Annotated in this window: 111 protein-coding genes and 11 pseudogenes (2 of these 122 cut by a window edge); 80 read left to right on the top strand and 42 right to left on the bottom strand. The window is 62.7% G+C overall.

From position 1 onward, the window contains the following. A protein-coding gene (locus FGU64_RS21240; RefSeq protein WP_139954934.1) for a sugar-binding transcriptional regulator crosses the window boundary here: on the bottom strand, positions 1–780 show its 5' portion. It extends 180 nt beyond the left edge of the window; only the first 780 of its 960 coding nucleotides appear in the window; its start codon is at positions 778–780; the stop codon falls past the left edge of the window. Positions 781–1,073: 293 nt separating this feature from the next. Between FGU64_RS21240 and FGU64_RS21245 the strand changes: the two genes are divergently transcribed. The 6 genes from FGU64_RS21245 (at position 1,074) to FGU64_RS21270 (ending at position 7,009) form a co-directional block, all read left to right on the top strand. Then, positions 1,074–2,021, top strand: coding sequence for an ABC transporter permease (locus tag FGU64_RS21245; RefSeq protein ID WP_246671386.1), 948 nt, complete (start codon positions 1,074–1,076; stop codon positions 2,019–2,021). A 106-nt stretch (positions 2,022–2,127) separates the two neighbouring features. Further along, on the top strand, positions 2,128–3,066 hold the full coding sequence (locus FGU64_RS21250) for a sugar ABC transporter substrate-binding protein (protein WP_139954935.1): 939 nt from the start codon (positions 2,128–2,130) through the stop codon (positions 3,064–3,066). Positions 3,067–3,099: 33 nt separating this feature from the next. Then, on the top strand, positions 3,100–4,593 hold the full coding sequence (locus FGU64_RS21255; protein WP_139955493.1) for a sugar ABC transporter ATP-binding protein: 1,494 nt from the start codon (positions 3,100–3,102) through the stop codon (positions 4,591–4,593). Positions 4,594–4,722: 129 nt separating this feature from the next. Next, positions 4,723–5,487, top strand: a complete 765-nt coding sequence (locus tag FGU64_RS21260; protein WP_139954936.1) for an SDR family oxidoreductase — start codon at positions 4,723–4,725, stop codon at positions 5,485–5,487. Positions 5,488–5,499: 12 nt separating this feature from the next. Continuing rightward, positions 5,500–6,282 (top strand): SDR family oxidoreductase, encoded by a 783-nt coding sequence (locus tag FGU64_RS21265; protein ID WP_139954937.1) that lies wholly within the window; start codon positions 5,500–5,502, stop codon positions 6,280–6,282. 463 nt (positions 6,283–6,745) lie between these two features. Beyond that, on the top strand, positions 6,746–7,009 hold the full coding sequence (locus FGU64_RS21270) for a hypothetical protein (RefSeq protein WP_210239047.1): 264 nt from the start codon (positions 6,746–6,748) through the stop codon (positions 7,007–7,009). Between the two features lie 16 nt (positions 7,010–7,025). Here FGU64_RS21270 and FGU64_RS21275 read toward each other — a convergent pair whose 3' ends face one another. Then, a complete protein-coding gene (locus FGU64_RS21275; RefSeq protein ID WP_139954938.1) occupies positions 7,026–8,024 on the bottom strand; it encodes an ABC transporter permease in 999 nt (332 codons plus the stop codon). 27 nt (positions 8,025–8,051) lie between these two features. Then, positions 8,052–8,798, bottom strand: coding sequence for an ATP-binding cassette domain-containing protein (locus FGU64_RS21280; protein WP_139954939.1), 747 nt, complete (start codon positions 8,796–8,798; stop codon positions 8,052–8,054). 255 nt (positions 8,799–9,053) lie between these two features. Here FGU64_RS21280 and FGU64_RS21285 point away from each other — a divergent pair, with 255 nt between their 5' ends. The 3 genes from FGU64_RS21285 to FGU64_RS21295 all read left to right on the top strand — a co-directional run bounded on the left by FGU64_RS21285 (position 9,054) and on the right by FGU64_RS21295 (position 12,027). Further along, positions 9,054–10,043: a substrate-binding domain-containing protein gene (locus FGU64_RS21285; protein ID WP_139954940.1), complete on the top strand. Its 990-nt coding sequence runs from the start codon at positions 9,054–9,056 to the stop codon at positions 10,041–10,043. 93 nt (positions 10,044–10,136) lie between these two features. Next, complete coding sequence (locus FGU64_RS21290; RefSeq protein ID WP_139955494.1) at positions 10,137–11,033, top strand: NAD(P)-dependent oxidoreductase; 897 nt, start codon at positions 10,137–10,139, stop codon at positions 11,031–11,033. 94 nt (positions 11,034–11,127) lie between these two features. Next, on the top strand, positions 11,128–12,027 hold the full coding sequence (locus FGU64_RS21295) for an NAD(P)-dependent oxidoreductase (RefSeq protein WP_139954941.1): 900 nt from the start codon (positions 11,128–11,130) through the stop codon (positions 12,025–12,027). Positions 12,028–12,498: 471 nt separating this feature from the next. On the opposite strand, the gene FGU64_RS23630 is transcribed toward FGU64_RS21295, so the two are convergent. Continuing rightward, positions 12,499–12,675, bottom strand: a complete 177-nt coding sequence (locus tag FGU64_RS23630; protein WP_246671179.1) for a hypothetical protein — start codon at positions 12,673–12,675, stop codon at positions 12,499–12,501. Between the two features lie 164 nt (positions 12,676–12,839). Between FGU64_RS23630 and FGU64_RS21305 the strand changes: the two genes are divergently transcribed. Beyond that, complete coding sequence (locus tag FGU64_RS21305; protein ID WP_139954942.1) at positions 12,840–13,574, top strand: DUF4142 domain-containing protein; 735 nt, start codon at positions 12,840–12,842, stop codon at positions 13,572–13,574. A gap of 20 nt (positions 13,575–13,594) precedes the next feature. Further along, positions 13,595–14,179: a general stress protein gene (locus tag FGU64_RS21310; RefSeq protein ID WP_139954943.1), complete on the top strand. Its 585-nt coding sequence runs from the start codon at positions 13,595–13,597 to the stop codon at positions 14,177–14,179. 209 nt (positions 14,180–14,388) lie between these two features. Here the strand turns inward: FGU64_RS21310 and FGU64_RS21315 are convergent, their stop codons facing one another. Further along, on the bottom strand, positions 14,389–15,615 hold the full coding sequence (locus FGU64_RS21315; RefSeq protein ID WP_139954944.1) for a glycosyltransferase family 4 protein: 1,227 nt from the start codon (positions 15,613–15,615) through the stop codon (positions 14,389–14,391). 14 nt (positions 15,616–15,629) lie between these two features. Further along, the gene (locus FGU64_RS21320) at positions 15,630–16,445 is read right to left on the bottom strand and encodes an amidohydrolase family protein (protein WP_139954945.1); all 816 of its coding nucleotides are present in this window, start codon (positions 16,443–16,445) and stop codon (positions 15,630–15,632) included. A 168-nt stretch (positions 16,446–16,613) separates the two neighbouring features. Between FGU64_RS21320 and FGU64_RS21325 the strand changes: the two genes are divergently transcribed. The 14 genes and pseudogenes from FGU64_RS21325 to FGU64_RS23640 form a co-directional block, all read left to right on the top strand. Next, positions 16,614–17,774 (top strand): glycosyltransferase, encoded by a 1,161-nt coding sequence (locus tag FGU64_RS21325; RefSeq protein ID WP_246671180.1) that lies wholly within the window; start codon positions 16,614–16,616, stop codon positions 17,772–17,774. Further along, positions 17,767–18,897, top strand: a complete 1,131-nt coding sequence (glf, locus tag FGU64_RS21330; protein ID WP_139954947.1) for a UDP-galactopyranose mutase — start codon at positions 17,767–17,769, stop codon at positions 18,895–18,897. Before FGU64_RS21325 ends, glf begins: the two co-directional genes overlap by 8 nt. Position 18,898: 1 nt before the next feature. After that, the gene (locus tag FGU64_RS21335) at positions 18,899–20,572 is read left to right on the top strand and encodes a family 1 glycosylhydrolase (RefSeq protein ID WP_139954948.1); all 1,674 of its coding nucleotides are present in this window, start codon (positions 18,899–18,901) and stop codon (positions 20,570–20,572) included. A gap of 124 nt (positions 20,573–20,696) precedes the next feature. After that, the gene (locus FGU64_RS21340; protein ID WP_139955495.1) at positions 20,697–22,094 is read left to right on the top strand and encodes a cytochrome B6; all 1,398 of its coding nucleotides are present in this window, start codon (positions 20,697–20,699) and stop codon (positions 22,092–22,094) included. Positions 22,095–22,220: 126 nt separating this feature from the next. Further along, positions 22,221–22,724: a DUF4142 domain-containing protein gene (locus tag FGU64_RS21345; RefSeq protein WP_246671181.1), complete on the top strand. Its 504-nt coding sequence runs from the start codon at positions 22,221–22,223 to the stop codon at positions 22,722–22,724. Between the two features lie 287 nt (positions 22,725–23,011). After that, on the top strand, positions 23,012–23,521 hold the full coding sequence (locus FGU64_RS21350; RefSeq protein WP_180375582.1) for a ferritin-like domain-containing protein: 510 nt from the start codon (positions 23,012–23,014) through the stop codon (positions 23,519–23,521). A 61-nt stretch (positions 23,522–23,582) separates the two neighbouring features. Next, positions 23,583–23,957, top strand: coding sequence for a low affinity iron permease family protein (locus tag FGU64_RS21355; RefSeq protein ID WP_139954949.1), 375 nt, complete (start codon positions 23,583–23,585; stop codon positions 23,955–23,957). A gap of 386 nt (positions 23,958–24,343) precedes the next feature. Then, positions 24,344–24,951: pseudogene (locus tag FGU64_RS21360) on the top strand (alpha-ketoglutarate-dependent dioxygenase AlkB). 65 nt (positions 24,952–25,016) lie between these two features. Then, a pseudogene (locus FGU64_RS23635) lies at positions 25,017–25,326 on the top strand (plasmid stabilization protein). Then, on the top strand, positions 25,304–25,741 hold the full coding sequence (locus FGU64_RS21370; protein WP_139954950.1) for a PPC domain-containing DNA-binding protein: 438 nt from the start codon (positions 25,304–25,306) through the stop codon (positions 25,739–25,741). Before FGU64_RS23635 ends, FGU64_RS21370 begins: the two are co-directional and overlap by 23 nt. Before the next feature lie 66 nt (positions 25,742–25,807). After that, on the top strand, positions 25,808–25,966 hold the full coding sequence (locus tag FGU64_RS21375; protein WP_246671387.1) for a KTSC domain-containing protein: 159 nt from the start codon (positions 25,808–25,810) through the stop codon (positions 25,964–25,966). A gap of 108 nt (positions 25,967–26,074) precedes the next feature. Then, on the top strand, positions 26,075–26,371 hold the full coding sequence (locus FGU64_RS21380; RefSeq protein WP_139954952.1) for a PRC-barrel domain-containing protein: 297 nt from the start codon (positions 26,075–26,077) through the stop codon (positions 26,369–26,371). Between the two features lie 24 nt (positions 26,372–26,395). Further along, positions 26,396–26,656 (top strand): hypothetical protein, encoded by a 261-nt coding sequence (locus tag FGU64_RS21385; protein ID WP_139954953.1) that lies wholly within the window; start codon positions 26,396–26,398, stop codon positions 26,654–26,656. A gap of 11 nt (positions 26,657–26,667) precedes the next feature. Further along, positions 26,668–27,020, top strand: a pseudogene (locus FGU64_RS23640) (GFA family protein); the annotation flags it as partial. A gap of 22 nt (positions 27,021–27,042) precedes the next feature. Here the strand turns inward: FGU64_RS23640 and xth are convergent. Together xth and FGU64_RS21400 are read right to left on the bottom strand one after the other, a co-directional pair. Then, the gene (gene xth / locus FGU64_RS21395) at positions 27,043–27,819 is read right to left on the bottom strand and encodes an exodeoxyribonuclease III (RefSeq protein ID WP_139954954.1); all 777 of its coding nucleotides are present in this window, start codon (positions 27,817–27,819) and stop codon (positions 27,043–27,045) included. Positions 27,820–27,866: 47 nt separating this feature from the next. Further along, positions 27,867–28,760: pseudogene (locus FGU64_RS21400) on the bottom strand (SDR family oxidoreductase). Positions 28,761–28,910: 150 nt separating this feature from the next. Between FGU64_RS21400 and FGU64_RS23780 the strand changes: the two are divergent. The 3 genes from FGU64_RS23780 (at position 28,911) to FGU64_RS21410 (ending at position 31,421) form a co-directional block, all read left to right on the top strand. Next, entirely contained in the window at positions 28,911–29,501 is a 591-nt protein-coding gene (locus tag FGU64_RS23780; protein ID WP_281405282.1) for a YhjD/YihY/BrkB family envelope integrity protein, read from the top strand. Further along, positions 29,486–29,956: a YhjD/YihY/BrkB family envelope integrity protein gene (locus FGU64_RS23785; RefSeq protein WP_281405283.1), complete on the top strand. Its 471-nt coding sequence runs from the start codon at positions 29,486–29,488 to the stop codon at positions 29,954–29,956. Before FGU64_RS23780 ends, FGU64_RS23785 begins: the two co-directional genes overlap by 16 nt. Before the next feature lie 172 nt (positions 29,957–30,128). Then, positions 30,129–31,421 carry a cation:proton antiporter gene (locus FGU64_RS21410; RefSeq protein ID WP_246671182.1) on the top strand — a complete coding sequence of 431 codons (1,293 nt, stop codon included), beginning with the start codon at positions 30,129–30,131 and terminating at the stop codon, positions 31,419–31,421. A 36-nt stretch (positions 31,422–31,457) separates the two neighbouring features. Here the strand turns inward: FGU64_RS21410 and FGU64_RS23645 are convergent. The 3 genes and pseudogenes from FGU64_RS23645 to FGU64_RS21425 all read right to left on the bottom strand — a co-directional run. Beyond that, positions 31,458–32,356: pseudogene (locus FGU64_RS23645) on the bottom strand (NADPH-dependent FMN reductase); the annotation flags it as partial. A gap of 38 nt (positions 32,357–32,394) precedes the next feature. Then, a complete protein-coding gene (locus FGU64_RS21420) occupies positions 32,395–33,387 on the bottom strand; it encodes an ATP-dependent DNA ligase (RefSeq protein WP_246671183.1) in 993 nt (330 codons plus the stop codon). 172 nt (positions 33,388–33,559) lie between these two features. Beyond that, on the bottom strand, positions 33,560–34,456 hold the full coding sequence (locus FGU64_RS21425) for a hypothetical protein (protein ID WP_139954957.1): 897 nt from the start codon (positions 34,454–34,456) through the stop codon (positions 33,560–33,562). A gap of 1,227 nt (positions 34,457–35,683) precedes the next feature. Between FGU64_RS21425 and FGU64_RS23655 the strand changes: the two genes are divergently transcribed. The 4 genes from FGU64_RS23655 (at position 35,684) to FGU64_RS21455 (ending at position 39,816) form a co-directional block, all read left to right on the top strand. Then, the gene (locus tag FGU64_RS23655; protein ID WP_246671184.1) at positions 35,684–36,052 is read left to right on the top strand and encodes a hypothetical protein; all 369 of its coding nucleotides are present in this window, start codon (positions 35,684–35,686) and stop codon (positions 36,050–36,052) included. Between the two features lie 634 nt (positions 36,053–36,686). Beyond that, complete coding sequence (locus FGU64_RS21445; protein WP_139954959.1) at positions 36,687–36,947, top strand: hypothetical protein; 261 nt, start codon at positions 36,687–36,689, stop codon at positions 36,945–36,947. A gap of 559 nt (positions 36,948–37,506) precedes the next feature. Beyond that, on the top strand, positions 37,507–38,331 hold the full coding sequence (locus tag FGU64_RS21450; RefSeq protein ID WP_139954960.1) for a Ku protein: 825 nt from the start codon (positions 37,507–37,509) through the stop codon (positions 38,329–38,331). Positions 38,332–38,668: 337 nt separating this feature from the next. After that, positions 38,669–39,816 (top strand): IS3 family transposase gene (locus FGU64_RS21455; RefSeq protein ID WP_139950891.1). Its coding sequence is split into 2 segments (ribosomal slippage): positions 38,669–38,915 and positions 38,915–39,816, totalling 1,149 coding nucleotides; the frame shifts between segments, so codons are not numbered across the junction. 30 nt (positions 39,817–39,846) lie between these two features. On the opposite strand, the pseudogene FGU64_RS21460 reads toward FGU64_RS21455, so the two are convergent. Next, positions 39,847–40,113: pseudogene (locus FGU64_RS21460) on the bottom strand (cation:proton antiporter); the annotation flags it as partial. A gap of 149 nt (positions 40,114–40,262) precedes the next feature. Between FGU64_RS21460 and FGU64_RS21465 the strand changes: the two are divergent. Beyond that, positions 40,263–41,330 (top strand): annotated as a pseudogene (locus FGU64_RS21465) (histidine kinase dimerization/phosphoacceptor domain -containing protein); the annotation flags it as partial. Positions 41,331–41,866: 536 nt separating this feature from the next. On the opposite strand, the gene FGU64_RS21475 reads toward FGU64_RS21465, so the two are convergent. The 9 genes from FGU64_RS21475 to FGU64_RS21515 form a co-directional block, all read right to left on the bottom strand. Continuing rightward, positions 41,867–42,379, bottom strand: a complete 513-nt coding sequence (locus FGU64_RS21475) for a CBS domain-containing protein (protein WP_246671185.1) — start codon at positions 42,377–42,379, stop codon at positions 41,867–41,869. Further along, complete coding sequence (locus FGU64_RS21480; protein WP_139954962.1) at positions 42,376–44,109, bottom strand: molybdopterin-dependent oxidoreductase; 1,734 nt, start codon at positions 44,107–44,109, stop codon at positions 42,376–42,378. Before FGU64_RS21480 ends, FGU64_RS21475 begins: the two co-directional genes overlap by 4 nt. Before the next feature lie 44 nt (positions 44,110–44,153). Beyond that, complete coding sequence (locus tag FGU64_RS21485; RefSeq protein ID WP_139954963.1) at positions 44,154–44,369, bottom strand: DUF2945 domain-containing protein; 216 nt, start codon at positions 44,367–44,369, stop codon at positions 44,154–44,156. A gap of 152 nt (positions 44,370–44,521) precedes the next feature. After that, the gene (locus FGU64_RS21490; RefSeq protein WP_139954964.1) at positions 44,522–45,328 is read right to left on the bottom strand and encodes a transglutaminase family protein; all 807 of its coding nucleotides are present in this window, start codon (positions 45,326–45,328) and stop codon (positions 44,522–44,524) included. A 10-nt stretch (positions 45,329–45,338) separates the two neighbouring features. Continuing rightward, a complete protein-coding gene (locus tag FGU64_RS21495; RefSeq protein WP_139954965.1) occupies positions 45,339–45,611 on the bottom strand; it encodes a DUF1488 domain-containing protein in 273 nt (90 codons plus the stop codon). After that, entirely contained in the window at positions 45,608–45,934 is a 327-nt protein-coding gene (locus FGU64_RS21500) for a hypothetical protein (RefSeq protein ID WP_139955499.1), read from the bottom strand. The genes FGU64_RS21495 and FGU64_RS21500 overlap by 4 nt, the downstream gene beginning before the upstream one ends. A gap of 2 nt (positions 45,935–45,936) precedes the next feature. Then, entirely contained in the window at positions 45,937–46,173 is a 237-nt protein-coding gene (locus FGU64_RS21505; RefSeq protein WP_139955500.1) for a hypothetical protein, read from the bottom strand. 101 nt (positions 46,174–46,274) lie between these two features. Then, entirely contained in the window at positions 46,275–46,643 is a 369-nt protein-coding gene (locus tag FGU64_RS21510) for a hypothetical protein (protein ID WP_139954966.1), read from the bottom strand. Next, positions 46,640–46,900 carry a hypothetical protein gene (locus FGU64_RS21515; protein ID WP_139954967.1) on the bottom strand — a complete coding sequence of 87 codons (261 nt, stop codon included), beginning with the start codon at positions 46,898–46,900 and terminating at the stop codon, positions 46,640–46,642. The genes FGU64_RS21510 and FGU64_RS21515 overlap by 4 nt, the downstream gene beginning before the upstream one ends. A gap of 502 nt (positions 46,901–47,402) precedes the next feature. On the opposite strand from FGU64_RS21515, the gene FGU64_RS21520 reads away from it, so the two are divergent. The 8 genes from FGU64_RS21520 to FGU64_RS23370 all read left to right on the top strand — a co-directional run bounded on the left by FGU64_RS21520 (position 47,403) and on the right by FGU64_RS23370 (position 52,509). After that, positions 47,403–47,720, top strand: coding sequence for a co-chaperone GroES (locus tag FGU64_RS21520; protein WP_139954968.1), 318 nt, complete (start codon positions 47,403–47,405; stop codon positions 47,718–47,720). Between the two features lie 52 nt (positions 47,721–47,772). After that, positions 47,773–49,410, top strand: coding sequence for a chaperonin GroEL (gene groL / locus FGU64_RS21525; protein WP_139954969.1), 1,638 nt, complete (start codon positions 47,773–47,775; stop codon positions 49,408–49,410). A 154-nt stretch (positions 49,411–49,564) separates the two neighbouring features. After that, positions 49,565–49,957, top strand: a complete 393-nt coding sequence (locus FGU64_RS21530) for a hypothetical protein (protein WP_139954970.1) — start codon at positions 49,565–49,567, stop codon at positions 49,955–49,957. 78 nt (positions 49,958–50,035) lie between these two features. Further along, complete coding sequence (locus tag FGU64_RS23360) at positions 50,036–50,203, top strand: hypothetical protein (protein ID WP_180375583.1); 168 nt, start codon at positions 50,036–50,038, stop codon at positions 50,201–50,203. A gap of 96 nt (positions 50,204–50,299) precedes the next feature. Next, positions 50,300–51,340 carry a fatty acid desaturase gene (locus FGU64_RS21535; RefSeq protein ID WP_139954971.1) on the top strand — a complete coding sequence of 347 codons (1,041 nt, stop codon included), beginning with the start codon at positions 50,300–50,302 and terminating at the stop codon, positions 51,338–51,340. Positions 51,341–51,779: 439 nt separating this feature from the next. Further along, positions 51,780–52,031 (top strand): DUF982 domain-containing protein, encoded by a 252-nt coding sequence (locus tag FGU64_RS21540; protein ID WP_139954972.1) that lies wholly within the window; start codon positions 51,780–51,782, stop codon positions 52,029–52,031. Between the two features lie 120 nt (positions 52,032–52,151). Then, positions 52,152–52,307, top strand: coding sequence for a hypothetical protein (locus tag FGU64_RS23365; protein WP_168734462.1), 156 nt, complete (start codon positions 52,152–52,154; stop codon positions 52,305–52,307). 28 nt (positions 52,308–52,335) lie between these two features. After that, complete coding sequence (locus FGU64_RS23370) at positions 52,336–52,509, top strand: hypothetical protein (RefSeq protein ID WP_180375584.1); 174 nt, start codon at positions 52,336–52,338, stop codon at positions 52,507–52,509. A 142-nt stretch (positions 52,510–52,651) separates the two neighbouring features. Here FGU64_RS23370 and FGU64_RS21545 read toward each other — a convergent pair whose 3' ends face one another. The 4 genes from FGU64_RS21545 to FGU64_RS21560 all read right to left on the bottom strand — a co-directional run bounded on the left by FGU64_RS21545 (position 52,652) and on the right by FGU64_RS21560 (position 54,034). Next, the gene (locus FGU64_RS21545; RefSeq protein ID WP_139955501.1) at positions 52,652–52,927 is read right to left on the bottom strand and encodes a DUF1488 domain-containing protein; all 276 of its coding nucleotides are present in this window, start codon (positions 52,925–52,927) and stop codon (positions 52,652–52,654) included. Continuing rightward, entirely contained in the window at positions 52,924–53,238 is a 315-nt protein-coding gene (locus tag FGU64_RS21550) for a hypothetical protein (protein ID WP_139954973.1), read from the bottom strand. Before FGU64_RS21550 ends, FGU64_RS21545 begins: the two co-directional genes overlap by 4 nt. Positions 53,239–53,402: 164 nt before the next feature. Then, positions 53,403–53,774 carry a hypothetical protein gene (locus FGU64_RS21555; protein WP_139954974.1) on the bottom strand — a complete coding sequence of 124 codons (372 nt, stop codon included), beginning with the start codon at positions 53,772–53,774 and terminating at the stop codon, positions 53,403–53,405. Beyond that, entirely contained in the window at positions 53,771–54,034 is a 264-nt protein-coding gene (locus tag FGU64_RS21560) for a hypothetical protein (RefSeq protein WP_139954975.1), read from the bottom strand. The genes FGU64_RS21555 and FGU64_RS21560 overlap by 4 nt, the downstream gene beginning before the upstream one ends. Before the next feature lie 466 nt (positions 54,035–54,500). On the opposite strand from FGU64_RS21560, the gene ftsZ reads away from it, so the two are divergent. The 5 genes from ftsZ (at position 54,501) to FGU64_RS21585 (ending at position 57,655) form a co-directional block, all read left to right on the top strand. Next, complete coding sequence (gene ftsZ, locus FGU64_RS21565; RefSeq protein ID WP_139954976.1) at positions 54,501–55,493, top strand: cell division protein FtsZ; 993 nt, start codon at positions 54,501–54,503, stop codon at positions 55,491–55,493. A 9-nt stretch (positions 55,494–55,502) separates the two neighbouring features. After that, positions 55,503–56,255: an NYN domain-containing protein gene (locus FGU64_RS21570; protein ID WP_136355189.1), complete on the top strand. Its 753-nt coding sequence runs from the start codon at positions 55,503–55,505 to the stop codon at positions 56,253–56,255. A gap of 257 nt (positions 56,256–56,512) precedes the next feature. Then, the gene (locus FGU64_RS21575) at positions 56,513–56,722 is read left to right on the top strand and encodes a cold-shock protein (protein WP_136355191.1); all 210 of its coding nucleotides are present in this window, start codon (positions 56,513–56,515) and stop codon (positions 56,720–56,722) included. A gap of 110 nt (positions 56,723–56,832) precedes the next feature. Further along, complete coding sequence (locus FGU64_RS21580; protein ID WP_136355194.1) at positions 56,833–57,057, top strand: hypothetical protein; 225 nt, start codon at positions 56,833–56,835, stop codon at positions 57,055–57,057. A gap of 337 nt (positions 57,058–57,394) precedes the next feature. Further along, on the top strand, positions 57,395–57,655 hold the full coding sequence (locus FGU64_RS21585) for a DUF982 domain-containing protein (protein ID WP_139954977.1): 261 nt from the start codon (positions 57,395–57,397) through the stop codon (positions 57,653–57,655). 147 nt (positions 57,656–57,802) lie between these two features. On the opposite strand, the gene FGU64_RS21590 is transcribed toward FGU64_RS21585, so the two are convergent. The 4 genes from FGU64_RS21590 to FGU64_RS21605 all read right to left on the bottom strand — a co-directional run bounded on the left by FGU64_RS21590 (position 57,803) and on the right by FGU64_RS21605 (position 61,165). After that, positions 57,803–58,723 (bottom strand): NADPH-dependent F420 reductase, encoded by a 921-nt coding sequence (locus FGU64_RS21590; protein WP_210239049.1) that lies wholly within the window; start codon positions 58,721–58,723, stop codon positions 57,803–57,805. A gap of 45 nt (positions 58,724–58,768) precedes the next feature. Next, positions 58,769–59,710 carry an SDR family oxidoreductase gene (locus FGU64_RS21595; protein ID WP_139954978.1) on the bottom strand — a complete coding sequence of 314 codons (942 nt, stop codon included), beginning with the start codon at positions 59,708–59,710 and terminating at the stop codon, positions 58,769–58,771. A gap of 48 nt (positions 59,711–59,758) precedes the next feature. After that, positions 59,759–60,361: an NAD(P)-binding domain-containing protein gene (locus tag FGU64_RS21600; RefSeq protein ID WP_139954979.1), complete on the bottom strand. Its 603-nt coding sequence runs from the start codon at positions 60,359–60,361 to the stop codon at positions 59,759–59,761. A 69-nt stretch (positions 60,362–60,430) separates the two neighbouring features. Continuing rightward, positions 60,431–61,165, bottom strand: coding sequence for an SDR family oxidoreductase (locus FGU64_RS21605; protein ID WP_139955502.1), 735 nt, complete (start codon positions 61,163–61,165; stop codon positions 60,431–60,433). 268 nt (positions 61,166–61,433) lie between these two features. On the opposite strand from FGU64_RS21605, the gene FGU64_RS21610 reads away from it, so the two are divergent. Next, positions 61,434–62,330 carry a LysR family transcriptional regulator gene (locus FGU64_RS21610; RefSeq protein WP_139954980.1) on the top strand — a complete coding sequence of 299 codons (897 nt, stop codon included), beginning with the start codon at positions 61,434–61,436 and terminating at the stop codon, positions 62,328–62,330. Positions 62,331–62,453: 123 nt separating this feature from the next. Here FGU64_RS21610 and FGU64_RS21615 read toward each other — a convergent pair whose 3' ends face one another. After that, on the bottom strand, positions 62,454–63,254 hold the full coding sequence (locus FGU64_RS21615; protein WP_139954981.1) for a zinc ribbon domain-containing protein: 801 nt from the start codon (positions 63,252–63,254) through the stop codon (positions 62,454–62,456). A 116-nt stretch (positions 63,255–63,370) separates the two neighbouring features. On the opposite strand from FGU64_RS21615, the gene FGU64_RS21620 reads away from it, so the two are divergent. Continuing rightward, positions 63,371–64,618, top strand: coding sequence for an alanine racemase (locus FGU64_RS21620; protein WP_139954982.1), 1,248 nt, complete (start codon positions 63,371–63,373; stop codon positions 64,616–64,618). 1,105 nt (positions 64,619–65,723) lie between these two features. After that, positions 65,724–66,380: an acyl-homoserine-lactone synthase gene (locus FGU64_RS21630; RefSeq protein WP_139954984.1), complete on the top strand. Its 657-nt coding sequence runs from the start codon at positions 65,724–65,726 to the stop codon at positions 66,378–66,380. 74 nt (positions 66,381–66,454) lie between these two features. On the opposite strand, the pseudogene FGU64_RS21635 reads toward FGU64_RS21630, so the two are convergent. Further along, positions 66,455–66,688: pseudogene (locus FGU64_RS21635) on the bottom strand (TrbG/VirB9 family P-type conjugative transfer protein); the annotation flags it as partial. Between FGU64_RS21635 and FGU64_RS21640 the strand changes: the two are divergent. Continuing rightward, positions 66,684–69,119, top strand: a pseudogene (locus tag FGU64_RS21640) (error-prone DNA polymerase); the annotation flags it as partial. The pseudogenes FGU64_RS21635 and FGU64_RS21640 sit on opposite strands and share 5 nt — an antisense overlap. On the opposite strand, the gene FGU64_RS21645 reads toward FGU64_RS21640, so the two are convergent. The 5 genes and pseudogenes from FGU64_RS21645 to FGU64_RS21670 form a co-directional block, all read right to left on the bottom strand. Continuing rightward, entirely contained in the window at positions 69,113–69,835 is a 723-nt protein-coding gene (locus FGU64_RS21645) for an AbiV family abortive infection protein (RefSeq protein ID WP_246671186.1), read from the bottom strand. The pseudogene FGU64_RS21640 and the gene FGU64_RS21645 overlap by 7 nt on opposite strands. Positions 69,836–69,858: 23 nt before the next feature. Beyond that, positions 69,859–70,713: a hypothetical protein gene (locus FGU64_RS21650; RefSeq protein WP_139954986.1), complete on the bottom strand. Its 855-nt coding sequence runs from the start codon at positions 70,711–70,713 to the stop codon at positions 69,859–69,861. A 212-nt stretch (positions 70,714–70,925) separates the two neighbouring features. After that, positions 70,926–71,528: pseudogene (locus FGU64_RS21660) on the bottom strand (PHP domain-containing protein); the annotation flags it as partial. Continuing rightward, complete coding sequence (locus FGU64_RS21665; protein WP_139954987.1) at positions 71,525–73,048, bottom strand: DUF6504 family protein; 1,524 nt, start codon at positions 73,046–73,048, stop codon at positions 71,525–71,527. The pseudogene FGU64_RS21660 and the gene FGU64_RS21665, both read right to left, overlap by 4 nt. Then, positions 72,963–73,715: a damage-inducible protein gene (locus FGU64_RS21670; protein ID WP_139954988.1), complete on the bottom strand. Its 753-nt coding sequence runs from the start codon at positions 73,713–73,715 to the stop codon at positions 72,963–72,965. The genes FGU64_RS21665 and FGU64_RS21670 overlap by 86 nt, the downstream gene beginning before the upstream one ends. 357 nt (positions 73,716–74,072) lie before the next feature. On the opposite strand from FGU64_RS21670, the gene FGU64_RS21675 reads away from it, so the two are divergent. Continuing rightward, positions 74,073–74,315, top strand: a complete 243-nt coding sequence (locus tag FGU64_RS21675) for a hypothetical protein (protein WP_246671187.1) — start codon at positions 74,073–74,075, stop codon at positions 74,313–74,315. Positions 74,316–75,390: 1,075 nt separating this feature from the next. After that, positions 75,391–75,918: pseudogene (locus FGU64_RS23665) on the top strand (DNA methyltransferase); the annotation flags it as partial. Between the two features lie 408 nt (positions 75,919–76,326). Here FGU64_RS23665 and FGU64_RS21685 read toward each other — a convergent pair. Then, positions 76,327–77,193 (bottom strand): LysR substrate-binding domain-containing protein, encoded by an 867-nt coding sequence (locus FGU64_RS21685; protein WP_246671188.1) that lies wholly within the window; start codon positions 77,191–77,193, stop codon positions 76,327–76,329. A gap of 94 nt (positions 77,194–77,287) precedes the next feature. Here FGU64_RS21685 and psrA point away from each other — a divergent pair, with 94 nt between their 5' ends. The 4 genes from psrA (at position 77,288) to FGU64_RS21705 (ending at position 80,201) form a co-directional block, all read left to right on the top strand. Then, the gene (gene psrA / locus FGU64_RS21690) at positions 77,288–78,415 is read left to right on the top strand and encodes an iron-containing alcohol dehydrogenase PsrA (protein WP_139954989.1); all 1,128 of its coding nucleotides are present in this window, start codon (positions 77,288–77,290) and stop codon (positions 78,413–78,415) included. 73 nt (positions 78,416–78,488) lie between these two features. Further along, entirely contained in the window at positions 78,489–79,202 is a 714-nt protein-coding gene (gene phnD / locus FGU64_RS21695; RefSeq protein ID WP_180375585.1) for a phosphate/phosphite/phosphonate ABC transporter substrate-binding protein, read from the top strand. Beyond that, complete coding sequence (locus FGU64_RS21700) at positions 79,166–79,666, top strand: DUF6551 family protein (protein WP_139954991.1); 501 nt, start codon at positions 79,166–79,168, stop codon at positions 79,664–79,666. Before phnD ends, FGU64_RS21700 begins: the two co-directional genes overlap by 37 nt. Positions 79,667–79,868: 202 nt before the next feature. Next, positions 79,869–80,201 carry a hypothetical protein gene (locus FGU64_RS21705; protein ID WP_139954992.1) on the top strand — a complete coding sequence of 111 codons (333 nt, stop codon included), beginning with the start codon at positions 79,869–79,871 and terminating at the stop codon, positions 80,199–80,201. A gap of 7 nt (positions 80,202–80,208) precedes the next feature. On the opposite strand, the gene FGU64_RS21710 is transcribed toward FGU64_RS21705, so the two are convergent. Next, a complete protein-coding gene (locus tag FGU64_RS21710) occupies positions 80,209–80,637 on the bottom strand; it encodes a Holotricin-3 precursor (protein ID WP_139954993.1) in 429 nt (142 codons plus the stop codon). 124 nt (positions 80,638–80,761) lie between these two features. Here FGU64_RS21710 and FGU64_RS21715 point away from each other — a divergent pair, with 124 nt between their 5' ends. The 6 genes from FGU64_RS21715 to FGU64_RS21740 all read left to right on the top strand — a co-directional run bounded on the left by FGU64_RS21715 (position 80,762) and on the right by FGU64_RS21740 (position 87,546). Beyond that, entirely contained in the window at positions 80,762–81,553 is a 792-nt protein-coding gene (locus tag FGU64_RS21715; RefSeq protein WP_180375586.1) for a GntR family transcriptional regulator, read from the top strand. Between the two features lie 57 nt (positions 81,554–81,610). Next, on the top strand, positions 81,611–82,609 hold the full coding sequence (gene dctP / locus FGU64_RS21720; RefSeq protein WP_180375587.1) for a TRAP transporter substrate-binding protein DctP: 999 nt from the start codon (positions 81,611–81,613) through the stop codon (positions 82,607–82,609). 92 nt (positions 82,610–82,701) lie between these two features. Then, on the top strand, positions 82,702–83,202 hold the full coding sequence (locus tag FGU64_RS21725) for a TRAP transporter small permease (protein WP_180375588.1): 501 nt from the start codon (positions 82,702–82,704) through the stop codon (positions 83,200–83,202). Continuing rightward, complete coding sequence (locus tag FGU64_RS21730) at positions 83,199–84,479, top strand: TRAP transporter large permease (RefSeq protein ID WP_246671189.1); 1,281 nt, start codon at positions 83,199–83,201, stop codon at positions 84,477–84,479. The genes FGU64_RS21725 and FGU64_RS21730 overlap by 4 nt, the downstream gene beginning before the upstream one ends. Positions 84,480–84,496: 17 nt before the next feature. Beyond that, positions 84,497–86,533: an NADH:flavin oxidoreductase gene (locus FGU64_RS21735; RefSeq protein WP_139954997.1), complete on the top strand. Its 2,037-nt coding sequence runs from the start codon at positions 84,497–84,499 to the stop codon at positions 86,531–86,533. 38 nt (positions 86,534–86,571) lie between these two features. After that, the gene (locus FGU64_RS21740; RefSeq protein WP_139955507.1) at positions 86,572–87,546 is read left to right on the top strand and encodes an aldo/keto reductase; all 975 of its coding nucleotides are present in this window, start codon (positions 86,572–86,574) and stop codon (positions 87,544–87,546) included. A 319-nt stretch (positions 87,547–87,865) separates the two neighbouring features. Here the strand turns inward: FGU64_RS21740 and FGU64_RS21745 are convergent, their stop codons facing one another. From FGU64_RS21745 to minC, 4 genes are all read right to left on the bottom strand, one after another. Continuing rightward, a complete protein-coding gene (locus tag FGU64_RS21745; protein WP_136359373.1) occupies positions 87,866–88,045 on the bottom strand; it encodes a hypothetical protein in 180 nt (59 codons plus the stop codon). Positions 88,046–88,204: 159 nt separating this feature from the next. Next, complete coding sequence (gene minE, locus FGU64_RS21750) at positions 88,205–88,486, bottom strand: cell division topological specificity factor MinE (protein WP_136359372.1); 282 nt, start codon at positions 88,484–88,486, stop codon at positions 88,205–88,207. Then, positions 88,483–89,298, bottom strand: a complete 816-nt coding sequence (gene minD, locus FGU64_RS21755; RefSeq protein WP_136359371.1) for a septum site-determining protein MinD — start codon at positions 89,296–89,298, stop codon at positions 88,483–88,485. Before minD ends, minE begins: the two co-directional genes overlap by 4 nt. Before the next feature lie 44 nt (positions 89,299–89,342). Beyond that, on the bottom strand, positions 89,343–90,086 hold the full coding sequence (gene minC / locus FGU64_RS21760) for a septum site-determining protein MinC (protein WP_139954998.1): 744 nt from the start codon (positions 90,084–90,086) through the stop codon (positions 89,343–89,345). 560 nt (positions 90,087–90,646) lie between these two features. Here minC and FGU64_RS21765 point away from each other — a divergent pair. From FGU64_RS21765 to FGU64_RS21850, 18 genes are all read left to right on the top strand, one after another. Continuing rightward, entirely contained in the window at positions 90,647–91,711 is a 1,065-nt protein-coding gene (locus FGU64_RS21765) for a Dyp-type peroxidase (RefSeq protein WP_139954999.1), read from the top strand. After that, entirely contained in the window at positions 91,704–92,510 is an 807-nt protein-coding gene (locus FGU64_RS21770; RefSeq protein ID WP_139955000.1) for a family 1 encapsulin nanocompartment shell protein, read from the top strand. Before FGU64_RS21765 ends, FGU64_RS21770 begins: the two co-directional genes overlap by 8 nt. Positions 92,511–92,553: 43 nt before the next feature. Then, positions 92,554–95,394, top strand: coding sequence for a nitrate reductase (locus tag FGU64_RS21775; RefSeq protein WP_139955001.1), 2,841 nt, complete (start codon positions 92,554–92,556; stop codon positions 95,392–95,394). A gap of 96 nt (positions 95,395–95,490) precedes the next feature. After that, positions 95,491–95,700, top strand: a complete 210-nt coding sequence (locus tag FGU64_RS21780) for a DUF2945 domain-containing protein (protein WP_139955002.1) — start codon at positions 95,491–95,493, stop codon at positions 95,698–95,700. 129 nt (positions 95,701–95,829) lie between these two features. Further along, positions 95,830–97,878: a hydantoinase/oxoprolinase family protein gene (locus tag FGU64_RS21785; RefSeq protein ID WP_139955003.1), complete on the top strand. Its 2,049-nt coding sequence runs from the start codon at positions 95,830–95,832 to the stop codon at positions 97,876–97,878. Between the two features lie 107 nt (positions 97,879–97,985). Next, a complete protein-coding gene (locus FGU64_RS21790) occupies positions 97,986–100,163 on the top strand; it encodes a malate synthase G (RefSeq protein WP_139955004.1) in 2,178 nt (725 codons plus the stop codon). Between the two features lie 26 nt (positions 100,164–100,189). Continuing rightward, positions 100,190–100,861, top strand: coding sequence for a tRNA (adenosine(37)-N6)-threonylcarbamoyltransferase complex dimerization subunit type 1 TsaB (gene tsaB, locus FGU64_RS21795; RefSeq protein ID WP_139955005.1), 672 nt, complete (start codon positions 100,190–100,192; stop codon positions 100,859–100,861). Continuing rightward, complete coding sequence (rimI, locus tag FGU64_RS21800; protein WP_139955006.1) at positions 100,861–101,355, top strand: ribosomal protein S18-alanine N-acetyltransferase; 495 nt, start codon at positions 100,861–100,863, stop codon at positions 101,353–101,355. The genes tsaB and rimI overlap by 1 nt, the downstream gene beginning before the upstream one ends. Positions 101,356–101,396: 41 nt before the next feature. Beyond that, on the top strand, positions 101,397–102,209 hold the full coding sequence (locus FGU64_RS21805; RefSeq protein WP_139955007.1) for a lysophospholipid acyltransferase family protein: 813 nt from the start codon (positions 101,397–101,399) through the stop codon (positions 102,207–102,209). Positions 102,210–102,354: 145 nt separating this feature from the next. After that, the gene (miaB, locus tag FGU64_RS21810; RefSeq protein WP_246671389.1) at positions 102,355–103,656 is read left to right on the top strand and encodes a tRNA (N6-isopentenyl adenosine(37)-C2)-methylthiotransferase MiaB; all 1,302 of its coding nucleotides are present in this window, start codon (positions 102,355–102,357) and stop codon (positions 103,654–103,656) included. Between the two features lie 90 nt (positions 103,657–103,746). Further along, positions 103,747–104,739 (top strand): PhoH family protein, encoded by a 993-nt coding sequence (locus FGU64_RS21815; protein ID WP_246671190.1) that lies wholly within the window; start codon positions 103,747–103,749, stop codon positions 104,737–104,739. A gap of 171 nt (positions 104,740–104,910) precedes the next feature. Then, the gene (gene ybeY, locus FGU64_RS21820; RefSeq protein WP_139955010.1) at positions 104,911–105,402 is read left to right on the top strand and encodes an rRNA maturation RNase YbeY; all 492 of its coding nucleotides are present in this window, start codon (positions 104,911–104,913) and stop codon (positions 105,400–105,402) included. 27 nt (positions 105,403–105,429) lie between these two features. Next, entirely contained in the window at positions 105,430–106,500 is a 1,071-nt protein-coding gene (locus FGU64_RS21825) for a hemolysin family protein (protein ID WP_136359357.1), read from the top strand. 224 nt (positions 106,501–106,724) lie between these two features. Continuing rightward, on the top strand, positions 106,725–108,386 hold the full coding sequence (gene lnt, locus FGU64_RS21830) for an apolipoprotein N-acyltransferase (RefSeq protein WP_139955011.1): 1,662 nt from the start codon (positions 106,725–106,727) through the stop codon (positions 108,384–108,386). Between the two features lie 126 nt (positions 108,387–108,512). After that, positions 108,513–108,929, top strand: a complete 417-nt coding sequence (locus tag FGU64_RS21835) for a helix-turn-helix transcriptional regulator (RefSeq protein WP_136359437.1) — start codon at positions 108,513–108,515, stop codon at positions 108,927–108,929. A 179-nt stretch (positions 108,930–109,108) separates the two neighbouring features. Continuing rightward, positions 109,109–110,428, top strand: coding sequence for a methionine adenosyltransferase (gene metK / locus FGU64_RS21840; RefSeq protein WP_139955012.1), 1,320 nt, complete (start codon positions 109,109–109,111; stop codon positions 110,426–110,428). Between the two features lie 5 nt (positions 110,429–110,433). Beyond that, complete coding sequence (locus tag FGU64_RS21845; protein ID WP_139955013.1) at positions 110,434–111,153, top strand: tRNA (guanine(46)-N(7))-methyltransferase TrmB; 720 nt, start codon at positions 110,434–110,436, stop codon at positions 111,151–111,153. 89 nt (positions 111,154–111,242) lie between these two features. Further along, on the top strand, positions 111,243–111,682 hold the 5' portion of the coding sequence (locus tag FGU64_RS21850; protein ID WP_139955014.1) for an FAD-binding oxidoreductase. The gene runs 226 nt beyond the window's last position; the window shows 440 of its 666 coding nt (coding positions 1–440); it begins with the start codon at positions 111,243–111,245; its stop codon lies beyond the right edge, outside the window.

Genomic DNA, 111,682 nt, shown 5'->3' on the forward strand with positions numbered 1-111,682 from the left:
TATGGGATGGCCTTCGGAATCTACGAAATGGCACAGGATGTCGCCCACGGCACCAGCAGCCTTCAATTCCTCAAACTCGCTCTGCTTGATGAAGCCGTAGTTGGCGATTGGGCTTTCGTTCGAGAACGAACCGACGCTCAGCACCGCCATACTGGCCCGTCGAGCGCGAAGCATGACGTCCTCCACGCTGCGCTGGCTCATGAAGGCATCCCGCTGCGCCGGCATATCGGCATAGACCGGGACCGGCAGCAGGTAACAGTCGGCACCGATCTTTTCCGCCAGCTCCCAGGCGCTCTCTGTCGGGTTCAGCGGTTGAGCGCGGGTGAGTCCGCCTAGCATGGACACCACAACGGCTTCGTGCAGCGCACGGCGCGGCAAGGCACTGATAGCGAATTTCAGTGTCCGGCCCCAGCCAAGCGTGACCACATCGCCGGAATTGAGGTTGTCGGCCAGATAGGCGGCTGCGGCATGGCCGACAAGTTGCGGCACATTGCGGGCATCCGCCGCCGCAGGCACGACAGTAACATGGCCGAAGCCGTATTTCTGCCGAAGCCCTTTCTCCAACTCCATGCAGCCGACCACGCTTTCGCGGATCCGAAACTGGACGACGCCTTCCTCGCGAGCCGCCGAAAGGATGCGGTGGACCTTTATGCGCCCTATCCCCAGGAGCTCGGATATCTGCTCCTGCGTCAAACCCTCGACATAGTAGTGCCATGCGGCGCGCGCTTTGAGCTCCTGCTCGGGGAAATGCGAGGATTTCCCGTTTTCCGAACCGGCCATGCGCCATCCTCGTTTAAAATGCGCCACACTTGTAAGTCGCGCCGCCGTCCCAGGCAAACGCCAGCAGATCCATGCAGCTCGTTAGACCTCGACCCTATTGACAATGTCTCATCGTCAAGGTTAGCTGAAAAAAAATATCTATCAAAGTGAAATTGTTCACCTGGGAGGAGTTGGGTGATCATAGATCTTACGAAGCAGCGCCAAGTTTCCCACCGCGACCGGGACAGCACGGCGGCGCGCTCATGAGTGCGAATTCCACCCAACCCGGCGCGAGCGGCGCTACCAGTTGGTCGATGCAGGCCAGCACCCTGTTCACTGGCTCAAGAGGCACGCTGATCGGCCTCATCCTCCTGTGCCTGGTGCTGTCGCTCACCACCGACACCTTTCTGACAGTCCGCAACATCCTCAACGTGCTCGACCAAGTCACCGTCCTCGGCATCATGGCCATCGGCATGACGCTGGTCATCCTGATCGGCGGCATCGACTTGTCGGTCGGTTCCATTCTCGCATTGGCTGGAATGGTATTTGGCTACACCGTGCATCCCGATTATCTCGGAATGCCGGTCATTTTGGGTGTCATTACGGCGCTGTTGGCCGCCGGTGCCTGCGGTCTAGTGTCCGGCCTTCTCACCACCGTCGCTCGATTGCCGTCGTTCATCGCCACGCTGGCGATGATGTCGGTTGCGCGAGGCCTCGCCAACATCATCACCGACGGCTCACAGATCGTCGGATTCCCCAGCTGGTTCTCGGACCTGTCCATCGTGCGCCATTTCGGCTTCCTCTCGGTGACAGTCGCGCTCATGCTGGTGCTGGCCGTTCTGTTCGCGATCTTCCTCAACTACCGGGCCGCCGGCCGTAATCTCTACGCGATCGGCGGCAGTCCGGAGGTCGCCCGCCTTTCTGGCATCCCGGTGACCTGGCTCACCACGCTGGTATACGTGGTCTGTGCGATGCTCGCAGGCCTTGCCGGTATCGTGCTTGCGGCACGGCTCGATTCCGTGCAGCCCAGCTCCGGCCTCGGCTATGAACTCGACACCATCGCGGCGGTGGTGATCGGCGGAGCAAGTCTGTTCGGCGGCGTTGGCTCGATCGGCGGCACGGCCATCGGCGTCCTCATTATCGGCGTTCTACGCAACGGGCTCAACCTGCTCGGCGTCTCACCTTTCATCCAGCAGGTCATCATCGGCGCGGTGATCGCGCTCGCTGTGGCTGCCGATACGTGGAGGCGCGAGTCGAAATAGGAATTCCGCCAGCGGCGGAGTGGAGGATAGCGGCCCATCCGGTCCGCAAAACAGGTTCCCGGTCGATGGATTGCCAACCGGGTTCGACATCAACGGAGGAAACACAATGCTGACTAAGCGTTCATTGCTACTTGCAGCCGCTGCCCTGATCCCACTGATGGCGACGCCGGGCGTAGCTTCCGCGAAGGAGCTAAAAAAACTTGGGCTCGCGGTTGCCAACCTGCAAGCCGACTTCTTCAATCAGATCAAGCAATCGGTCGAGGCCTACGCCAAGGAGAAAGGCATCGAGGTCGTGACCGTCGACGCCAAGGGCGATTCCGCTACGCAGGTCAGCCAGGTGCAGGATCTGATCACCCAGAACATCGACGCGCTGGTCTATATCCCTGCTGGTGCGACTGCCGCTTCGGTGCCCACGAAAACCGCAAAGGCGGCAGGCATTCCGGTCATAAACGTCGACCGCAACGCAGACGGCGCACCGGGCGACACTTTCATCGCCACGAACAGCGTGGCTTCCGCCAAGGCGGTTTGCGATTACATCTTCAAGCAGGCCGGCGGAAAGGGAGAGATGATTATCATCCACGGCCAGAAGGGCACCACACCGGAAGTGGATCGCACCAAGGGCTGCGGCGAGTCGCTGGCCGCCAATCCCGATATCAAGGTGGTCGGCGAACTGTGGAGCGAAGGTTGGCATCAGGACGAGGGCTTCAAGCTGACCCAGGATCTGTTGCAGGCGCATCCCAACGTTACCATCGCCTGGGGCCAGGCCGATGCGCTGGCATTGGGCGCGGCACAGGCCGTGAAGGTCGCCAATCTCGACCACAAGGTCTGGATCGCCGGCTTCGACGGTGACGTGGCGGCGCTCAAGGCACTCAAAGACGGCGTCTTCGACGTAACCGCCACGCAGCAGACGCAAGGCATGGGCCGTCTAGCGGTGGATTCGGCCATCAAGCTGGTCGCCGGAGAGCAGGTGCCAGCCGAGCAGCTCCAGGATGCGACATTGACCACCAAGGACAATGTCGAGCAGTTCATCGCCAATCATCCGTGACCCATGAGCGTCGAGGCCCACGAGACGGCAGCAATGCAGGCGGAAAGCTCCACCTTGGGGCTCTCCGCTAGTGGCCTGAGCAAAAGCTTCGGCCCAGTGCAGGTGTTGACCGACGTGGACCTCGACGTCCAGCCCGGCGAGGTCGTCGCCCTGCTGGGCGAAAACGGGGCCGGCAAATCTACTCTTTCCAACATCATCGCCGGTTCGATCCGCGCGGACGCCGGTGCCATTTCGTGGCAGGGACGGCCCTACGCTCCCAATTCCCCAGCCGAGGCCATCGCTGCTGGCATCGGCATGATCCATCAAGAACTCAAATTGCTGCCCGACCTTTCGGTTGCCGAAAACGTCCATGTCGGCCGCGTGCCGATGCGCGCCGGTCGAGTAGACCGCAAGCTAATGCGCGAGCGGGCTTCGGCTCAGCTCAAGCGGCTCGGTCTTGCCGTCTCTCCCGATCGGCTGGTGCGGGATCTGCGCATCGCCGCCCGCCAGCAGGTGGAGATCGCCAAGGCCGTGGCGCTGAATGCCAGGCTGCTCATCTTTGACGAGCCCACGGCAGCTCTGGGTGGTGAGGAGACGGAACTGCTGTTTGAGCAGATTCGTCGGCTCAAAGCCGAGGGCATGGCCTTCATCTACATCAGCCACCGGCTGGAGGAGATCGCACGCATAGCCGACCGCATCGTCGTCATGCGTGATGGTCGCATCGTGGCGCGCCACGAGACCGCCGACGTTCCTGTTCGAACCGTGGTCGAGCAAATGGTCGGACGCAGCCTGGAGCGGATGTTCCCGGCGGTCGCAACACCTGCCGATCGCACAGTGATAGAGGTCGAAAACCTGTCGTCGCCGAGCGGCAGCTTCTCGGGTGTCAATTTCAAGGTTGCGGCCGGAGAGATCGTGGGAATGGCCGGACTGATCGGCGCCGGTCGCACAGAACTGGTGCGCGCCATCGCTGGTGCTGACCCCATCTCGAGCGGAACTGTGAAGGTCGAAAACAGATCTATTGAGCTGCGCAGTCCCGCCGATGCTATCGCGGCCGGCATCGTCCTGGTGCCCGAGGATCGTAAAGAGCAGGGGTTGGTTCTCCAACACAGCATCGCCGAGAACCTCGCCATAGGCAATTTCGACCATATAGCGAAGAAGGGATGGGTCTGGCCCGGCGCAGTGCGAGCTTTCGCTGAGCAATCGATCAAGCGGCTAGGGGTGAAGGGATCGCCCGAGCAGCCGGTTAGCAAGCTTTCGGGCGGCAACCAACAGAAGGTCGTGATCGCCAAATGGGTGGCACGACCGCCACGCGTCTTCATACTGGACGAACCGACCCGAGGCATCGATGTCGGCGCGCGCGCCGCGATCTACGACGTTATCGCCGAACTCGCGCGTTCGGGCATGGCTGTCATCGTGGTCAGTTCCGACCTCGAGGAAGTTCTTGGCCTGTCGCACCGCGTGCTGGTGCTTAGCCGAGGACGGCAGCGTGGCATCCTGGATCGCGAGGCAGCCACGGATGTGGCGGTGATGGAATTGGCGACAAGCTGACATGGCAGTCTTGGCATCTCAGCCTCCTGATCGGTTAAAGATGGCATTCTCCCGGCCATCTAAGGGAGGCGCGGATCCGTTGTTCGCGCCTCCCGATACAAGAGAACCAGGACAGACGAGAGGAACCGGATGAAACTGTTCGACCTTTCAGGAGAGATCGCTCTCGTTACCGGCGCCGGCAGCGGGATCGGTCAGGCAATCGCCGTCGGATTAGCCGAAGCAGGAGCCGACATTGCCTGCTTCGGCCACCTGTCCAAGGGTGGCTTGGAAGAGACGGTAGCCAAAATCGCCGCCCTTGGCCGCCGGGGGCTGGCTGTTCCCGGTTCGGTGACCTCCAAAATGGAGCTTGAGACTGGCATTGCCTGCATCGAGCGCGAACTCGGCCCCCTGACTATCGCTGTGAACAATGCGGGCGTAGCCAATGCGACACCGGCTGAGACGCTGTCTCAGGAAGCGTGGGAAAAGCTCTACGACGTCAACGTCACCGGCACTTTCCTGTCGTGTCAGACCGAAGCAGCGGTGATGCTTCCCCGCAGGCGCGGTGCCATCATCAACATCGCCTCGATGTCCGGCTCAATTGTCAACCGCGGCCTCACTCAGGCGCACTACAACTCATCCAAGGCCGCCGTTATCCATATGTCGAAGAGCCTGGCCATGGAATGGGCGGACCGCGGGCTCAGGGTCAACGTGATCAGCCCCGGCTATACGCTCACGCCGATGAACCGGCGTCCTGAGGTGGCCGAGCAGATCAAAGTCTTCGAGCGCGATACGCCGATGGGACGCATGGCCACGCCCGAAGAAATGGTCGGCCCGGCAGTTTTCCTGGCCAGTCGCGCATCGTCATTCGTCACTGGCATCGACCTGATAGTCGATGGCGGATTCGTGTGCTGGTAGGAGGTTGCCATCGTGCAAAAGCGTTTTGAGGGAAAAACGGTCGTCGTGACGGGTGCGAGCGGCGGCATCGGCGCGGCCATGGCCAGGCGCTTCGCCGAGGAGGGCGCCAATCTGGTGGTCAGCGCGATTGACCCTCGCGTCGACGAAGTGGCTGACCAACTCGGGAAGTTCGGCGGCAAAGTCGCTTCCATGCGTATGGACGTTACCAGCAAGGATCAGGTGGCCGCCCTCTACGATCTGGCCGAGCAGTTCGGCGGGGCCGATATCTCGATCCAGAACGCCGGTGTCATCACCATCGCCCGGATTGAGGCGATGACCGAGGCCGAATGGGATAAGGTGATGGCGGTCAACACCAAGGGCGTGTTCCTCTGCTGCCAGGAAGCGATCTTGCGCATTCGCAAGCACGCCCGCGGTGGCCGGCTTATAAATACTGCCTCAGGCCAGGCAAGGCAGGGCTTCGTATTTACGCCGCACTATGCGGCCTCCAAGTTCGGCGTGATAGGCATTACGCAGAGCATCGCCAAGGAAGTCGCCAAGGAAAACATTACCGTCAACGCGATCTGCCCCGGCATCATCGACACCGACATGTGGGCCTACAACGATGCCGCTTGGGGCAAGCTGCTCGGCGACTACAAACCCGGCGAGCTAATGTCCGAGTGGGTCCGCAACATACCCATGGGCAGGGCTGGAACCGGAGAGGACGTATCGGGTCTCGTCGCCTTCCTGGCCAGCGACGACGCCACTTACATTACCGGCCAGACTATCAACGTCGACGGCGGCCTTATTATGTCTTGAAGGGGCTGACCTGACTCGCCGAACTACAGCTGCCGCTTAAAGCGGCCTTGGAAGAGAGTTTTCCTCCTTCTCTTCTCTTCGACTGCTGTGAAGTGGCGGACGCGTTCCCTGTTGGAGGCCATTGGCCGAGGTTGGCCGATACCACCGAGTTGGAATCGAAGTTATCGAATCTCGGACGATAGACGGATCCTCGTTCAAACGTTGATGCAACTCTCAACACGTAGATTTGTGCATAGTTTTGTTATTGCCACGGCCGCTTTGCGCCGTTATTTCGGTCGTTGAGGCAGACTTCGCTGCCGCCTACAGAGGACTTCCGCAGAGCTGTGAGTGGATCGTTTGCGCTGCAAGTCCGTGATATATCCTTGTAAATATACTTGCAAACATTGTAGCGAGCCAAATAACAATGGACAGCACTCGGTGTCCTGCTCAGAAGGAAGTCTATTAGCTCATACGATCCGTTGACTTGCGCCTGATTGAGGATCTCGTCGAGTTCGCTCGAAAGCGCGTCTACGTGCTAGATTTCTCGGATTCGAGCTTCTCGGAGTTCTTCGCCGCTGAGTTGGACGTAGATGTCGACGGCCCGACTTATGCCGAACACGGCGGCTCGAAGGGCAAGCGGCTGCGCTGCTTCCTTCAGAAGGTCGACGCCACGTTGCGCGCACCCTACAGACACTCTGGGAGCATCGTGGCGAGCGGCGCCGGAACGGACCGGATGTTGGGACGATAGCAAGCGCCTCTTGCATTCAGTCCGATTGTCGAAAATTGCGCAGCCGGTCGAACAGAACGGCGAGGATGATCGCGCCGCCGATGAAGGTGCCCTGCCAGAAGGCGTTGATGCCGAGCAGGCCGAGGCTGTTGCGAATGACCTCGATGAGAGCGGCGCCAACCAGCGCGCCGAGCGCCGTGCCGACGCCACCGGCGAGGTTTGCGCCGCCGATGACGGTGGCGGCAATCACCTGCAGTTCCATGCCGTTGCCGATGTTGGTGGTGACCGCACCCAGCCAGCCGGTCTCGACAATGCCGGCGATGCCGGCTGACAGGGCGCAGATCATGTACACGGCAACCTTGATCGGTTTTACCGGCACGCCGGTCAGCGTCGCCGCGTGCTCGTTGCCGCCGATGGCGAAGACATGACGGCCGAAGCGGGTCCAGCGCAAGACGAATCCGGTTATGAGCGCCAGCACGATCATGTAGAGGACCGGGTTGGCAATGCCGAACAGCCAAGCTCCGCCGCCGAGCGCAAGTAGTTTGTCGTGATCGGGACCGAACTGGAACACGACGGTGTTGTTCGAAGCCACCATAGCCAGGCTGCGGGCGATGGAGAGCATGCCGAGTGTCACTACGAAAGGCGGGAAGCCGAGATAGGCGATCAATATTCCGTTGAAGGCACCGATGACCAGCGCCGTGATAAGCGCCGCCGCTATCCCCATGCCGATGCCGTAGCCGGCATGCATGGTGACGGCCAGTACCATCGAGCACAGGCAGAGCACTGAGCCGACCGAGAGGTCGATGCCGCCGGTAATGATGACGAAAGTCATGCCAAGCGCCACGATGGCGACGAAGGTGACGTTGCGGGTGATATTGTAGAGGTTCTTCGACGTCGCGAAGGAATCGGTGGTGAAGGACAGGAAGAGGCAGGCCAGAACGACCGCGATCACCACCCAGAAAGTCTGGCTGCTGAAAAGCCGCGACCAGAATGTATGCTGCTTGTGGGCGATCGTCTGATCGAGGGTCACTGTCATCGTCGGCCCCTGGTCTGGCGGAAAATTTCAAGCGGCGGCTGTCTCGATCGCGCCGGTGATGAGCCCGGTGACTTCCTCGGGCGAACTGGATGCAATCGTCTTGTCGGCGACCTTGCGGCCGCGCCGCATGACGATGACACGATCGGCGACATCGAACACGTCGGGCATCCGGTGGCTTATAAGCACCACCGCGATGCCGCTGTCGCGCAATTGGCGGATGAGATTGAGGACCTCTGCCACCTGGCGTACGGAAATGGCGGCGGTCGGCTCGTCCATCAGCACGATCTTGGCCTTGGACAGCATGGTGCGCGCGATCGCCACCGCCTGGCGTTGGCCGCCCGACATGCGACGCACGAGATCGCGCGGCCTGGTTTCCGATTTCAGTTCGGTGAAAATCTCGCCCGCACGGCGATACATCGACGCGTAGTCGAGGATGCTCACCGGTCCCAAACCGCGCCGCAGTTCACGGCCGAGAAAGACGTTGGCGGCTGCCGTCAGGTTGTCGCAGAGCGCCAGGTCCTGGTGCACGATCTCGATGCCGTGGCGACGGGCGTCGACGGGTTTGTGCAGGACAAGATCCTGACCGTCCATGCGCATGATGCCCTGGCTCGGCTTGAAATTGCCGGCAATAATCTTGACCAACGTCGACTTGCCGGCGCCGTTGTCGCCCATCAGGCCGACCACCTGACCGGGGTCAATCGACAGCGAGACGTCACTGACGGCCTGGATTGCCCCGAAATGTTTCGAGACGTTAGCAAGTTCGAGAACAGCCACCACTTCCTCCGACTGGGGCCTGTGCCGCCGGCGGTGCCGACTGCAACGCATTTATGCAAATGGTCTCGCGAGCGTCAATTGTCTGATGAAAGCAGTGATCGTAATTTTGTCTGACAAATACATTGACGGGAAGGAAAAGGCGCGATTACCTGTTTTCGGAGGATGTCGCGGCCCGCCGGCGGGCCAGCGGCGGCTTGCCGGGGCCTGCAGCGGTGCATGCCTCACAAAAGGAATGTTCAAGGGAGGACTGCCGACATGAAGAAATCGCTTTTGCTTGCCGCGACTACAGCTCTCTTGTTGGGGGCCGGACCGGCTTTGGCCAAGAAACAGCTCGTCATCGTGGTCAAGGGCCTCGACAATCCGTTCTTCGAGGCTATCCATCAGGGCTGTGAGAAGTGGAACTCGGAAAACAAAGATTCCAAGTACGAGTGCTTCTACACGGGACCGGCTTCGACTTCGGATGAAGCTGGCGAGGCACAGATTCTGCAGGATGTGCTCAGCAAGCCGGACACCGCCGCCGTCGCCATCTCGCCGTCCAACGCGCCGCTGATCGCACAGACCCTAAAGACCGCCAATCCGTCGATCCCGATCATGACGGTCGACGCCGACCTTGCGAAAGACGACGCTGGCCTGCGCAAGACCTATCTCGGCACCGACAACTACCTGATGGGCAAGCGCATAGGCGACTACATCAAGCAGGCCATTCCGAAGGGTGGCACGATCTGCACCATCGAGGGCAATGCCGCCGCTGACAATATCCTGCGCCGCGCGCAGGGCATGCGCGACTCGCTGTCGGGCAAGGAAGGACTGGCAGAACTCAAGGGCGAAGGAGGCTGGACGGAAGTTGCAGGTTGCCCGGTCTTCACCAATGACGACGGCGCCAAGGGCGTGCAGGCGATGAGCGACATCCTCGCCGCCAACCCCGATCTTACCGCCTTCGGCATCATGGGCGGCTGGCCGCTGTTCGGCGCGCCACAGCCCTATCGTGATCTCGTCAAACCGCTGGCGGACAAGCTGGCCAAGAACGAGTTCGCCATCGGCGCAGCCGACACGATCGGTGACGAGGTGGCCATCGCCAAGGAAGGCCTTGTTACGGCGCTGGTCGGCCAGCGGCCGTTCGAGATGGGCTACAAGGCGCCGTCGGTGATGCTGAGCCTGATCAAGGGCGAGAAGGTCGATGATCCGGTCTTCACCGGCCTCGACGAATGCACCAAGGACAATGCCGACACCTGCATCCAGAAATAGGATCGGTCAATAAACTGCGGCGGCGCGGTCTCGGCCGCGCCGCCTGGCTTTTCGCAAGCAGCCGCGCACAACGAGGGCAGGTTGGAGACGGAGATGGCAAAGCGCATTATGTTCACCGGCGGCAGTGGCAAGGCCGGCCGGCACGTCGTGCAATACCTGCTCGATCAAGGCCACCAGGTACTCAACCTCGACATAAGGCCGCTCGACAACCCGAATGTGCGCACGCTGATCACCGATATCACCGACAGCGGCCAGGTCTTCAATGCGCTGTCGAGCTATATGGGGCTGCACGAATTCGATGCCTCGCTTCGGCCCCAGCCGGTGGATGCGGTCGTGCACTTCGCCGCCATCCCGCGCATCATGATCGCGCCCGACAACGAGCTTTTCCGCATCAATGCGATGGGCACCTACAACGTCGTCGAGGCGGCGGTTAAGCTCGGGATCAGGAAGATCGTCATCGCGTCCAGCGAGACGACCTACGGGCTGGTCTTCGCCAATGAGCCCAGAAATCCTGCCTATTTCCCGCTCGACGAGGACTACGACGTCGACCCAATGGATTCCTACGCGCTGTCAAAAGTGATCAATGAAAAGACCGCCCGAGCTTTCGCGTTGCGCAGCGGCTTCGACATCTATGCACTGAGGATTGGCAATGTCATCGAGCCGCACGAGTATGAAGATTACATCCCGAAGTGGAAGAGCGATCCCGCCTTCCGCAAGCGCATCGCATGGAGCTATATCGACGCCCGAGACCTCGGCCAGATCACCGATCTCGCAGTGGCGAAAGACGGGCTGGGTTTCCAGGTGTTCAACGCGGTGAATGACGAAACCTCATCCGACCTGCAGACCACCGACCTTTTGCAGCGCTTCTATCCCGGCGTGCCGGTCAAGCGGGAATTGGGTGAGTTCGAGACATTGCTTTCGAATCGGAAAGCGAAAGAGGTACTGGAATTTTGCCCGAAACATAGTTGGCGCGATTACGATCACGCATGACCGAGAGGCGCCTTGAACGATCCCTGATGGACCCGGACGACACGTCGCAAGTGACACTCGGTTGTTGCGGACATCGAGAACCGGAGAACGATAAATGAGCGGACGTACAAGAATCGGCTTCATCGGCCTCGGCATGATGGGACATGGGATGGCCAGGAACCTGGTCGCCAAGGGGTTTCCATTGACGGTTGTCGCGCACCGCCGCCGCGAAGCGGTCGACGACTTGGTGTCGCTTGGCGCTGCCGAGACGACGACCCCCGCCGAGGTCGCCGCAGCCTCGGATATCGTGTTCATCTGCGTGGGCAATTCCGCGCAAGTGGAAACGCTTGTGCGCGATAGAAGTGGACTGGCTGCCGGAGCGCACCGAGGTCTGACCATCGTGGACTGCAGCACGTCCGATCCTAACTCGACGCTGATGCTCGCGGCGGAACTGATGCCGCTGGGCGTAGACTATGCGGATGCGCCTCTCTCTCGCACGCCGAAGGAGGCCATGGAGGGTACGTTGGACTGCATGGTCGGCGCGGCCGATGCAGTCTTTGCTCGCATCGAACCAGCCATCTCGGCCTGGGCGGGCAGGATCGTGCACGTCGGCAAAGTCGGCGATGGGCACAAGATGAAACTGCTCAACAATTTCGTTTCTCTTGGTTACGCGGCGATCTACGCCGAGGCGCTGGCGCTCGCCAGGAAGTCGGATATCGAGCCCGCGACCTTCGATAGTGTGATACGAGGAGGCCGCATGGATTGCGGCTTCTACCAAACCTTTATGCGGTACGTGCTGGAACGCGACGAGAATGCGCATAAATTTTCCATCGGCAATGCCGCCAAGGACCTACGCTATCTGGAGGCGATGGCCGACGCTACGGCCTTCGCCAACCCCGTCGGGAATGCCGTAAAGAACACGTTCGCTGGTGCAGCCGCAACAGGACGTGCAAATCACTACGTCCCCATGATCTCCGACATCGTCGCTGCCGCCAACGGTACAAGACTCGATTAAAGAAACCATCTGACGGCGCCTGCTTGCCACGGCGGCTTATGCCGGAGAGCTTGGCCATTGGACGTGAGTTGGGGGAGACGGTACCCCGAGGACACGTGGTCCTCGGAATATGCGCTGAATGCTGTTTCCGCCAAGAACTGGCACGGGACTGGCAGTTGGCAGTTGGGCCGCTGACCGAGCCGCCGTCCAATCGGACGAGTGTCCCTGGCTCAATATGGAGAAATCGTTTCGAAGCCGATGGAAGGCAGGCGCACGCCTCCAGAAAAATTCCTCGCCCTGTGACCGAGGATCCCAACCTGGCAGCGGACGAGAGCTCCCATTCTGCTATTAGTTCGGCCGGAACGTTTGCTGTCTGTTGCCATTAGATCAGTTCCATTGGCAGGTACCGGATGACGACCTTGTCCTGCCGGAACATCTCCTCCAACCGGGCCTGCCGCATGCGCCAATCCTCCCTATCTACCTCTTCCACCATCAGAAAATTACGATCTCGTCATTGGCAGCCTCGGCGCCTTGCCGCCCGAACCCCTCGGCAGGTGACCGCAGATAGGCGGTTACGCCATCGAAGCGGCGTGACAAATCTTCCTTGACGTAATCGTATTCCTGGCGGCGTCCGGAATTCCGGGGAAGCAGTATCTGTACAAGCTTCATGGCGACCACCTGCCGGGGAGCAATGGTCGCCCTGGCCGAGCCGTTCCTTGGACCGAACGATCCGACGTCGTGATTGATCACACAATGTATCGGACGGGAACCAATGTCGGTCGGCCTTGTTAGTCCATACCGCACGCAAGTGTACGACAGCGAGGAAGACCTCCATGAGAACGAACTTATTGCTGGCCTCACTGGCCGGAGCGACGGCTATTGCCTTTTCGTTTCCCGCGCTGAGCGCCGACGCCGCCCAGGACTTTGTGAACAAGGCCGCCGTGGGCGGAATGTTCGAGGTTGAGTCCAGCAACCTGGCCGGCAGCACGGCGATGGACAACACTGTCAAGGATTTCGCGACGATGATGGTCACCGACCATACCGCCGCGAACACGAAGCTGAAGACGGTCGCCGGGGAGCAGAAGCTCACTGTGCCGACAGCTTTGGACGCCAAGCACCAAGCCATGTTGGACAAGCTCAACGGAGCCAAAGGCGAGGCATTCGACCAGGCTTACGTGCAAGCGCAGCGCGATGCGCATGACGAGGCGGTTTCGCTGTTTGAGGATTACTCCCAAAACGGCGCCAACGCGTCGTTGAAGGCGTTTGCCACAGAGACGTTGCCAACGCTCAAGATGCATCAGGAAAAGATCGAGACGATCGCCAGTAACATGGGGACCGGGGGGGCGACGGGATCCAGCGAGTCGACCGAAAGCGCTGCCCCGGTGCCCGGAGCAAATAGCTTTACCGAAGCGCAGGCCAAGGACCGCATTCAGAACGCCGGCTACGCCGACGTTTCGGGTCTGGCCAAGGACGACAATGGCGTCTGGCGCGGCCAGGCGACAAAGGACGGCAAGACCTTGTCCGTCGCCCTCGACTATCAGGGCAACGTTACCTCCCAGGCCAACTGACCTAACCAGGAGATATAGAAATGAGAACCGTGAGCGGGCTGTACGACGATTACGATGATGCCCAGGACGCTGTGGGCGAGCTTGAAGCATCGGGCATTCCCAGTTCTGATATCAGCATCGTCGCCAACAATTCCGAGAACTGGTACGCGGAAGACGCACCGTCCGAGGCCGCCGAAGACGCTGGCACGGGTGCAGGAATCGGTGCGGTTGTCGGCGGGGCAGGCGGTCTGCTGACTGGCCTCGGCGTCATGGCTATCCCCGGCGTCGGTCCCGTCGTGGCTGCGGGATGGCTTGCGGCAACGGCTGTCGGAGCCGTAGCTGGCGCGGCCGTCGGCGGTGCGACAGGGGGTATTGTCGGGGCACTGACCGACTCCGGCGTATCTGAGCGGGACGCCAACGTCTACGCCGAGGGAGTCCGCCGGGGCGGCACGCTGGTGACAGCCCGGGCAAGCGATGACCTCGCGCCGGAAGCGGAGCGGATTCTAGGCCAGTCCACGGCGGTGGACGTCGCGTCGCGACGGCGCGACTACGAAGCGGAAGGATGGACGGCGTTCGATCCGGCCGCGCCGGCGTACACGCCCGGAGAAGCGCGACGGGTTCCATGATGTCAGCTAAGGGTTCTCCGACCTCGATCTGCTTTGGATCGAGGTCATTGTAAGCGAATCCCGATCATCGCGAGATTGCGCGCTGTGGTACGCTGACTGCCTTGGCGAAGGAACTCGGGCGGAACGACTGAGTTCTGTGCTTGCGCAAAATTTCCAGCAAATCGGCAAAAACCTCTGCGGCTTGGCCGAGGCAGCGTGAAGCTGAGGAATCAAAATCCAGCGGAGCTGCAAGCTCGCTTTTCCAGCGGGCGAATTGTGCCGGAAGCGATATTCGGAATTTTTCGCATTTCACGGAATATCTGACCGGTTTTGGCAGCGGACTGGCGGATGTCGTAGCAAGCGGTGGCGCGTGCGACGCTCGAAGCCGACATGCGCTTCAGTCGGTCAGGCTGATCGATAAGCGTCAATGCTGCCCGCGCGACCCCCTCCCAGTCACCCGGAAAGCCCGAAACGATTCCTGGCCACTCGCTGGTGCCGACCAGGAGGCCCGTTTCCCCAGTTTCGATCATCTCGGGCACACCGCCGACCCCGATCGCCACGACTGGCACCCCGGAAGCCATCGCCTCCAGCACTGCCAGCGGCATAGCGTCGGCGCGAGAAGTGTGAAGCATCAGGTCAAGTGCGGGGTACACGCCACTCGGTTCACGCCACAATCCAGCCATGTGGAGGTTTTTCTCGATGCCCATCCGCTTGGCTGCGATTGCGAGTTCCTTCTCCATCGAGCCGGTCCCGATCATGGCAAAATGCACGTCCGGTCGCCGCTGGAGGATGTAGTCGGCGGCCTTGAGAAATTTGTCCGGTCCTTTTTCCCAGGCCAACCGCCCCACGAAGCCGACGAGGAGAGCGTCGTGAGAGACCTGAATGGCGTCGCGAAAATGCGCTCGATCAACGGAACCGGGGTGATACACTGCCAGATCCACGCCGTTTGGAACGAGACTTACGGTTTCGGGGGCCAGGCCGACCGCCATCGCCTGTGACCATGCCTCCCGGCACACGACGATGGTGTGGCTGTTGGTGTTTCGCGCAACGCTGATCTCCTGTGGCTGGAGGCTCATTCCGTGCAGGGTGGCGACAGTGGGGATTCCGCTCAGCGTGCCAGCGATCGCCGCTACGGTGTGAGCGTTCATCAGATGCGCGTGAAGAAGATCGACATTCTCCGCGCGGATCAGCGTGCAAATCAGTTCGATCGTCCGCCATGGGGGATCGTCGCGCAGAGGCGCTATGTAAACGTCCCTGCCTTCGGACCGAAGCGCGTTGGTGAAGCCGCTTTCGAAGGGGCACAGCAAGGACACTCTGAATTCGTCGGCCGGCAGATACTTGATCAGATTATGGACGTAGTTCTCCATGCCGCCGACGATGGCGTTGCCCAGGACTTCAAGAACATGGATTTTTTGCTCGGGACCCGGCTTGGAAACCATGCTGCGGGACTGCGCCACCGGAATCCTCCCTTTCAAGGTGCGGGACAAAGGCGCAGCCACTCTGCCGCCGTCTTGTTCATTATTGTCTCGCGGTCCGCTTGCACGACCCCGATCTCGTCGAAGATCTGCTTAACTTCGTCGATGGCGCGGCGGATATGCGCCCCGCTGCATGGCAGGAACCGGTCGCTCCCGAACTGGATGGAGCGGGGACCGATGACGTCGAGCGCTTTGCGAAAGACCTCCTCGCGATAAATCGGAGGCGGGCCAAACGAGATATCGAACCGGAACTGGCTCTCGGCCGGCTCGACGCCGTTTATGCGATCGATAAGCCCGACCGCGTTCGCCTCGTCGCACCATGGCCAGCCAAGATGGGCGAGCGTCACCCGGAGGCCCGGATGTTCGCGGACGGCTTCGTAAAAACTCGGTCGGCAGAAACGGCCGGACCGACCGTCGATGAATATGCCGCTATGGAAGAGGATGGGCAGGTCCAGCCTTACGGCGACCTCGTAAACGCGATGCGCGCAATCATCGTAAGGGTACCAGCCTGTTGGAACCATCTTCAATCCGCGTATCCCAGGGAGCGCCGCTGCGCGCTCGAGGTCTTCGGCGGCTTCCGGATGGAGCGGGTTCACGACGGCGAAGCCGACGAGCCGGTCCCTATGACCCTCGACCAACCGGGACAGATGGCGGTTTCCGGCACGTAGCGATCCGGCATCCTCCAGAGAATAAGGCTCGGTCAGGAAAGGCGCCAGAAGGAACGCCACCTCGACGTCAGCGTCATCCAGCGTCCGGAGGACTTCGCCCGTGGTCTCGCGTCCCGATGTATGAAGATGAGCATCGATAATCATTTACGCGCTCCGTGTGCCAGACAACATGTTGAGGCGCACGACGTTCCCGACCAACGCAGAAATTTCCCGACGGCCGGAAGCCGGTAGCTTCAACTAAAACGACAAGGCGACGGAACCGGAAGGCTTTCGCAAGCTTCCTATTCACCTTGATAGATCGGCGTGATGAAAATGGACCAGACCGCAGTGCAAGTGCCCGCAAGCCGGACGCTGCTGATTTGCTTCTCCCACCTGCGGTGGGATTTCGTTTATCAGCGTCCGCAACACCTCATGACGCGCGCCGCTCGTTCATACGACGTCGTATTCTTCGAAGAACCTGTATTTGAGGAAGTCGAGTCATCGTTCCTCAGGGTAAGGACGCATAGCCTTATATTGAAGGTCGTCACGCCTGTGCTGAAGACGGGCGAAGGCGCTCGCGATGTCATCCGAATTCTGGAAGAGTTACTTTGGAAACTTCTGGAGTCATGCGACTATGACAGGTTCATTGCGTGGTATTACACGCCAATGGCGCTTCGGTTCTCAGCGTTTCTTCAGAGCGACGTCTGCGTGTACGACTGCATGGACGAACTGACGGCGTTCAAGAACGCTCCCGACGAGCTAGCGAGTCTCGAGAGGTGCCTTTTCAAGCGGGCGGACCTCGTCTTCACCGGCGGGCAGAGTCTCTACGAAGCCAAGCTCGGGATGCACCAGCGTGTGTTCGCCTTTCCCAGCAGTGTCGACGCCGCTCATTTCGAGCGGGCCCGGCAGGGCAACCGGGACCCCGACGATCAGGCGGCGATCCCTCACCCCCGCATCGGGTATTTCGGCGTCATCGACGAACGCCTGGACACTCCGTTGCTCGCCCGCACGGCACACGCGATGCGTGACGTGCACTTCGTCATGGTCGGGCCCGTGGTCAAGATCGATCCCGGCATCCTGCCCGCCGGTCCCAACATCCACTGGCTCGGACCGAAAGCCTATGCGGACCTGCCGGCCTATATGGGCCAGTGGGACGCGGGATGGATGCCGTTCGCGCTCAACGAGGCGACCCGCTTCATCAGTCCCACGAAGACGCCGGAGTTCCTGGCGGCCGGCTTGCCCGTGGTGTCAACCGAGATCGTCGATGTCGTGCGAACCTACGCGGTGCAGGGGCTGGTGCAGATCGCGGAGGCGAACAGCATGGAATCCGCGTTGCGGAACGCTCTCGCCCGGTCGAACTGGGATCTCGCGCAGGTCGATGCGTTTCTCCGGAATTCGTCGTGGGATTCGACCTGGCTCGCGATGCAGAGCCTGATGGATACGGTTCCAAGAGGGCATGCCCGCGGCGCCGACAGGGTCGACGCCTATGTTTGATTGGCTCGTCGTCGGCGCCGGGTTTGCAGGAAGCGTGCTGGCGGAGCGCCTCGCCTCGCAGCGCGGCGATAAGGTCCTGATCGTCGACCGGCGCGCGCACATCGGGGGCAACGCGTTCGACTGGTACGACGAAGCGGGGATCCTTGTGCACCGATACGGCCCCCACATCTTTCACACCAATTCCGACGCCATAGTGCGCTACCTGTCGCAGTTCACGGATTGGCGCTCTTACGAACATCGGGTCCTTGCCTGCGTGGACGGGCAGCTTCTGCCGATCCCGATCAATCTCAACACCATCAACCGTCTCTATCGCCTGAACTTGACTTCCGTGGAAATGGAGCGGTTCCTGGCGTCACGCCGCGAGGGCGTGGACGAACCGAAAACCGCGGAGGACGTGGTCGTCGGCACGGTCGGAAGGGAGCTCTACGAGAAGTTCTTCCGCGGATACACCCGCAAGCAATGGGGCCTCGATCCTTCGCAACTGAGCCGATCCGTGACGGCAAGGATTCCCACCCGCACCGACCGGGACGACCGGTATTTCACGGACAAGTTTCAATGCATGCCGGACGGCGGCTACACCCGTATGTTCCAACGCATGCTTTCGCACCCGAACATAAAGGTGATGCTGCAGACTGATTATCGCGAAATCCGGGATGCCGTCCCTTTCCGGCGTCTGGTTTATACGGGGCCGATCGACGAGTTCTTCGATTTCCGCCTCGGACGGCTGCCTTACCGTTCGCTGCGGTTCGACCACGTCACGCTCGACCAAGCACGCTTCCAGCCGGTGGCGGTGGTGAACTACCCGCAAACGGAAGCGTTCACGCGCATCACCGAATATAAGCACCTCACGGGCCAGGAACATCCGCAGACCAGCCTCACCTACGAGTATCCGGTATCCGAAGGCGACCCGTACTATCCGGTCCCGAACGCCCAAAACGAGGCGCTTTACAAGCAATACGAAGCTCTTGCGGCGCAGGAACCCGAAGTGCTCTTCGCCGGACGGCTCGCAACTTACCGCTACTACAATATGGACCAGGTCGTGGGCCAAGCGCTGGCGGCGTTCGAACGGATCCGGAAAGCGTCGCCGTTACACGGCGCCGCGGTGGCAGAGGTCGTGGGATGACATGCTCCAGGTCTGGACGGGCGTGGAGTGCAGTATCGTCCGCGTGAAGGACGCGGTGCGCAACCAGCTTGTGGAAACCGGACATTTCGACCGTGACGGCGATCTGGACCTTCTTGCCGGACTTGGCGTGAAAACGGTCCGCTATCCGGCCTTGTGGGAACTGGTGGAGGCGCGTGAAGGCTGCGACGACTGGACTTGGCTGGACCGCCGGCTCGGACGCCTGCGGGAGCTGGGCATTTCTCCCATCGTCGGTCTCCTGCATCACGGCAGCGGCCCGCCTTGGACACATGTACTCGCGCCCGACTTTCCCGACAGATTGGCCGCAATGGCTGGCAGGGTCGCCCGCCGGTATCCATGGCTAAAGCATTTCACGCCGGTCAACGAACCCGCCACCACGGCGCGGATGGGCGGACTGTACGGGAAATGGATCCCGCACGCGACAGACGAAGCGACTTTCCTGCGCATGCTGGCCGCCCAATGCCGCGCGGTCGCTAAGGCAATGGCGGCAATACGAAGCGTAATTCCCGACGCCCAACTCGTGCAAACGGAGGACTTCGGACGAACGTTTGCGACGCAACGGCTTGAATATCAGGCGCAGTATGAGAACGAGCGGCGCTGGTTGACGCTGGACCTGTTATGCGGGCGCGTAGATGACCGGCATCCATTCTACGCCCGATTCCTCTCGTCCGGAGTAGATCCGCGCCATCTTCGTGAATTGGCCGCCGCGCCATGTGCGCCAAACATCGTCGCGGTCGATTACTATCTTACCAGCGACCGTTTCCTCGATCATCGGAGTAGCCGATATCGCGATGAAACCCCGGGGGGAAACGGAGAGGACGTCTATGTCGATGTCGCTGCTGTCCGCTTCGACGCGCCTGCCGACGAGCTCGGACTGGAGAGCCGCCTGACGGAAGTGTGGGAACGCTATCGGCTGCCCGTCGCCGCTGGCGAGGTTCACAACGGGTGCACCAGGGACGAACAGCTGCGATGGTTCATGGAAGGCTGGCAGGCCGCGCAGAATTGTCTCGCCAAGGGCGTGGACGTGCGCGCGGTCACCGCCTGGGCGCTGTTCGGCTCGTTCGATTGGAATTCATTGATGACACGGCAAGACGGCTATTACGAGTGCGGTGTATTTGATTGCCGCATGACGCCGCCCCGGCGGACCGTGGTCGCGGAAGCTGTGTCGGCGTTGGCGCACGGACGAACGTTCACTCACCCCGCGCTGGATCAAACAGGTTGGTGGAGGCGTCCGGCCCCAAGTGTCGGTCCAGCTTCCGGGATTGTGCTGCAGGGCGTCGACCCGCGCATGTCCGTCTTGAACGAGTGCTGTCAAAACCGACGGCTCCGGACCGTAAGCGTTCGCAGGCTCCCGCCACACCGAATCCTCGACGACCGATGGGCCACAATCGTCCTATCTGGCTCGGCCGGGAGCGGAGGCGGGGACAGCTTTTCGCTATCTGTCCGGTATGCCGCAGGCGGAAGTCTCGCCTTCAAAATTCCTCGACATCTCGACTGGGTCGCCGCGTGCAACGCCCTTCTGGATCATGTTGTCGACGGGACGCGCGGACAGTGGGAACTCGTAAGCGCTGAGGCGGCAAACCAGTACCACATACGGCAGGCAGGTGCATCGCAGCCAGCGTTGGTGCAGCCGGTTTCGCAGGTCCAGGTTCCCTAGCCGGACCGGACAGCCAAGGCTCGGCGGCGCGGTGCGACCTCCAGGAACGCCTCGAAAATTCGATCCGGGCGGAACCAATCTTCGCCGGAAGGCTTGGTTAGGATTCCGTGTCTCGGAGGGGAACATGTCACCAATCGCCAAGACCGCGCTGTTGACGGCAGCCAGCCTTTCCGCATTCGGATTGGTCGCCGCTTCGGACCCGTTGCCGCCGGACCTCACCTATCGCCCCCTGCCGAGTATGCCGCTTTCTGCGGTGCGGGAGGCCGACGAGGCGCAGAAGCCCACCGTCATGGAACGGCAACGCAAGCTGCTGAATGATCGCTACGATCTGTCGGACCGGCCCATTCCCGGCGTCCTGATGTCCGGTGGAAGAAAACCTGTTCAGGACGGTGTGCGGGTCAAACTGCCGGCCGGCGAGACATGGGACGATCTGGCCGCCAAGTCTCCTCAGGAAATCCGGGACAAGGACCTGTTGCCGAAAGGCTTCATGCCGCTGCCGCACGTCAAGCAGGCGACGGGCGGGCAGGTCTTCCCCGAAGAAGAGATCGGTGAGATCGGCCGTGACGAAGGCCGCGATCTTCGGCGCTTCGACGTCGATTTCGATCTGCCCGACAATCTGACGCCGGAATTCCCGCCACCGATATTCTTGACAACACATCCCGAACTCGGCGACGTCTCGCGCGGCGATCTGCTGACGATCCGCAATTTCTACGAGTACATGAACGGCATCGTCACCCCGGTGCAGATGGAAGGGCTGCGCCTGCTGCTTACGCCCTTTCCGCAAGAGGAGTTCAACCAGACCGAGGACCGCAAGGTCGCCCAGCAGAGCTTGGGCGTTGCGTGTCTCGACTGTCATTCGAATTTTCACACAAATGCGGCTTTCCACCAGACACCGGATGTGCGCCCGCAGGCGGAACGGTTCCGTCTCGACACAGTGAGTCTTCGCGGGCTTTTCAACCAGCAGATCCACGGATCGAAGCGGTCGCTGCGCTCGGTCGAGGACTTCACCCAGTTCGAACAGCGCACGGCTTATTTCAATGGCGATCACGTCAGCGCGACGCGAAAGGGCGTGAACCTGCCCGACCGGACGAATCAGGTGGCGATGATGGCGCAGATGCAGAACATCATCGATTTTCCGCCGGCGCCGAAGCTCGACCCTTTCAACAGGCTCGATCCAGCCAAGGCAAGCGAGCAGGAACTTAAAGGCGAGCAAGTGTTCATGGGCAAGGGGCGGTGCGCCGAGTGCCATGTCCCGTCGCTGTCCTTCATGGACAACAATATGCACGATCTAAAGCTGGAGCGGTTCTACAAGGTCGGCCAGACGTCCAACGACATGGTCGCTATTCCCGACGGTCCGATCAAGACGTTCACCTTGCGCGGCATCAAGGATTCGCCGCCTTATCTGCATGACGGGCGGTTGATGACGCTGGCCGACACCGTGGAATTCTTCAATCTCGTGCTCGGCACCAAGTTGGGCCGGGACGAAAAGGACGCGCTCGTCGCCTACATGCTCACCTTGTGAGGCGACACAGGGCGCTAGGACGGAGGACGGCATGCGCGCTTTCGCAATCACGCTCGGGCTCGCTCTTTTGCCTGCGCACGCATCGGCCAGATCGGCAATCCCGCAGGCATGGCACCGGATACGAAGATGGAAAATCCCGGCGTGCCGGCGCCGAACCAGACCAACTACCAGGACCGGCTGTTCGCCCAGCTTGCGGGCGAGGGCGGGCTGGCGGAGGTCGAACTCGGAAAGTTCGCAGCCGGCAAAACGACTCATGACGACGTGAAGCGGTTCGCCGACCGCATGGTCGATGATCACGGGAAGGCTAATGACATGCTGCGCTCGGTCGCCGAAAAGAGCAAAATGCCGCTGCCAAACGCGATGAATGCCGACCACAAGAAGATGCGCTCCCACCTTCAGAAGCTGACTGGCCCCCAGTTCGATCGCGCATACATGGCCGCCCAGATCGTCGACCATCAAAAGACCGCGTTGCTCCTCGCCTGGGAGATAGATCAGGGAGAGGACGCCGAAATGCAGCGCTTTGCCGCCGACACGTTGCCGACGGTGCTGGAGCATCTGGAGATGGCGCGGTCGGTCCAGGCCAAGCTGGCGAGCGAGAACGCGCCGAAGCCGCAGGCCGTGAAGAATTGAAGAAGAGCGGCGTCTCCACGCAAGATTAGCGGAACCTAGTCGCGCGGCCCGTCCGTTGATTTTCCCCCTTCGGCATCGAGCTCGGAAATCGAGGCAAGAATCGATGCGGCGGTATTCTTGGCGCGCTGCTCGAATACGGTCTGAATTGGCGGAACGAAAGCCGTGGTCGACCGTTCTCAGTCCAGCTGGTCACAGTGGCTATGCAAGGCTCGCTCATCCTCATAGGAGCGGGTTTTTTTCGTGGCATCGAATCTGTCCTAAACCCCGTCGAAACTGGAGGAATACGCATGCCGAAGAAAGCAACCAAGGGCCTCGAGGATATGTTCCTGGACGGACTCAAGGACATCTATTACGCGGAAAAGAAAATTCTCAAGGCGCTTCCGAAGATGGCCAAGGGCGCCGAGTCCGAGGAAGTCGCGGCCGCTTTCGAGAAACACCGCGAACAGACGGAAGAACAGGTCGAGCGGCTGGAGCAGATTTTCGATTCCATGGACAAGCCCGCCCGGGGCAAGACTTGCCCGGCCATCGACGGCATCATCGAAGAAGGTTCGGAAATCCTGTCGGACTACAAGGACGCTCCGGCGCTCGACGCCGGCCTCGTCGGCGCGGCGCAGGCGGTCGAGCACTACGAGATCGCTCGGTACGGCACGCTTATCGCCTGGGCAGAGCAACTCGGCATGAAGGACGCGCTACAACTGCTCCGCAAGACCCTGCAGGAAGAAATGGAAACCGATGAGGCGTTGACGAAGCTCGGCGAGCAAGGCGTCAACGAGCGAGCCATGCAGGAAGCCGCTTGACATCCTCCAAGCCTCCAAGCTCCGGACCTGGCGTCCGGAACTTTCCCATTCATGGAACATCATGGAAAAGCTCTTCTCGCGCTTCGCCGACGCCGTCTCGCGTTGGACGGGTCGTCCAGCCGCCTTTGCGCTTTGCATCCTGGCCGTGGTGGCATGGGCTGTCAGCGGTCCGGTCTTCGGTTTTTCCGAAACGTGGCAGCTCGTCATCAATACCGGAACAACGATAGTAACATTTCTTATGGTATTCCTGATCCAAAGCACCCAGAACCGCGACGGCGCGGCCGTCCAGGCGAAGCTTGACGAACTCATCAGGTCCGGCCGCGCCAAGAACGACTTTATCGGCATCGATCACCTGACCGAGAGCGAGGTCGCGGAATTCCGTGAAATGTGCGCGCGGGCGAAGGAGAGGTCCGAAAAGCGTACTGTTGCGGCCTGACCGATGGCGTGAGCGAAGTCCTTTGAAGACGGACACACGGCAGGTCATAACTGGTCCAAACCAACGCGGATGCATGCGGCGTCGACGTCCCCGATGGCGGTAGCAGCCCATTTATCCGGCAGAGCGGTGATGTCTGGAGTCCTTCGACCGACGCGGTTGGCGATACGGTTCCGACGCGGTCTTGGCTCGTACAATGCCGCGTCGACACGGCGGATTATCTCGACGGGATTGATTACATCCATCTGGAACGGGATATTCGTTGCGCTCCGCTGCCTACGAGCTGGACTATTGTTCGGGCACGTCGCGCTCGTTCTTGCTTCATCGCTCAAGGTCGTCGATTGCCACGCGCCTTGAAAGCGCGGGGGCCGGCGGCCATCTATGCGGTCATGCCGTTACCCCGAAAATCCGCCGCGCGTGACAGCACCGTTCAGGGCGATCTGTTCGGCTCCGCGCTGCAAGCGCCGAAAGGCTTTCGTTATCAGCCTGATCTCATCGCGCCTGCAGAAGAAACCGAACTCTTGAGGCACTTGGAAAGCCTGCCTTTCCAGCCCTTCGACTTCCATGGCCATCTCGCCAATCGACACGTCGTTGGCTTCGGCCTGCGTTATGACTATGACCGGCGGCGCGTGGTCGAAGCGCCGCCTATCCCCGAATTCCTGGTGCCGCTCAGGAGCAAGGTCGCCGCCTTGCGGCTCGACCCGCCGAGGCCTTCGCCCAGGTTCTCATCAACGAATACCGTCCCGGCGCCGGAATCGGCTGGCATCGCGACAAACCGCATTTTGCCGAGATCGTGGGCATCTCGCTCTTGGCGCCTTGCGATTTCCGGCTGCGTCGACGGACCGACAGCGGCTGGGAACGGCATACGGTGAGTGTCGAACCCAGGTCCGCGTATCTCGTGGCCGGACCGGTAAGGACTGATTGGGAGCACAGTATCCCGCCAGTCGATGGGCACCGTTTCTCGATCACCTTCCGAACGTTGCGGCCGACGGACTGATCTTTTCGTGGTTGGAACCCTGCGGCGCCGCTTCCGTTTGTTGTCCAGCAAAGCAGGAGGCAACAGTGCCACCGGGAGGCAAATCGAAATATACCGACAGGCAGGAATGCAAGGCCGACCACATCGCCCAGGGCTATGAGAAGCGCGGCGTGTCGGAAGCCGAACGCAGAGCCTGGGCGACCGTCAACAACGACGACGCGCCAGCAAAGGCGCCGCGGCAAGCACACGGGTCATCCCGCGGCCCCACAAGAGCGGGAAAGGGCGGCAAGGCGGCGGTTTTCCCCGTGCGCGGCCGATTGTTTCTCGGCAAAGAAGGCGGCCGCGACGTGCAAGCGCAAAGTTAGATATGCCGATGCGATCGAAACTGCTCAGTAAGGGCGACGGCGTCAGGACCTTCGTCGTCGTCCTCGATTCCGGCGAGGAGGCCTTCCGGTCGATTTCTGACTTCGCCGCACGGCAAAACGTCACGGCGGCCGGAGTGACCGCGATCGGCGCCTTCGAAAGCGCAACGGTCGGATGGTTCGATTTCGCATCGAAGACCTACCGCAGGATTCCGGTTGCCGCGCAGTGCGAGGTGTTGAGCGCGATCGGCGACATCGCGGCGGGCGATGACGGCGAACCCAGCCTGCACTTGCACGCGGTGCTCGGCCTCTCGGACGGATCCACCCGCGGCGGCCACCTGCTGGAGGCCATTGTCCGCCCGACGCTCGAGGTGATGGTGACGGAAACGCCCGCTCACCTGCATCGAAGAAAAAGGCCGGAGCTCGGCATTGCCCTGATCGACCTGTAGCCTGGACATGTCTTGATGCCGTCCACAGTGATCGAGAAGAGCACGTATGATCCAGTGACGCGGACGATGAGCATTTGGTTTAGGATCAGCGGCCGACGCTATGATTACGAGGACGTGCCGCCGGAGACCTACGCCGCCTACCGCGCTGCATTTTCAAAAGGCCGCTACTTCAACAGGTTCATTCGCGATCGGTTTCCGCATCGATGGATACCGGACATGCAGTAGTCGCCACTTGTATCTACATCGCGGATTTCCACCCGCATTCTGATGCGCTCGCCGGAACGGTTCGACCGCTCATGGATTGAGTGAGTTCAACCCTCAGGGAGAGTTTCCATGGACCACAGCAACCACGTTCGGCTCACAGAAGCGGAACTGAACCCCGCCAACCTCGAAGGCGCCACGATTTATGGGCCGGGCGACGAGAACCTCGGCTCCGTGTCGCATGTTCACGGCGCCGGCACGAGCGCGCAGGTGATCATAGACGTTGGCGGCTTTCTCGGCATAGGCGCTAAGCCTGTCGCGGTTCCCGCCAGCCAGCTTGATTTCATGCGCGACGAGGACGGCGATGTCCACGCGGTAACGCCCTGGACCGAGAACGAGCTCAAGAGCATGCCCGAACACAGGGATTGATCTCGAACCGGTAGGAGGCACCTCATGCCCGACAACGACATCAAGACCACGCCCAGCAATCGCGACACGCCGCCGATGCGTTCACCGGACGGCAACGATCGTCGAAGCCCGAGCAAGGCAAGCGCGGGCGACGACAGCGTGCAGGCGCCTGCTGCACCCAAGACCAGCGGCGCATCGGCAAAGGACGCAGGGCTGTCGAAATCCAGCGTTGCCGATCGAAATCCGGAAGACAAACGCGAAGCGGGAGCAACGGCAAGGCCTACCGACGAACGAGGCGGGTTGTGATCTATGAACCGATCAGTGGTAGCGGCAGTTGCCTGTGCGGCGCGGTGCGTTACACGCTCACGGATGCGCCGCTGCGGACAGGCGTCTGTCACTGCTTGGACTGCCGCAAGGCGAGCGGCAAGTCATTTTATCCCGTTCGGGGTCTGGCCCACGAGTGAGTTCAAGTGCTCCGGCAAGATGAAAGCCTTCGCCAAGCGCAGTTTTTGCCCAGCCTGCGGCTCCCGCATCGCCTGGCTTCGCGATGGAGAGGCGAGATCCTGTTGGGTCCCTTGATGACGCGCCGACAGGCATTGTGCCCGAATACGGGCTTTGGACCAGTCGCCGAGAGGACTGGATGAATCCTTTTCCCTGGGCGGAACAGTTCGACAGCCGTCCAGCTAGCTCGGTCACCCGTCGGCGATTTCGATCCAAACCGGAGCATGATCGCTCGCCTTCTCCCAGCCGCGCGCTTCCCGGTCGACCTCGGCCGCGACCAGGCGATCGGCTATGGCTGGGCTGAGCAGGAAATGGTCGATGCGCAGGCCCGCATCCCGGGCGAACGCATTCCGGAAATACTTCCAGAAGGTGTAGATGCGCTCGCCGGGATGCAGCGTGCGCAACGCGTCGGTCCAGCCGTGGTCGAGAAGGCGCTGATAAGCTCCGCGGACTTCCGGACGGAAGAGAGCATCGTCGCGCCATCGTTGCGGGGCATAGACGTCGAGATCGGTCGGCATGACATTGAAGTCGCCGACGAGCGCTGCGGGCACCTCTGCCTTCATGAGTTCGGCGGCATAGGCTTCCAGCCGCCCGAACCATCGGAGCTTGTAGTCGAACTTCGGACCCGGCGCGGGATTGCCGTTGGGCAGGTAGAGGCAGCCTACCAGGATTCCTCTTACCGCCGCTTCGAGGTAGCGGCTGTGGCTGTCGTCGGGATCGCCGGGCAGTCCTCTTCGAGTTTCGATCGGGGCCTTTCCCCTGGCGAGAATCGCCACGCCGTTCCAGCTTTTCTGGCCGTGCCAGATCGCGCCGTAGCCGGCCTGCTCGATTTCCCGAACGGGAAACCGCTCGTCAGGAGACTTGAGTTCTTGCAGGCAGACGACGTCGGGACGCGCGGATTCGAGCCAGCGCAGCAGGACTGACAGGCGGCCATTCACGCCGTTGACGTTGAAGCTCGCGATCTTCATCGCGGGACACTACGGATGTCGATCACCCGCCCACCTCGGTATGCTGCTCAGGCAACGCCCTTGCCGCCCGTGACACCGTAGACCTCGCCGTTGATGAAGCTCGCTTCCTGCGAAGCCAGCAGGACGTAGACGGGCGCGAGTTCCGCCGGCTGGGCGGGTCGTCGGAAGTCGCTGTCCTTGCCGAAATTCTCGACCTTCTCGTCGGGCTGGCCGCCGCTGGGCTGCAGCGCGGTCCAGACCGGCCCCGGCGCCACGACGTTGGCGCGGACGCCTTTCTCGATCAGTTGCTTGGCGAGCGCCTTGGTGTAGGCGAGGATCCCGGCCTTGGTCGTTGCGTAGTCGAGGAGGATCGGAGAAGGCTGATAGGCCTGGATCGAAGCCGTGGTGATGACGGCAGCACCCGCCGGTAGATGCGGGACTGCCGCCTGCGCGATCCAGTGCAGGGCGTAAAGGTTCGTCTTCATCGTACGATCGAAATCCTCGGTCGTCAGTTCATCGATCTTTTCTCGATATTGCTGCCTGCCGGCGTTGACGACGAGGATGTCGAGGCCGCCGAGCTCCGAAACGGCCTTCTCGACCATTTCGCGGCACTATGCCTCTTCCTGAATGTCGCCGGGAAGAGCGATAACCTTACGGCCTTCCGCTTCGATCAGCTCGATAACTTCTCTGGCATCCGCCTCCTCTTCCGGAAGATAGGAGATCGCGACGTAGGCGCCTTCCCGTGCAAAGGCGATGGCCACTGCCCGGCCGATGCCGGAATCGCCGCCCGTGACGAGCGCCTTGCGGCCTTCGAGTCGACCGGAGCCGCGGTAGCTTTCTTCGCCATGGTCCGGCACCGGATCCATTTTTCGTGCAAGGCCCGGCATCTGCTGCGGCTGTTTCGGAAAGGGCGGTGCGGGATAGACTTTGCGCGGATCCGGCAATCGGGTCGAACTGCCCACGACGATGTCTCCTTCCGGTTTCGATGTTCGCTGCGACGGAGCGATGCGACAGGCATATCGCCCGCGAACAGTCGAAACGTGGTGACGGAATCTTGGTTCCGCACAGACGGCCCGGGCGGGCGCGTCGAACCCGACCGGAACCAAGTTCCCATGCGGCAACTTCTTGATTGCGACAGCCAGCGTCCGGAGCGGCCGATGAAAATTACGAGCACAGACTTGTGGACCGTCGTTCGTTCTGCGGTGACGGGATTTTTGAATGACAGCGCGATAAGCCATGCGGCGGCGATGGCGTTCTACGCCGCAACGTCGTTGGCTCCCATCTTGCTGATGGTGCTCGGTGTCGCAGCATTCGCTACAGGAAGAGATGCCGCGGAAATCGCGATATCCGCCCAATTGACTGGATTGCTCGGTCCCCAAGGAGCCGACCTTCTGAAGGTGACGGTCGAGAACGCGTCCGCGCACAAGGGCGCTCTGGCTTCCGTTGTCGCCATCGTCACCTTGCTCGTCGGCGCGTCTGGAGTGTTCGGCGAAATGCAGTCCACGCTCAACCTCATCTGGAAAGTGCCGCCGCAAAAGATGTCGCTGTTCAGCCTGGCCCGGACCCGCGTGGCCAGCCTTGGTCTCGTCGCCTCACTCGGCTTTTTGCTGCTGGTCTCGCTGGCAGCCAGCGCGGCGATTTCGGCGGTAGGCGACGTAATCACCTCCAATTGCCCTTCGGAGAGCTCGTGCTGTCAGCGTTGAACACTTTCGTCTCGTTGATCCTGGTCGCTCTGCTCTTCGGCGCGATCTTCAAGATACTACCGGATCGCGCGCTCTCCTGGCGCGACGTGCGGTTCGGCGCGATCGTTACAGCGGTTCTTTTCACGGTCGGCAAATCCCTTATCGGCTGGTACCTGGGGACCACCGCGATCGCCTCGTCTTATGGCGCCGCGGGCAGCCTTATCGTCCTTTTGCTATGGGTGTTCTATTCCTCGGCGATATTCCTGTTCGGCGCTGAGGTCACACGCGCCGTTGCCGTCGGCTTCGGAAGTCGCCGTAACCTGATGCCAGTCAAGATTGGAGAACGACCTCCTGACACGTCCAAAGTGGCAAGTTCGCTTGCGCGCTCTTTCGGAGGTATCGCATTGATTGCAGGAATAGCATCGTTCGCGACGTTGGCATTTCTCCCTCGATGCCATCGACCTAGGCGTCGATGACGCGCCGCTCGCGCACGAAGAGCACTTTCTGCGTTCCGCCGACGTGCGATGCGATTTCCAATATCGTGAATCCAACTGTCGGTCTTGGGAACAGGTTGCACCTTGGAGGGTTCTTCGCCGAATGTTCGAACCTTCATCATACGATGCCTTGACGACAATAGCAGTCGGAGCCGTGATCCTGCTCACGGCTTGGCTGCCGATGATACTGAAGAGGCTGCCGCTTTCCCTGCCAATCGTGGCGATGGCGGCTGGCTATGGGGTGGGTCCGCTATTGTGGTCGGACACCGTGGTGCGCGCAGCGTACCGGCCCGAAGTCATCGAACGGCTTACGGAGTTCGTCATCCTCATCGCGCTGATGGGGGCGGGGCTAAGGATTAAGAGGCCGCTCAGTTGGCGGGGGTGGGTGTCCACCTTGCTTATGATCGCGGTCGCCATGCCTCTGTCGATTTTCGGCATGGCCGCGCTGTGCTGGAGCCTGGCGGGTTTTTCCGCGGCGTCAGCCGTTCTCATTGGAACGGCGCTGGCGCCGACAGATCCTGTGTTGGCAGCGGAGGTCCAGGCCAAACCGCCCGGCGAGGAAGAAGGCGGAGAGGTCAGGTTCGTGCTGACGTCGGAAGCCGGGCTAAACGACGGAGCCGCTTTCCCGTTCGTCCTTCTGGCTATCGGCCTTTCCACCGCGTCCTTCCAGGCGATCTGGCAAAGCTGGCTGCTGAGCGACGTCCTGTTGCGAATCCTTGTCGGCGGTGTGGTGGGGTTTCTGGCGGGCTGGTGTTTCGGGCTTCTGGCGTTCAAGCTACCGAGCCTTGAACTCGCAAAGACCGGGGATGGGCTCGTGGCCGTCGGCGTCACCCTCGTCTCCTACGGCGCGACGGAGATGCTCGACGGTTATGGTTTCCTTGCCGTTTTCATCGCGGCCGTGACTTTGCGGGCGACGGACCGCGGCCATGATTTTCATGCCGCGATGGCCGAGTTCTCCGAGCAGATCGAGCGTATCCTGATGGTGTTGATCATGCTGGTCTTTGGCGCTGCCCTGAGATGGGGATTGCTCGCCCCGTTGGGCTGGCGGGACATTCTCGTCGGCCTTTTGTTCCTCTTGCTCGTCCGGCCGCTCGCCGGCTGGGCAAGCCTTGCCTGGTCGCCGCTCCCAACGGCAGCAAAAGGACTGATCGCGTTCTTCGGCATTCGCGGACTTGGCACGATTTACTATCTGGCCTTTGCGGTCAGCCGAGCGGAATTCGAAGACGCCGGAAGGATCTGGGCTCTCTCCGCCTTCGTCATCATGTGTTCGGTCGTTCTACACGGAGTCAGTTCATCACCCGTCATGAACTGGGTCGATCGACGGCGGGCACGCGTGCAAAAACAGCATGTCACGCCGGACACGACAAAGCCTGAACGCGCGACCGACGACGACGTCGCCGGATCAGCTGCTGACTTCGGCGGGCGCCGTGAGCCTGAAGGATCTTGAACGGAGCCTGCTGTTTACGACATCCTCACTCGCGGCTTACTTGGGGCAGGGATCCACAAGTGTCGATCCGATTGGCTTCAATCGGCCGGCCCGACGCTCGCTCACCAACTCTTCAAGAGAACGCGCCGCGTTTCGCACCTTCTACTGGATCGCCTCGTCGGCATCCAGTTCGTCGTGGCTAGTGGCATACGGCTTCCGATAGCCGATATAGCGGTCGAGTTCGGCATGCGCACCTGCTGGGGCAAGCTTCAAGAATCGGAGCCAGTCGGCCAGCGATCGGCGCACATTCTCCGCTCCCTCGACATCACCATGCACGACCGAGAACAGCCGCCCGGCGAGGTGACGCGGGTAGCCCCAGCCGTTGAGCTCTACCTGCTTGGCGAGCAATGCATCCTTGCCTTGTGTCGGCGACGGATCCGGATTGCCGTCATCGGCGCAGACCAGCCGGTCCATCATCAGGTTCACCGGGAGGAGACTTGGTACCATGGGTGATGATCATCACGCCGTGCAGCGACCCAAAGCGGATAGATCTCGTTCATCCAGTCATGCATCTGGCCGAATGGTTCGGATAGCATGAGCACGGCCAATGGCAAAGTGCCGCCGCGGTTGAGAAGCATGCCTTACGGATTGATGGTGCGGTCGTATTCCGAGGCGAACGGGATAGGTCGAGGATTTCGGCGCCCAAACCAGCTTCGCTCTGGACAGTCGACTGCGTGATCTCTGCCAGCCGATAGCTCTTCGACATCTCACCGGAGCAGGTGTGCTCGCTGCGACGAGCCGTTGATGATGAGGTTCGTCGGCGCCAATGCTTCGTCCACGTATCGTTTCTGGGCTTCCAGCACCGCGTCGTGCGCTGCCCGCCAGTCGACCGAAAGATCGTAATCGGGATCGGCGAATTCCGGCCCGGCCTTGCGCGTGACCGGACTCTCGCGAGAATCCGGTTCGCTGGATATGATATGCTTCTGTCCTGGTGTCAGGCCGCTGGGTCTCTCCGTTGTTGGCCTTCGAGCATAGAAAACCTATTCAAGGGCATGCTCTTGCGCCAGACGAATGCCGACGCCGAACTGGTCGAAGAATGGAGCCTTCCGACCGCGGCCACCTTGGGGTCGTCCGTACGGATACGCGGCATTTTTCTAGAGGTGCGTGCTCGTCTCCCGGCAGCGGCGAAAAAGTTTTTCCATGTCGATGCCCGCGTGCTCGTTCTGCGAATGCCACGCGAGGCTGCTTCCAGCTTTCGAGTCAGCGAGGAACGCTCCGCATTGGCGATGGTCGACGTAAAACCGACGTGGTGCAGAAGCCACTTTTCGTCATAGAGCCCAAGCAGCAGCGAGCCCACTTCAGCCCTGTCGCTCAGGTATCGAACCCGCCGACGACGCAGTCGGCGCTGCGCAAGCGCTAGGACCTTGACCATGGCCCTTTCTCCAGGCCGATACGGCTCGTCGAGGCGCTTCGCGACGATGCCGTCGGTCTTGCCGGAACGGTCAGCCAACCAGGACGCCGCGACGTCGCGATCTCGCGTCTGCGCCGAAAGCCGCGCGCCGTCACCTCCCACAGTCTTCGCAAAATGCTCCAGCGTCGACCTCCGTTCCGAAAGCGGCTTTTCAAAAAGACGCGCGTTATCGGTTAAAGCCAACACGTCGAAGAGGATTGTGGTAGCGGGGGTCTCGATGGACAGTTTCCGGATGCGGCTCTCTGCCGGATGCAATCGCATCTGAAGGGCATCGAAGGAATTTTGCGAACCGATCTCTATGACCAGTTCGCTGTCGACGACAAAGTCGGGCGCTTCAGCCGAGCGGAACGCCTCGACCGTCTCGGGAAAGAAGCGGCTGAGCGATTTCCCCGACTTGGTCCGCAACTCGACGGCGTTCCCATCCTTGAAGACTAGGCAGCGGAAGCCATCCCATTTTGGTTCGAACTGCCACAGCCCGCCATCGGAAGGGATTTCGCTCGCGGTCCTTGCTTCCATTGGAGACGTCGACAGGGGCAAGAGGAAGCGAGACACGGCTCCAGGCTCGCTTGCAGCGGGTATTTAGCGCAGCAGCGCGATTAGGATGATGATCGGGATAGGAACCCCAAGCATCCACAGGAGAACGGAACGCATCTTCGTATCCTTTCGGGTTTCGCTGGATTAGGCAAACTCAGGACATGCGGTCGAACCACCTCGGAATCTCGGTTCCTTCGTCGCGGTGCCTGCCCCCCATGCCGGCTGCCCAGAACGCAGCGGCCGCGCTGATGGCGAGTGAAGCGGCGGCGACGAAGGCCGCGATCACGGCGAAATGCTTCGCGCGTTTGGCCTGCTGCTTGGCTTCGTCGGCTGCCTGCTTCGCATTGGCGACCATCGCGTCGACACGGGCTTTGGCCTCGTCCGGAGAAATGCCGGTTCGCGACGCGATGACTTGGGCCAGGTAAGTCCGGTCAGCTTCCGCGATGTCGCCACTCGCGACACCCCGGGCCACGATCGCCATTGCCTCGTTGCGCGCGTCGGCGGAACTGCCTGCCTCCGGCCGATCGGACCGGAATGCTGTGTCGACCGCCTGCGAGAAGGGAATCGCACCCTTGGCTGTGTCAGCCATTTTTTCGATGGTCGCCTGCGCTGCGCCTCCCGCTGCTGTGGCAGCCGTTGTGGCGGCACCGCCGGCGCTCAGGGCGAGAAATAGGGCGCCGACCAGAACGCCGGTACCCCACGTGACGAGGCCGTGCATTCCGTCGCGCACGTCGGATTCATGCTCGGTCGCGTCATAGGCCCGGCGCCGCATCCGCCCGGTGACGTACCCGCCAGCCATGAAGCTGGAAACCTGCACCCAGACGAGCCATAGTCCCAACGCAATGGCCAGCCCCACCGCAGACATGCCGGTGTTGTCAAATGGGGACGTCAGCGACAATCCGATCGCAGAACCAAAGGTGACGAGAACGAGCGCGATGGCGGAAGCAACGACCGCTCCTGCGAAAACCGCGGGCCAGTCAAGGTAGCTGCGGGAATCCGCGTCTGCATCGCGACGGGCCACGATCGCCGTCTCTTCTTCTATAATGGTCATGGTTGAACCCTTTCGCGAGGCGCCGAAATCTTGCGGCCCAAAACAACTTGCGGCTCAACGCAGCCCGAGGAAGGAAAGGATGAACATGATGATCACGATCAATCCGACGAGATAGATGATGCCGTTCATGATAACGTTCCTGTGCAGATTTATCGCAAAGCAACGTCGTTTGGCTCGCTTAGTTCCGAGTGCGGCTGCATTGAGCAGTCGGGGCATAAGGACCATCAACCCGTCTCTCTTAGGAGCGGAGCTCCCAGTCAGGAGTGAGGAAAGTCCGCAGTGACGTGTTGAGCTTCGCAACTTCGAACGGTCGCGCTGGATTTCTGATGGAGGGGGTGCTCGTCTGGCCGAGACTTCGTGGCCATGCTGGAGCCTCTGGGACCTGACCTCTGGTTTTCCGATGGCGGATCGTTTTTGTGGCGGACTGCGGCAACGGTCGGCAAAACATCCTGGGCATCTCGGCCTTTGGCGGGAAGGCGCAGGAAACCAGCCGTCGGCGTTTACCATGCTGACGACGGAACCGGGTCCAGATGTCGCGCCATCCACGACCGCCAACTCGTGGTGCTGCATTCCGGACAACTTAAGGCAAGGCTCGATCTCTCGAATCCTGAAGATGAGATGCTGCCGCCGCTTCCGGCGGGCTCGCTCGGCGTGGAGACCGTCGGTAGGCATAGCTCTCTTGTCGGCCGATGCCGACATACGCTTTGACGATATCGTCGCGTTCCCATCGCGACGGCGCCCACGCGATAACTTTGAAGGGTTCGTCAGTATCCAGCCGCGCCCAATGCGACTTGTCGCCGTCGAGCCGCATTCGTCGCACAGGCGGCGAGGTGACGGACGCGATAGTTGGAAAACTATAGCATATACGCCGGTTATCTACACCCGAAGCTACATTCAAAGCATGACCTTGGGCTGGCGGCTTAATCGGCAGCGTTTACGAAATGCTAACCTTGCCGGCTTGCGAGAGTGGGCACCGCGCCAAACGACCTTCGATCAAGAACTGGCCAACGGTAGATAGTGACCATGCACAATCTCCCGATCTCCGTTGCTCTGGTCATCTGCGTGGCGGCAGCTTTTCTAGCGGTCTCGGTTGCCGCTAATGAAGATCCAACTCGTTGGGGCGAAGAGACTGCGGGAAGGGTAACGTTCTTCTGAAACCCGCTGTGATCAAAACCGGCGGAACCTTTCCTCCATCACCAGTGTTCGTTTGGTCAGGAGGATTCAACCATGCCCGACAAGCCAGCTTACGAGACAGGTGCCCGCGAGCCAATGGAGAAGAAGCAGCCCGACGCGAACGAAGATGTTTCTCAGGGCGCCGCTACCAACAAGTTGCCGCCGACGCCGTTCGGCAATTCTGAGCCCGTCGATGACGTGGACGAAAAGACCCGGCACTCCGACGGTCAAAGTCCACCGTTTGAAGGATCGCCCAGCCCTTCTACCGAGCAGATAGCGGGGGCTGGCCCCGCGATCGCTGAACGTTCGAAGGATGCCCACGCTTCGGCGCCCAATAGGCAACCGGGTGCCTATGTCGAGGATGACCCGCTGCCGAACATTCCTGACGGCGAGGCGAGCGCCGCCGAAGGCAAGCCGCGATAGCAAGGTGAGGAAATAGCAAAGTGGAAGCATACATTCGCGGCTCTATCCTGCTGCCAGTCATCAAGCGTGCCGAGCCTCCACTCCCGGCATGGAAACTACACGCTATCGAGATTGGCCATGCGGAGGCTCGACGTGCAGCGGCGAGTTCGAGGGCGAAAAAAACTTCTGTTCAGAAATCGGTTGGTCCTTCGCGCCCGGCCATTGCGTTCAGTTCCTTGGTCAGTTCAGTGCAATGTCTTCGACGCGCGTTCTTCCGCGCCAGAATAGGCTCCGGAGGAATGTATCCGTTTTCAGCGCACCCGTCACGATCCTAGTCGGGCTGGGCTTTCCGTGCAAAATCCGGTCAGCCAAATGCGCATTGGCATATTTGGACGATCGCCCCGCCTGCGACCGGGACGAGGCGTGGGAAGCAACGGTAGCGGCGTGCCGCGATGCGCTGGCGGATAGGACGGCCACCGAGGAAACAAGGAATGTGTTTGCGGTCTATGCTCGCCGGCGAGACATCCTAGTGGAGGATACGCTGACCTGCATCAAACGTCAGATCCGTAGCAGAAGGGGAGCGTGAATTGTCGCCTCTTTCTAACGGAACCATCTATGCCGTGTACGGTTCGTCTATAATTAGGAGAATCCAAGCATGCCCGAAGATCTATCACGCAAGGACGAGCAACGCGGCACCCGGAACATCATGATGTGGGGCGTGGCAATCGTTGCCGCTGTCTTTATCGCCTTACTCGCCATCTTTGTCTTCGGCGCCGGCGGTTCAGACAAGATTAAGCCGGAGACGACCGGGCAGGAAAATTACGGCACGAATGCGCCGCTGCAGACCTCCCCGCCAGCTGGGACGAAAAACGACGAGACGAACGGCGGTACCAAGTTGCCGGAAGCACAGCTATAATAAGGCACTTGACCAACGGTCCGTGAGGGATGAGTACGCTCCGGATGACGCCGATGGCCTGCCGCCATCTGATCTACGCTTCATGAATTCCTTCAGGCTTTTCCCAATCTCCGTCTCGTTGTAGACGCCCGCGCTAAATATCGACATTGCAGCACGCGCCAGATCGTCCGCGTCTCACCGGCCGGCCCCTGATGTCGTGATCTTTCCAAAGACGATCCTAAACCTTCTTCAAGGTCGCCATCTCGCTTGGGTAGGCGATGCCTGAAATCGATCCGAATCGTGCATGCACGGCTATCTCCCTCGAAAGCTGCCCGCCCGACGCGGACTTGCTCCTATAGGCGTAGGGGGCAGAGGGGCGTGCGGGCGACCCCCGACTGGTTAGCATGGCAGCGTGTTCCGCGATGAAAAACTCGCTTTGCGGACCATCCGTGCAAAGACGCAATCTCCGGATGGCTCCAAGTCAGAGCCGACTATCAACGACAGATTTGGAGTTGGTTCCTCGTGGGAACGATTTTTCTGCATCTCCGTTGCTCCTGCTTGCTATTATTGGAGCAATCTCATGCCTTCAGCACCGCGCGCTGCCTGGAAAGGCTTCCTCAGGGTCGGATCGGTGACGTGCAAGGTGAAGATCGTTGGTGTGGTGACCGAAGCGGAGAAGATCCGCTTCAACGTCCTCAATAGAAAGACCGGCAATCGCGTCCACAGCGTCTACGTCGACGAGGAGACGAACGACGAAGTGCCGGCCGACGAGCAGCAGAAGGGCTGGGAGGTCGACAAGGGCGATTTCCTGCCGATCGACGCCGAAGAGATCAAGGCGCTGAAGCTGACTTCCGAACACACGCTGGATGTCGATGATTTCGTGCCGGTCAAGGAGATCGACACCCGCTATCTCGAAAAGCCTTACTATCTGGCCCCGGCCGACGCGGTTTCAACGGAGCCCTTTGCCGTCCTGCGCGAGGCGATGGAGAAGACCGGCATGGCGGCGCGGTCTTGCGTCGTCATGTACCAGCATGGCCACGAGGTCGTCATCCAGCCCTACGGCAAGGGCATGCTGATGTCATGGCTGCGGCCTCACAAGGACGTTCTCTCCGAAAAGGAAGCGTTCGAAGGACTCCCCTCCGGCAAGCTCGACAAAGATTTGATCGACGTTGCCTCGATGCTGATCGACAAGAAGCTGACGACGTTCGATCCGACGCACTTCGAGGACAAGTACGAGGAAGCCCTGGTCGAGCTGATTGACGCCAAGAAAAAGGGCAAGAAGCCGCCTCTGCGCAAGGTCGAGAAACCCAAGGAGAACGTCGTCAACCTAGCCGAGGTGCTGCGCAAGAGCCTAGAGGCGGAAGGCGTCAAGGGACCGACCAAGAAGAAGGGCAAGGCCGCATAAGCGGGTTTGCTTCTTCTCGGGCAGCTTTGAAATCCGGCAAGATTGATGGCGGGACCTCTGACTGAATCTCGGTCCCGATATTGGAAGACAAACCATTTTCCGCCTTCGTTCTCGTTGGCGGGGAGAGAAACTCCGAAATTTGCGGTTCGAACCAGGGCCTAATCATTTCGATGGCAGACTGTTAACCGTCGGGCTCGTTTCAACGACTACCGATTTGCTACCCTCTCGGAATGTACACGGGTCGCCGCATCCCCATTGCCATTGGTAATGCCGGCTTGGCCTGCTGCCGGTTTCGTGGACACCGAGATAAGGTGTTTAACGGAACTGGAGAGTTGGAATGCAGAGAAGGAAGTTCAGCCGCGAGTTCAAACTTGAGGCAGTGAGACTGGTGAAGGAACGGGGCGTCGCGGTGACCCAGGCGGCTCGTGACCTTGATCTCCATGAGAATGTGCTGCGCAAATGGATTCGCGAGACAAGCGTTGATCCGCGACACGCCTTTCCCGGCCATGGTCAGATGAAGCTGGAGCAGCTCGAGATCGATCGGCTGCGCAAGGAAGTGGCCAAGCTGAAGGCGGAGCGCGACATCTTAAAAAAGGCCGCAGCCTACTTCGCGAGGGAAGCGATATGAGGTTCGCTTTCATTGCGAAGCACCGGAGCATCTGGCCGGTGGCATGGCTATGCGACGCTCTGGATGTGTCCCGTTCGGGCTTCCATGCCTGGCTCAACCGCACCCCCAGCACGCGCTCCCGGCACGACGAGGTGCTGGTGACGGCGATCGATCGCAGCTTCAAGAGCAGCGACCGAACCTATGGCGCTCGCCGCGTCTGGCATGACGTGCTGGCCGAGGGTCTCTCCTGCGGCTTGCATCGCATCGAGCGGCTCATGCGTCAGAACGGGCTGCGTGCCCGGCCGCGGCGTCGTGGGCTACCGAAAGACACCGGCGAGCGAGCCGCAATGTCGGACAATATCCTCGACCGCGCTTTCGAGGCCTCGGCCCCGAACCAGAAGTGGATCGCCGACTTCACCTACATCTGGACCGCCGAAGGATGGCTCTACGTTGCCGCCGTGGTCGACCTATTCTCCCGGCGTGTCGTCGGTTGGGCGATGAAGGCGGAGATGACGGCCCAGCTTGTCACCGACGCTCTCATCATGGCGATCTGGCGCAGAGGCAAGCCGGACAGTCTGCTGCATCACAGCGACCAGGGCAGCCAATATACGAGCGAACAGTTCCAGCGCCTGATGGCCGATCACGGCATCACCTGCTCGATGAGCCGGTCGGGCAACGTCTGGGACAATGCTGCGATGGAGAGCTTCTTCTCGTCGCTGAAAACCGAGCGGACAGCACGCAAGGTTTACAGGACGAGGGATGACGCCAGGGCGGATGTGTTCGATTACATCGAGCGCTTCTACAATCCCCGGCGACGGCACTCGACATTGGGATATATGAGCCCGGTCGAGTTCGAAGAGAAAGCTATGTTAGCTTAACCTCGTGTCCGAAAAACCGGCAGCAGGCCAGAGCGCCAGTTCGAGGACCGCCGTCCGGTCCTTGAGTAATTCCTCGTTCGGGATGCGCCAGCCATCCAGGAACAGCAGCGGCGGAATGAAGAGGAGGAAGAAGATTTGCGGGTCAAGTTCGACACGCAGATTGGCGATAAGGCCGATTATCCCGCCCAGGACGATCTGAACCAGTGGTCGGGGGACCGGCAGCGGTAACAGGCGCGAGATGAAGCCGCTTACGACCACCGCGACCATGAGAATAAGGACGATTGTAATGGTTTCCAACGAAGCGCCTTGTTCCTGATATCGCTTTCGTGAACCTCGTTTTAAAGCGGTTCGCGACATTCGTCTTTAAGAGATATACACTTGCCCATGAACCGATGCCCGGTGCGCATGCTGCAATGGGTTCGGCCTGGGTTAGGCCAGTTCCAGCAATGATCGACTTCGATAATGTCGCTGATGCGCAGACGCTCGCGCAAGCGATCGTCAATACGATCCCAGAGCCGTTTATCGTGCTGGACGACGGGCTTCGCGTGCTGGCAGCCAGCCGCTCGTTCTATGAGACGTTCAAGGTCGACCCTGTGCAAACCCGGGGCTGCCTGTTCTTTTCGCTCGATGGCGGTCAATGGGACATTCCCGCGCTGCGCGATCTTCTTGAATCGGTCATTCCCAGACAAGCTGCGATGGACGATTTCGAAGTCGAGCATGATTTTCCAGCGCTTGGTCACAGGACGATGCTGCTCAATGCGCGGCAGGTCATTTACGACGATACACCCGCTTCGACGATTCTCCTGGCTTTTGTCGATGTAACCGAGCGTCGGGCCACTGAACGGAAGAAAGACGATCTGCTAAGACAGACGGAGGAGTGGCTTCGTCAAAAAGACGTTCTCCTTCAGGAGATGCAGCACCGCGTCGCCAACAGCTTGCAAATCATAGCGAGCATCTTGTTACTGAAGGCGCGAGCCGTGACGTCGGAGGAAACGCGTCATCACTTGCAGGACGCCCACCAGCGCGTGATGTCGGTGGCGGAAATTCAACGACATCTCTATCCGGCCCTCAACGCCGACGAGATCGCGGTCGATTCCTATTTGTCGAAACTTTGCGCCAGCTTGGCGTCATCGATGGTGGCCGAAAGCCAATGGATCACCGTGAAGGTCATGGCGAACAAGGGTTCCGTCCGGTCCGACAAGGCCGTCAGTATCGGCCTCATCGTCACCGAACTGGTCATCAACGCGATCAAATATGCTTTTCCCTCGGGGCGCCCTGATGCTCAGATTCTTGTTACGTACGAGATCGACGACCAGGACTGGAAGCTAATCGTGTCAGATAATGGTATCGGAAAGAACGTCGCCGACGCGGCTGAGGTGACCAGCGGGCTCGGAACCGCAATTATCGAGGCTCTCGTGCGTCAGCTCGATGCGCGAATGAACATTGCAAGCAACGCCACAGGTACCAAGGTGTCGATTACCCGGGCAACATTCACGTCTCGCATGCCGCATGCGGCCCGAACCAAGCGGATTGCGGATTCAATTAATACAGCCACGATCCACCTTCGGCGCAAAGGCTCGGTTCGCCAGATTGGAAACAGCAGCCTACCCTCACCGGAAGCGGGACGACCGCTCGATGAGGTCGATCATGCGGGCCGCTGCATGGATGGTCAGGGGATGATCCGTAAAGCCCGGCCTCGGCGAGATGTACCCGGCCATTTCGCGGGCCAGTTCGAGCTGCTCGTTCGATGCCGTGGCAAGCAGCGAAACCAGCAGGTTCTCCAGCGCGATGACCCGCACGCGAAGCGTGACAATATCCGCATTGCTCATTTCCGGAGCCGGGATTTGCTCCTTGTCAGCCGCGAGTTCGCCGACGGACCCTGCGGCCCCGCCTTCGTTATCCCAGCGTGATAGCGCCTCTCGGCGCTGGTTATCCTGGCTCGACGCCTCTGGATTCCGATTGGGCATCTCGGCTCCTTTCCAAATATCCTTCATCGGCTCGGAAACAGGTCGCGCGGCGGGCAGAACCGGCGATGGCCGCTCGGGGTGGCCTATCGATACCCGATCCCCGATACGTAGTCGCGAAGCAATTCTTCCTCGTTCTCCGCTTCCGACAGCAGAGCCTGCAAAGCCTCCCGCGCATAGATGATGCCGAGGGGTCTGCGTCCTTCATCGAGGACCGGAACACGTTGCAGGCCCCGTTCCCTCATTGTCGACCAGACATCGAGCAATAGCTCGTGTGCCCGGCAATAGGTGACATCACGGGTCATGATGGCGTCAACCCTGGCGGTGCAGCCGGCGCCCATGCAGCGACCGATCTGGCCGACGATGTCGGTCTTCGTCAAAACACCGACCATGGCGCCGCGGTCGCACACGACGATGAGATCGGTGTGAGGCCTGGACATCAGCGCGGCCGCTTCCCTGACCGGTGCTTGCGCTTCTATGACGGCCAGGCGCTCGATCGCCCGTGGCAAAAATTCCTGACGATCATTGTACCGGCTCCTGTATCGCTCTATTCGCCGGCCGAATCTCTCGCTCGCGCCGTCGTTGCCACGAACGATCAAATCGGCATGCGGTAACCGTAGAATTCGTGGTCCTCATTATAGCCGCCCTGACCGGCGCCGAGATCGGCGAAATCCTGAACGAACTCGATCGCCGCTATCCACTTGACCATCTTGAAGCCCAGCTCATTTTCACAGCGCAACCGCAAGGGCGCGCCATGCAGGACGCTGACCGGCGCGCCGTTCATCTCGTAGGCGAGGATGGTCAGTTCGTGGCGCATGTTTTCAATCTTGTGGACATCGTAGTAGCGCCCGCCGTCGGCGCCGTCGGCAAGGGAATAGAACACGGCGTAACGGGCCTCCGACGTCGGCTTCACGATGTCGAGGATGTCGCGCATGGCAACGCCGCCCCATTCGGCGACGCCGGACCAGCCCTGGATGCAGAAATGCGTCGTGATTTGCTTCTGTTTGGACATCGCCCCGATATCAGCCAACGAGAATTCCTGCGGCCGCTCGACGAGGCCGCCGACGCGCAACCGGTAGCTGGCGAAATTCTCCGCCACGAGATTGTCAAACTCCTTTGAGTTGGGCATCGTGCCGTTTAGCCAGAAATACGGAGAGATGTCCTTCTTTGTGAGCTGCGAGCGGGCGTCCCAGCCTTCGGCCAGCCCCATCAGCCAGCCGATCATGAACGCGCCCGCGCGCTGCACGAGGCGCGCGTGGCGGATGGTGAAGGGCGAGACGACGAGCCAAGTCGCGATCAGCACCGCCATCGCCATCAGGAAAAAAGGAAACCCGGCCCACGAGGCATCGTCGACGCCGGCGAACATGTGATTGGTGTTCTGCCTTATGCCGGTGACGAACACCATGGCGCCATGCGCCAGGATGAAGCCGACGAACCAGGCGAACGCGATGAAGTGGACCGAACGCATCGCCTGCCGGTTGAACAGCCGGCCGAACCAGCCCGACGCATTGGAGACCGCCGGGCTCTGCATCAGGCCGGTGAAGATCGAGACCGGCGCCGCGACGAAGACGGTGATGAAGTAGCTGAGTTGCTGGAGGCCGTTGTAGCGCGTCCAACCCTCGTCGACCGGGAAGTTCAGCGACGCATACTGGATCGCCGTCGAGAGCGCTGCCGGGAAAACTTCCCAGGTGATGGGCACCAGCCTGCGCCACTGGTCGGTGGTAAACAGCAGTACGTAGAAGGCGACGCCGTTGATCAGCCACAACAGGTTGACCGAGAAATGCCACCAGCGCGACAGGCCGAGCGTGTGGCGCAGGCCCGGAATGCCGAGCCATGTCGGCAGCGTGACGGAATCATCCTTCGCGGTCCATATGCGACCTTTCGGGACAGGCACCTGGAATCGAAACCAATCGCTCCCCGGCGTGCAGTCGCGTCCCCAATAGAGCCGCGGATGGTCGGCCAGAATCTGTATCCCCGCGCGCATGATGAACAGCATGAAGAACATGTTGAGGAAATGCTGGAGTTGCAGCCACCACGGGAAGCCCGAGTCCACCAATGGTGCCGATTGGGCGATGCCGGGATGGTTCTGGATGAAGGCCGCCACGCCGGGAAGCTCACGCAGGCTTTGCGCCAGCGCGATCAGGCAGAGCAGCGCGGCGACGCCGATCGGCAGAAACCATAACGTATTGATCCAGCGGCTCCCGATGCGGATGTGGGGGAAAATTCCCTGCTGTGGCGGCATCCAGTGATTGAGACGGATGCGGTCGCCGGCGTCGCTAAGCTTATAGCGAAGCGGTTCGGGTGAGGGGGGTGGGGAAGTCGTGGACATTGGCGATCGCTTTCTATCATCGATCGCGCCTGGCAATGATGACGTCAGTCGCGAAGTTTGGTGAGCGCCGAACCGCTGTGGAAGGCGATGTGTTCGGTCTTGCCGCTCTTGATTTCGTATTGCGGCACTTCCGCACTCGCATGATGCGTGTAGCCGTTAACTGCGAAATCTTGCGTATGAAGGCGAATAACCGTGCCGCTGACGCGCCCGGCTTCGGAATTCCAGCTCACGTGATCGCAGACATCGAATTGATCCGGCATGGAAGGATTCCTCCGAAAGGCTTGCATCTGAAGGCATCGTCGCATGGTATTCAACCTTCACGCTTAAATTGATGACTGAAAGCAAGACGGTTAAACTGCTACACCATACTCTGGTCTCTCAACGATGAGGCTGGGACTTGATTGTCGGGAAGTCAGTCCGACACCTCATAAGTCCACACCCGAAACGCTTTAAGGACATGGGGGCCGAACGAATTGATCAATGGGATGTCGGCGGCATCACGGCCGCGTGCCACCACGATCCTGCCGATCCGCGGTGTGTTGTTGCGCGGATCGAATGTGTACCATTCGCCGTCGAGGAAGACCTCCATCCATGCGCTGAAGTCCATTGGATCGACGACCGGCACGCCAATGTCGCCGAGATGGCCGTTGACATAACGGGCGGGAATGTTGAGGCAGCGGCAGAACGCGACAGCAAGGTGGGCGAAATCGCGACAGACGCCAACGCGTTCGTGATAGACCTCGAAGGCCGTGCGCGTCGGCCGGGCCTGCATGTAGTCGAAGCGGATGTGATTGTGGACGAAGTCGCAGATCGCCTGCACGCGACCCCACCCGGGCGAGATCGTGCCGAAAAGGTCCCACGCGGTCTGGCTGAGACGATCTGTCTCGCAATAGCGGCTGCCCATCAGGTAGACGAGGTTGTCGTCCGGCAGTTCTGGAACCGCGAGTTCGCGCGCACCAGGCAGCGCCCTGTCCAACTGACCGTCGTCCCTGATCGTCGCATCGCCCCACATGGTCAGGTCGCCGGCCGGCGCGACGAGACGCCGGCAACGGTTGCCGAAGAGATCGCGGTAGGTCGAGATCGATACCTCGGGGGTGGTGAATGTCGTTTCCGGCACCCTGATGTCGGTCGCGCGGTCCTCATGGACCGATAACAGGCACACAAGGGCCGTGGGCTGCTGGCATGTCAACGTGATCTCATAGCCATAGCGGATCAGCATGGAAATCCGCCTAGTGGAGATCCGCAGCGGTCAGCGTGTAGGAATCGCGCCTGCCGTGCGAATAGGCCTTGCGCGCGACATCATAGATAGACGTGCGCAAGGCGTCGAAAGCCGACAGGCACTTCGCTTCCAGCGCGCCCGCCTCGCGTTTGGTGTCGGGCTTCGCGAGCGCATCCGCCTCGATGAAGAAGCGGATCTGGAACATGCCGTCATGACCCACGAAACGAACGGCGTTGCGCGCTTCGTCGAAGCTGCGGCTTGGGTTGGGAAAGGCCAGCGTCATGACCTGCGCTCCGCCGGTTTCGGGATTGCCCTGAAGGGCGAGAGTTCAATGCGTTCCCTGCGGCGCTCGGCGTTGCGAAGGTTGAGACACAACATGCCCCGCGTGGCGTCCGATCGACTCAGGCCGGTCATGGCATCGCTGCCGAAGCGCGCCGGAATGCCGGTAAAGACGTGATAGATCGTCCAGGAACGGTCGGCTTCGATACGGCGGCCATATTGATGGTGCATGGAATCCTGACCGGGCGCGCCGCCTTCGTTTTCCCAGACGCTGATCGCGGCGGCAATTCGCTTCCGTTCAGTCTCCGTGAGGTGCTGCATATTCATGGTCATTGCCTTCCTTCGTCCACCGCTTCCGAGCCGATGATGCCGCAGTAGTGTATTCTGCCGTTCGCGTCGGTGATCGTCATGGAGTCGGGACGCTGTGGCATGTCGAGGGTCCGCGCCAACAGCCGCGCGGCTGCGATGGCGCCGTCGAGATCATCGACCTCCACGGTTTCGCGGCCGACGACGGCATGGGCATCATCCGCGCCGCGGGTCCGGTAAAACTCGATTCCGATCTTCACCACTCGTACCTGCTCAACCGCATCGAGGCCGTCAATCCCTGCCTTTGCGAACCGAAACGTTGCTGTTCGCGGCGAGTTTGACCGGGTTGCTGGATCCTCCTTCAGGCTTGGGCGACGCCTTTTCCTGCCTCGGCTTCCTGATCTCGCGATTGCCGCGGTTCTGTCCTTTGGCCATGATCGAACGTCCTTTCGAGAAGGGTTGCGCCGTCGCCGGATTGCAAAAAGCGGACGGCTTCGAGGCTGTCCTGTGTCGTCACCCGCTCATGACGCTCGTCATCGTTGCGGATGCGGTATTGCGGCGAATCTCCCCGCGGCGGCAGCGTGCCGGTGATGTGATAGATTTCCGCGCTCTTCGGGAATGTGCCGAAACTGCCGCGCAGGCGCACCGTTTGCCCAATGGCGAAAAGATGCGTCGGAGCCTCGCGGCGATTGGCACGCGCGTTGCGCCGCAGAATGCTCATGGCGGTCATGGTTGCTTATCCTTTTCGAGTGCGGCATCGAGATCCGCCGGATTGATCGGCACCATCTGATGCGTCGATCCGCGCGTCCCGATGCTCGGCAAGTGGATGAAAGCGCCGATACGCCGCCAGGCAAGCCAGTAGGCGCCCTCGATCGCTTCCTCGTCATGGTCGACGCGATAGTCTCCGGCCGGCTGCAGCGTATCGAAGTCCGGCAGCCGGAACGGCGCGGAGAAATGGACGACGGTCTGTGTGGTACGGCTGGCCATGGTTGCGATTTCCGCAGGAGCACGCAAAGGCGCCTCCTGCATTATTCCCATCCGAACCGGAACGATGCCGACGCTGCCAGTACATCCGTGGTCAGCGCCGGCGTTCATTCCGAGGTTCGAACGGAACGACACATGCGCCGGATTGGCGCAATAAAGCCGCTATCGAGAATTCGGTAGTGAATGGCGGGTCTCTGACACCGCTAAAGCCAAATCGGCCAAATCAACGAGCCACGTATATGCGCTTCAATTGAGCTGCGAACAAGGCGCGGAATAGTTTTTTATTTATGGACACGAATTAAAAATCTCAATTTACGTAAAATAAACAATCGCTTGAAACCAAAATACGGCCCTTGAAAAGTGATAATTTCTGAAAATTATTTAAGATAGTCAGAGAGGTATTTTGAAATACGCAAGAATTAATTTTGGCAGTCCTATCAATCGAGTGCCAAACGCCCTATGTTGGTGATGTGGCAGCCCTACGCGCGGCCGCAGAAAGATCCCAATGAAATTCCGTCCGCTCCACGACCGCGTCGTCATCCGACGCGCGGAAGGCGATTTGAAATCGAAGGGCGGGATCATCATTCCCGATACCGCCAAGGAAAAGCCGCAGGAAGGCGAGGTGGTCGCCTCCGGACCTGGTTCTCGGGACGAAAACGGCACCCTGATCCCGCTCGACGTCAAGGCGGGCGACTTCATCCTGTTCGGCAAATGGTCCGGCACCGAGGTCAGGATCGACGGCGAGGACCTCCTGATCATGAAGGAGGCTGACATCATGGGCATCGTCGAAAAGACCGAAGCGGCCGCCGGCAAGGCCGCCTGACCGCGTCCCCATTCAAGATCGGCCTCATTCAAGAATCGATTGGACAAACATCATGTCTGCCAAGGAAATCAAGTTCTCCACCGACGCGCGCGACCGAATGTTGCGTGGCGTGGAACTGCTCAACAACGCCGTCAAGGTGACGCTGGGACCGAAAGGCCGCAACGTGGTCATAGACAAGGCCTACGGCGCGCCGCGCATCACCAAGGACGGCGTCACCGTCGCCAAGGAGATCGAGCTGGCCGACAAGTTCGAGAACATGGGCGCGCAGATGGTGCGCGAAGTGGCGTCCAAGACCAACGATCTTGCCGGCGACGGCACCACCACGGCCACCGTGCTTGCCGCGTCGATCCTGCGCGAAGGCGCCAGGCTGGTCGCCGCCGGCATGAATCCGATGGACCTCAAGCGCGGCATCGATCTCGGCGTGGCGGCCGTCGTCAAGGAAATCCAGGGCAATGCCAGGAAGGTCAAATCGTCCGACGAGATCGCCCAGGTCGGCACCATCGCCGCCAATGGCGACGCCACTGTCGGCGCCATGATCGCCAAGGCGATGGACAAGGTTGGCAACGAGGGCGTCATCACCGTGGAGGAAGCCAGGACGGCAGAGACCGAACTCGACGTGGTCGAGGGCATGCAGTTCGATCGCGGCTATCTTTCGCCCTACTTCGTCACCAATGCCGAGAAGATGCGCGTGGAACTGGAGGACCCCTACATCCTCATCCACGAGAAGAAGCTCGGCAATCTGCAGGCAATGCTGCCGATCCTCGAAGCCGTCGTGCAAGGCGGCAAGCCGCTGCTGATCATCTCCGAAGACGTCGAGGGCGAGGCGCTGGCCACGCTCGTCGTCAACAAGCTGCGCGGCGGCCTTAAGGTCGCCGCCGTCAAGGCGCCCGGCTTCGGCGACCGCCGCAAGGCCATGCTGGAAGACATCGCCGTTCTGAGTGCCGGCCAGATGATCTCCGAGGACCTTGGCATCAAGCTGGAAAACGTCACGCTGGACATGCTCGGACGCGCCAGGCGCGTCGTGATCGAGAAGGACACGACCACGATCATCGACGGCGCCGGCGACAAGGCCGGCATTGCCTCGCGCATCGCCCAGATCAAGGCCCAGATCGAGGAAACCACCTCCGACTACGACAAGGAGAAGCTGCAGGAGCGGCTGGCCAAGCTCGCCGGCGGCGTCGCGGTGATCCGCGTCGGCGGCGCGACCGAGACCGAGGTCAAGGAAAAGAAGGACCGCATCGACGATGCGCTGAACGCCACGCGCGCGGCGGTCGAGGAAGGCATCGTTCCGGGCGGCGGCGTCGCGCTGCTGCGCGCCAGGGCCGTGCTGGCCTCGCTGACGGGCGCCAACGCCGACATCACCGCCGGCGTCTCGATCGTGTTCAGGGCGCTGGAAGCGCCGGTCCGCCAGATCGCCGAAAACGCCGGCGTCGAGGGCTCCATCGTCATCGGCAAGCTCGCGGACAGCAAGGATCACAACCAGGGCTTCGACGCGCAAACAGAGACCTATGTCGACATGATCAAGGCCGGCATCATCGATCCCGCCAAAGTGGTGCGCACCGCCTTGCAGGATGCCGGCTCGATCGCCGCCCTGCTGATCACGGCGGAAGCGATGATTGCCGATATCCCGACAAAGGAGTCCGCCCCCTCGGCAGCCGCAAACGGCGGCATGGGCGGCATGGGCTACTAGGCGCATCGACGGTCGCGGATGCCGGGACGGCATCTACCGATTTCGCATTTCGTTTCAGGCGGTCGCGCAGAGCCGACATGCGAAGGCAGTGCCTCAACTCTCCGCCGACGGCGGCGGAGGGCAATCGGAACTTCAATCGGAAAGGATTGACACCATGGCCATGCAAAGCACGACGAAACGATCTCTCTCGCGGCGCTGGGAAGACTATCAGCCAACGAAGACCATGCTGGTCTGGGCGTGTATCGCGGCGATCGTCGCCACGATGGTCGTCGGCTTCAGCTGGGGCGGCTGGGTGACCGGCGGCACCTCGCAGGCGATGGCCGCGACAGCAGGTGACAACGCGCGGGGAGAACTGGCCTCCGCCATATGCGTCGAACGGTTCAACGCGGCGCCGGACAAGGCGGCGAAACTTGTCGAGTTCAAGGCCCTCAGCGACGGCTACACGAAACGCCAGTTCATCGAGGCCGGCGGCTGGGCGACCATGCCTGGACAGACCAGCCCCGATAGGCTGGGTGTTCAAGGCTGCGCCACGGCTCTCGCCGCATAAACCTTCGAGAAGAGATATCCCTGATCGCCGGACAGATTTCCGACGATCTCTTTCCATCCACCAAAAGGAGTCCATTCGATGACCGACTCTGTCAGGAAAACCAATCCGAAGCCGGCAACGGAAGAGTACGAACAAAACCGCTTCGAAAGCATCCGCAAGGCGGCTGCCGAACGGCGCCGGAAAGCCGACACCGACGGCACACGCCGGCGTGCCCGCCAGACGGCCGAGGACAACCGTCTGCTATGAAAACGCAAGCGTAACCACTTCCCCACACCATGGCTCCTGCTTGGCGGATCGCTCCGCGCAGCAGTCTCTAGACAAATCGAGGCCCGACCATTGTCTTTGACGCAAGCCGCCACATCCATCTCCCCGCTTCAGGGCGGCGAACGGGCCTGGCCCAAGGTTCTCGCCAGCTATCGGGAACCAAACAGGGGGCGCAGCCTGCTTGAACTGACAGTCACCCTTCTCCCGTTCGTCGCTCTTTGGACGCTTGCCGCGATGGCGGTGCATCATGGCTTCTGGTGGGGGGTGGCGCTGACTGTTCCGGCGGCAGGCTTCCTGCTTCGCCTGTTCATGATCCAGCACGATTGCGGCCATGGCTCCTTCTTCGCCCACCGCAAGGCGGATGACTGGACCGGTCGCGCGATCGGCGTCCTGACGTTCACGCCATATGATTACTGGCGTCGCGCGCATGCGACGCATCACGCCTCGGCCGGCAATCTCGACGAGCGCGGCGTCGGCGACATCACGACCCTGACCGTGGCCGAGTACCGGTCCCTCTCGCAATCGCGCCGCCTCGCTTACAGGCTCTACCGCAACCCGTTCGTGATGTTCGGCATCGGCCCGATCTGGCTTTTCCTGTTCAAGCAAAGACTGCCCTTCGGCATGATGCGCTCGGGCATGGAACCGTGGGTCTCGACCATGACGACCAACCTGGCGATCCTGGTCTTGGCCCTTGGCCTCGTCTGGTTGGTCGGCTTCGGGACGTTCATGCTTGTGCAGCTATCGGTCGTGGTGCTGGCAGGATCGGCCGGCATCTGGCTGTTCTATGTGCAGCATCAGTTCGAGGAAACGCACTGGTCGCAAAAGCCGCAATGGCAGTTCCAGGACGCCGCTTTGCACGGCTCCTCATATTATGAACTGCCGTTTGTCCTGCGATGGCTGACGGCCAACATCGGCATTCATCACGTGCACCATCTTTCGAGCAGGGTGCCGTATTACCGGCTTCCGGAGGTGCTGAGGGATTATCCGGAACTGCGCGGCATCGGCCATATCACCATCACGGAAAGCCTCCGCTGCGTGAAACTCGTCCTGTGGGATGAAAACAGCCAGCGCCTCGTCTCGTTTCGCGAGGCAGACGCCATGCCGTATCAACAGCTATGATCGACGCCACGTTGGCGTGGATGGAAGCGAACTGTTACAATAGTGCTATCAGCTTCGTTTCTCGCAAAGGGAGGGCCTTAGAGGGCTATGGAGTAGACATAGTTCGCATCATCACCTGAGACGGTGCGCCAAATTCCGCCGATTGCCCTCTATTGCCGCCGATAACCGCCGAAACTACGCCCACGCAAAGAGTGAGAGATGGCCCCTGCGCGAAAAAGCGTACAAACGGCGGCGTTTGGCGGTGAAAAAGTTCGAATCGCTTCCGGTCGATTGGACGATTTTGACCCTGCGCAGACGTGGTTTATGGGGCTTTGACCGACCGCTATGCGCCGCCAACCTGGTCGTTCAGCTTGCCGCTATGCAATCCTGAAAGCTGCCATCAGACGAATAATACGTCTACCATGCTCGCCTTTCCATGCAATCGGGCGTAGGTTGCACGATGGATGCCAAAAAATTTCGAGCTCCCGTGGTCGTCTATATCGCCGGTCCACTGGGGTTCGTGCTCATCGAATCCATGCAACAGGCCTCGGATTTTCTGTTTGACCATTGGCTTGGAAACGACAGCCTGGCCTGGACCGACGCGATGAGGTGCTGCGCCGAAGAAGGTGCTGCCGATGATGCGAGTGCCGCATTCCTCTCCGCACTGAAGGGTGCTGGGATCAGTTACGATCGCACGGTCAAAATTTACTGACGACGGCCGCTCACAACCGCAGGCTGAGTTGCATGCGCTGGCGGGATCGGAACCCGCCGTTTCAATTTCTGCGGACATTCGCCTGATGAAGCATACCATCTATCCAAACGGAGGGCTCGAATGGCGATGAAGCCGAATTATCGATACGAGCGTAGTCAACGAGACAAGGCCAAGGCGGCCAAGAAAGAAGCGAAGCTTGCCGCGAAAGCAGCAAAAGACAAGCCCTCGTCCATGGCACAGGACGAAGCGCGGGAGCCCGCTGCCGACGAAGGCTGAAGCAGCGTAGAATGGCCTCGGAGTTGCAATGACGAAGCGCGAGACGGACGACTTCGAAATCGATGTGGAATGCCCTCGCTGCCATCATCAGGCAAAGACGCGCGTCGGCTGGATTCGTACGCACACGCAGCTGGAATGCCAGAATTGCGGCGACATCATCGACATCGAGAGCAAGAACTTCAGGTCGCACGAACAGCGCTAGGCTGTCAAAAGATACCGGCTTCTCCCTGGAGGCTGCGATCGCAATCCGCCCCCCCAAATACCCGGATGCTGTCCACCGAGATCGAGATGCTAGGCAGATGGATGTGAGCTGCGAGCCACGGCCTTCGCCGGAGGACGGTACATCAACGCAAGTCGCCGACCGTTATGACGTAGTTCGTCTGCCGACCACGCGAATAGAGTTTGCGGGCAACTTCGTAAATCGAGGCGCGCGCCCGATCGAACGCGGCAAGACAGGCCGCCTCCGTTGCCTCTGTCCTGCCCGTGCTTGCGCCGGTTCCTGCGAGCGCATCGGCTTCGATAAAGAAGCGGACTTCGAACATGCCGTCGTGGCCGATAAAGCGGACCGCATTGCGTACTTCGTCGAAACTGCGGCTGGGGTTGGGAAAGTCGAGCGTCACGGCTGACAAGCCGAGCCCTCCTGGCCGGGCAACCGGCGGGCCAGCGACCTACCATGCTCACGCCGACGCGCCTCGTTGCGGCGATTGAGGGAAAGCATGCCTTCGGTGGCCCCGTCATGGCTCATGCCGATCATGGCAAGGCCCTGGATTTTCGCCGGGATCCCCGTGAAGACGTGATAGATGCTCCAGGAACCGTCCCGTTCGACCCGACGGCCATACTGGTAGTCGATGGAGTCATGACAGGTCGCTTCGCTCCTGCTTTCCCGCCTGGAATCTGCCGGGGCGTGCTGTCCGATCTCGTGAGCATTCATGGTGGCGTCCTTTCTTCGTGTCTGCGGCGCTGCACCGTCAGAAAGCCATCGGGCACCGGAGATCGATTGGAACCCGAAGGCCGGACCCGATCCCCACGGCTCATCAGTTCCTGACTTTGCCGCTCGACGTGTTGGCGGCGGGCCTGAGCTGGCTGCCCAAAGGGTTATCGGCCTTTGTCGGCGCTTTTGCCTGTTTCGGTTTCCGAATCTCGCGATTGCTGCGTTTTTGTCCCTTGGCCATGGCCGAACGTCCTTTCGAGCAGGGTTGCGTTTTCGCTTTCCGACGGTGGCCGTACCGCGTCGAGGTTGTCCTGTGTGGTCACCCGCTCATGGCGCTCCTGATCGTTGCGGATTCGGTATTGCGGGGAATCTCCCCTCGGAGGGAGCATGCCGGTGATGTGGTAGATTTCCGCGGTCTTCGGGAATGTGCCGAAGTTGCCCTTCAACCTGACGGCCTGTCCCACGGCATAAAGGTGGGTTGCGACCTCGCGGCGGAGCGGGCGGGAATTACGGTGCACGAAGCTTGTCGTGGTCATGATTGTCTTGGGTCCCGTTCCAGCGCGGCTTCAAGGAAAGCCGGATCGATCGGCACCATCTGCTGGATGGTTGCCCTTTTCGAGATGGCTGGCAGATGAATGAAGGTTGCGACACGTCGCCAGGCGAGGCTTGAACCGCTCTCGATAGGCTCTTCGTCTTGGTCGACGAGATAGTCGCCCGGCGGCTGCGGCGCATCAAACCCCGGCAGCGAAAACGCCGACAGGAAGCTAACGACCTTCTGCGTGGTGCGGTTGTCCATGCCTGCCACCCTTTCGGAGATGCCGCTGCCCGAACCGCAGACGAAGTTCCGCCTGTCAGGTCCATACGCTGTCGGCGCGGCGTTCATTTCCAGGCTTCGAGCAGAAGCGGCCGGTTGCGCCGGTCGGCACAATCATATCGCTATCGAAAATTCGGAATAAATTGGCGGGTCTCTGACACCGCGCAAGCCAAATCGGCCAAATCAACGAGGTCTATTTATGCGCCTTAATTGAGTTGCAAACAAGGCGTTTCCGTTTTTGTTTTTCTCTTGAAGAGAATTCGCAGCTCAGCAGCCAAGGAAGACTTCAAGTATAGACACTTCGACATTGAGACCACTCGGATGGCAGAGCCGCCGCTTGCGGGCGAGGCCTCGGTCTGGTTCCTTGCTGTCGGCGGGTGTTGTCCTGATTCGCAGCGCGTGGCGCCGGTTCCGGACCGGCAAGCGAGCCTCTGAGAGGAAGACGGCAATGAACGCCAGATCGGCAATCACCGAGATGAAGCCTAAGATCACCGTGATCGGGGTGGGCGGCGGCGGCGGCAATGCCGTCAACAACATGATCGCCGCCGGATTGCAGGGCGCGGAATTCCTTGTCGCCAACACGGATGCCCAGGCGCTTGCCATGTCCAAGGCATCGAAACTGATCCAACTGGGCGCCGGCGTCACGGAAGGGTTGGGAGCCGGCTCCATGCCGGATGTTGGCGATGCGGCCGCGCAGGAGTCAATCGACGAGATCATGGACCATCTTGCGGGAACGCATATGTGTTTCGTGACGGCCGGCATGGGCGGCGGAACGGGGACGGGCGCCGCTCCTGTCATCGCGCACGCAGCACGGCAGGCCGGCATCTTGACGGTCGCAGTCGTGACGAAGCCGTTCGTCTTCGAGGGCAGGCGGCGCATGCAGTCGGCCGAGGATGGCATCGAGCGGCTTCGCGAATGCGCGGATACGGTGATCGTCATCCCAAACCAGAACCTCTTCAGGGTCGCCGACGCCAGGACGACCTTCGCGGATGCCTTCGCCATGGCCGATCGTGTCCTCTACGCGGGCGTTGGCTGCATCACCGATCTCATCGTGAAGGAGGGATTGATCAATCTCGACTTCGCCGACGTGCGCGTGGTGATGCGCGACATGGGCCGGGCGATGATGGGGACGGGCGAGTCCTCGGGCGACGGCCGGGCCAAGGCGGCGGCCGAAGCGGCGATCGCGAACCCGCTTCTCGACGAGGCGTCGATGGGTGGGGCGAGAGGCGTGCTCGTCTCGATCTCGGGTGGGCCGGACATGACGCTGTTCGAGGTCGACGAGGCCGCGACCCGCGTCCGCGAGGAGGTCGATGCCGATGCCGACATCATCGTGGGCGCCATATTCGACGCGGCTCTGGAAGGAAGGTTCAGGGTCTCCGTCGTTGCGACGGGATTACGACCAAAGACGCAGGTGACCGAATTCGAGCAGAGACTGGCCTAAGGAGCTGCGATGCTATCCGAACCCCGCTCGCCGCGCCTTGCCGTTCTCATCGATGCCGACAATGCCTCGGCCAAGATCGCCGACGGCCTGTTCGAGGAGATCGCCAAGATCGGCGAGGCCAGCGTCCGTCGCATCTATGGCGATTTTTCCAGCTCACGCTCGAAGGCCTGGGCCGACGTGCTATCGAGGCACGCGATCATTCCGCAGCAACAATTCGCCTATACGACAGGCAAGAACGCGTCCGACATCACTCTGGTCATCGACGCGATGGATCTTCTTCACAGTGGTCGTTTCGACGGCTTCTGCCTGGTTTCCTCCGACAGCGATTTCACCCGGCTTGCCGCCCGCATCCGCGAGCAGGGCATCGACGTGTTCGGCTTCGGCGAGCAGAAGACGCCTGAGAGTTTTCGGCAGGCCTGTCGCAGGTTCGTCTATACCGAGAACCTTCTTGCATCCGCGCCGGCAAACGAGCCGGAGGCTGCACCGAGCGCAAAGCCGTTGCAATCACCCTCCGCCGCCGTGCCGATCATCCGGAAAGTCATCGCTCAGATGGAAAGCGAGGACGGCTGGGTTCCGCTCGGTGCGGTTGGCACTCAGCTTGCCAATCTGGCCTCCGACTTCGATCCCCGCACCTTCGGCTTTCGCAAGCTGAGCGATCTCGTACGCAAGACCAACGCCTTCGAGATCGACCATCCTGAAGGAGGGATGCTGCGGATAAGGATCAAGCCGGAGGCCGCAAGAAACGGACGGCGGGGAGCGTGAGGGCCTGCGAAGACGTAGAAATTCCTATTCCGCCGAGATGATCAGTGCTGAGGAGGCAGCAAGTTTTATTCCAGACCCTTGCCTTGTTTCGAACACCGAATAGGTCTACGTTCTAAATATCGATCTTGGCTGTCGAACTTTGTTTCTGACGCGAGCTGCGTCTTCGGCGATCTTCTCCTATCAAAATCGATCTGAACCGTTTGTCACGCATCTTGCGCGGCAAGAAATTTTCTATGGATGATTGAAAGGAAATCGTCATGAATACTGGAACCGTGAAGTTCTTCAATTCGGCCAAGGGCTTCGGCTTCATCGAACTCGGCAATGGCCAGCCGGACGTGTTCGTCCACATCTCCGCCGTCGAGCGCGCCGGCATGCGCTCGCTCGCCGAGGGCCAGAAGCTCAGCTTCGACGTCGTGAAGGACGACCGCAACGGCAAGAGCGCGGCCGAGAACCTGCAGGCAGCATAACGATTGCGCTGGCCTTTGACCACGGATGTACTGGCACTGGCTGCAGAGCGCAGGTGAGAGAGGTCGGGCAAGCCCCGGCCTTTTTTCTTTTCATGATCGGAGACCCGCACATGCGACACCCCGAAATGCCGCAGGGGATATTCAAGCCGAAGCCGACCGCCATCGAAACGAAGCAGGACGCCACCACCAGGGCTGCCCGCCAGATCATCGACGGCGAAGCGGCCGTGCGGGAACAGAAGACCGAGCGGTTGAGGCTGGCCAGGCTGGCCAGCGAAGCGACAAACACGAACACACCGCCCACTCAGAGGCGGATAAACAGGCGCAAACACACCTAGCCGGATTGCACGGTACGATCACAGCAACGGGACAAAAGACGATCGCCGAATTCCAACAGGGAAGGATGATGACTATGCCTTCGACCTATTTCGCTTATCGGCACGCCATGACAAAATTCTGCGACATGCTGCTGGGAAAACCGCCTGTCGTGGCGAAACGCTTCAAACCCGCCATGCTGGAAGCGCAGCCTGACGAAGCGCGGCGTCGCAGGCGGAACGATACCGACGGCTCGTCGCGCAGAGCGACCGAAACGAAACGCAGACACTGGATGCACTGAGACGTCCGATCCTCAGGCGAGCGCGGAACGCGTATGTCGGAGATTCCGATAGGTCTACCATGAACAGCCAGAACTTCAGGGGGCCTTTGGTGATCTACGACGACCGAGCAGGCTTTAGCCTGATCTCGTCGGTGTCCCAGGCGGCTGATTTCCTGTTCGCCCATTGGGGAGAGCATGACAGCCCGGCGTGGTCCGACGCCATGAACTGCTGCTCGAGCGTCAAACTGGGGACCGCCACGCCGGAGCAGGTCAGTTCCGCCTTCATCACCGCAGTGACGGGCGCCGGGATCAGGATCGACTCCACGCTGCGCCTGTATTGACCTCGGCAATAGACCTTCTCGGCCTCAGATCGAGTGCCGTGACCGCCACGGAGCGTAGATGAACAACGTTGTCACCCTTCATGGCGAAAAACGCTGGAAGGCCGTCATCGACTATCGCACCGATGACGGGCCGAAGAGTGTCGAGCACTATTTCGAGGAGATTTCGGATCTCCATCTCATCATCGAGCACGGACCTGACTGGAATTTCCTCATCCGCTGTACGGTCACACTCAATCGACCCGACGATGGCGAAGAGCAGAACAGCACTGGAAAAGCGCTGCGACAAGAGCGGCTGTACTGACTTCCCAGCCTGATTGACGGGCCACTTTCCGCGTCACTTCCGGGGCGACCTTGCAACGGCTGACGCGAACGTCTGCAACTCCAGCTTGGATGCCAAAACTTGACTGACCGCTCCCGGCCCCTGAGCGGTAGTGCCGCCAATGTCGTTTCGCCGATATCGAGGTTCAAGGCGAAGTCCCAGGTGCCGGCGCCATTCTTGGCCAGGCCGACCATCATCAGTCCGAGCGCCTCGAGCGTCCGGGCCATCTGCGGGCCGCCGACATCGAACGGACGCAGCCCGAGACTTTCGAGGAAAGTCGAGACGCGCGCCTTCGCCTCCGCATCGTCGGCTGCGATGAACGCGTCGAGGCGTCCACCCTTCGCGAGGACATGACCGAAGATCGTATTGAACGCCTTCACGACCTGCGCGCCGGCGGGGAGGCTTCTGGCGGTTTTCTGCGCACCGGAACTGCCATGGGGAGTGACGAGGCCCGAGAGGTCGGGGGCAACCGGGTTGGTAATGTCGATGATCGCCTTGCCGTCGAGCGCTTCCCCAAAGTCGGTTACCACCGCCGCCGCACTGCTGTATGGCACGGCCAGGATGACGATATCACCCGCCGGCACGACGCCGTAGGTCCCTGTGGTCGCCCCGGCTGCAAGTTGGTCGGCCAGCGCCCGCGCCTTGGCGGGGTCGCGAGTGATCACCTCAACGGTATGCCCGGCCTTGGCGATGCGGCCGGCGATCGCCGTGGCCATGGTTCCTGCACCGATGATGCTGATAATGTTCATGTCGATCTCCTAGAGAAGTGAATGCTGTTCGCGAGCTCTACGGGGTCAGCCGGCTGGGAAGTAGTGGCCGTTGTCCAGGTCGGCGAGCAGGCCGGGCTGAGCGGGTTCCCAGCCGAGGGTCCGGCGGGTGATGAGGTTGGACGCCGGGACGTCCAGCGTGACCAAATTCGCGAGGAACCCGAAGTACCCCGGCAGCATCAGGACGTCTGCGGGAATGGGCACGGCGGGCAGGCCCAGACGGCTGCCAATGGCTTCGGCGATCTCGCGGAATGAGATGCCCTCATCGCCGATCGCGTGCCAATATTTGCCGGCTGGGGCCTTCTCCAGCGCCAGGCGAAACAAGGAAGCGAGATCGTGAGCGTGCACGGCCGACCACCGGTTCGAGCCGTCTCCGGGGTAGCCGACGACGCCCTTCTCCTTCGCTAACCCGATCAGCAGCGGGAGGAAGCCGGCATTGTCGGTCGTGCTGTGCATGACGGGAGGAATCCGCACGATCGAAGATCGCACGCCCCACTCAGCGAGGCCGAGCGCGGTGGTTTCCACGCTGTTGCGAACCCGCAAGGTCCCTTTGTACGCATCGCCGCCGGGAAGAGCCGGGTCGTCCTCGGAGGCTGGCCGGCCCAGGCCTTCCCAACCGGGCGAGCCAATGCTTCCCGAGACGACAAGCGGCTTTCCGGTCCCCGCCAGTGCCTCGCCGTACGCGAGCATGATCTGGACCTCCGCCGCAGCCACGGCGTCGATGCCGCCAGACGGAAGCAGGTCCTGTCTGTGAGCGACATGGATGATGCCGTCGGAGCTTGCGGCGGCCGCCTTGAGCCCGTCGAGATCATCGAGGCTGCCGCGCCGAGCCTTCGCGCCGTGCGCGGTCACTTCTGCCGCAGACTCGTCCGAACGAGCCAGAGCGGCGACCTCGTGGCCGGCGGCGACGAGCTCGGAAATGATGTACGGACCGGAATGGCCGGTCCCGCCAGTGACGAAAACGCGCATGAAACTGCTCCTTGTGGACGACGCGAGAAGTGGTGGTCCGGGACCTGCTCAGCCGTCGAACTTGACCAGGTCTTTGAAGATCAATTGACCCCAGCTATTTCCGCGTGCCTGGACCAGCAGCCCACCTTCCGATAGCCCGCCAAGATTGATCGGCGCGAAACCGAGATTTTCCGCAAGCCCAGCAATCTCCGCTGCGGCATCGTCATCGTCGCTCGCGAGGAACACGACCCTCCTGCCACCAGGTACGGCCGGGTCCTGACCAAGGTCCGCAGCCGCCAAATGGTTGAAACCTTTGACCAGTCTTGCACCAGAGAAGGCCTGCGCAACGGCCTTTGAAGAAGGCTGTCCGTTCAGTTCCTCAGGGGGCACGCCGTAGGCATTGGTCACATCGACGATGGTCTTGCCCTGCCAGTTAGGAAGCGCCTTCGCCACATGCGGATGCTGTTCGAAACGGACGGCCAAAAAGATGATGTCCGCCTTGATGGCGTCCGCCAATTTTTTGGGAATGATCGTGGGACCGATCGCGTTTGCGGCGAATGCAAAGGTTTCGGGGTCACGTGTGGTTGCAACGGATACTTCTATGTCGTTGCGGGCAAACGCCCTGGCCAGAGCTTGGCCGATATTGCCGAAGCCGATGATTGCGTAGCTCATATTATTTTCCTCGATTACGGAGCCCTACGGACTCCAAATAGTTGACTGGAGCCTTCCCGGCGTGGCCCGTCAGATTTGTGCCAGACCGCCGTCGACGGCGAGTTCGCTCGCGGTCATGAAGCTGCTGTCCGACGATGCGAGAAAGGCGGCCGCCGCTGCGATTTCCGCCGGATCGGCCATGCGCTGGAGTGGGTTCATCGAGGCGAAGACCTTCATGCCTTCCTCGCCTACCGCTTCCTTCGCGAGTTCGGTCGCGGTTGGCCCGGGCGACAGCACGTTCACCCGGATGCCGGTGCCCTTCAGGTCCTCCGCCCAGGTCCGTACAAGGTTGCGCACTGCCGCCTTGCTCGCGCTGTAGACACTGAATGCCGGGGCACCCGTGGTGCCGGCGCTCGATCCGGTCAGGATGATCGAACCGCCTTCGCCCATCAGCGTTAGCGCCTTCTGGACCGTGAAGATCGTACCCTTCACGTTGGTGTCGAAGGTTTCGTCAATGTGCTCGGCGGTGATCTCGCCGAGAGGAAGCAGGCTTCCCGCCCCGGCATTGGCGAAGACTATGTCGAGGGTTCCGCGTTCGGCCTTCACCGTTGCGTAGAGCCGGTCGAGGTCGGCCTCATCGGAGACCGAGCCCTTCACCGCGCGGGCATTGGGCCCGAGCTCGGCCAGGGCGGCGTCGAGCGCTTTCTGCCGGCGACTGAAGATGAAGACGAAGGCACCCTCCTCGACGAAGCGCTTCGCCGCGGCGAGGCCGATGCCGGTAGCGCCACCCGTGATGACGGCAACCTTACCCTCAAGCTTTCCCATGACTTTCCCTTTCGTGGTGTCGGGACAGCATCCGTCCCCGAGAACCTCGAAATGGGTCCGCCGGCGTCCGTTGTTGAGTGCGGAAGCGCGCATATCGGTGGTGCGAAATCGATCCGGCCGGGCGACTGTCGCCAGCCGCGACGATCCCTATCCATCTCCCGAAACCGAGCCGCACTCGTCGGCATATGCTATAATGGCCGCCCTTGTTGCCATTCGGCATGTTAGATGCAGGCTTTGAAGGGCGCACCCAGCGGTGCGGGATTGCACCATGATCGACTGGGACGACGTTCGCTACTTTCTTGCCGCCGCGCGTGGGGGGTCGGTCCGGGCTGCCGCCGAACGTCTCGGAGTGAACCACTCTACCGTGCTGCGACGCATCGCCCAGCTCGAGCAACGGCTGGGCGCGCAGATGTTCGAGAAGCTGCCCTCGGGCTACCGCCTGACTTCAGCGGGCGAGGAGGTCCTCGAGTTCGCAGAGCAGATGGAAGCGTCATCACATTTGCTGGAGACGCGCGTCTTCGGCCGAGACCAGAGCGCGCGCGGACTTTTGCGGGTGACGCTTCCGCCGTTCCTCGCCACACACCTGCTCATGCCCGATCTCGCCGACTTCGCACGTCTGCATCCGGACATCGAGATGGAAATCATGACGACCGGCGAGGTGGCTAACCTGACCAACCGCGAGGCTGACGTCGCGATCCGCATCGTCGCCGATCGCAAGACCCTGCCGCTCAATCTTCACGGCCTGAAGGGACCGGAGCTCGTCAGCGGCGTCTACATGTCCCGCGATCGACTGGCCGCGTGGCGTGCGGGCGCTGCAGGTCCCATCCGATGGATCGTCATAGACAATCATGGAAATCCGGACTGGGCGCGCGAGGCAGAGGTTCACGCCACGGGAGTTCCGTTCAGGACCCCGGACGCCGAGGCGCAGATCGTGGCGGCGCAGCAAGGGATCGGGATGACGAAGCTGCCGTGCTTCGTCGGAGATGCCGACCCCCTGCTGGTGAGGGTGCCGGGCATCAATGTACCCATGCATGGGACGCTCTGGCTTCTTACGCAGGGGGAGGCACGCAAGACGAAGCGCGTACGGCTCTTCACCGAGTTCGTATCCCGCAGGCTCGCCGCCCACGCGCCGCTGCTGGCAGGCCTGTCCGTATCGCGCGACTGATGCCCGACGCTGGCGGCTTTATCCCAAGTCGCTCCCAAAAGCCGTCGTTCCGCTTCCGGCCCCTAAGCTGCCGAGTGAATGGGAGAGCACGACGACGATCCTCCTAGGTCGGCACTGCTCTTCTTACATCGGCACGGAGAAAGCATAGCTGTCTTCCACGCCGTCTCGGCTAGACCAATCCAAGCTCAGTCCGCCGTTGCCTGCCGTCACGATCGCCCTGTTACCGTTTGCAGAGGCGATCGCCTTCAGTAGTCCGCCTCGCGAGCCTTTCACACGAGCTTCATCCTTGCCGGCAACCTCCACCCGCTGGAGCAGCGTCCGGATGATCTGACGAGGCGGTTTCCCGGCCACCTGAAATCTCATCCGCGCGTCCTTCGCCATACGGATCACGTCCTGCATGGACAGCATAGGGCCTATCCGGATCACCATTGCCTCAACCCGGTCCGCTTCGATCTCGGCTTGCTCCCGGAGACTGGAAAGTTCGGCGATACGCTCCTTGAACATCCGATCGGTACTGACAAACATCCCGTTTTCGACGGCTTCATACAGATTTCGAAGCTTGCGCTCTGCCTCATCCGCTTGCGCTCTTAACTTGACAACATGCTGGCGCCGACGATCCGTCCAGTCTTCACGATGTGCCAGAAGCGGGGTCATCAACGCCTCGATCCGTTGGGGAACGAGCAGCGTCGATCGGAGGAAGTCGATCACGGCGTCATCCAGCCGGTCCATCGGGACCGCCGGTCCCTGACAGCCTGTTCGACCCTGCCGCGCTCGGGTCGAGCAGGTGTAGTAGCGACCGCACGCGTCGAGAGCAACATCAGGACCCTGAAGGCACAAAGCCGAGCCATCCTGCTCATCAGCCACAACCTCGATCAGGTATTCCGGCTTGCGGATCGTATTTGCGTGCTGCGCCGAGGCGTCCAAGTGGGCATCAAGCGCACCAGGAAAACATCGAACAATGAGATCGTCTCAATGATCACCGGGCTCACCACCTCCCAGGATTCCCGAGAACGACCGTCGCAGTAGGAAGGTAGCGTTTCATGTTCATGCAGAGACTTATCGATCGCAACCCGGACCTTCTGAGGGCCGCAATCGATTTTCATCAGTCGGGGCGCATCCCAGCCAACACCTTCCTCATCGATCTTGACGCGATAGGCGCGAACGCTCGGGTCTTGAGTGCCACGGCCGAGGAACTCGGGCTCAAGACGTACATCATGACGAAGCAGTTTGCGCGCAATCCCTTCGTCTCAAGGGTTGCTCGAGCCGCCGGCCTAGGCGGCGTGGTGGCCGTCGACATCAATTGCGCATTGATGGCACGAAGGTATGGCATCCCCGTCGGACACATGGGGCATCTAAACCAGATTCCGCGAAACCAGATCCCGGCAGCCGTCGCGATGCGGCCGGAGGTGATGACGGTTTACAATATCGAACACGCGCAGTGGATCGACGGGGCAGCCTCCGGTGCGGGGATTATCCAGGACGTTATGATCCGCGTGAGTTCACCCGGAGACATCTTCTTTGACGGACAGGAAGGTGGTTTCCAAGAAGGGGAAGTTGCGCAAGTAGCTGGGGCGATTGGCAAGCTCACAAACGTCCGGCTCGTTGGCGTCACCGCGTTCCCGTGTGTTCGATACAATCCGAATCGTGGGGACAAAGCGGAACCTACGCCGAACCTGCATACGATCCTTCGCGCCGCTGACACGCTCCGGGGCATGGGAATTGACGTTCAGCAGATCAACACACCGGGCAACACAGCCTCAGATACGATGCCTATGCTGGCTGGCTATGGCGCGACCCATGTGGAACCCGGTAACGGCATCTCCGGAACCACCCCGAACCACGCCTACCGTGACGACCTTCCTGAGATTCCGGCGTACGTTTATGTCACTGAGATCTCTCATCACGTTGGAGCGCGAGCCTATGCGTATGGGGGTGGCGTGTACCACGACATGCATATGCCAGGCTCACCAGGGGCACTGGTGGGGCCGACTTGGGAGGCTGCACGCGAGAATGGAGTCGAATACCGGCACGAAATCAAACAGGTCATCGACTATCATGCGGTGCTTGAGCCTGGCGACAGGTGCCGACCTGGTGACACCGTGTTGCTCGGCTATCGCACGCAAATGCAAATGACGCGTTCGTTTATTGCCTGCGTGTCCGGGCTCTCCAAGGGCGTTCCCCAACTTCATACCCTGTTCGACTGGGCCTGCACGCCGCTCGACGCAAATCTCGAGCCACTTTCACCTGCGAGCGTGCGGGAGGAACTCAGCCAAGTAGCGGCGGAATAGTTCCGGCCCGCGTGCCGGCCTCGCCGCTCGCGTTTTCGAGACCGGCCGTCGTGTCGGAGGCTGGTGGCGCTAAGGCCGGGAGCAGGCGCATCGCGTATCGACGGCCTTATTCAACGATAGAACCGGCTTAGCATCGGCGAACCTCAAGCCATTCATGCTCGTCACGTACCGAGGAGGCATTGGAGGAGGAAGCTAGCGCCGATCAAAGAGGTCTCTACCCCGATCTTTGTAAGAGGTCGCCATTGGAGTGGAATGCGTTTGCTGTCTCAGCTTTGAGTGCCGATCTGGGGCGCGGAACTGATGCCTGACCTTGAGGGCATACTCTCATATATTTCTGAAGCGCGCCGCCCAGAACATGTCCATCCCCTGCTAGAGCGTGTAGCTGCCGAGTACGGAATGAAGACCGTCGCCTATCTTGGCGCGGGAACACTCACTCGTGGGGGCCCAACGCGTGAGCCGTACATAGCTGTGACCTATTCGGCGGACTGGGTGAATAGGTACAGGGCACAAGGATATCTCAGAATAGATCCGACCATCCAAGTTGGCCTCAGGCGCATACTCCCACTGGACTGGGATGAGTTCCGCGAGCGGCACGGTCACTTGCGGCAGTTCTTTGGAGAGTCACACGAATTTGGTCTCGGCCGACAAGGACTCTCATTTCCTGTTCATGGCTACCTCGGCGACCGGGCATTGTTCTCGGTGACCGCAGATTTCAGCAATAGGGAATGGCAGTGGACACGCCGAACCGTGCTTCGGCATTTCCCTGTCATTGCGTCACACCTCCACGAAGCCGTGCTTCGTACCGAGGGTGTGCTCCGAGGGCGACCTCACCTGTCGCGAAGAGAAGTCGAATGCCTGCAATGGACCTCGGAAGGCAAGACCGTCTGGGAGTGCGGAGTCATCCTCGGGTTGTCTGCGCATACCGTGCGCTGTTATCTGGAAAGCGCACGGTACAAGCTTGGTGCGTCGAGCAACACGCACGCTGTTTCGCTGGCGTTAAAGTCGGGCCTGCTCTTCGATATGCCGTAAACCCGGCTATTCAGCCGGATACTCGCCTCAGCCATTAGCTCCTACGTCGTCCTCGTTCCCACGCGAGGAGGAGACGATGATATTGGCTATTGAGGGCGTTGACCGCCATCTCCATCCAGACCTTTTCGACCAGATGTTCCGTATGCGCGCGGCAGTATTCGCCAATCGACTGGGTTGGGACGTAACGGTCGTTGACGGTCGCGAGATTGACTGGTTCGACGCAGAGGATCCGCTGTACCTGTTTAGTATCGATGAGGTCACGGAAGAGTTGAAAGGCGCCGTGCGGCTGCTTCCGACGACCGGACCGAATATGCTTAGGGATGTGTTCTCGGTTCTCGTTCCCGATGGGGCGGTCGAAAGTCCGCTGATCTGGGAAAGCTCGCGTTTTGCGATCAACCCTGGCGTGGGAATCGGTCCGGCTCATCAGGAAGCCAACCAGGTCGCGAACGCCACTACCGTTGAACTGCTTTGCGGACTTGTGGAAGCAGCTCAACTTGCAGGCGTCGAACACATCGTATCGGTGTTCGACGCTCGAATGGCTCGGATCTTCCGCAGTCTCGATTGCGGATACGAGGTCATCGGTGTCCCGACACGGATCGGGGCAGCGATGACATACGCCGGGCTGTTCGAGACGTCCGATGCACTGCGTCGACGGCTGGGGAGCAAGGCCGGATTGCACAAGCCTGTGCTTTCAACGGTGCGAGCTGCCTCCGAGATCACTCGGAGGGCGTAGCGCAACAGCTCGGATTGCCGCGTCGGTGGATGATCGTGGCGAGGAAGAAGCGTTCGGGCCGAAGGTATGTTGCCGGGCCGCCACGCCGGCGCGTCGCCAGTCAAGCCATAGCGATGGTTGCGCGCCGCCGGTGCCGGGATCGCCGGCGTGGCGGGGATGCTGGTCCGCTGTGAAGCGACCTGCGGATAGGCCCAGGCAACGGCCGGCATGTAGGGAGACTCGCCGGAGCGCAGTTCGATGAGGTAGGTGCGGCGATCCGTGGTGATGACGAGGTTGGTGGTGATGTCGGTGCGGGTCGGCTTCCTGACCTGGGAGGGGGCGGCCAACCGCTATCCCGAGGGCATCCCGCTGGAGGTCAAGGCCACCATCCGGCATGAACTCGCATTGATCGAGCGCCTCGATTACGCGCCCTATTTCCTTACCGTCAATTCCATCGTCCGCTTCGCCCGGTCCAAAGGTATTCTCTGCCAGGGGCGAGGCTCGGCCGCGAACTCTGCGGTGTGTTTCGTTCTCGGTATCACTTCGATCGACCCCGACCGCAACCAGCTCCTGTTCGAGCGCTTCGTGTCCGAGGAGCGGCGCGAGCCGCCCGACATCGACGTCGATTTCGAGCACGAACGCCGCGAGGAGGTGATCCAGTGGATTTACCAGACCTACGGCCGTGACCGCGCCGCGCTGTGCTCGACCGTCATCCGCTACAGGGCAAAGGGCGCGTTGCGGGACGTGGGCAAGGCACTCGGCCTGCCCGAGGATCTCGTCAAGATCCTCTCCACCCAGGTCTGGGGCTGGTCCGAGCAGGAGATCGGGCCGCAGCATGTCGACCAGCTCAATTTGAACGTAGCCGACCGACGCCTGCGTCTCACGCTCGAGCTTACCCATCAACTGATCGGCTTCCCGCGCCATTTGAGCCAGCACCCCGGCGGATTCGTGCTGACCCGCGATCGACTCGATGATCTCGTTCCGATCGAACCGGCGGCGATGGAAGACCGCCAAGTCATCGAATGGGACAAGGACGATGTCGATGCCCTGAGGATGATGAAGGTCGACGTGCTGGCGCTCGGCATGCTGAGCTGCATGCGGCGGGGCCTCGACCTACTTTCCGAGCACAAGGGCATGGCGCTCGATCTCGCTTCCATCCCGGCCGAGGATCCGCGCACCTATGCGATGATCCGCAAGGCCGAAACGCTCGGCACCTTCCAGATCGAGTCCCGCGCGCAGATGTCCATGCTGCCGCGCCTCAAACCCAGAACCTATTACGACCTCGTTGTCCAGGTGGCGATCGTCCGGCCCGGTCCGATACAGGGCGACATGGTGCATCCCTATCTGCGCCGCCGCGAGGGGATCGAGCCCGTCCACTATCCCAAGCCCGAGCTCGAAGCCGTGCTCGGCAAGACCCTGGGTGTGCCGCTCTTTCAGGAGCAGGCCATGAGAGTGGCCATCGAATGCGCGGGATTCTCGCCAGGCGAGGCCGACCAGCTCCGCCGGTCCATGGCGACATTCAAACACACGGGCGGCGTCTCGAAATTCCGCGACAAACTCATCGCGGGGATGATCGCCAATGGCTATGAACCCGAGTTTGCGGCCGCCACCTTCAAGCAATTGGAAGGCTTCGGCAGTTATGGCTTTCCGGAAAGTCACGCAGCCAGTTTTGCGCTTCTCGCCTATGCCAGCGCATGGCTCAAATGCTGGCATCCCGACGTGTTCTGTTGCGCGCTGGTCAACGCCCAGCCCATGGGCTTTTATGCTGTCGCCCAGATCATCCGCGATGCGCGCGCCCACGGGGTTGAGATCCGGCCGGTCTGCGTCAACGGCTCGCATTGGGATTGCACCCTCGAACCGACTGAAGGTGAGGACCGCTTTGCGGTCCGATTGGGCATGCGGCTGGTCAAGGGTCTCGCCAACCGCGATGCCGCGACGATCGTCGCGGCACGCGAGGACCGGCCCTATGCCTCAATTGATGACCTCTGGCGCCGCGCCGGCGTGCCGGCCGCCGCCCTGACGCGACTGGCCGAAGCCGATGCCTTTCAGCCGGCATTGGGGCTGGCCAGGCGCGAGGCGCTGTGGGCCATCCGTCCGCTGCGCGACGAACCCCTGCCGTTGTTTGCAGCAGCGGCGGCTCGCGAGGCCGAGCCCTTGCCTGAAGCCTTTGAGCCCGCCGTCACGCTGCGCCCGATGACTGACGGCCGCGAGGTGGTCGAAGACTATGGCCATCTCGGCCTGTCACTTCGCGCCCACCCCGTGTCCTTCCTGCGCGCCGATCTGACGCACCGGCGCATCGTCTCCTGCGCCGAGACGATGGCTTCGCGCAACGGACGCTGGCTTGAATGCGCCGGCGTCGTACTCGTCCGCCAGCGGCCCGGCAGCGCCAAGGGCGTTCTCTTTGCCACCATCGAGGACGAAACCGGCACCGCCAATGTCGTGGTGTGGTCGAAAACCTTCGAGAAATACCGCCGGGTCATCTTGTCTTCAGCCATGCTAGGCGTACGCGGTCGCGTCCAACGCGAAGGCGAGGTGGTGCATCTGGTCGCCCATCAGCTGACCGACCTGACGTCCCTGCTCGCCTCGATCGGCCATCGCGGCGACCCGTTCCCCTTGCCGCATGGACGCGGCGACGAACTGCATCGCGGCGGCCCGCGGCCCGATCCGCGTGACGAAGCAAAGGTCCCCGCCGCGCGCAACGTCGTCGACCCCTATCTCCATCTTGACGAGATCCGGATGCGGGCCCGGAATTTTCACTGAGCCGGATCTTCCCGCCTTCGCTTGCGCAGCTCGGTCTCCAGGAATTCCCAAAGCCACGTTTCGATCGCTTCGATCGCATTGTCCGGTTTCGAATCCCGCAACTTTTCCGCCTGCTCAACGAATCCGGAGAACATGCCGCGTATCTCATCGGGAGATGCGGCAAGCCGCTTGAGCATCCTCACCGAATTATGGGCGTAGCCGAGAAACTGAGCATTTCGCTCCTTGATCTCCGCCAGCATCGCCTGAGTAATGCGTTCGCTCGGGGCGACGAACGCGCCATCCTCCCAGTCGACATAAAGCGAGGCATTCTTCGCGTGGTTCGATGTCTCGTGAAACTCGACCTGGCGCCTCTTGAACGCCTCTATGGCACCCTGCAGATCACCACGCAGCTTCGCGGCTTTTTCTGCCTCCGACCCTTCGAGCATGTAGGCATTGGACTTGTTCTTGGATGCATGCCGGGCAAATGCAGCAAGCACCTTCTTCTGGTCGACTTCCAATCCCATCACCAGGCTCATTCCCCAAGCACCGAGCGTATCGACCTTGGCGCATTCCTCCAACGAGATCTGGTGCAGGGACAGGGCCCTTGCCACCCCGCCCGCCTTGCCGAGGAGCTCCGCCTCGAAGAATAGATGCTCCGCGTTGTCGAACGTCTTCTCGGCCCCACGGACGATCACTTCGAGGGAAGCCTGATCCGAATTCGCCTCATCGTCGCTCACGCTGCTCTCCCGTCTCATGGCCCTCAGTAGCGCTGTTTCATGTAGTCCGGGATCACGAACCGCTGCACATAGGGCTGTGACCGCGAGCGGTTCATGGCATCCCAATACATGGCGACCGCCACCGGCTCGGTAATCGCTGACGGCACGTGATAGCTGTACCTGGGAAACTCCGCAGTCGACGTCGCGGGGACATGGTACGACCGCCTGAATTCGGGCTGGAGATAGTCGTAGATCGCCCAGCGGATGTTGTTCAGGAACTCGCCGATCTGGCTCGAATGGTAGACGAAAATGTCTTCGTGAAACCATTCGAAGAAGGTTTCGACGGCGAGATAAGCCTGTTGCTCGCTTACCGGATGACCGGCTTGCTCGAGCAGTCGGCGCAGATGCCCCACATTCGTCGCGAGCCGCGCCAGATTGTGCTTGGCCATGTCGCCGCACATCTTGAGGTAGCGGTAGCGCGTGATGCGCACATCCGCGACGACATCGATTGCGTGCAGGTTGACGCCTGTGGCGATGAACTCCCCTTCCAGCCAGGTCGCGAATGCTTCCACCGCTGCAGACAGACCATCTCCGTCGGCACCAAGCTTCGGATCGGTGCAGACTTGCCGCAAGTGAAACAGGAATGTCAGGTCGGACGGGCGCGCGTTGCTCGGCGCTCGCTTGAGGCCCAACGGTATCGGCTCGCCCTTGAAGGCACGAATCTCGGAGAGGAAATCACCGAGCAGGATAACGAAGAGCCGCGCGCATCCACTGGTCTGGAACATGAGGTTTGACGGATCGGGCCGATCGGTCTTCATGAACATCGCCCAATTGACCATGCCGTCGATCATCTCCCAGGCCGAATTGAGGATGATCGCCTCACGTTCCGTATCGTTCATCGTCGTCCTGGCCTATTCTCGCGAACATTTACTTCCCTCTCGGCCGCAACCACCCGCCGAAATCAGGCACTCTACATGACCAGCGACTGGACACCGATATTCGTACAACCATTCGACGATCTGCCGGACCCGCGAAACCTTGTCGCCGCGGTCGTCGGAGCGCAGCGTGGCATAGGTGGTGAATAGGATGCCTTCCGGCAGCGTGATCGGCTTGCCGTCACCACATCCTGCAGGATACGCCGGCCGGGCTCATGGAACAGAACGTCGTTCGTCACCACGGTCGGCACGCGCATCTTTGTGCCGAGCGTCGAGAGATCATACAGCCGCATCTGATCGTTGGGCCGACGCCGCAAGGTCAGCGCCAGATAGGCGCGATCCCCGAAGGCGTCGCGCAACCGGCGCAGCCGCATCGCGCATTCCTCATCGGCCGCGTCCGGCACCAGCACCGCGATCAGCCCCTCGCCATAAGCGGCGAGGTCGGGCCATTCGAGGTGGCACTTGGCCTTGCCGGCACGTCCCTTGCCGAGGGAGAGCAAGCGGCAGAGCTGCGCATAGGCGGCGCGGTCGGTCGGATAGACCAGCACCGATGTGCCGTCGGCGAGGTCGAGGCGGCAGCCGACGACCAGCCGGATGCCGGTTGCCTTGGCTGCCTCGCGCGCCCGCACAATGCCCGCCAGCGAGTTGCGGTCGACAACGGCAAGCGCTTCGATGCCGATCATGGCGGCTTGTGCGAATAGCTCGTCGCAGGAGCTGGCACCGCGCAGGAAGGAGAAGTGCGAGGTTACCTGGAGCTCAGCGTAGCGGGGCGCGTTCATCCGAAAATTCCATGGATGAACCAGCGCTGGCTGCCGGTCGTTGGATCCTCTCCGTCGCCGGCACGAAAGAGCCAGTAGCGTTCGCCGGTCTCGTCTTCGACGCGGTAGTAGTCGCGCACCGCGGCGAGTTCGGCATCGCGTTTCCACCATTCGCCAAACACCCGCTCTGGCCCGTCCGCTCGCTTCACGCGCCGGCGCACGCCGCGCCAGGTGAAGGAGACTGGGGGATGGTCAGGAAGCAGGGCAATGGTCTCAACCGGTTCGGGATGAAGGAAGAGGCGCGCAGGGCGTGGCCAAGCATCGGGCCAGCTCGTACCGCTGTCGGACGCAAGCGCCGGAACGCGGCAGACCGAGCGCTCGGGCACATCGCTCATCACCGGCGCGGCGCGATAAAGCGCGCGTTCGCCGACACGGTTGGCGAGAGTGTCGATCAGATCGGAGATGTCTGGTTCGACCTCCTCGACCAGGGAGGTCACGATCTGGCGCGCGTCGAGTCGCTCGGCGATGGTGGCGCACAGCGTCATTGCCTCAATGCCGAAGCCCGGATCGATGGTCTCGATCCTGTCGCAGAGCAGCCGGGTGAGACGCTTCACGTCGCGCACCGGCTTGGCCATGCCGACGCGGACGGCCTGCGCGCGACTGTCGACACGCTGGCAGATGAGGTCGAGCCGGCGCGCGCCCTGGCCTTTCTGTTCAAGCGCGGCACAGAGCGCCTCGACCAGCTTGCCGATATACCTGCCGATCGTCTCGGCCGCCGAAATTGGTTCGGCGAAGAGCCGCCGCACCTCTGTCAGTTCCGCGGGCCGGATCGGCTCGATCGGATCGACCGAGCGGCCAAGGGCTGCATCGAGGCGACGGCCGAGTTCGGGGCCGAAGCGCAGCGCCAACGGTGCACGGGGTTGGACCGCGACGTCGCCGACCCGATCGAAGCCGAGCAGGCGCAGTTCAGCCGGTATGCCGCGTGGCAGGCGCAACGCCTCGATCGGCAAATTGGTGATGACGTTGGCGCCATGACCGCGCGGTGCCACCGCCGTGGGTTGGGCAACAAAGCGCGCGAGCGCATGAGCAGCTCCCCAGGTGTCCGCGATGGCGACGCGCGCCGCGACGCCGGACATGGCCAGGCGGCCCACCAGGCCGTCGAGCATGGCGAGCTCGCCACCATGGAGATGCTCGGCGCCTGTCGTGTCGATGACGATCCCATCGGGGGGATCGGCGGCAACGATTGGCGCGATGCGTTGCAGGATCCAGAGCGCCAGACGATCCAGCGCCGCGGCCTCGCCTACGGGGTCGGCATCGCGGACGGCAAGGCCTGCCACCAAAGCCTGCGCCTTGGCCGCAGGCATGCCGACGCGCACGCCGAGCGCGGTGGCCGCCGCATCGGCTGCCGTCACGATCCGCCGGCTTCCGTCTCGGCCAACCACGATCAGCGGTGCCTCAGCGGGCGGCGCTTTGTCGCCGGTCATGCGCCGTAGCCGGTCGGTGGACCAGTTCGGCAGGAACAGCGAGACGACCCTTCTCATCACAAGCTTCCAGTTCGAAATCTGCGGATTCGCCGGCGCGGGCCCGGATCAACTCGACGAGCCAGCGCGCCCGTCCGACGCCGGGGACCGGCAGGGACGTGGACGGCAGTACCGAAACCCGCCAGCGGGTTGCGGCAGCGGTAGGCAGGCCGAAATCCGTAGCGTGGGCCTGCCGGCGCCAGCGGCGTAGCGCGAGGCCGATGGTCCCGGTGCCCTCAGCGGCGAGCATCAGGCGGCGCGAGGCCTTCATCGACAGGTGCGCAACCTCACCGACGACAGCGCCGAGCGCCCCATGGCGAAGACCCTCCTCCATACAGGCGAGAACGCTGGCTTGGTCGCCAGCCTCGAGATATATCACACGGTCGGGTGGCAGGCCGGCCTGGGCGACCGCAGGAGCGAAAATGTCGGCCTGGGTGATGCACCACAGCACGCGCCCTTTGGTGCGGGCGGCAATGCCTGCGGCAAACAGGGCCGCTGCGGCGCCATCGACCACGCCGTGGCCTCCGCCCGCAATCTCATGCAGCGCGCCCCGCGCAAGGCCCTGTCCGGGCAGGCGTGAATCGACCTCGGCCAGCCCGAAGGGCAGCACCGATTGCACGCGGCGGCGATGGCCTTCGATCTTTTCGATCTGCGCGCGCAAAGCGTCGATGGCGGGCTGAGGCCGCACGATATTGATCGACCTCCATGTAAGGGCCTTGCAATCATGTTCTCTATTTGTTCTAACGATGACATCGAAGAGTCAAGCTCGATTCCGTCGCGCCAGGGGAAGAGTGATCGCTCCGGCCCACCAGCGGTTTGCGTCGCGAGGACAGTGTCGTCGCCGGCCCGCAGCACCTGGAACGGTTGACAACGTCGAGATAGCGCCCGCACGGCGTCTTGATTTCGGTAGTTCTTGGCAGGCGTTGGTGATCGACGATGGGCTTTGCGCGGGTGGATTTCGCGATCCAGAATTCTGTATTTCTGTCTTTCTGGATAGAACGATTTCTGGCTTTCGGGATTGCAAGAAAGGCAGAAATCTGTATCCTTGCCTCGCGTCGCGCGACCGGGGGTGGTCGTCGCCGCGCCAAAGGGGGCGGCTTTGGCCAGCAGACGGACCGAAGGCAGCAGCGAAAGCAGTACGCTGGAGAGCGAAAAGGAATCGCTCAACTTCAAGGTCAGCCCCCAGTTCAAGAAGGAGTTCAAAGGCTTCGCCGTGTCCGAGGGGATCAGCATGACCGATCTCCTCAAGGAAGGTTTCGCCCTCACGAAGAAGAAGCGGCAGAAATGACCGCGCGTGCCCAGGCGGGCAGAATTCTCCACGCGCTTGCGTGGCGCAGGTGGCGCCCATGACGCTGGACGAGACAAACCGTCCCGGTTCCGAAGCCGAGTGGCTGTTCGCTATAGCGGAGGGTCGCGCCTTTCCGGGCGTCGACGGACTGGTCGCGGTGGACGGCTATAACCCCCTTGGCCGCGCGCCAGAGGAAGTTGCGGTCATGGAGAAAGCACGCGACTACGGAGCGCGTGCCGTATTCTTCGAGGCTGGCCGGCACGGGCGCGCCCCTGTCGCCCAAGCCCTCGTGTTCGACGCCAGCACGGCGGTGGACGATGAGGAGTTTGCAAAACTCCACAAGCGGCTGTGGAGTTGGGGCGGTGTGCCTCTCGTCTATCGCGCCGCGCCGGGGTGCATCCAGTTGTTCCGCTGTGCGCACGAACCGGATTTCGTCGGTCCGGACAATGTGCCGGTCTGCAGGCCAATCCGAAGCCTGTCGGTCGCTGCCGAGATCGCCGCTCAGGACATTTGGTGGAACGCGGCCCGCATCCGCAACGGCACGATCTGGGACGACCCGACCGCATGTGACCTCATGCTCTCGGCACAAAAATCGGCGCACCGAACGCTCGTTGAGGAGGTCCGGGCGCTGGCCAAGCAACTCACCGAGAGTGGCTTGCTTGAGGCGCGGCTGCGCCGTCGCCTGCTCATTCTCGCGCTGCTCATAGCCTATCTCGAAGAGCGCTCGGTCCTCCTGCCCAAGGATTTCGCGCGTGCGCGCAAAGGCGCGACCCGTTTCTTCGAAGTGCTGGGCGATGGCGCCGCACTTGTGAAATTGCTCGAGACCCTGGAGGGGCGTTTCAACGGTCACGTGTTCCGACTGACCAAGCAAGAGCGGGCCGCGTTGCTCGCGAGCAGCGAGCTTGCGAGCTATGCACGGCTTGTCGAGGGACGCGAGGATGCGACCGGTCAACTGAGTCTGTGGCGGCTCTATTCGTTCCGTGACCTGCCGGTGGAGCTGATCAGCAATATCTACCAGCTTTTCGTCAAGGACGCGGCGAGTTCCATTTACACGCCGCCGGCGCTCGTTCGGTTGATGCTCGAGGAGACTTTGAGCTGGGAGCGCCTCGATACGCTGATGGCCGGTGAGGGTGTTATTCTCGATCCGGCGTGTGGATCGGGCGTCTTCCTGGTGGAAGCCTACAAGCGGCTTGTGCTGCATTGGCGACTTCACAATGGTTGGGCTCGTCCAGGTATCGACGACCTGCGTCCTCTCCTGCAGCGGGTGCATGGCGTCGACCTTGAGGAAGGAGCCATCGAACTCGCAGCATTCAGCCTGTGTCTCAGCTTGTGTGACGCGCTTCAGCCGGAAGAGATCCGTGCCAGTGTGAAGCTCTTCCCACCGCTGGCGAACGAGACATTGCACTGGAGCTGCTTCTTCGAAGCCAAGGAGAAGGGGCTCATCAAGGTCCCCGTCGCGGTGCTCGTGGGCAATCCCCCGTTCGAGTCGACGCTGACGACGGAGGGGGCCAAGCGGAGCTACGCCCGCTATACCAAGACCTACGGCCTGCTGGCCGACATGCAGCTCGCATACCTCTTCCTGCATGAGGCGATGGAGCTGCTCACGCCCAATGGCATCGTGGCGTTGGTCGAGCCGGCCGGCTTTCTCTACAACCAGAACGTCGCCCCATTCCGGGGTGGCATTTTCACGCGCTGGAATGTGCGCGAGATCCTGGACTTCGTCTCGGTTCACCGCCACGACCGCGCCGCCGAGCGCCGCGGTCGCCTGACTCTGCCTCGCTCCGCCCAACAGCCTGCGCAAGGCCGGCCCGTAGGCTTCCTCCATGCCGCTGCGGACCATGTGGACAGCAAAGAGGAGCAGCATGGCTGCTCCAGCCAGATGAAGAAGGATGAGGGAAAAGTGCATGGCTCACGTCCCTGGCAGCAAGCGGACAGGGTTGTGGGCAGGGCTGCTATATAGTCAATTCTTTAGTTTCTATGGAATCATAGGTTAAGCCTATAGATCGGCTCCTCAGGGAGTGAGCACGGTCTGCATGAACGCCTCGATCTTCGGCGAGTGCCGCCGCTCCTGCAGGCAGGCCAGCCGATACTCCGTGTGAATCTCGGCGTCTTCTATATGGATCGTGGTCAGGCGCGGATGGGCGACGAACTCGAAATCCGCCACCACGCCGATGCCGAGGCCGCGCTCGACCGCCTTCCAGACACCTTCGCGGCTGCCGATTTCGAGCAGCGGCTTGATCTCGATACCTGCCTTTCCGGCGGCGCGCTCGAAGGCACGACGCGTGGTCGAACCGGTTTCGCGCAGGATAAGCGATTGTCCCTCAAGCTCGGCGATGCCGACGCTCTCGCGTCCGTACCAGGGGTGCTCGGCGTTAACGAACACGACGACCTCGTGCGTGCTGAACGGCACCGAGTAGACGCGCGGATCGTCGACGACATGCGCCAGGATGGCAACGTCGGAGTCCAGGTCGAGGATGCGCTGCAGGGTCTGGTCGGAATTGCCGAGCAGCATGTTGACCTTGATCGACGGATACTTCGCCAGGAAGCGCGCCACCATCTCGGTCGCGTGGAACGGACCGACCGCAGCGAGGCGCAACTGACCGGTCGTCAGTCGGCCGCTGCTCAGCATCAGTTCCTCGGCTTCCTCGTTGAGGCTCATGATGCGCCGGCTGATGTCGAACAGTGCAGCGCCCGTTTCCGTCAGCTCGACGCGGCGGCCGCGCCGTACCAACAACTCCACGCCGTAACGCTCCTCCAGTTCCTTGACCTGGGTGGTCACGGTCGGCTGGCTGATGTGAAGCGCTTGGGCGGCGGCCGTGAATCCGCGGTGCTCGGCGACCGCGTGAAACGAGCGAAGATGGGTAAATACTATAGCCACAGCCTATGATAAGCGACGAAGATTTGTATTAGTCAATGGATTTGGGGTTTGCCAGACTTCCCTTCAGACAACGAATTCAGACAGGAAGCCTGCCGTGTGGTCCTATCGCAATCCCGTTGACGTCCGCTTCGGCCGCGGCAGTTTTTCCCTCCTGGGCGATCTCCTGAAAGGCCGCAGCTACGCGCTCGTCACCTACCCGGACACCTATTTCCGCTCGCTGTCGGCCGAACTGGAAGCCAAGGCCGGCAAGCCGCTCCTGGTGATCGACGACATTGCGCCCAATCCCGACATCGCGCTGCTCGAGGTCCAGACGGCCCGCTTCGCGAACCTCTCCAGGACGCCGGACGTCGTCGTGGCGCTGGGCGGCGGCTCGGTCATCGACTCGGCCAAGGTCTTTGCGGCGGCGCGAGGCGACTTCGCCGCGATGGACGCATACCTGAAGAAGCGCGCTGGTGCCGAGACGATCAAGCCCTGGCCGCTGATTGCGGTGCCCACCACCGCCGGCACCGGCAGCGAAGTCACGTGCTGGGGCACGGTGTGGGATAATGCCGGCGGCGTGAAGTTTTCGCTCGCCCATCCCGGCCTCTATCCTGAATTCTCCATCGTCGATCCTGACCTGATGGTCGGCAAACCGCGCGACCTGACCATCCAGACCGGACTGGACGCGCTGTCGCATTCGCTGGAAAGCCTGTGGAACCGCAGCGCCAATCCAGTTTCCATGGCGCATGCGGTCACCGCAGCGCGCGGCGTGCTCGCAACCTTGCCCCGGCTCGCGGAAGACCTGCGCAATGCCGAACTGCGCGAGGGCATGGCACGCGCCGCGACGCTGGCCGGCTTTGCCTTCTCCAACACCAAGACGGCAATCGCGCATTCGCTGTCCTACCCGATCACGTTGCGCCACGGCGTGCCGCACGGCATCGCCTGTTCGTTCAGCCTGCCGATGATTATCCGCAGCGTCGCCGGGGAGGGCGGCATCTGCGCCGAGGGGCTGAACGCGATCTTCGGTACGGATGCCGAGGGCGCGGCCCGGCAGCTCTCCGATGTCCTGGCAGGGCTTGGCGTCGCCACCGACTATCGGCACTACGGCATCGACGCCGAGGAGTTCCGCGACCTCGTCGATCTCGCCTTTGACGGCGAGCGCGGCCAGAACTTCATAGGCAGCAAGAAAAACCTGCATGCGGCGGCAGATCTTGGCAAGGAGGAGCGCAAGGCTGTCGCTTAGCTGTCATCCGGCGGCGGTAGGCGGCACAATGCCGTCCACCACCGTCCCGATCAACTGTTCAAGGGAGGAACACATGACCGTTTTGAAACGCTTTCTGGCGGGCCTTGCCACGGCCGGCGCCATCGTCGCCTATGCGGGCAGCAGCCAGGCCGCCGAAGAATGCAAGAACCCCGACTCGCTTGTCTTCTCGATCATCCCGACGGAAGAGACGACGCAGGAACTCGGCATCTACAAGCCCCTGATCGACAAGATCAAGGAAAAGACCGGCAAGTCGGTCGAGTTCTTCATGCCGACCTCCTACGCTTCCGTCATCGAGGGCATGGTGAACGGCTGGGTCCAGATCGGCGTGCATGGGCCGAATTCCTATGTGCTGGCCAAGGAAAAGGACCCCAAGCTGGAGGTCTTCGCGACCTACACCAAGGCCAAGGGCCATTTCCAGGAAGAGGGGCCTGGCTACAAGGCGGTCCTCGTCGTCAAGACCGGCTCGAAGTTCGACAGCATCGAGAAGCTGAAGGGCAGCGTGCTCGCCTTGGCCGACCCGGCCAGCACATCGGGCAACCTTCTGCCGCGCATGGTCTTCGGGCCGCTCGTCGGGGTCGGGCCGGACCTGGAGAAGTATTTCTCCAAAGTCGTCTATTCGGGCGGCCATGACCAGTCGGCGCTCGCCGTCGAGGAGGGACGTGTCGACGCGGCCTGCCGCATTTGCCATGCTGCCTTTTCACTTATGACAGCCCCGAAGACGAGGCTCGAATGTTCATCGTCGCCAATCGAGCCCGCAAACCGATGAATCGCCTGGATGATTTCCACGCTGCTTTGGCGGCGGCAGATGAAGATGCGATAGAGATCCAGCGGCTGGTAACCGAGGCAGGCATGAGGATGGCTCGCAACACCTCGTCCACCGCGTGGAAGGCGGGAGAGGTTGCTTTCACATCTTCCATCGCGACTGCCTTGCGACGGCATGGCCCCGCGATTGTGTCAGCGGTGCTGACGAGCATAGCTGAGGCCTATGAGGGGCTTCCTCTGACCTATGGTGCATCGATATTCGGCGCTTTGATCAAGCTCTTCGCAAATCCGCCCGAAGGCTTTGACCCGGACGACTTGGTGCCCACGCTGAGACAGTTCGATATGGTGTTGGTGGGCGAGGCGGTGAAAGGCCTTAGCGGCGGCGACTCCCGCGCGGTGGCTGTTCACGGTGCCATCCTAGAATGCTTGGGCCAGATAAAAACGGCTGAAGGCGAACTGCCGGTGTAGTTCCGACAATTGCATCAATGTCGCACTCGGATCAGGTCCGAGTGCGACAGTTATTTGCGGGCCTAGGCTTCGGACGGAGCCTTGTCAGATTGCGGCCGCTCGATCGCGAAGCCCAGCGCCGAACGGCGCATGGCTTTGCCGATGCTCTGGTCTCAGCGCTCCTTCACTGCGCGCGTCTTGCGCAGACGGATGTCAGGCGAGGGTGCCTGAACCGCGACACGCGCAGAAATGGCAACCGGTTCTCGAGAATCGGCCGGCTGGCAGCGCGATCCGAGCGCTGGGTTGGCTGGGGCCGGAGAATGCGGATGCCGTTTTGAAAATATTGAAGGGCAGGCTTTCATCGGCCGACTTCAGCGAACTCGTGACGGCCGCACCGCAGTTGCCTACGTGGTTTGCCCAAGCCATAGGGAAGGCTCCCTTCGATTGCAGGGCAATTCGAAATCCCAGCAACCTGATCGCCGATGCGAAAGCTCTGCTGCGTGATCGAAAGTGCGATTTGCGGCGGGCTGCGAAATGGCTTTATCAAGTCACGTAGAGCGCCGTTATTGCCGAGCGTCCAGCAAGGCGTTGATCCGGTCGATCTCAGCCGCCGACAGTTCGGTTCTGCCGAATGCCGCCGCCAGTTGCATTTCCGCGTCATCCAGCGCTTGCGCCTGGGCGGCTGGGTCCTGAAGGGCCAGTGCCGCCTCGCGGCTGCTTTCATAGGCGGCAATCTTGCCGACCGCCGAGTTGGGGGCGGCGTGCTCGCGGGCCGTGGCCGATGCGTGAGCCGCGCTCAACGCTCCAAATGAGCGGGTAACAGACGCACTTTGCGACGTCGCCACGAAGGTTCTGTGCGTAGCGGATTTGCCGTGCACAGCGGCCGATTTGTCGTGGCTGGCCGACGATTTGCCATTGCTGGAGCCGCCGCGCCCGCCATTGCCGTGTCCGCCGCTGTTGCCGGCACCCTTGGCGTGGGCTGCGCTGGTCAAGCTCAATCCATCGACAGAGGCTAGCGATGCACCTCCGGCTGCCAAGCCGAAGCAGGTCAGTACGGCAAGGTAAGCTTTCACTCTCATGGGAGTCCTCCTGCGAAAGCCGGCCCGAGAGGCGCCCTTGCAAAAAAAGCTTGCCTTCGCCCAGTGTATCTACTTAGTGTATCCAATCATCGGATGCGATCGGGAGGCGATCTTGGCGAAGGCTTCTGCCACGCAAATTGCGGTGGAGCAGCTCAGGGCTTCGATACTGTCGGGAGAGGTCCTGCCCGGCACGCGGCTGATCCAGGAGCAGATCGCCGAGGCCTACGGGTTCTCGCGCATCCCGGTGCGCGAGGCGCTGCGGCTGCTGGAGGCGGATGGGCTCGTCACCTACGAGCGCAACAACGGCTACACGGTGGCGCGCATCGACGCCACGCAATTGCGCAGCATTCAGCGACTCCGCCAGCTGCTTGAAGCCGAGGCCGTTCGCCAGGCCTCCGCCGCCGGTGAACTCGGTCCGGATCTCGCCGCTTCCATGCGGCAGGTCCATGCGGAACTGAAGGCGATGAATCCCGAAAACGCGGGGGAGGTCGCGTCGCGCACCCGCGCCTTTCATTTCACCCTGTTCGAGGCCTGCCGCGAGCCGGTCCTGCTGCGCATTCTCCGCAATCTCTGGGATTCTACCGACAGCTGGCGGACCATCTACTACCGGCTGGTCTTCGCCTCGGAGGCCGATCACCGCAAGCAGGTGTTCGAGGAGCATGAGCATCTCATGCGGATCGTCGAAAGCGGCGACGCCGAGGCGACCGTCGCCATACTCGACCATCTCAGGGACCGTGGCATCGCCGCCGTTGAGAGGGCGGTCGTTCAAAGCCGATCGCAAGAAAGCAGGCTGCAGGCCCACCTCATGCTGAGGACCCTGCAGACCTGAGGCTTGTCACTGGAATGCAAGACGAAACCCCAAGGGGGAAAGGTGAGGAAAATGGGAGTGATCAATTTCAGCCGCCGGCTCGCGCTCGCTTTGGTGGCGGGCAGCGCACTGTCGCTGTTCGCGGGAGGCGTGGCCGCCGCGCAGGACAAGGTCCTGTTGCGCCTGGCGCACGGCTACACCACGACGTCCGTCGAGCAGGAGGTGCTGGCTGCCGCAGCCGATAGGATTCGCGAGCGAACGGGCGGTGCGCTCGACATCCAGATATTCCCGGGGAACGAGCTCGGCACGAATGCCGACATGGTCGAGCAGGCCGTTTCGGGTGGCGATGTCATCGTCTTCGTCGACGCCTCCGGCGCCGCCGAAAAGGGCTTTCCCACACTCGGCATCCTGTCCGGCCCCTTCCTCTTCGATAACGGCGAGCAGGCGCAGAAATTCGCCAAGTCGGACATGTTCAAGGAATGGACCGAGGAACTGGCGGCGAAGGGCAACCTGCGCATTCTCGCGCTCAACTGGTTCGATGAGCCGCGCGACATCATCGGCGACCGCTCCTTTGCCGATCCGGCGTCCCTCAAGGGCATGAAGGTCCGCCTGCCGCCGCTTGCAGCCTGGCTCGCCACCTTCGAGCCCCTCGGCGCCATCCCGACGAGCCTGACCTACGGCGAGACATACGGCGCCCTGGAGCAAGGTGTGGTGAACGCGACCGAATCCTCGCCCAACGCGATCTTCGCCGCCAAGTGGCACGAGGTGAGCAAGCACTTGACGCGCACCGGCCACATCCGCCCCTGGCTCGGCTACGCCATGGGCGAAGACGCGTTCAAGCGGCTGAGCGAGGATCATCGCAAGATTCTGGTGGAGGAGTTCACCGCCTCCGGCGAGGCGGCGGCCAAGACCCATACCGAGCGCACGAACGGCCACATCGAACAGATGAAGGCGGCCGGCGTCGAGATCCATGAAGCGGACATCCCGGCCTATCGCGCCGCGACGGAAGGCTTCTACACCAGCTCCAAGGACTGGCCGGCCGATCTCGTGGGCCAGATCCGCGCACTCGCCCAGTAGTTTCGTGCCCGTCCGTCCGGCAATGCCGGACGGACGGCAACACAGTGGACGGTTTTCCCATGAAACGATTAGTCGTTTTCATAGAAGACGATGTGCCGGCCATTTTGCTGGCTGTAATGGTCGTGGTCCTCGGCGCGGAAGTCTTTTCCAGATACCTCCTGTCCCGGTCCATTCTCGGCGCCTCGGAGATCGCCGAACTGTGCTTCGTCTGGCTGGTCTACCTGTCAGCCATCGGCGTCCTGCGCCGCCGTCGGCACATCGCCGTCGATGCGTTGCGCATGCGGCTTGGCTCTCGCGGCCAGGCGCTTCTCGATTGCCTGACCAACGCGATCATGGCGGGAACGCTAGGGCTGCTTCTCCTGCGCGCCTGGACGTTCGTCAGCCGCACCAACTTCTCGCCTTTGCCGGCGACGGGTCTTTCCAGACGGGTACTGGCCGTTGCCGTGCTCGTCGGGATCGCCGGCATGCTGGTCCACGTCCTGCTTCACCTCGTCGCCGCGCTGCGTGGGGCGAGGAGCGACAGCTACAGCGCCGAACCCGAAAGCCTGGGTGACCTCGACGATATCGAGCAGGGCAAGGGGACCGCGATATGACCATGGTCCTGCTCATGCTGCTGATGATCGGCCTGATCGCCATCGGCCTGCCGATCGCTTTCACGCTGCTTGTCACCTCGGTCGCCTATTTCACCGTCACGCCCAGCCTGGACATCATCGTGGTGCAGCGCATGGTGACCTCCATGGCGTCCTTTCCGCTGTTGGCGGTGCCGTTCTTCGTTCTCGCCGGCACCATCATGGTCCGCGGCGGCATCGCCGAACGGCTCATCGGCTTTGCCGACGTGCTGGTCGGGCACCTTCGCGGCGGTCTCGCCCAGGTCAACGTCATGAACAGCGTGCTGATCGGCGGCATGTCGGGTTCGGCCAGCGCCGACGCGGCCATCGACAGCAAGGTCCTGGTGCCGATCATGCGGCGCAAGGGATATTCGAACGGGTTCGCCAGCGCCCTGACAGCGACCTCGTCCGTATTCTCGCCCCTGCTGCCGCCGTCCATCAGCCTTGTGATCTACGGCGTCATGGCGGACGTCTCCATCGGCGACCTCTTCATGTCGGGCATCGGCGTGTCGGCCGTCATGCTGGTCGTGATGATGCTCACCGTGCATGTCATGTCGATCCGCAACGGTTATGAGCCGTCGCGCAAGCGTGCCACCGCCGGCGAGATATGGGCGGCTTTCCGCTCTTCCATCTTCGCGCTGCTCATGCCGGTGCTGCTGCTGGTCGGCCTGCGTGCCGGTGTCTTCACGCCCACCGAACTGGCCGCTGTGGCGGTGATCTACTCGCTTTTCGTGGCGATGGTCATCTATCGCGAGATCCACTGGCGGGATCTGCTGCCGATCTTCCGCGAAGCGGCGCTCACGACCGCGATGATCATGTTGATCATCGCAGCGGCCGGCGCCTTTGGTCTCGTCGTCTCCTACGAGCAGATTCCACGGCTGCTGAAGTCGGCCTTGGACACGGCCGCGATATCTCCGACCATGTTCATGGTCATCCTCTCAGTGGCGCTGCTCATCGCCGGCACGGTGCTGGAATCGCTGTCGCTGATGATCATCCTGATTCCCGTGCTTGCTCCCATGGGCGCCAGCCTCGGCATCCCGCCCGAGCAACTCGGCCTGTTGCTTGTGCTGATCTTCACGCTTGGCGGCATCACGCCGCCGGTCGGCACGATCACCTTCACGGTCTGCGCCATCACCGGCTGCCGCCTTGGCGAATTCACGCGGGCCTTCCTGCCTTTCTTCGCTGGAATGCTGCTGGTCGTCGTCGCCGTGATCCTGTTCCCGCCGCTGACCACATGGCTGCCAGCCGTCCTCCGACACTAGACTCCGTGAACCGAACCATGCCGCATGATCCGCTCCTGCAGCCTTTCCGGCTGAAACACCTGACGCTTCGCAACCGGATCGTCAGCACCTCGCACGAGCCCGCCTATGGCGAGCAGGGAATGCCCAAGGACCGCTATCGGCTCTACCACCTGGAGAAGGCGCGGGGCGGGGCGTCGCTGACCATGATCGGCACCTCGATGGTCTCGCGCGACAGTCCCTCCTCCTTCGGCAGCAACCTCGTCCTGCACAGGCCGGAGATCGAGACATGGCTGCGCAGGCTCGCGGACGACGTTCATGCCGAAGGTGCCGCCGTGATGCTGCAGATCACCCATCTCGGCAGGCGCACCAGTCACTATGCCGGCGACTGGCTGCCAGCCGTCTCGGCCTCCGCCATTCCCGAGCCGTTCCACCGTGCCACGCCCAAGGTGGCGGAAGACTGGGATCTTCAGCGCATCATAGCCGGCTACGCCGCCGCCGCGCTGCGCTGCCGCGAGGCCGGGCTCGATGGCGTCGAGATCGAATGCTACGGTCATCTGTTCGACGGGTTTCTCTCGCCGCTGACCAATCGGCGCGACGACGCCTGGGGCGGGACGCCGGAGAAGCGGCTGGCCTTTCCGAGGGCCGTTGTCCAGGCGATCCGCAAGGCGGTCGGGCCGGACTTCATCGTCGGCCTGCGCGCCGCCGTGGACGAGGACGATCCGGAAGGGCTGTCGCTGGAGGAAGGGCTGAACGCCGTGCGCGTACTGGCCGGCGACGGCATCGATTTCCTGTCGGTCATCAAGGGCACGATCGGCAACGACGAGGGGCTTGCCCGCGTCATTCCGCCGATGGGCACGCCCTCGGCACCGTTCCTGGATTTCGCCGGTGCGGTGAAGCGGGCGCTGGACCTGCCGGTCATGCACGCCGCCCGCATCAACGACGTGGCGACAGCCCGCCACGCGGTCCGGGAAGGCCTACTGGACCTCGTCGGCATGACGCGGGCGATGATGGCCGATCCGCATCTCGTCAGCAAGGTGGCCTCGGGGCTGGCCGACCGTATCCGGCCATGCGTCGGGGCTACCTATTGCCTGGACGCGCTGCACCGGACCGGCGACAGCAAATGCATCCACAATCCCTCGACCGGCCGTGAAGGCACCATCCCGCACGTCATTCCCAAAAGCCCCGCGCCGGGCCGCCGCGCCGTCGTGATCGGCGCTGGGCCTGCCGGGCTGGAGGCGGCGCGCGTCCTCGCCGAACGCGGGCACAAGGTGACCGTCTTCGAGGCGAACAAGGCACCCGGCGGCCAGATTCTGATCGCTTCGCGCTCGCGGCGGCGACGCGACCTGATCGGCATTGTCGATTGGCGGCTGGCCGAGGCGGATATCCTCGGCATCGACATCCGGTGCAGCGTCTATGCCGATGTCGAGGACGTCCTGGCTGAAAGTCCCGACGTCGTGATCGTCGCGACCGGCGGATTGCCGGACCGTAGCTTCCTGAGCGACGGCGCGGACCTCGTCCTCGACAGCTGGGAGGTGATGACGGGAGCCCCGCTTTCCGGGGATGTCCTCGTCTTCGACGCCATGGGCAACCATGCCGGGCTGGACGCGACGGAAATCGCCACCGCTTCCGCAAGGACCGTCGAATATGTGACGCCGGCGCGCACCATCGCTCCCGAGGTCGGCCCGCTGACTTCGCCCGGTTATCTGCGCATGTTCGCCGAGCGTGACGTGACGACCACCCTCGGCTGGCGCCTTCGCAAGGTGACGCGGACGGACGATGGCCGTCTGGCGGCGCACCTGACCCACGAATATTCGGACATGACCCGTATCCGGATCGTCGACCATGTCGTCGTCGAGCAGGGGACGCTGCCCAACGACGACCTCTACTTCGGTCTCGTCCCCCATTCCATCAACTGCGGCGAACTCGACCAGGAAGCCTTCGTCGGCATCCGCCCGCAGGAGATCGTCCGCAATCCCGCCGGCACGTTCAGGCTCTTCCGCATCGGCGACGCGGTAGCGGGGCGCAACATCCACGCCGCCATCTACGACGCCGCGCGGCTGTGCCTGCCGGTCTGACGCAATCCTCCCTCAGAAAGAATGGTTCTGACATGACAATGACTTATGTGAATCTCGGCAAGACGGGCCTCAAGGTTTCGCGGCTGGCACTGGGCTGCATGACCTATGGCGATCCCAAGGCGGGCACCCACGACTGGGCGCTCGACGAAGCCGGGGCTCGTCCCTTCGTACGGCAGGCAATCGAAGCCGGTATCAACTTCTTCGACACCGCCGACGCCTATTCGGCAGGCGCCAGCGAAGAGGTCGTCGGCAAGCTTTTGAAGGAGCACGCAGCGCGCGAGGATGTCGTCATCGCGACCAAGGTGCATTTCCCCGTCGGCAAGGGCGGACCGAACCGGCAGGGCCTGTCGCGCAAGGCGCTGATGGCCGCCTGCGACGCCAGCCTGAAGCGACTGGGCACGGACTTCATCGACCTCTACCAGATCCATCGCTGGGACCCGCAGACGCCGATCGAGGAAACGCTGCAAGCGCTGGACGACCTCATAAGGGCCGGGAAGGTGCGCTATATCGGCGCCTCGTCGATGTATGCGTGGCAGTTCTCCAAGGCTCTCTACACCTCGACCGTCAACGGCTGGGCGCGGTTCGTCTCCATGCAGCCTCACTACAACCTCCTCTATCGCGAGGAGGAGCGCGAGATCATCCCGCTGTGCCTGGATCAGGGCGTCGCCGTGATTCCGTGGAGCCCGCTGGCGCGCGGCCGGCTGACCAAGGTCGCCTCCGACAGCGACCGCAGCCGGCTCGACCCCTTCGCGCAAAGCCTTTATCTCGCCGAAGACGAGAAGATCATCGAGACAGTGGCCCGTATCGCCAAGGCGCGTGGCGTTCCGATGGCCCAGGTCGCGCTGGCGTGGACGGCAAGCCGGCCCGGCATCACCGCACCGATCATCGGGGCGACCAAGCCGCATCACATTGCCGACGCGGTGGCCGCCCTGTCGATCCAGTTGACGGCCGAAGAGATCGCCGATCTCGAAAAGGACTACGCGCCGCGCGCGGTCTCGGGCCTTTCCCGCTGACGCGCAGCGCTGCATGGCGGCGGCCGTCTTCTTTTTCGCCTCGGTTCGCCGCCTGTAGAAACAAGCGCATCGCCGAAGGCAGATGCTTGTGCCTGATGTGCCATCGTAGGCGCGATGGCATGGGCGAGAGGATGCCGCAGGGGGTGATCGGCTGGAAACTGTGAGGCCCGGCCGCAAACGCCAGCCGGTAGTGCTTAAGCCCGCTCGCGGCACGATCCCTGACAATGGGCGCGACATGCGCCATGACATGGATCGATGCCACCGGGCGGGCTTCCTGTCTGGCGGTGGCGCTTGCGCCGCCGGGGCTGTCCGACGCGCCCTAGGCGGCGGCCTTCTTGTCGGGGCGCGGCGCGAGGCCGGCAGCCTGCTCGCACACCTCGATATGCTTGGCGAGAGCCTGGTTCGACAGCACAGAGCTGATGGTGGTGATGTCGCGCCCCTGGTAGCGCGGCATCTTCTGGATTTCCTTCAGCCGTTCCAGAAGGGATATGCGGGTCATCGCGTTGCTCCTTTGCTGATGATGGTGCGCCCGGTGCCTGGGCCGGAGCGACCCCGATCATGCGCGGATCATCGCTCCGACGGTCGGCCGATGGCGCCGACGTGGTCTGTTCCCCTTTGTCCCCCTTGCCCTCGAAAAGACGGATCGGAAAGCGGCCCTTCAGGCCGCCTTCTTCCGTGCCGCGGCGGCCTTGGCCGCATTGAACGGGATCTCGACGTCGACGGCCAGCGTCGACATCTGCTCGCCGCGTTCCATCTTCACGCTCACCTTGTCCTGGTCGATGTGCATGTGCCTGGAGATGACGCGCAGGATTTCGTCCTTCAGCTTGGCGACGAGGTCCGAGCCGCCGGCGCTGGCGCGCTCGTGCGCCAGCAGCACCTGCAGGCGCTCGCGCGCCGCCGGGGCCGACTGGGGCTTGGAAAAGAGCTTAAACAGCTTCATGCCGCTTTCCTCCCGAAGAACTTGCCGAAGAAGCCCCGCTTCTCGCCCGGAACGGTGACTGGCAGGGCCTCGCCCTTGAGCCGGCGCACGGCGTCGAAATAGGCACGCGACGGCGCGCTGGCCTCGTCCGCCAGCGTGACGGGCGCACCGAGGTTGGAGGCGCGCAGCACGTCCATGCTCTCGGGAATGATGCCGAGCAGCGGGATCGACAGGATCTCCAGCACGTCGTCCACCTTCAGCATGTCGCCGCGCTCGGCCCGCGTCGGGTCGTAGCGGGTGAGCAGCAGGTGTTTTTCCATGCGCTCGCCGTTTTCGGCCTTCAGCGTCTTGGAATCGAGCAGGCCGATGATGCGGTCGGAATCGCGCACCGAGGAGACTTCCGGATTGGTCACCACGATCGCCACGTCGGCATGGCGCATGGCGAGGGTGGCGCCGCGCTCGATACCGGCCGGGCTGTCGCAGATCACCCAGTCGAAGGCTTTCTTCAGCGCCGCGATGACCTTCTCCACGCCTTCGGGCGTCAGGTTGTCCTTGTCGCGCGTCTGCGAGGCGGGCAGCAGGTAGAGCGTTTCGACCCGCTTGTCGCGGATCAGCGCCTGGGTGAGCTTCGCTTCGCCTTGGATGACGTTGACGAGGTCGTAGACGACGCGCCGCTCAGCGCCCATGACGAGATCGAGATTGCGCAGGCCGACGTCGAAATCGACCACGACGACCTTCTCGCCGTTCTGCGCCAGAGCGGCGCCCAGGGCGGCGGAGGACGTGGTCTTGCCCACGCCGCCCTTGCCGGATGTCACCACGATAACCTTGCCCATTGACCTCTCCTGTTATGGACCTCTCGGCCGGGTCCGCCCAAACCCTAGCCGAGTATTCCCGTCTTCAACCCGTTGCTTTCCAGCCAGACCTGTACCGCCTGACCCCGCAGGTCCGGCTCCATGTCTTCCGCCGTCAGGTAGAAGCCGTCGATGGCGATCAGTTCGGCTTCCAGCTTGCGGCAGAAGATGCGGGCCGAGCCATTGCCGGTGGTGCCGGCCAGCGCGCGTCCCCGCAGCGTGCCGTAGACATGGATCGATCCGCCGGCGACGACTTCCGCGCCCGAGGCGACCGAGCCGACGATGGTGACGTCGCCCTCGGGAAAGAACAGCGACTGGCCGGACCGGACCGGCTCGGTGACCACCAGCGAGGCCGTGGCCTGCGCCGGGGCAGGGCCCGCGGCCGCTATCGTTTCCACCGCCGGAGCGTCCTGCGCTTCGTCCGCTTCGCTTTCGGCCGGGGGCTCGAAGTCGGAGGCCGGGCGGCCGTCGCTCATGGCCGGCGGCATGTCCGCCCCGAGCTGCGAGGGCCGTGCGCCTTCGATGCCCATGACGCGGACGTTGCGCCGGCTGAGATCGTCGACGAGCTTGCGCAGCTCGGCCTTGTCGATATCGAGCCCGTCGACGTCGAGCACGACGGGCCGGCGCAGGAAGAAGCCGGCGGAGCGGGCGGCGAGGTCGTCGAGCCCGGCCAGCCAGTCCTCGAAGGGCAGCTCCGGGGCAAGCGACAAAGCGAGAAAGGACCGCCCCTTGAGGCGGATGGGCCGGGGTTTCGTTAACACGATGGTGATCTTGGTTAATTTTCGGTAGCCAAGATGTATCGGTGAAATGGTTAACGAAAAGTTAACGCGGGCCTGTCCGGCTGCGGTTCGGCGCGCCTCTGTCGAAGGGGTGGCGAGACCGGGATCGGCAGGCTGAAAGGCCGCGGTCGCGCCTTTTCGCGCCTCGGCAGCGGTTGCTGGACGCGTCGTTTCCGAACCGCCGGAACGCCTGTGGTCACATCAAATATTTTGTCGCTGCCTGCAAAAACCGCGTGAACGACCGGCCGGCTCGACACCGGGCAGGCGGTGATTCGGATTGGCGGCCCGAAATGCACCGGCCGCCGATCCTGAACGGGCAGGGCAACGGCTCGCTCACCGGCATGACCCTGCGAGAAATTCGGACGGACGCTGCCAGCCCAATGCCGGCTGAACTTGTCGGCCGCCGATGTCGGAAACTCCATCGCCGAAAAGGTGCCGGGCGAATGCCCGCAGACCCCCTTTTTTGCGATATCGAAACTTGTAAACCTGCCCGTGCCGGATGCAACATACGCGCTTGGCGCTGTCTGCCGGACCACCTGTGATGGATGAATATGGTTTCAAGCTTGCCCTCCCCAGTGTCCCAGTCGGTCGCCTCGAGGCTGACGGGCGCAGCGATTTTCCTGGTGGTTACGATCAACCCCGGAGCGGAAGCGGAGGAAACGGTGCGCGAACTGTGCGCCAATCTCTCCAGCCTGCTGCGCGGCGTCGGCTTCCGCAATCTTGAAGGGCAGCTCTCCTGCGTCATGGGATTCGGATCGGATGCCTGGGACAGGCTGTTCGGCGCGCCGAGGCCGAAGGACCTTCACCCATTTCGCGAGATTCGCGGCGTGCACACGGCGGTTTCGACGCCTGGCGACATGCTCTTTCATCTGCGCGCGGCCTCGATGGACCTGTGCTTCGAACTGGCCACGCACGTCATGGCCCGGCTCGCCGGCGCGGTGACCACGGTGGACGAGGTTCATGGCTTCAAGTTCTTCGACGACCGCGACCTGATCGGCTTCGTCGACGGCACCGAGAATCCGGTCGACCAGGGGGCGATCGACGCGACAATCATCGGCGAGGAAGATGCGGCCTTCGCCGGCGGCAGCTACGTCATCGTGCAGAAATATCTCCACGACATCGAACGCTGGAACAAGGTGCCGATCGAGGAGCAGGAGAACATCATCGGCCGCCACAAGCTCTCCGACATCGAGCAGCGCGACGCGGACAAGAAGCCCTACGCCCACAACGTGCTGACCAACATCGAGGAGAACGGCGAGCAGTTGCAGATCGTGCGCGACAACATGCCGTTCGGCGAAGTCGGCAAGGGCGAGTTCGGCACCTATTTCATCGGCTATGCCCGCTCGCCGCACCGCATCGAGAAAATGCTGGAGAACATGTTCGTCGGCAATCCACCGGGAACCTACGACCATCTGCTCGATTTCAGCCGGGCGGTGACGGGCTGCCTGTTCTTCGTGCCGACGGCGGATTTTCTCGACAACGTGACGCTCGAGCCGCCGCAGCCGGCGGCGACACCGGACGATCCCCCACCGACTGACGAGACTCCCGAGCAATCGTCACCCCGCCACGGTTCGCTCGGCATCGGATCCCTGAGAAGAGAGGCTGGCCATGAATAACCTCCATCGCGAACTCGCACCCATTTCCGATGCGGCCTGGGCCGAAATAGAGGAGGAGGCGACGCGCACGCTCAAGCGCCATCTCGGCGCGCGCCGTGTCGTCGACGTCGTCGGGCCGAAAGGGCTCGACTTCTCGGCGGTCGGCACAGGCCATGTCCGGCAGATCGCCGCAACCGGCGACGGCATCCAGTCCGTGCAGCGCGAGGTCAAGGCGCTGGTCGAACTGCGCGTCCCGTTCCAGCTGTCGCGCCAGCAGATCGACGACGTCGAGCGCGGCGCGACCGACTCCGACTGGTCGCCGGTCAAGGAAGCGGCCCAAAAGATCGCTTTCGCGGAGGACCGCGCCGTCTTCGACGGCTATGCCGCCGCCGGCATCCAGGGCATCCGCGAAGGCACCAGCAATGCCGGTGTCGCGCTTCCGGCCAAGGTGGACGATTATCCCGCCGCGGTGGCGCAGGCCATCAGCCAGTTGCGGCTCGCCGGCTGCAACGGGCCTTACGCGCTGGTGCTCGGCGCCGACGCTTACACCGCCGCCAGCGGCGGCAGCGACGACGGCTATCCGATCCTTCATCACATCGAACGCCTTGTCGACGGCGGCATCGTCTGGGCGCCAGCCATTCAGGGCGCATTCGTGCTGACCACCCGTGGCGGCGATTTCGAGCTGGATATCGGCCAGGACATCTCCATCGGCTATGCGAGCCATTCCGGCACCGCCGTCGAACTCTATTTCCAGGAAAGCTTCACCTTCCGCCTGCTGACGACGGAAGCGGTGGTGGTTCTGGAACCGCAGGAGGCATAAGGCGCCACGGCAGGCGCGATCGGAACCGCAACGGGAGGATCGAATGGCCAGCACCCGCGACAGCATCGCCGACATCTGGGGACCGCGAACGCCGATCCTCGGATCGCAATGGCCGGTCCGGGTTGACCAGAACGTCGAGGAGGAACCGGATCGCTGGGTGCAGGCCTGCTGCTTCCTCTGTTCCAACGGCTGCGGCATCGACATCGCCGTCAAGGACGACAGGCCGGGCGGCCGCATCGTCGGCGTGCGCGGGCGCGAGGCCGATGTCGTCAATCGCGGTCGGCTCGGCCCCAAGGGGCTCCATAGCTGGGTCGCCAATGGCAGCCCCGACCGGCTGACCCGCCCGCTCGTCCGTCACGGCGACAGGCTCGAGCCTGCAAGCTGGGACGAGGCGATGGACCTGATCGTCCAGCGCATGAAGGCGGCCAAGGCAAAATACACTGCCGGCTCGATCGGTTTCTACACCTCGGGCCAGCTTTTCGCCGAGGAAAACTACACGCTGAGCGTCATCCGCACCGCCGGCATAGGCACGCTGCACATCGACGGCAACACGCGGCTGTGCACCGCGACCGCCGGTGCCGCACTGAAGGAAACCTTCGGCTCAGACGGCCAGCCCGGCACCTATGGCGACGTCGACGTCACCGACTGCTTCCTCTTCGTCGGCCACGACATGGCCGCGACCGCCACGGTGCTGTGGGCGCGCGTGCTCGACCGACGTCGCGGCGACGCGCCGTCGAAGATGATCGTCATCGATCCGCGCCGCACGGCGACGGCTGCGGAGGCCGACCTGCACATCAAGCCGCGCCTCGGCACCAATGTCGCGGTGATGAACGGCCTGATCCGGGAACTGATCCAGCAGGGCCATGCCGACCGCGCCTTCATCGAGGCGCACACGCTGGGCTATGACGAGCTTGCCAACACCGTCGAGGCCTATACGCCTGAGCGGGTCGCGGAGATCGCGCATATTCCGGCGGATCAAATCCGGCAAGCCGCCGCCATGATCGGTGGTTCCAAAATGCTGCTGTCGACCTGCCTGCAGGGTGTCTACCAGTCCAACCAGGGCACTGCGGCGGCCGTGCAGGTCAACAACGTCAACCTGGTGCTCGGCCGCATCGGCCGGGCCGGCTGCGGCATCTTGCAGATGAACGGCCAGCCGACCGCCGAGAACAGCCGCGAGACCGGCTCGGGCGGCGATCTGTCCGGCTTCCGCAATTTCGACAATCCGCGCCATGTCGAGGAGATGGCGAAGCTGTGGAACGTCGATCCCGCGACGCTGCCGAATTGGGGGCCGCCGACGCATGCGATGCAGATCTTCGACTATGTCGGCGACGGCTCGATCAAGGTGCTGTGGATCATCGGCACCAATCCGGCGGTGTCCTTTCCCGATCTCGGCCGGCTGCGCGAGGACCTGCGCAGACAGGGCGTGTTCGTCATCGTGCAGGATGCCTTCATGACCGAGACGGCGGAGTTTGCCGACGTGGTGCTGCCGGCGGCGATCTGGGGCGAGAAGACCGGCTGCTCGACCAATGTCGATCGCGTCGTCCACTTGAACCACAAGGCGATCGAGCCGCCGGGGGAGGCGCGCTCCGATCTCGACATCTTCCTCGATTTCGCCCGGCGCATGGATTTCCGCGACAAGGACGGCGCGCCGCTGATCAAGTGGAGCGATGCCGAAGGCGCCTTCGACGCCTGGCGCGAATGCTCGCGCGGCCGACCTTGTGACTATTCGGGCCTGAGCTATGAAAAACTCACCGGCGGTTCCGGCATTCCGTGGCCCTGCAACGAAAAGCATCCGGACGGCTCGGATCGCTATTACGCAGACCTCAATTTCGCGACCGACCCCGACTATTGCGAAAGCTACGGCCACGACCTTCTGACTGGCGCTGCGATCACCGAGGAAGATTATCGCGCGAAGAAGCCGAACGGCCGCGCCTTCCTGCGCGCCGCCGAATACGTGCCGCCGGCCGAGGAGCCGGACGCAGCCTATCCGTTCTTCCTCTCGACCGGCCGGGTCGTCTATCACTTCCACACCCGCACCAAGACCGGGCGGTCGAAGGCGTTGCGGGAGGCGGCTCCCGATGCCTTCATCCAGGTAAGCGAGGCGAACGCGGGCCGCCTCGGCGTCAAGGAAGGCGAGATGCTGCGCGTCATCTCGCGGCGCGGAACGGCGGAAGCGCCGGCCCGCGTCGGCGACATCGAGCCCGGCACGCTGTTCATGCCGTTCCACTACGGCTACTGGGACGATCCGGAGCGGGCGCGCGCCGCCAACGAACTGACGCTCTATGAGTGGGACCCGGTCAGCAAGCAGCCGCACTTCAAATATGCCGCCGTCAGGCTGGAGAAGGTGACGGGAGCGCTGCTGCCGCAGCCGGAGGAAACCAAGCGGGAAGCAACGACGGCGGCGGACGTTGGCGAGCCGGCCCGGCCCTGTCTCGCCGACTATATCGGCCTGCTTCTGGCGAACGAGGCATGTCTGGGTCGCGGCTGGGAAAAGCTCCACAAGGCGCATCCGAAAACACCGGACATCGGCCAGCAGGGCGGGCTGTTCAGGATATGGACGAGCGAGAACGTCGCCGCGCTCCAGCCTTTCGTGCAGACATACGGTGAGCGGCGCGAAGGCGAGCCGGAGGCGCTGGACAAGGCGCTCAGGATCGGCCGGCCGGCGACCGGCTTCGGCCTGATGCGCGACCTGCAGGACCTGTGGCTGATGGTGAACGAGAGCACGGTCTCGATTGCCGTGCTGGTCCAGGCCGCCCGCGCGCTCGGCGACGGCGAACTGGAAACCGCCCTGCGCGGCATCGAGAGCCGGAACGAACGCCAGCGCAACTGGTTGTTGTCGCGCATCCGGCAGGCCGCGCCGCAGGCGCTGACGGTCCCGTCCTGATGCGCGCGGCTGCCGAGTGCGGCATTCGCAATATGTTCGCGGCATCGTCGTCGCCCGATGCCGGCTGACAAGCGTTAAAGACAGGGAGAGCGAACGATGGCGAAGCGGTTCAAGGTCGGCGACCATGTAGGCTGGAATTCCGAGGCGGGACACGTTTCGGGAACCATCATCGCGATCCATACGCGCGATTTCGACTACAAGGGCCACACGCACCGCGCTTCGGAAGAAGAACCGCAATACGAGATCAAGAGCGACAAGACCGACCATATTGCCGCCCACAAGGGCAGCGCACTGCATCTCGCCTGACGGGACCGTCCTGGATTCGCTCCAAGTGCGCAAAATCGCCGCTGTCATGGACATTTGCGGCTACTGGCTTGTTCCCTTTGCGGGCGGGTATCGGCTAAAGGCAGGTAACGTCCAAGGAATGCCTGCCCCATGAACTCCTCCGCATCCGCTCCTGAGCGCTCTTCTGCCTCAGGCCCCCTCTTCTTAGGCATCGATACCGGCGGCACCTATACCGACGCCGTGCTGTGGGCCGAGGGCGGAGGCGAAAAGGGCACGGTGCTGGCCAAGGCCAAGGCGCTGACCACCCGTCACGACCTGGCGGTCGGCATTTCCGGCGCGGTCGATGCGGTTCTGGCCAAGGCGGCCTGCGACCCGGCGACGATCAAGCTCGTCTCCATGTCCACCACGCTCGCCACCAACGCGCTGGTCGAAGGGCAGGGCGGGCGCGTCGCGCTGGTCATGATCGGCTTCGGTGAGGACGATCTTGCCCGCGACGGCCTGAAGGGTGCGCTGGGCGCCGATCCGGTGGTGTTCTGCCCAGGCGGCCACGATGTACATGGCAACGCCGCCGATCTCGACCTTGCCGCGCTGGAGGCTGCGCTGCCGGAACTGGCGGAAACGGTTTCGGGCTTCGCGGTCTGTGCCTATTTCGCCACCCGCAATCCCGAGCACGAATTGGCCGCCCGCGACCTGATACGCGAGCGCAGCGGCCTGCCGGTCACCGCCAGCCATGAGCTGTCGGCCAAGCTCGGCGGCCCGCGTCGGGCGCTGACGACGCTGCTCAACGCGCGGCTGATCTCGATGATCGACCGGCTGGTCGCGGCGACCGAAGGTTTCCTCGAAAAACGCGGCATCGCAGCACCCTTGATGGTGGTGCGCGGCGACGGCGCGCTGGTCTCGGCCGCCTTCGCCCGCCAACGGCCGATCGAGACGATCCTGTCGGGACCGGCGGCCTCGCTGGTCGGCGCCCGCCACATGACCGGGCTGGACAACGCCATGGTGTCGGATATCGGCGGCACCACCACCGATGTCGCCGTGCTGGACAAGGGGCGCCCGCGTCTCGATCCCGAGGGCGCCACCGTCGGCGGCTTCCGCACCATGGTGGAGGCGGTCGCCATGCGCACCTTCGGTCTCGGCGGCGATTCCGAGGTGGCGTTCCAGGAAGGCGTGCTCGACCCGCGTCTGGTGCTCGGCCCGCGCCGGCTGGTGCCGCTGTCGCTGGCGGCCGTCACGCATGGCGCGACCGTCATCCGGGAGCTGGAGCGGCAGTTGCGCGCGCCCAACGCCGGCCGCATGGACGCCCGCTTCGCCTTCCGCACCGGCATCCCCGAACGCTTCGCCGCCGGGCTCGGCCGTTCCGAGGCGAAGCTCTACGAGGCGATTACCGCGGTGCCGCAGCCGCTCGACCTGCTGCTGTCCTCCAACGCCCAGAACGCAACGCTGAAAAGGCTGGTGGCGCGCGGCCTCGTGCACATATCGGGCTTCACGCCTTCGGACGCCGCGCACGTGCTCGGCCGGCAGGCGAACTGGAACGGCGAGGCCGCCCGCCTCGGCGCCGAACTGTTCGCCCGCAAGCGCGACGGCCGCGGCCAGGCCGTCGCGGATTCGCCGGAAGCCTTCTGCGCGCGCGTTTTGCGGGCCGTCACCCGCTGGTCCGCCGAATACATACTGGAAACCGCCTTTGCCGAGGACGGGCTGGACGGCGCCGGCACCGTCGCGCATGCGCTGGTGCAGCGCGCCGTGGACGCCTATCCCGGCATCGCCCGCCTCGCTGTTTCGCTTGACCGCCCGGTGATCGGCCTCGGCGCCTCGGCACCGCTGCACTATGCCGGCCTTGCCGCGCTGCTCGGCAACGCCTGCATCGTGCCGGAAGACACCGACGTCGCCAATGCGCTGGGTGCCGTCGTCGGTCAGGTGCGCGTCACCGTCGAGGCGCGCGTGAGCCAGCCCAAGGAAGGGTTGTTCCGCCTGTCCAGCGACAGCGGCATCGTCGATTTCGAGGAGGAGGACCCGGCTGTCGCCGCCGCCGAGGCCGAGGTGCGGTCGCTGGCCGAAAGCCGCGCCACCGAGGCCGGCGCCGACGAGGTCGAGATATCGGTGTCGAAGGAGTTCCGCGTCTCGATCGTCGAGGGGCAGCGCATGTTCGTCGAGGCCGAGATCGTCGCCGTCGCGTCAGGCCGGCCGCGCATTGCGGCGTAAGCGCGGGCATCGGAACGATAGGATAATTGACCCCGGACCGCGAGCGTGCCAAAGGCCCGGCACGACTTGCCGCTTTTCTCCGGCGGCCTTCTTGGAGACTGAGTTAAATGACCGACCGCATCGAGATCGCAGGCCTGCGCATCGCCCCCGAACTACACGACTTCGTCGTGAACGAGGCGGCGCCCGGCACCGGCATCGATGCCGCCGCCTTTTGGAACGGCTTCGCGGCCATCGCGCACGATCTTGCGCCGAAAAACAGGGCGCTGTTGAAGACGCGCGACCATATCCAGGAAAAGATCGACGCCTGGTACAAGCAGAACGGCGCCCCCGTCGACATGGCCGCCTACAAGGGCTTCCTGAAGGAGATCGGCTATCTGGTGCCGGAAGGCCCGGCCTTTGCGGTGAAGACCGAGAATGTCGATCCCGAGATCGCCACCATAGCCGGTCCGCAGCTCGTCGTGCCGGTAATGAACGCGCGCTATGCGCTCAACGCCGCCAACGCCCGCTGGGGCTCGCTCTACGACGCGCTCTACGGCACCGATGCCATCCCCGAGACGAACGGTGCGGAAAAGGGCAAGGGTTACAATCCCAAGCGCGGCGAGAAGGTCATCGCCTGGGCCAAGGCTTTCCTCGATCAGTCCGCGCCGCTGGCGTCCGGTTCGTGGAAGGATGTGACCGGCATGTCGGTGTCGGGCGGCGCGCTTGCCCTCAGGACGGCCGCGGGTACGGCCACGTTGAAGGACCCGGCGCAGTTCGTTGGCTATCGCGGCGACGCGGCCGATCCGGAAGCGGTCCTGCTCGAGCGCCATGGCCTGCATGTCGAGGTCGTCGTCAACCGGGAAAGCCCCATCGGCAAGGCAGACCCGGCCGGCATTTCAGACATGATCCTCGAAGCCGCCATCACCACCATCCAGGACTGCGAGGATTCCATCGCGGCCGTCGATGCCGAGGACAAGGTCGTCGCCTATCGCAATTGGCTCGGCCTGATGAAGGGCGATCTTTCGGAAACCTTCGAGAAGGGCGGCAAGACGATGACGCGCCGCCTCAACGGCGACCGCAGCTACACCGCGCCGGACGGCTCGACGCTGACACTGCCCGGTCGCTCGCTGATGCTGGTGCGCAATGTCGGCCACCTGATGACCAATCCGGCCGTGCTGCTGGCCGACGGTTCGGAAGTGCCGGAAGGCATTCTGGACGCCGCCGTCACCGCGCTGATTGCCCTTCACGATGTTGGCAAGAACGGCGCGCGCAAAAACTCCCGCGCCGGCTCGATGTATGTCGTCAAGCCGAAGATGCACGGGCCGGAAGAAGTCGCCTTCGCGGCCGAGATCTTCGACCACGTGGAAAAGCTGGTCGGCATGAAGCCCAACACCATCAAGATGGGCATCATGGACGAGGAGCGGCGCACCACCGTCAACCTCAAGGAAGCCATCCGCGCAGCCAAGGACCGCGTGGTGTTCATCAACACCGGCTTCCTCGACCGTACCGGCGACGAGATCCACACCTCCATGGAAGCCGGCCCGATGATCCGCAAGGGCGACATGAAGCAGGCCGCCTGGATCGCGGCTTACGAGAACTGGAACGTCGACACCGGCCTGGAATGCGGGCTGGAAGGCCGCGCCCAGATCGGCAAGGGCATGTGGGCGATGCCCGACCTGATGGCGGCGATGCTGGAACAGAAGATCGCTCATCCCGAGGCCGGCGCCAACACCGCCTGGGTGCCGTCGCCGACGGCCGCCACGCTTCACGCCACGCACTACCACAAGGTCGATGTGCATGCGGTGCAGGATAAGCTGAAAGGCCGCGCCAAGGCGAAGCTCGACGATATCCTCTCCGTGCCGGTCGCGGTGCGGCCGAACTGGTCGGCCGAGGACATCCAGAAGGAACTGGACAACAACGCGCAAGGCATCCTCGGCTATGTCGTGCGCTGGATCGACCAGGGCGTCGGCTGCTCCAAGGTGCCGGACATCAACGATGTGGGCCTGATGGAAGACCGCGCGACGCTGCGCATCTCATCCCAGCACATCGCCAACTGGCTGCATCACGGCGTCTGCAAGGAAGCGCAGGTGATGGAGACGATGAAGCGCATGGCCGCCGTGGTGGATCGCCAGAATGCCGGCGACCCGCTTTACCGCCCGATGGCGCCGGATTTCGACAAGTCCATCGCCTTCCAGGCCGCCTGTGACCTCGTCTTCAAGGGCCGCGTCCAGCCCAACGGCTACACCGAGCCGGTGCTGCACGCACGTCGGCTGGAGCTGAAGGCAAGGGACCGAGCCGGAATTTAACCACTACCGTGGCGTGGCGTGCGCAAATGACCCTCCTCGCCATAGACTGTTCCGCCAATCTGTGCGCGGCCTGCGTCTATGACGCTGGGGCCGGCAAGGAGCTGGGCAGAACAGTGCTCGACCTGGGCAAGGGGCATGCCGAGCACCTGATGGGGGTAATCGAGGGTGCGCTGGGTCAGGCCGGCAAGTCCTATGCCGATCTCGACGCCGTTGCCGTCTCTATCGGACCCGGTTCCTTCACCGGCCTGCGCGTCGGCGTTGCTACCGCGCGCGGGCTGGCGCTGGCGCTGAAAATCCCGGCCATCGGCGTCACCACGCTGGAAGCGCTGGCTGCCGAGGCTCGGCAATCTTTTCCGGGCCGGCCGATCTTCGCCGCCCTCGACGGCGGGCGTGGCGAAATCCACGCCGCCCTTTACGATGAATTGGCTGTTCTGCGCTACGGTCCGGCCGTGACCACGCTGGAGGAGGCCGTTGCGATGGTGACTGAGGGGACGGTGCTTGCCGGCAACGCGGGGGAGCGGATCGCGGAAGCGGCCGGCGGGTCTTTCGACTTCGGGCCGCTCGGCGCCACCGCGGATATCGCCGTCTACGCCAGCCTCGCCGCCGAAAAAGAGCCGGGCGAGAAGCCGAAGCCGCTTTATCTGCGCGACGCCGACGCCAAGCCGCAGGCCGGGTTCGTGCTGCCGAGGGCGCGCTGATGCGCATTCCCTTCCTGCCGCAGCGCCCGAAGGACTATGCGCTGGAGCCGCTGACGCCGGAGGACAGCGATGCCGTATCGATCCTTCATCGCGAGGATTTCGTCCGTCCGTGGACGGGTGGCGAGTTCGCCGCGCTGCTGGAGCAGGACACGGTGTTCGGCTTTGCGGCGAAAGAGGTGGGAAATCCCCGGGCCGGCATCGTCGGCTTCGTGCTGGCGCGGCTGGCGGCCGGCGAGGGCGAGATCCTCACCGTGGCGGTCGCCCGCAGCCATCGCCGGCAGGGCATCGGCTGGCAGTTGATGGACGCGGTGCTGCGGCAATTGCACGGCGACCGTGCCGAAGCCTTGTTTCTTGAAGTGGACGAGACGAACGCGCCGGCCACCGCGCTCTATCGCCGGCTCGGCTTTCGCGAGGTCGGCAAGCGGCCCGATTACTATCGCTCGCCCGAACGCGGTCCGACCGGGGCGCTTGTCATGCGCCGCGATCTCCGCTAGCCGGCAAATCCGGCAAATGCGCCGAGAGAGCGCAAGGGACGATGATCGCGAAAATCCGAAACGGCCTGATCCTGCTTTTCGTCGCGGCTGTCACGACGGCGGTGGCGGTTTCGCAGTTCACGGTGCTGAAAACCGGATGGGGCAATCCCTCATTCGTGCCGCGCCTGTGGCACAAATCGATCCTGTGGGCGCTGGGGTTTCGCGTGCATGTCGTGGGCAGCCTGTCGCGGAAGCGCCCGCTGCTGATCGTCGCCAACCACGTCTCGTGGACGGACATCGGCGTCCTCGGCTCCATTGCCGACGTCTCCTTCATCGCCAAGGCGCAGATGCAGGGCTGGCCGCTGATGGGCTGGCTGTCGACGCTGCAACGCACCGTCTTCGTCGACCGCGAGCGGCGTCACAGCTCCGGCGACCAGGCGAGCGAGATCGGCGAGCGGCTGAAGGCGGGCGACGCCATGGTGCTGTTCGCCGAAGGCACGACGGGCGACGGCAACAGGATGCTGCCGTTCAAGAGCACGCTGTTCGGCGCTGCCACACTGGCAATCGGCAAGGGGGCGACGGCGCACGAAGGGGTGCAGGAAGTCGCCATCCAGCCGGTGGCGATCGCCTATGTCCGCCGCCACGGCATCCCGCTCGGCCGCGCCGGGCGCATGGCGCTGTCGTGGATCGGCGACCAGGACCTGGTGCCGCATGTCGCCGGCCTGTTGAAACTGGGCGCCGTCGACGTCGAGGTCCGCTTCGGCGAACCGGTGATATTTTCGGCCGGATCGAACCGCAAGGAAGCGACGCGACTGGTCGAGGCCCGCGTGAAGGCGATGATGCAGGCGGCGCTGCAAGGGACCGAGGCGGGCTGACTGCCGGAATCGGTTGTTCTTGACCGCCAAAACGCGATAGAAGCCGCCCATGGATGCATTGACCACGGAACAGGCGCCGGACCGCGCCGCGGCGGATGGCGGACAGCAGGCCAGGAAGGTCTTCGTCAAGACCTATGGCTGCCAGATGAACGTCTACGATTCCCAGCGCATGACCGACGCGCTGGCGGCGGACGGCTATGCCGAGACGCAGAGCATGGAGGACGCCGACCTCGTCCTGCTCAACACCTGCCATATCCGCGAGAAGGCGGCCGAGAAGATCTATTCCGAACTCGGCCGCATCCGCGACCTCAAGGCCGAACGCGCAGCCGCCGGCAGCGAATTGCTGATCGGCGTCGCCGGCTGCGTGGCGCAGGCCGAAGGCGGCGAGATCATCCGCCGCGCGCCGGCCGTCGATCTGGTCATCGGTCCGCAGACCTATCACCGCCTGCCGGACGTGCTGGCGCGCGTGCGCGGCGGCAACCGCGTGGTCGAGACGGACTATGCGGTGGAGGACAAGTTCGAGCACCTGCCGGCGCCGAAGAAGGCCGAGGTCATCAAGCGCGGCGTCACCGCATTCCTGACCGTGCAGGAAGGTTGCGACAAGTTCTGCACCTTCTGTGTGGTGCCCTATACGCGCGGCTCGGAAGTGTCGCGGCCGGTGGCGCAGATCGTCGCCGAGGCCGAGCGGCTGGCGGAAGCCGGCGTGCGTGAGATCACCCTGCTCGGCCAGAACGTCAATGCCTGGCATGGCGAAGGGCCGGACGGCAATGACTGGGGCTTGGGCCGGCTTCTGTTCCGGCTGGCCGAAATCCCCGGCATCGCCCGGCTGCGCTACACCACCAGCCATCCGCGCGACATGGACGACGAACTGATCGCCGCCCATCGCGACCTTGAAACGCTGATGCCCTATCTCCATCTGCCGGTGCAGGCGGGCTCGGACCGCATCCTGAAGGCGATGAACCGCAAGCACAAGGTCGGCGACTATCTGAAGCTGATCGAGCGCATCCGCGCGGCAAGGCCGGATATCGCCTTGTCGGGCGATTTCATCGTCGGCTTCCCCGGCGAGACCCATGCCGATTTCGAGGACACGGTGAAGATCGTGCGCGAAGTGGGGTACGCCTCGGCCTTCTCGTTCAAATATTCGCCCCGCCCCGGCACGCCGGGCGCCGAGATGGACGGCCATGTGGCGGAGCAGGTGAAGGACGAACGCCTTCAGCGCCTTCAGGCGCTGCTGGTGGAACAGCAGCAGGCTTTCACCGTTTCCATGGTCGGCAGGACGATGCCGACCCTGATCGAAAAGCCCGGCCGCCAGGCAGGCCAGCGGGTCGGCCGCTCGCCCTGGCTGCAGCCGGTGATTGTTGATGAAAAGGCCGGTGGAATCGGCGACATTATCGAGGTGCGAATCACGGAAGCGGGCTACAATAGCCTGCATGCCGTGCCGGCCTGAGCGCCGGCGGACAAGGAGAGACGGTTGACCGCAGCCGACCTGAAGGCAGTTCCCCCACTCGCACCCTTGACGCCTTCCGGGGCGTCCGACATGGCGCACATCGTCCTTACCTTCGACAACAACAAGCTCGCCAGCGCTCTCTACGGCCAGTTCGACGAGAACCTGGCCCGGCTGGAGCAGAAGCTCGGCGTCGACATCCGCTCGCGCGGCAACCAGCTCACCATCAAGGGCTCGCCCACGGCCGCCGAGCAGGCGCGGCAGGCCCTCGACAGTCTCTATGCCATCCTCCAGAAAGGGGCCGACATCGGCCAGTCGGACGTCGACGGCGCCATCCGCATGGCGGTGGCCGCCGACGACCAGCTCACGCTGCCGACGCTGGAGCGCAAGGGCAAGGTCTCTGCGGCGCAGATTTCCACCCGCAAGAAGACCATCTACGCCCGCTCGCTCAATCAGGACGCCTATATGCGCGCGCTGGAGCGATCGGAACTTGTCTTCGGCATCGGCCCCGCCGGCACCGGCAAGACCTACCTGGCGGTGGCGCATGCGGCCATGATGCTGGAGCGCGGCATGGTCGAGCGCATCATCCTGTCGCGCCCGGCGGTCGAGGCGGGCGAACGGCTGGGCTTCCTGCCCGGCGACATGAAGGAAAAGGTCGATCCCTATCTTCGCCCGCTTTACGACGCGCTCTATGACATGATGCCAGGCGACAAGGTGGAGCGCGCCATCGGTGCCGGCGTCATCGAGATCGCGCCGCTGGCTTTCATGCGCGGCCGTACGCTGGCGCACGCCGCCGTCATCCTCGACGAGGCGCAGAACACCACGCCGATGCAGATGAAGATGTTTCTGACGCGGCTCGGCGAAGGCTCGCGTATGATCGTCACCGGCGATCCGACCCAGATCGACCTGCCGCCGAACACCCGCTCCGGCCTTGTCGAGGCGCTGCGCGTGCTGGACGGCGTGCCGGGCGTCGTTACCGTGCGTTTCACCGACACCGACGTGGTGCGCCATCCGCTGGTGGCCGAGATCGTCAAAGCCTACGACCGCGACGGCAAGGTCGCGCGCGGGCTGGGCGCGGAAGGGTGAGCACCGACTTTTTCCCGGTGCCTTCAGAAAGTTTCGTCAGCGCCGTACCCCCACCCCTAACCCCTCCCCGCAAGGGGGAGGGGAAGCTGCCGCTTGCCAAGTTCCCCTCCCCCTTGCGGGGAGGGGTTAGGGGTGGGGGTACGGTGCTGGTGTTCTTCATCGCAGGCCGCCATGCCCGCTGATCCTGCGCTTCCGATAGATATCGACCTCACCGTCGAGGCGGGCGACTGGCCGGACGAAGCCACTCTCACCGTACTGGTCGAGCGTGCTGCGGCCGCCGTCTTCGCCGAGCTTGGCGCCTCCCGTCCCGGCGGATCCGAACTCGGCGTCGTCTTCACCGACGATGCCCGCATCCGCGAACTCAACGCCGGCTGGCGTGGTAAGGACAAGGCGACCAACGTGCTTTCCTTCCCCGCCTTCCCGGAGACGAAGACGGGCCCGCTGCCGCCGCTGCTGGGCGATATCGTGCTGGCGGCCGAGACGGTGGCGAGCGAGGCCGCACTGGAAGGTAAGCCGCTGGACAACCATATTACCCATCTGGTGATCCACGGCCTGTTGCATCTTCTGGGCCATGACCACGAGACGGACGCCGAGGCCGAGGAGATGGAGGCGATCGAGCGCAGGGCGCTCGCAAGGCTTGCCATTCCCGATCCCTATGCGTAACTAGATCGAGAAACCGACCGGACGACGATGAACGACAAGCAAGAAGCCGCCCACGCCGAGGCTGGTGGCGCGGCAAAGCCTTCCGAGAAGCAGGAAGACCCTTCCAGTCCCAGTACCGCGACCGGCACCGCGGCCATTGAGCAGGCGCCCGCCGGACCGTCGCTTTTCGACCGGATGCTGGGCCTGTTCCGTCATCGCAACGGCACGTCGCTGCGCGAAGAGATCGCCGACGCGCTGGCCGAGACGACCAGCGAGCCTGGCGCCTTCTCGCCCGGCGAACGCGCCATGCTCAACAACATCCTCAGGCTGCGCGAGGTGCGCGTCGAGGACGTCATGGTGCCGCGCGCCGACATCGAGGGCGTCGAGATCGGCACCACGCTGGGCGAACTGCTCGGCCTGTTCGAACAGTCCGGCCATTCGCGCATGCCCGTCTATGTCGAGACGCTGGACGACCCGCGCGGCATGATCCACATCCGCGACGTGCTCGGCCACATCACCCGCGCCGCCCGCCCGAAGAACGGTCGAGGCCGTAAGAAGGCGCAGCCGGCGGCAGCCCTTGCCCTTTCGGAAGTCGACCTGACGCGCCCCATCGGCGATCTCGACCTGATCCGCCCGGTGCTGTTCGTGCCCCCGTCCATGCTCGCCTCCGACCTGATGGCGCGCATGCAGGCCGGCCGCACCCAGATGGCGCTGGTCATCGACGAATACGGCGGCACCGACGGGCTGGCCTCGCTGGAAGACATCGTCGAGATGGTCGTCGGCGACATCGAGGACGAGCACGACGAGGACGAGCCGCTGGTGACCAAGACCGGCGACGGCGTCTTCCTGGTCGACGGCAAGGCCGAGATCGACGATGTTGCCACCATGATCGGCGACGGCTTCGCCGCCGGCGAGCACGGCGAGTCGGTCGACACCATCGGCGGCATGATCTTCAACACGCTGGGCCGCGTGCCGGCGCGCGGCGAAGTGGTGCAGGCCATTCCCGGTTTCGAATTCCATGTGCTGGACGCTGACCCGCGCCGCGTCAAGCGCGTGCGCATCGTGGAAACCGCCAAGGGCGACCGCCGCCGCCGCGTCGCCCGTGCCGAGCAGGCGTGACAGCCGGGCCGGCTTGAGGGCTGTTGGTCAGCGTGTGCTGACGCAACGCCGGTCTGCGGGAAACTTCAAGGCCGGCCGACATTCGGGTTCGGTCCCGCCGGGGCGAAAACATCGGCAGGGACGTGCCGCGTTCGTTTGGAGCCGTCCTCCCGGCCTGCTAGAACTTCACCGCATGATTCGGCGGGCTGGGCCATGATCGCACCTGTTTGCATCGGTTTCCTCTCATGAGCGCCGGCCAATCCGGGTTGCGCGCCGGTCCCTCGGATGGCGCCGCCGCATCGGACCGCCGGTTTTTCGAGCGCGTGGCCGGCCGCGTCATCCTCCTGTGGGGGTGGCGGCGGGCGCTCGTCGCCTTCCTCGCCGGCGCGCTGGCCGTGCTGACGCAGGCGCCGTACGATTTCTTCGCCGCCGGTTTCATCGCCTTCCCCGTCCTCGTCTGGCTGCTCGATGGAACCACGCTTGAAAGCTCCGGCGGCGTGCTGCGTCGGCTGAGGCCGGCCTTTGCCGTCGGCTGGTGGTTCGGCTTCGGCTACTTCCTCGCCGGCCTGTGGTGGATCGGCGGCGCGCTTCTGGTCGAGGCCGACGAATTTGCCTGGGCGCTGCCGCTCGCCGTGGTCGGCATTCCCCTGATTCTCGCCTTCTTCTACGGTCTGGCGACGGCCGTGGCGCGGTCAGTCTGGAGCAGCAACATCGGCCGTATCGCAGCCCTTGCCTTCGGCTTCGCGCTCGCCGAGTGGCTGCGCGGCTTCCTGTTCACCGGCTTTCCATGGAACGCCATCGGCTATGCGGCGATGCCGGTGCCGCTGCTCATGCAGAGCGATGCCGTCGTCGGCATGAACGGCATGAACGCGCTCGCCGTCTTCGTCTTCGCTGTCCCTGCGCTGCTGGCCGGACGCCGTCATCTGCGTTTCGGCTTCGCTGTGGCTGTGCTGCTCGTGGCGGCCCATGTCGGCTTTGGTTACGTGCGGCTTACCGCTCCGCAGCCTGCTGACGTCAAGACGTTGGACGTCCGCATCGTCCAGCCTTCCGTCGATCTCGCCGAGAAATGGGATGCCTCGGTTCGCGACCGCATCTTTGCCACCATGCTCGCCCTGTCGTCGAAAGAGCCGGAGGCCGGCCATCAAAAGCCGCAGCTTATCCTGTGGCCGGAAACTTCGGTGCCGTTCCTGTTCACCGAGCGTCCGGACGCGCTGACGGCGATCGGCGACATGCTGGCCGAGGGCCAGATGCTGATCGCCGGCGCCGTGCGCGAGGAGGAAGCCGCCGGGCAGGGCGCCGACAGCCGCTACTACAACTCCGTTGTCGCCATCGACGACCGCGGCGAGATCGCCGATGCCGTCGACAAGGTCCATCTGGTGCCCTTCGGTGAATACTTACCTTTCGACGGCCTGCTCAAACGTCTCGGCGTCGAGCAGCTGGTGGCCGGGCCGATGAATTTCTCGGCCGGCAACGAGCGCCATGCCATCGCCGTGCCCGGCGGCGCCCGCGCGCTGCCCTTCATTTGCTACGAAGTGATCTTTCCCGATCTCGTTTCGGTTGACGCAGCGTCAAGTGAGCTTATTGTAAACGTTACGAACGATGCGTGGTTTGGGGACACGCCCGGTCCGTACCAGCATTTTCGGCAGGCGCAGCTTCGCGCCGTCGAAAATGGTTTGCCGCTGCTCAGGGCGGCCAACAACGGTATCTCGGCTGTCGTCGATCCACGCGGCAGGACGATCGATGCGCTGGCCATCAATGCGCGGGGGGCGATGGATGTGCGGGTGCCAATTTACCGACAGGAGACGCTTTCGGCTGCGCAACGCCGCGTTAACGGATTCGTCGTCATGATTCTGTTCGCCCTGGCCGCAGGCCTTCTCAGCGTAAGGCGAAGGCTACCGGCGAATTGACATGTGATATATTAGAACTTCATAGTGGAACGCCTGATTTCACGGAGGGCCGGTCGCGCTGGTTGGAGTGACGGCCGGTTCCGCTCGGGCATGCAAGAACAAGGAGCCGGACAACGGCGAGGAAAAATGGTAGAAGAAAATAAGAAGAAGCCGAATCCGGTCGATACTCATGTCGGCAGCCGCATCAGGCTTCGCCGCAATATGCTGGGGATGAGCCAGGAGAAGCTGGGCGAAAGCCTCGGCATCACCTTCCAGCAGATCCAGAAATACGAGAAAGGCACCAACAGGGTTGGCGCCAGCCGGTTGCAGGCGATCGCCTCCATTCTGGGCGTACCCGTTTCCTTCTTCTTCGAGGATGCGCCGGGGCAGGAAGCGGCCGGCGCCGGCTTTGCCGAGGACACGCCCACTTCCTTTGCCGTGGAGTTCTGTTCGACGCCGGAAGGGCTGCAACTCAACCGCGCGTTCTTTCGCATCACCGATGCGAAAGTGCGCCGGCGTATCGTCGATCTGGTGAAGTCTCTTTCCGACGACGAAACCGACTGACGTTTGCCTGTTGCCTGCAATGCGCCGGGGCACGTCGCTGCTCCGGATTTTTGTTCTTCTGGCGGCCTCTGGATTGGCAGACTGATCCCCTTGGCTGTCTTGACGGACGGTCGGGCGGCCCGCTAACAGGATCGGCGCCAGGCTGGCGGTGTGCCGGCCATTTTCCAGTGGGGACACCCGTGACGCGGCAGAATTATCTCTTCACCTCGGAATCGGTTTCCGAGGGCCATCCCGACAAGGTCTGCGACCGCATTTCTGACGAGATCGTCGATCTGGTCTATCGCGAGACGCGTAAAGTAAAGCCCGAGGACGCCAAACGCTATGCCGACGTCGCGGTTTCCGATCCGTGGAAGGTGCGCGTCGCCTGCGAGACGCTGGCGACCACCAATCGCGTGGTGATCGCCGGCGAGGTGCGTGTGCCGCACAGCCTCCTGAAGAAGGACAAGGCCGGCAACGTGGTGCTGGACGCGGCCGGACATCCCGCCGTCAACCCGGCGAAGTTCAAGTCGGCGGCGCGCAAGGCCATCCGCGACATCGGCTACGAGCAGAGCGGCTTCCACTGGAAGAAGGCCCGGATCGACGTTTTGCTGCACGGCCAGTCGCCTGACATCGGCCAGGGCGTCGACAACGCCGCCGACCGCCAGGGCGAGGAAGGCGCGGGCGACCAGGGCATCATGTTCGGCTATGCCTGCCGCGAGACGCCGGACCTGATGCCGGCGCCGATCTACTACAGCCACAAGATCCTCGAACTCCTGGCCGCCGCCCGCCACGAAGGGCAGGGCGACGCCGGCCGGCTCGGCCCCGACGCCAAGAGCCAGGTGACGGTGCGCTACGAGAACGGCGAGGCGGCCGAGGTCACGCAGATCGTGCTGTCGACCCAGCATCTCGATGCAAGCTGGGATTCGAAGAAGGTGCGCAAGGTCGTCGAGCCCTACATCCGCGAGGCGCTCGGCGATCTGAAGATCGCCGCCGACTGCAACTGGTACATCAACCCGACCGGCAAGTTCGTCATCGGCGGTCCCGATGGCGACGCCGGCCTGACCGGCCGCAAGATCATCGTCGACACCTATGGCGGTGCGGCCCCGCATGGCGGCGGCGCCTTCTCCGGCAAGGACACCACCAAGGTTGACCGCTCGGCGGCTTACGCGGCGCGCTATCTGGCCAAGAACGTGGTGGCGGCCAAGCTTGCCGAGCGCTGCACCATCCAGCTCTCCTACGCGATCGGCGTTGCCCAGCCGCTGTCGGTCTATGTCGACCTGCATGGCACCGGCGCCGTGGACGAGGCCGTTCTGGAGAAGGCGCTGCGCGCGGTGATGGACCTGTCGCCGTCGGGCATCCGCCGGCATCTGGACCTGAACAGGCCGATCTACGCCAAGACCACGGCCTACGGCCATTTCGGCCGCAAGCCCGGCCGCGACGGCTCCTTCTCGTGGGAGAAGACCGACCTCGTCAAGGCGCTCAAGGACGCCGTCTCGAAGGAACGGGCGCTGGCCGCCTGACCGCCATGACGGCTCCGGAACCTCCGGTCGAGGAGCGGCGGCCGAGCCGCTCCAGCGAGGCGTTTTTCGGCCGGCGCCATGGCAAGGCGATCCGCCCGCATCAGGCGGCCGCCCTTGCCTCCGGGCTATCCCGCTACGGCGTCAATCTTGACAACGCGGCGCCCGCCGCGCTGGCGGCCTTGTTTGCGGCCCCGGTTTCGTCTGTACGTCTGGAAATCGGCTTCGGCGGCGGCGAGCATCTGCTGCACGAGGCGAAGGCGGCGCCGGCAACCGGCTTCATCGGCGTCGAGCCCTTCGTCAACGGCATGGCCAAGCTGATGACGGCGGTGGAGCGAGAGCCGCTGGCGAACCTGCGCGTCTATGATGACGACGCCACCCGCCTGCTCGACTGGCTGCCGCCGGCCTCGCTCGACGCCATCGATCTGCTCTATCCCGACCCCTGGCCGAAGAAGCGGCACTGGAAACGGCGTTTCGTCGGCAAGGCCAATCTCGACCGCTTCGCCTGCGTGCTGAAGCCGGGCGGCCGCTTCTGCTTCGCCTCCGACATCGACAGCTATGTCAACTGGACGCTGCTTGTCTGCCGCGCCCATGGTGCCTTCGACTGGCAGGCGGCCTCTTCGCGCGACTGGCACGATCCCTATCCCGGCTGGCCGGGCACGCGCTACGAGGCCAAGGCCATCCGCGAAGGCCGCAGGCCCGCCTATCTGACCTTCCTGCGCCGTTGAACCGATAGCGCAACCGCGCGGGAACCTGATAGGCTTCCCGGCATCCAAGACGATGCAGGTTCAAGACGGTACGGGCAGGGAGAAGTGCTATGGCGCACCGGGTCAAAATCCTCGAAGCTGAGAATGTCACGCACAATGTGCGCCGGTTCCGGTTCGAACGACCGGACGGTTACGCCTTCGTTCCCGGACAGGCGACCGAGGTCTCGATCGATCAGGATGGCTGGCGCGAGGAAAAGCGGCCCTTCACCTTCACCGGCCTCAGCCAATGGCCGGACCTGGAATTCACCATCAAGACCTATACGGACCACGACGGCGTTACCAATCGGCTGGCAACGCTCGGAGCGGGCGACGCGCTGCTGATCGACGATCCGTGGGGCACGATCGAATACAAGGGCAAGGGAACCTTCATTGCCGGCGGCGCCGGCATCACGCCCTTCATCGCCATCCTGCGCGACCTTGCCGACAGGAAGGCGGCCGCAGGCCATCGGCTGATCTTCTCCAACCGCACGGAAGACGACATCATCCTGCG

This window comes from Mesorhizobium sp. 8 (genome assembly GCF_006351905.1).
Lineage (GTDB): Bacteria > Pseudomonadota > Alphaproteobacteria > Rhizobiales > Rhizobiaceae > Mesorhizobium > Mesorhizobium composti.

Bases quoted from the DNA above. Each gene is read 5' to 3' on its own strand.
- minD (WP_136359371.1), bottom strand. From the start codon at position 89,298: ATGGGCAAGGTTATCGTGGTGACATCCGGCAAGGGCGGCGTGGGCAAG.
- FGU64_RS21420 (WP_246671183.1), bottom strand. From the start codon at position 33,387: ATGGAAGCAAGGACCGCGAGCGAAATCCCTTCCGATGGCGGGCTGTGG.
- phnD (WP_180375585.1), top strand. From the start codon at position 78,489: ATGACCGTTTTGAAACGCTTTCTGGCGGGCCTTGCCACGGCCGGCGCC.
- FGU64_RS21245 (WP_246671386.1), top strand. From the start codon at position 1,074: ATGCAGGCCAGCACCCTGTTCACTGGCTCAAGAGGCACGCTGATCGGC.
- FGU64_RS23360 (WP_180375583.1), top strand. From the start codon at position 50,036: ATGACCGACTCTGTCAGGAAAACCAATCCGAAGCCGGCAACGGAAGAG.
- FGU64_RS21665 (WP_139954987.1), bottom strand. From the start codon at position 73,048: ATGAGAAGGGTCGTCTCGCTGTTCCTGCCGAACTGGTCCACCGACCGG.
- FGU64_RS21540 (WP_139954972.1), top strand. From the start codon at position 51,780: ATGGATGCCAAAAAATTTCGAGCTCCCGTGGTCGTCTATATCGCCGGT.
- FGU64_RS21490 (WP_139954964.1), bottom strand. From the start codon at position 45,328: ATGCTGATCCGCTATGGCTATGAGATCACGTTGACATGCCAGCAGCCC.
- lnt (WP_139955011.1), top strand. From the start codon at position 106,725: ATGAGCGCCGGCCAATCCGGGTTGCGCGCCGGTCCCTCGGATGGCGCC.
- FGU64_RS21600 (WP_139954979.1), bottom strand. From the start codon at position 60,361: ATGAGCTACGCAATCATCGGCTTCGGCAATATCGGCCAAGCTCTGGCC.
- rimI (WP_139955006.1), top strand. From the start codon at position 100,861: ATGCGCATTCCCTTCCTGCCGCAGCGCCCGAAGGACTATGCGCTGGAG.
- FGU64_RS21275 (WP_139954938.1), bottom strand. From the start codon at position 8,024: ATGACAGTGACCCTCGATCAGACGATCGCCCACAAGCAGCATACATTC.
- FGU64_RS21310 (WP_139954943.1), top strand. From the start codon at position 13,595: ATGAGAACCGTGAGCGGGCTGTACGACGATTACGATGATGCCCAGGAC.
- FGU64_RS21620 (WP_139954982.1), top strand. From the start codon at position 63,371: ATGTTCATGCAGAGACTTATCGATCGCAACCCGGACCTTCTGAGGGCC.
- FGU64_RS23365 (WP_168734462.1), top strand. From the start codon at position 52,152: ATGGCGATGAAGCCGAATTATCGATACGAGCGTAGTCAACGAGACAAG.
- FGU64_RS21285 (WP_139954940.1), top strand. From the start codon at position 9,054: ATGAAGAAATCGCTTTTGCTTGCCGCGACTACAGCTCTCTTGTTGGGG.
- FGU64_RS21570 (WP_136355189.1), top strand. From the start codon at position 55,503: ATGCTATCCGAACCCCGCTCGCCGCGCCTTGCCGTTCTCATCGATGCC.
- FGU64_RS21350 (WP_180375582.1), top strand. From the start codon at position 23,012: ATGCCGAAGAAAGCAACCAAGGGCCTCGAGGATATGTTCCTGGACGGA.
- FGU64_RS21590 (WP_210239049.1), bottom strand. From the start codon at position 58,723: ATGAACATTATCAGCATCATCGGTGCAGGAACCATGGCCACGGCGATC.
- FGU64_RS21560 (WP_139954975.1), bottom strand. From the start codon at position 54,034: ATGGACAACCGCACCACGCAGAAGGTCGTTAGCTTCCTGTCGGCGTTT.
- FGU64_RS21250 (WP_139954935.1), top strand. From the start codon at position 2,128: ATGCTGACTAAGCGTTCATTGCTACTTGCAGCCGCTGCCCTGATCCCA.
- FGU64_RS21595 (WP_139954978.1), bottom strand. From the start codon at position 59,710: ATGCGCGTTTTCGTCACTGGCGGGACCGGCCATTCCGGTCCGTACATC.
- FGU64_RS21375 (WP_246671387.1), top strand. From the start codon at position 25,808: ATGAGCATTTGGTTTAGGATCAGCGGCCGACGCTATGATTACGAGGAC.
- minE (WP_136359372.1), bottom strand. From the start codon at position 88,486: ATGAAGCTGTTTAAGCTCTTTTCCAAGCCCCAGTCGGCCCCGGCGGCG.
- FGU64_RS21735 (WP_139954997.1), top strand. From the start codon at position 84,497: ATGCCGCATGATCCGCTCCTGCAGCCTTTCCGGCTGAAACACCTGACG.
- FGU64_RS21290 (WP_139955494.1), top strand. From the start codon at position 10,137: ATGGCAAAGCGCATTATGTTCACCGGCGGCAGTGGCAAGGCCGGCCGG.
- FGU64_RS21485 (WP_139954963.1), bottom strand. From the start codon at position 44,369: ATGCCGGATCAATTCGATGTCTGCGATCACGTGAGCTGGAATTCCGAA.
- FGU64_RS21605 (WP_139955502.1), bottom strand. From the start codon at position 61,165: ATGGGAAAGCTTGAGGGTAAGGTTGCCGTCATCACGGGTGGCGCTACC.
- groL (WP_139954969.1), top strand. From the start codon at position 47,773: ATGTCTGCCAAGGAAATCAAGTTCTCCACCGACGCGCGCGACCGAATG.
- FGU64_RS21425 (WP_139954957.1), bottom strand. From the start codon at position 34,456: ATGACCATTATAGAAGAAGAGACGGCGATCGTGGCCCGTCGCGATGCA.
- FGU64_RS21785 (WP_139955003.1), top strand. From the start codon at position 95,830: ATGAACTCCTCCGCATCCGCTCCTGAGCGCTCTTCTGCCTCAGGCCCC.
- FGU64_RS21845 (WP_139955013.1), top strand. From the start codon at position 110,434: ATGACGGCTCCGGAACCTCCGGTCGAGGAGCGGCGGCCGAGCCGCTCC.
- FGU64_RS21295 (WP_139954941.1), top strand. From the start codon at position 11,128: ATGAGCGGACGTACAAGAATCGGCTTCATCGGCCTCGGCATGATGGGA.
- FGU64_RS21255 (WP_139955493.1), top strand. From the start codon at position 3,100: ATGCAGGCGGAAAGCTCCACCTTGGGGCTCTCCGCTAGTGGCCTGAGC.
- FGU64_RS21700 (WP_139954991.1), top strand. From the start codon at position 79,166: ATGTTCATCGTCGCCAATCGAGCCCGCAAACCGATGAATCGCCTGGAT.
- FGU64_RS21575 (WP_136355191.1), top strand. From the start codon at position 56,513: ATGAATACTGGAACCGTGAAGTTCTTCAATTCGGCCAAGGGCTTCGGC.
- FGU64_RS21510 (WP_139954966.1), bottom strand. From the start codon at position 46,643: ATGACCGCCATGAGCATTCTGCGGCGCAACGCGCGTGCCAATCGCCGC.
- FGU64_RS21730 (WP_246671189.1), top strand. From the start codon at position 83,199: ATGACCATGGTCCTGCTCATGCTGCTGATGATCGGCCTGATCGCCATC.
- FGU64_RS21260 (WP_139954936.1), top strand. From the start codon at position 4,723: ATGAAACTGTTCGACCTTTCAGGAGAGATCGCTCTCGTTACCGGCGCC.
- FGU64_RS21320 (WP_139954945.1), bottom strand. From the start codon at position 16,445: ATGATTATCGATGCTCATCTTCATACATCGGGACGCGAGACCACGGGC.
- FGU64_RS21835 (WP_136359437.1), top strand. From the start codon at position 108,513: ATGGTAGAAGAAAATAAGAAGAAGCCGAATCCGGTCGATACTCATGTC.
- FGU64_RS21630 (WP_139954984.1), top strand. From the start codon at position 65,724: ATGATATTGGCTATTGAGGGCGTTGACCGCCATCTCCATCCAGACCTT.
- FGU64_RS21775 (WP_139955001.1), top strand. From the start codon at position 92,554: ATGGCCAGCACCCGCGACAGCATCGCCGACATCTGGGGACCGCGAACG.
- FGU64_RS21805 (WP_139955007.1), top strand. From the start codon at position 101,397: ATGATCGCGAAAATCCGAAACGGCCTGATCCTGCTTTTCGTCGCGGCT.
- FGU64_RS21515 (WP_139954967.1), bottom strand. From the start codon at position 46,900: ATGGCCAGCCGTACCACACAGACCGTCGTCCATTTCTCCGCGCCGTTC.
- FGU64_RS21825 (WP_136359357.1), top strand. From the start codon at position 105,430: ATGAACGACAAGCAAGAAGCCGCCCACGCCGAGGCTGGTGGCGCGGCA.
- FGU64_RS21550 (WP_139954973.1), bottom strand. From the start codon at position 53,238: ATGAATGCTCACGAGATCGGACAGCACGCCCCGGCAGATTCCAGGCGG.
- FGU64_RS21520 (WP_139954968.1), top strand. From the start codon at position 47,403: ATGAAATTCCGTCCGCTCCACGACCGCGTCGTCATCCGACGCGCGGAA.
- FGU64_RS21355 (WP_139954949.1), top strand. From the start codon at position 23,583: ATGGAAAAGCTCTTCTCGCGCTTCGCCGACGCCGTCTCGCGTTGGACG.
- FGU64_RS21500 (WP_139955499.1), bottom strand. From the start codon at position 45,934: ATGAATATGCAGCACCTCACGGAGACTGAACGGAAGCGAATTGCCGCC.
- FGU64_RS21370 (WP_139954950.1), top strand. From the start codon at position 25,304: ATGCGATCGAAACTGCTCAGTAAGGGCGACGGCGTCAGGACCTTCGTC.
- FGU64_RS21650 (WP_139954986.1), bottom strand. From the start codon at position 70,713: ATGAACGATACGGAACGTGAGGCGATCATCCTCAATTCGGCCTGGGAG.
- FGU64_RS21480 (WP_139954962.1), bottom strand. From the start codon at position 44,109: ATGTCCACGACTTCCCCACCCCCCTCACCCGAACCGCTTCGCTATAAG.
- ftsZ (WP_139954976.1), top strand. From the start codon at position 54,501: ATGAACGCCAGATCGGCAATCACCGAGATGAAGCCTAAGATCACCGTG.
- FGU64_RS21380 (WP_139954952.1), top strand. From the start codon at position 26,075: ATGGACCACAGCAACCACGTTCGGCTCACAGAAGCGGAACTGAACCCC.
- FGU64_RS21450 (WP_139954960.1), top strand. From the start codon at position 37,507: ATGCCTTCAGCACCGCGCGCTGCCTGGAAAGGCTTCCTCAGGGTCGGA.
- FGU64_RS21340 (WP_139955495.1), top strand. From the start codon at position 20,697: ATGTCACCAATCGCCAAGACCGCGCTGTTGACGGCAGCCAGCCTTTCC.
- tsaB (WP_139955005.1), top strand. From the start codon at position 100,190: ATGACCCTCCTCGCCATAGACTGTTCCGCCAATCTGTGCGCGGCCTGC.
- FGU64_RS21610 (WP_139954980.1), top strand. From the start codon at position 61,434: ATGATCGACTGGGACGACGTTCGCTACTTTCTTGCCGCCGCGCGTGGG.
- FGU64_RS21345 (WP_246671181.1), top strand. From the start codon at position 22,221: ATGGAAAATCCCGGCGTGCCGGCGCCGAACCAGACCAACTACCAGGAC.
- FGU64_RS23370 (WP_180375584.1), top strand. From the start codon at position 52,336: ATGACGAAGCGCGAGACGGACGACTTCGAAATCGATGTGGAATGCCCT.
- FGU64_RS21385 (WP_139954953.1), top strand. From the start codon at position 26,396: ATGCCCGACAACGACATCAAGACCACGCCCAGCAATCGCGACACGCCG.
- FGU64_RS21530 (WP_139954970.1), top strand. From the start codon at position 49,565: ATGGCCATGCAAAGCACGACGAAACGATCTCTCTCGCGGCGCTGGGAA.
- FGU64_RS21770 (WP_139955000.1), top strand. From the start codon at position 91,704: ATGAATAACCTCCATCGCGAACTCGCACCCATTTCCGATGCGGCCTGG.
- ybeY (WP_139955010.1), top strand. From the start codon at position 104,911: ATGCCCGCTGATCCTGCGCTTCCGATAGATATCGACCTCACCGTCGAG.
- FGU64_RS21780 (WP_139955002.1), top strand. From the start codon at position 95,491: ATGGCGAAGCGGTTCAAGGTCGGCGACCATGTAGGCTGGAATTCCGAG.
- FGU64_RS21745 (WP_136359373.1), bottom strand. From the start codon at position 88,045: ATGACCCGCATATCCCTTCTGGAACGGCTGAAGGAAATCCAGAAGATG.
- miaB (WP_246671389.1), top strand. From the start codon at position 102,355: ATGAACGTCTACGATTCCCAGCGCATGACCGACGCGCTGGCGGCGGAC.
- FGU64_RS21815 (WP_246671190.1), top strand. From the start codon at position 103,747: ATGGCGCACATCGTCCTTACCTTCGACAACAACAAGCTCGCCAGCGCT.
- FGU64_RS21740 (WP_139955507.1), top strand. From the start codon at position 86,572: ATGACTTATGTGAATCTCGGCAAGACGGGCCTCAAGGTTTCGCGGCTG.
- FGU64_RS21335 (WP_139954948.1), top strand. From the start codon at position 18,899: ATGCTCCAGGTCTGGACGGGCGTGGAGTGCAGTATCGTCCGCGTGAAG.
- FGU64_RS23630 (WP_246671179.1), bottom strand. From the start codon at position 12,675: ATGAAGCTTGTACAGATACTGCTTCCCCGGAATTCCGGACGCCGCCAG.
- FGU64_RS21445 (WP_139954959.1), top strand. From the start codon at position 36,687: ATGCCCGAAGATCTATCACGCAAGGACGAGCAACGCGGCACCCGGAAC.
- FGU64_RS21580 (WP_136355194.1), top strand. From the start codon at position 56,833: ATGCGACACCCCGAAATGCCGCAGGGGATATTCAAGCCGAAGCCGACC.
- FGU64_RS21325 (WP_246671180.1), top strand. From the start codon at position 16,614: ATGGACCAGACCGCAGTGCAAGTGCCCGCAAGCCGGACGCTGCTGATT.
- FGU64_RS23780 (WP_281405282.1), top strand. From the start codon at position 28,911: ATGCGGCAACTTCTTGATTGCGACAGCCAGCGTCCGGAGCGGCCGATG.
- FGU64_RS21555 (WP_139954974.1), bottom strand. From the start codon at position 53,774: ATGACCACGACAAGCTTCGTGCACCGTAATTCCCGCCCGCTCCGCCGC.
- FGU64_RS21790 (WP_139955004.1), top strand. From the start codon at position 97,986: ATGACCGACCGCATCGAGATCGCAGGCCTGCGCATCGCCCCCGAACTA.
- FGU64_RS21765 (WP_139954999.1), top strand. From the start codon at position 90,647: ATGGTTTCAAGCTTGCCCTCCCCAGTGTCCCAGTCGGTCGCCTCGAGG.
- glf (WP_139954947.1), top strand. From the start codon at position 17,767: ATGTTTGATTGGCTCGTCGTCGGCGCCGGGTTTGCAGGAAGCGTGCTG.
- FGU64_RS21585 (WP_139954977.1), top strand. From the start codon at position 57,395: ATGAACAGCCAGAACTTCAGGGGGCCTTTGGTGATCTACGACGACCGA.
- FGU64_RS21305 (WP_139954942.1), top strand. From the start codon at position 12,840: ATGAGAACGAACTTATTGCTGGCCTCACTGGCCGGAGCGACGGCTATT.
- xth (WP_139954954.1), bottom strand. From the start codon at position 27,819: ATGAAGATCGCGAGCTTCAACGTCAACGGCGTGAATGGCCGCCTGTCA.
- FGU64_RS21495 (WP_139954965.1), bottom strand. From the start codon at position 45,611: ATGACGCTGGCCTTTCCCAACCCAAGCCGCAGCTTCGACGAAGCGCGC.
- FGU64_RS23655 (WP_246671184.1), top strand. From the start codon at position 35,684: ATGCCCGACAAGCCAGCTTACGAGACAGGTGCCCGCGAGCCAATGGAG.